Source organism: Rhizobium sp. 05L419, assembly GCF_056397845.1.
In genome coordinates this window covers 1-115,343 of record NZ_JBFTOF010000020.1, presented here as the reverse complement: position 1 = coordinate 115,343, position 115,343 = coordinate 1, and the positions used below count along the sequence as shown (strand labels likewise).

104 protein-coding genes and 5 pseudogenes (1 of these 109 running past the window's edge) are annotated in these 115,343 nt (G+C 59.0%); 56 read left to right on the top strand and 53 right to left on the bottom strand.

Annotated features, from left to right (window positions below; genetic code table 11):
- Both AC1DMK_RS22430 and AC1DMK_RS22425 read right to left on the bottom strand, forming a co-directional pair.
- A protein-coding gene (locus AC1DMK_RS22430; RefSeq protein ID WP_477862112.1) for a S8/S53 family peptidase crosses the window boundary here: on the bottom strand, nt 1–48 show its 5' end (the start). Its footprint begins 1,365 nt before the window's first position; only the first 48 of its 1,413 coding nucleotides appear in the window; it begins with the start codon at nt 46–48; its stop codon lies beyond the left edge, outside the window.
- 83 nt (nt 49–131) lie between these two features.
- A complete protein-coding gene (locus tag AC1DMK_RS22425) occupies nt 132–1,919 on the bottom strand; it encodes a peroxidase family protein (protein WP_477862110.1) in 1,788 nt (595 codons plus the stop codon).
- Nucleotides 1,920–2,832: 913 nt separating this feature from the next.
- On the opposite strand from AC1DMK_RS22425, the gene AC1DMK_RS22420 reads away from it, so the two are divergent.
- The 10 genes and pseudogenes from AC1DMK_RS22420 (at nt 2,833) to cysE (ending at nt 11,986) form a co-directional block, all read left to right on the top strand.
- Complete coding sequence (locus tag AC1DMK_RS22420) at nt 2,833–4,242, top strand: LLM class flavin-dependent oxidoreductase (protein WP_037060311.1); 1,410 nt, start codon at nt 2,833–2,835, stop codon at nt 4,240–4,242.
- Entirely contained in the window at nt 4,242–5,009 is a 768-nt protein-coding gene (locus tag AC1DMK_RS22415) for an ABC transporter ATP-binding protein (protein ID WP_477862108.1), read from the top strand. The genes AC1DMK_RS22420 and AC1DMK_RS22415 overlap by 1 nt, the downstream gene beginning before the upstream one ends.
- A 10-nt stretch (nt 5,010–5,019) precedes the next feature.
- Nucleotides 5,020–5,901, top strand: a complete 882-nt coding sequence (locus AC1DMK_RS22410; protein WP_477862106.1) for a branched-chain amino acid ABC transporter permease — start codon at nt 5,020–5,022, stop codon at nt 5,899–5,901.
- 2 nt (nt 5,902–5,903) lie between these two features.
- Complete coding sequence (locus AC1DMK_RS22405; RefSeq protein WP_477862104.1) at nt 5,904–6,962, top strand: branched-chain amino acid ABC transporter permease; 1,059 nt, start codon at nt 5,904–5,906, stop codon at nt 6,960–6,962.
- Between the two features lie 87 nt (nt 6,963–7,049).
- A complete protein-coding gene (locus AC1DMK_RS22400; RefSeq protein ID WP_477862102.1) occupies nt 7,050–8,390 on the top strand; it encodes an ABC transporter substrate-binding protein in 1,341 nt (446 codons plus the stop codon).
- A 25-nt stretch (nt 8,391–8,415) separates the two neighbouring features.
- Complete coding sequence (locus tag AC1DMK_RS22395) at nt 8,416–9,186, top strand: ABC transporter ATP-binding protein (RefSeq protein ID WP_477862100.1); 771 nt, start codon at nt 8,416–8,418, stop codon at nt 9,184–9,186.
- 32 nt (nt 9,187–9,218) lie between these two features.
- Nucleotides 9,219–10,448 (top strand): acyl-CoA dehydrogenase family protein, encoded by a 1,230-nt coding sequence (locus AC1DMK_RS22390; protein WP_477862098.1) that lies wholly within the window; start codon nt 9,219–9,221, stop codon nt 10,446–10,448.
- A 3-nt stretch (nt 10,449–10,451) separates the two neighbouring features.
- Nucleotides 10,452–10,757 (top strand): annotated as a pseudogene (locus tag AC1DMK_RS22385) (ATP-binding cassette domain-containing protein); the annotation flags it as partial.
- Nucleotides 10,751–10,921, top strand: coding sequence for an ATP-binding cassette domain-containing protein (locus tag AC1DMK_RS22380; protein ID WP_477862134.1), 171 nt, complete (start codon nt 10,751–10,753; stop codon nt 10,919–10,921). The pseudogene AC1DMK_RS22385 and the gene AC1DMK_RS22380, both read left to right, overlap by 7 nt.
- A 219-nt stretch (nt 10,922–11,140) precedes the next feature.
- On the top strand, nt 11,141–11,986 hold the full coding sequence (gene cysE, locus AC1DMK_RS22375) for a serine O-acetyltransferase (RefSeq protein ID WP_477862096.1): 846 nt from the start codon (nt 11,141–11,143) through the stop codon (nt 11,984–11,986).
- A gap of 488 nt (nt 11,987–12,474) precedes the next feature.
- Here the strand turns inward: cysE and AC1DMK_RS22370 are convergent, their stop codons facing one another.
- A complete protein-coding gene (locus tag AC1DMK_RS22370) occupies nt 12,475–13,803 on the bottom strand; it encodes an aminotransferase-like domain-containing protein (protein WP_477862094.1) in 1,329 nt (442 codons plus the stop codon).
- 101 nt (nt 13,804–13,904) lie between these two features.
- Here AC1DMK_RS22370 and AC1DMK_RS22365 point away from each other — a divergent pair, with 101 nt between their 5' ends.
- The 5 genes from AC1DMK_RS22365 (at nt 13,905) to AC1DMK_RS22345 (ending at nt 18,825) form a co-directional block, all read left to right on the top strand.
- Nucleotides 13,905–14,894 carry a type 2 periplasmic-binding domain-containing protein gene (locus tag AC1DMK_RS22365; protein ID WP_037060297.1) on the top strand — a complete coding sequence of 330 codons (990 nt, stop codon included), beginning with the start codon at nt 13,905–13,907 and terminating at the stop codon, nt 14,892–14,894.
- A 37-nt stretch (nt 14,895–14,931) separates the two neighbouring features.
- Complete coding sequence (locus AC1DMK_RS22360) at nt 14,932–15,819, top strand: ABC transporter substrate-binding protein (RefSeq protein WP_477862092.1); 888 nt, start codon at nt 14,932–14,934, stop codon at nt 15,817–15,819.
- Entirely contained in the window at nt 15,816–16,784 is a 969-nt protein-coding gene (locus tag AC1DMK_RS22355; protein WP_477862090.1) for an amino acid ABC transporter permease, read from the top strand. The genes AC1DMK_RS22360 and AC1DMK_RS22355 overlap by 4 nt, the downstream gene beginning before the upstream one ends.
- Nucleotides 16,781–17,560: an amino acid ABC transporter ATP-binding protein gene (locus AC1DMK_RS22350; RefSeq protein ID WP_477862088.1), complete on the top strand. Its 780-nt coding sequence runs from the start codon at nt 16,781–16,783 to the stop codon at nt 17,558–17,560. The genes AC1DMK_RS22355 and AC1DMK_RS22350 overlap by 4 nt, the downstream gene beginning before the upstream one ends.
- A gap of 86 nt (nt 17,561–17,646) precedes the next feature.
- Nucleotides 17,647–18,825: a M20 aminoacylase family protein gene (locus AC1DMK_RS22345; protein ID WP_477862086.1), complete on the top strand. Its 1,179-nt coding sequence runs from the start codon at nt 17,647–17,649 to the stop codon at nt 18,823–18,825.
- Between the two features lie 464 nt (nt 18,826–19,289).
- On the opposite strand, the gene AC1DMK_RS22340 is transcribed toward AC1DMK_RS22345, so the two are convergent.
- From AC1DMK_RS22340 to AC1DMK_RS22315, 6 genes are all read right to left on the bottom strand, one after another.
- Nucleotides 19,290–19,772, bottom strand: coding sequence for a MarR family transcriptional regulator (locus tag AC1DMK_RS22340; RefSeq protein ID WP_037060471.1), 483 nt, complete (start codon nt 19,770–19,772; stop codon nt 19,290–19,292).
- Nucleotides 19,773–19,917: 145 nt separating this feature from the next.
- Complete coding sequence (locus AC1DMK_RS22335; protein ID WP_477862084.1) at nt 19,918–20,949, bottom strand: 2,5-dihydroxypyridine 5,6-dioxygenase NicX family protein; 1,032 nt, start codon at nt 20,947–20,949, stop codon at nt 19,918–19,920.
- Nucleotides 20,950–20,993: 44 nt separating this feature from the next.
- Nucleotides 20,994–21,635: an N-carbamoylsarcosine amidohydrolase gene (locus AC1DMK_RS22330; protein WP_477862082.1), complete on the bottom strand. Its 642-nt coding sequence runs from the start codon at nt 21,633–21,635 to the stop codon at nt 20,994–20,996.
- A 13-nt stretch (nt 21,636–21,648) separates the two neighbouring features.
- Nucleotides 21,649–22,401 (bottom strand): aspartate racemase/maleate isomerase family protein, encoded by a 753-nt coding sequence (locus AC1DMK_RS22325; protein ID WP_037060288.1) that lies wholly within the window; start codon nt 22,399–22,401, stop codon nt 21,649–21,651.
- 74 nt (nt 22,402–22,475) lie between these two features.
- Nucleotides 22,476–23,276 carry an alpha/beta fold hydrolase gene (locus AC1DMK_RS22320; protein WP_037060287.1) on the bottom strand — a complete coding sequence of 267 codons (801 nt, stop codon included), beginning with the start codon at nt 23,274–23,276 and terminating at the stop codon, nt 22,476–22,478.
- Nucleotides 23,273–24,409 (bottom strand): FAD-dependent monooxygenase, encoded by a 1,137-nt coding sequence (locus AC1DMK_RS22315; protein WP_477862080.1) that lies wholly within the window; start codon nt 24,407–24,409, stop codon nt 23,273–23,275. The genes AC1DMK_RS22320 and AC1DMK_RS22315 overlap by 4 nt, the downstream gene beginning before the upstream one ends.
- Nucleotides 24,410–24,764: 355 nt before the next feature.
- On the opposite strand from AC1DMK_RS22315, the gene AC1DMK_RS22310 reads away from it, so the two are divergent.
- The 11 genes from AC1DMK_RS22310 to AC1DMK_RS22260 all read left to right on the top strand — a co-directional run bounded on the left by AC1DMK_RS22310 (nt 24,765) and on the right by AC1DMK_RS22260 (nt 41,516).
- Nucleotides 24,765–25,319: a 2Fe-2S iron-sulfur cluster-binding protein gene (locus AC1DMK_RS22310; protein WP_037060285.1), complete on the top strand. Its 555-nt coding sequence runs from the start codon at nt 24,765–24,767 to the stop codon at nt 25,317–25,319.
- The gene (locus AC1DMK_RS22305) at nt 25,316–28,858 is read left to right on the top strand and encodes a molybdopterin cofactor-binding domain-containing protein (RefSeq protein ID WP_477862078.1); all 3,543 of its coding nucleotides are present in this window, start codon (nt 25,316–25,318) and stop codon (nt 28,856–28,858) included. Before AC1DMK_RS22310 ends, AC1DMK_RS22305 begins: the two co-directional genes overlap by 4 nt.
- A 13-nt stretch (nt 28,859–28,871) precedes the next feature.
- Nucleotides 28,872–31,556, top strand: a complete 2,685-nt coding sequence (locus AC1DMK_RS22300) for a carbohydrate-binding protein (protein WP_477862076.1) — start codon at nt 28,872–28,874, stop codon at nt 31,554–31,556.
- Between the two features lie 17 nt (nt 31,557–31,573).
- Nucleotides 31,574–33,829 (top strand): MGH1-like glycoside hydrolase domain-containing protein, encoded by a 2,256-nt coding sequence (locus AC1DMK_RS22295; protein ID WP_477862074.1) that lies wholly within the window; start codon nt 31,574–31,576, stop codon nt 33,827–33,829.
- A gap of 356 nt (nt 33,830–34,185) precedes the next feature.
- Nucleotides 34,186–35,262, top strand: a complete 1,077-nt coding sequence (locus AC1DMK_RS22290) for an extracellular solute-binding protein (RefSeq protein WP_037060468.1) — start codon at nt 34,186–34,188, stop codon at nt 35,260–35,262.
- Nucleotides 35,252–36,166 carry an ABC transporter permease gene (locus tag AC1DMK_RS22285; RefSeq protein ID WP_477862072.1) on the top strand — a complete coding sequence of 305 codons (915 nt, stop codon included), beginning with the start codon at nt 35,252–35,254 and terminating at the stop codon, nt 36,164–36,166. The genes AC1DMK_RS22290 and AC1DMK_RS22285 overlap by 11 nt, the downstream gene beginning before the upstream one ends.
- A gap of 10 nt (nt 36,167–36,176) precedes the next feature.
- Nucleotides 36,177–36,956, top strand: a complete 780-nt coding sequence (locus tag AC1DMK_RS22280) for an ABC transporter permease (protein WP_477862070.1) — start codon at nt 36,177–36,179, stop codon at nt 36,954–36,956.
- Nucleotides 36,943–37,992, top strand: coding sequence for an ABC transporter ATP-binding protein (locus AC1DMK_RS22275; protein ID WP_477862068.1), 1,050 nt, complete (start codon nt 36,943–36,945; stop codon nt 37,990–37,992). Before AC1DMK_RS22280 ends, AC1DMK_RS22275 begins: the two co-directional genes overlap by 14 nt.
- Before the next feature lie 2 nt (nt 37,993–37,994).
- Nucleotides 37,995–38,591, top strand: a complete 597-nt coding sequence (locus AC1DMK_RS22270; RefSeq protein WP_477862133.1) for a cysteine hydrolase family protein — start codon at nt 37,995–37,997, stop codon at nt 38,589–38,591.
- Nucleotides 38,592–38,645: 54 nt separating this feature from the next.
- Nucleotides 38,646–39,134: a MarR family winged helix-turn-helix transcriptional regulator gene (locus tag AC1DMK_RS22265; RefSeq protein WP_477862066.1), complete on the top strand. Its 489-nt coding sequence runs from the start codon at nt 38,646–38,648 to the stop codon at nt 39,132–39,134.
- A 39-nt stretch (nt 39,135–39,173) separates the two neighbouring features.
- Entirely contained in the window at nt 39,174–41,516 is a 2,343-nt protein-coding gene (locus AC1DMK_RS22260) for a beta-glucosidase (protein WP_477862064.1), read from the top strand.
- A gap of 337 nt (nt 41,517–41,853) precedes the next feature.
- Here the strand turns inward: AC1DMK_RS22260 and AC1DMK_RS22255 are convergent, their stop codons facing one another.
- A complete protein-coding gene (locus AC1DMK_RS22255; RefSeq protein ID WP_477862138.1) occupies nt 41,854–42,396 on the bottom strand; it encodes a hypothetical protein in 543 nt (180 codons plus the stop codon).
- Here AC1DMK_RS22255 and AC1DMK_RS22250 point away from each other — a divergent pair.
- The 9 genes and pseudogenes from AC1DMK_RS22250 to AC1DMK_RS22210 all read left to right on the top strand — a co-directional run.
- Nucleotides 42,304–42,504: pseudogene (locus AC1DMK_RS22250) on the top strand (Fic family protein); the annotation flags it as partial. The gene AC1DMK_RS22255 and the pseudogene AC1DMK_RS22250 sit on opposite strands and share 93 nt — an antisense overlap.
- A gap of 175 nt (nt 42,505–42,679) precedes the next feature.
- Nucleotides 42,680–42,982 carry a hypothetical protein gene (locus tag AC1DMK_RS22245; protein WP_477862136.1) on the top strand — a complete coding sequence of 101 codons (303 nt, stop codon included), beginning with the start codon at nt 42,680–42,682 and terminating at the stop codon, nt 42,980–42,982.
- A 169-nt stretch (nt 42,983–43,151) separates the two neighbouring features.
- Nucleotides 43,152–44,036, top strand: coding sequence for a dihydrodipicolinate synthase family protein (locus AC1DMK_RS22240; RefSeq protein WP_477862131.1), 885 nt, complete (start codon nt 43,152–43,154; stop codon nt 44,034–44,036).
- A 7-nt stretch (nt 44,037–44,043) separates the two neighbouring features.
- A complete protein-coding gene (locus AC1DMK_RS22235) occupies nt 44,044–44,721 on the top strand; it encodes a GntR family transcriptional regulator (RefSeq protein ID WP_477862062.1) in 678 nt (225 codons plus the stop codon).
- Nucleotides 44,722–44,777: 56 nt separating this feature from the next.
- Nucleotides 44,778–46,106 (top strand): ABC transporter substrate-binding protein, encoded by a 1,329-nt coding sequence (locus AC1DMK_RS22230; RefSeq protein ID WP_477862060.1) that lies wholly within the window; start codon nt 44,778–44,780, stop codon nt 46,104–46,106.
- Nucleotides 46,106–47,047: a carbohydrate ABC transporter permease gene (locus tag AC1DMK_RS22225; RefSeq protein WP_477862059.1), complete on the top strand. Its 942-nt coding sequence runs from the start codon at nt 46,106–46,108 to the stop codon at nt 47,045–47,047. Before AC1DMK_RS22230 ends, AC1DMK_RS22225 begins: the two co-directional genes overlap by 1 nt.
- Nucleotides 47,047–47,862, top strand: coding sequence for a carbohydrate ABC transporter permease (locus AC1DMK_RS22220; protein ID WP_477862057.1), 816 nt, complete (start codon nt 47,047–47,049; stop codon nt 47,860–47,862). Before AC1DMK_RS22225 ends, AC1DMK_RS22220 begins: the two co-directional genes overlap by 1 nt.
- An 18-nt stretch (nt 47,863–47,880) precedes the next feature.
- Nucleotides 47,881–48,867 carry a sugar kinase gene (locus AC1DMK_RS22215; RefSeq protein ID WP_477862055.1) on the top strand — a complete coding sequence of 329 codons (987 nt, stop codon included), beginning with the start codon at nt 47,881–47,883 and terminating at the stop codon, nt 48,865–48,867.
- Between the two features lie 931 nt (nt 48,868–49,798).
- Nucleotides 49,799–50,902 carry an NADH:flavin oxidoreductase/NADH oxidase gene (locus AC1DMK_RS22210; RefSeq protein ID WP_477862053.1) on the top strand — a complete coding sequence of 368 codons (1,104 nt, stop codon included), beginning with the start codon at nt 49,799–49,801 and terminating at the stop codon, nt 50,900–50,902.
- A gap of 142 nt (nt 50,903–51,044) precedes the next feature.
- On the opposite strand, the gene AC1DMK_RS22205 is transcribed toward AC1DMK_RS22210, so the two are convergent.
- The 9 genes from AC1DMK_RS22205 to AC1DMK_RS22165 all read right to left on the bottom strand — a co-directional run bounded on the left by AC1DMK_RS22205 (nt 51,045) and on the right by AC1DMK_RS22165 (nt 58,492).
- On the bottom strand, nt 51,045–52,400 hold the full coding sequence (locus AC1DMK_RS22205; protein ID WP_477862051.1) for a HipA domain-containing protein: 1,356 nt from the start codon (nt 52,398–52,400) through the stop codon (nt 51,045–51,047).
- 5 nt (nt 52,401–52,405) lie between these two features.
- A complete protein-coding gene (locus AC1DMK_RS22200; protein WP_477862049.1) occupies nt 52,406–53,029 on the bottom strand; it encodes a helix-turn-helix transcriptional regulator in 624 nt (207 codons plus the stop codon).
- A gap of 452 nt (nt 53,030–53,481) precedes the next feature.
- A complete protein-coding gene (locus AC1DMK_RS22195; protein ID WP_477862047.1) occupies nt 53,482–53,643 on the bottom strand; it encodes a hypothetical protein in 162 nt (53 codons plus the stop codon).
- Nucleotides 53,644–53,678: 35 nt separating this feature from the next.
- On the bottom strand, nt 53,679–54,161 hold the full coding sequence (locus AC1DMK_RS22190; RefSeq protein WP_477862045.1) for a hypothetical protein: 483 nt from the start codon (nt 54,159–54,161) through the stop codon (nt 53,679–53,681).
- Nucleotides 54,162–54,186: 25 nt separating this feature from the next.
- Nucleotides 54,187–54,657 carry a cytochrome P460 family protein gene (locus tag AC1DMK_RS22185; protein WP_477862043.1) on the bottom strand — a complete coding sequence of 157 codons (471 nt, stop codon included), beginning with the start codon at nt 54,655–54,657 and terminating at the stop codon, nt 54,187–54,189.
- Nucleotides 54,658–54,752: 95 nt separating this feature from the next.
- Complete coding sequence (locus tag AC1DMK_RS22180) at nt 54,753–55,739, bottom strand: aldo/keto reductase (RefSeq protein ID WP_477862129.1); 987 nt, start codon at nt 55,737–55,739, stop codon at nt 54,753–54,755.
- A 193-nt stretch (nt 55,740–55,932) separates the two neighbouring features.
- On the bottom strand, nt 55,933–56,784 hold the full coding sequence (locus AC1DMK_RS22175; RefSeq protein WP_477862041.1) for an SDR family NAD(P)-dependent oxidoreductase: 852 nt from the start codon (nt 56,782–56,784) through the stop codon (nt 55,933–55,935).
- Nucleotides 56,785–56,967: 183 nt separating this feature from the next.
- Nucleotides 56,968–58,032 (bottom strand): alpha/beta hydrolase family protein, encoded by a 1,065-nt coding sequence (locus AC1DMK_RS22170; RefSeq protein ID WP_477862039.1) that lies wholly within the window; start codon nt 58,030–58,032, stop codon nt 56,968–56,970.
- A gap of 82 nt (nt 58,033–58,114) precedes the next feature.
- Nucleotides 58,115–58,492, bottom strand: a complete 378-nt coding sequence (locus tag AC1DMK_RS22165) for a DUF1330 domain-containing protein (protein WP_477862037.1) — start codon at nt 58,490–58,492, stop codon at nt 58,115–58,117.
- 385 nt (nt 58,493–58,877) lie between these two features.
- Between AC1DMK_RS22165 and AC1DMK_RS22160 the strand changes: the two genes are divergently transcribed.
- A complete protein-coding gene (locus tag AC1DMK_RS22160; protein WP_477862035.1) occupies nt 58,878–59,480 on the top strand; it encodes a hypothetical protein in 603 nt (200 codons plus the stop codon).
- Between the two features lie 84 nt (nt 59,481–59,564).
- Here AC1DMK_RS22160 and AC1DMK_RS22155 read toward each other — a convergent pair.
- Nucleotides 59,565–60,657 (bottom strand): annotated as a pseudogene (locus tag AC1DMK_RS22155) (site-specific integrase).
- Between the two features lie 314 nt (nt 60,658–60,971).
- On the opposite strand from AC1DMK_RS22155, the pseudogene AC1DMK_RS22150 reads away from it, so the two are divergent.
- Nucleotides 60,972–61,289, top strand: a pseudogene (locus tag AC1DMK_RS22150) (DUF1403 family protein); the annotation flags it as partial.
- Here the strand turns inward: AC1DMK_RS22150 and AC1DMK_RS22145 are convergent.
- From AC1DMK_RS22145 to AC1DMK_RS22120, 6 genes are all read right to left on the bottom strand, one after another.
- Nucleotides 61,184–61,999, bottom strand: a complete 816-nt coding sequence (locus tag AC1DMK_RS22145; RefSeq protein ID WP_477862128.1) for an oxidoreductase — start codon at nt 61,997–61,999, stop codon at nt 61,184–61,186. The pseudogene AC1DMK_RS22150 and the gene AC1DMK_RS22145 sit on opposite strands and share 106 nt — an antisense overlap.
- A 604-nt stretch (nt 62,000–62,603) precedes the next feature.
- A complete protein-coding gene (gene iolG, locus AC1DMK_RS22140; RefSeq protein ID WP_477862033.1) occupies nt 62,604–63,602 on the bottom strand; it encodes an inositol 2-dehydrogenase in 999 nt (332 codons plus the stop codon).
- Between the two features lie 61 nt (nt 63,603–63,663).
- Entirely contained in the window at nt 63,664–64,464 is an 801-nt protein-coding gene (locus AC1DMK_RS22135) for a TIM barrel protein (RefSeq protein ID WP_477862031.1), read from the bottom strand.
- 22 nt (nt 64,465–64,486) lie between these two features.
- On the bottom strand, nt 64,487–65,287 hold the full coding sequence (locus tag AC1DMK_RS22130; RefSeq protein ID WP_477862029.1) for an ATP-binding cassette domain-containing protein: 801 nt from the start codon (nt 65,285–65,287) through the stop codon (nt 64,487–64,489).
- A gap of 2 nt (nt 65,288–65,289) precedes the next feature.
- Nucleotides 65,290–66,411 carry an ABC transporter permease gene (locus AC1DMK_RS22125; RefSeq protein ID WP_477862027.1) on the bottom strand — a complete coding sequence of 374 codons (1,122 nt, stop codon included), beginning with the start codon at nt 66,409–66,411 and terminating at the stop codon, nt 65,290–65,292.
- Nucleotides 66,412–66,523: 112 nt separating this feature from the next.
- Nucleotides 66,524–67,471, bottom strand: coding sequence for a sugar ABC transporter substrate-binding protein (locus AC1DMK_RS22120; protein WP_477862025.1), 948 nt, complete (start codon nt 67,469–67,471; stop codon nt 66,524–66,526).
- 213 nt (nt 67,472–67,684) lie between these two features.
- Between AC1DMK_RS22120 and AC1DMK_RS22115 the strand changes: the two genes are divergently transcribed.
- Entirely contained in the window at nt 67,685–68,677 is a 993-nt protein-coding gene (locus AC1DMK_RS22115; RefSeq protein ID WP_477862023.1) for a LacI family DNA-binding transcriptional regulator, read from the top strand.
- A gap of 164 nt (nt 68,678–68,841) precedes the next feature.
- Here AC1DMK_RS22115 and AC1DMK_RS22110 read toward each other — a convergent pair whose 3' ends face one another.
- A complete protein-coding gene (locus AC1DMK_RS22110; protein ID WP_477862021.1) occupies nt 68,842–69,588 on the bottom strand; it encodes an NADPH-dependent F420 reductase in 747 nt (248 codons plus the stop codon).
- 100 nt (nt 69,589–69,688) lie between these two features.
- Between AC1DMK_RS22110 and AC1DMK_RS22105 the strand changes: the two genes are divergently transcribed.
- Nucleotides 69,689–70,057, top strand: a complete 369-nt coding sequence (locus AC1DMK_RS22105; RefSeq protein WP_477862019.1) for a winged helix-turn-helix transcriptional regulator — start codon at nt 69,689–69,691, stop codon at nt 70,055–70,057.
- Between the two features lie 43 nt (nt 70,058–70,100).
- On the opposite strand, the gene AC1DMK_RS22100 is transcribed toward AC1DMK_RS22105, so the two are convergent.
- Entirely contained in the window at nt 70,101–71,387 is a 1,287-nt protein-coding gene (locus AC1DMK_RS22100) for an MATE family efflux transporter (RefSeq protein WP_477862017.1), read from the bottom strand.
- A gap of 355 nt (nt 71,388–71,742) precedes the next feature.
- Between AC1DMK_RS22100 and AC1DMK_RS22095 the strand changes: the two genes are divergently transcribed.
- A complete protein-coding gene (locus AC1DMK_RS22095; protein ID WP_477862015.1) occupies nt 71,743–72,219 on the top strand; it encodes a MarR family winged helix-turn-helix transcriptional regulator in 477 nt (158 codons plus the stop codon).
- A gap of 218 nt (nt 72,220–72,437) precedes the next feature.
- Here AC1DMK_RS22095 and fabF read toward each other — a convergent pair whose 3' ends face one another.
- A complete protein-coding gene (fabF, locus tag AC1DMK_RS22090) occupies nt 72,438–73,703 on the bottom strand; it encodes a beta-ketoacyl-ACP synthase II (protein WP_477862013.1) in 1,266 nt (421 codons plus the stop codon).
- A gap of 178 nt (nt 73,704–73,881) precedes the next feature.
- A complete protein-coding gene (locus AC1DMK_RS22085; protein ID WP_477862011.1) occupies nt 73,882–74,469 on the bottom strand; it encodes a TetR/AcrR family transcriptional regulator in 588 nt (195 codons plus the stop codon).
- Nucleotides 74,470–74,567: 98 nt separating this feature from the next.
- Between AC1DMK_RS22085 and AC1DMK_RS22080 the strand changes: the two genes are divergently transcribed.
- The 3 genes from AC1DMK_RS22080 (at nt 74,568) to AC1DMK_RS22070 (ending at nt 79,547) form a co-directional block, all read left to right on the top strand.
- Nucleotides 74,568–75,680: an efflux RND transporter periplasmic adaptor subunit gene (locus tag AC1DMK_RS22080; RefSeq protein WP_477862009.1), complete on the top strand. Its 1,113-nt coding sequence runs from the start codon at nt 74,568–74,570 to the stop codon at nt 75,678–75,680.
- The gene (locus AC1DMK_RS22075; RefSeq protein ID WP_477862008.1) at nt 75,680–78,790 is read left to right on the top strand and encodes an efflux RND transporter permease subunit; all 3,111 of its coding nucleotides are present in this window, start codon (nt 75,680–75,682) and stop codon (nt 78,788–78,790) included. Before AC1DMK_RS22080 ends, AC1DMK_RS22075 begins: the two co-directional genes overlap by 1 nt.
- 142 nt (nt 78,791–78,932) lie before the next feature.
- Nucleotides 78,933–79,547: a TetR/AcrR family transcriptional regulator gene (locus tag AC1DMK_RS22070; RefSeq protein ID WP_477862006.1), complete on the top strand. Its 615-nt coding sequence runs from the start codon at nt 78,933–78,935 to the stop codon at nt 79,545–79,547.
- A 23-nt stretch (nt 79,548–79,570) separates the two neighbouring features.
- On the opposite strand, the gene AC1DMK_RS22065 is transcribed toward AC1DMK_RS22070, so the two are convergent.
- The 4 genes and pseudogenes from AC1DMK_RS22065 to AC1DMK_RS22050 all read right to left on the bottom strand — a co-directional run bounded on the left by AC1DMK_RS22065 (nt 79,571) and on the right by AC1DMK_RS22050 (nt 84,452).
- Entirely contained in the window at nt 79,571–80,650 is a 1,080-nt protein-coding gene (locus AC1DMK_RS22065; protein ID WP_477862004.1) for a TniQ family protein, read from the bottom strand.
- Nucleotides 80,647–81,525: a TniB family NTP-binding protein gene (locus tag AC1DMK_RS22060; RefSeq protein WP_477862002.1), complete on the bottom strand. Its 879-nt coding sequence runs from the start codon at nt 81,523–81,525 to the stop codon at nt 80,647–80,649. The genes AC1DMK_RS22065 and AC1DMK_RS22060 overlap by 4 nt, the downstream gene beginning before the upstream one ends.
- Before the next feature lie 6 nt (nt 81,526–81,531).
- Nucleotides 81,532–83,176: pseudogene (locus AC1DMK_RS22055) on the bottom strand (Mu transposase C-terminal domain-containing protein).
- A gap of 382 nt (nt 83,177–83,558) precedes the next feature.
- A complete protein-coding gene (locus AC1DMK_RS22050; RefSeq protein WP_477862000.1) occupies nt 83,559–84,452 on the bottom strand; it encodes a LysR family transcriptional regulator in 894 nt (297 codons plus the stop codon).
- Between the two features lie 372 nt (nt 84,453–84,824).
- On the opposite strand from AC1DMK_RS22050, the gene AC1DMK_RS22045 reads away from it, so the two are divergent.
- Complete coding sequence (locus AC1DMK_RS22045) at nt 84,825–84,971, top strand: DUF1127 domain-containing protein (RefSeq protein ID WP_003552150.1); 147 nt, start codon at nt 84,825–84,827, stop codon at nt 84,969–84,971.
- A 701-nt stretch (nt 84,972–85,672) separates the two neighbouring features.
- Here AC1DMK_RS22045 and AC1DMK_RS22040 read toward each other — a convergent pair.
- Genes AC1DMK_RS22040 through AC1DMK_RS21980 form a run of 13 tightly spaced genes read right to left on the bottom strand, consistent with a single transcriptional unit; the run spans nt 85,673 to nt 98,450 of the window.
- Nucleotides 85,673–87,709 carry a type IV secretory system conjugative DNA transfer family protein gene (locus AC1DMK_RS22040; protein WP_477861997.1) on the bottom strand — a complete coding sequence of 679 codons (2,037 nt, stop codon included), beginning with the start codon at nt 87,707–87,709 and terminating at the stop codon, nt 85,673–85,675.
- The gene (gene virB11 / locus AC1DMK_RS22035) at nt 87,706–88,734 is read right to left on the bottom strand and encodes a P-type DNA transfer ATPase VirB11 (RefSeq protein ID WP_037060256.1); all 1,029 of its coding nucleotides are present in this window, start codon (nt 88,732–88,734) and stop codon (nt 87,706–87,708) included. Before virB11 ends, AC1DMK_RS22040 begins: the two co-directional genes overlap by 4 nt.
- Nucleotides 88,694–89,938, bottom strand: a complete 1,245-nt coding sequence (virB10, locus tag AC1DMK_RS22030; RefSeq protein ID WP_477861995.1) for a type IV secretion system protein VirB10 — start codon at nt 89,936–89,938, stop codon at nt 88,694–88,696. The genes virB11 and virB10 overlap by 41 nt, the downstream gene beginning before the upstream one ends.
- Complete coding sequence (locus AC1DMK_RS22025; RefSeq protein WP_477862126.1) at nt 89,938–90,696, bottom strand: TrbG/VirB9 family P-type conjugative transfer protein; 759 nt, start codon at nt 90,694–90,696, stop codon at nt 89,938–89,940. The genes virB10 and AC1DMK_RS22025 overlap by 1 nt, the downstream gene beginning before the upstream one ends.
- Before the next feature lie 44 nt (nt 90,697–90,740).
- A complete protein-coding gene (locus AC1DMK_RS22020; RefSeq protein ID WP_037060250.1) occupies nt 90,741–91,433 on the bottom strand; it encodes a VirB8/TrbF family protein in 693 nt (230 codons plus the stop codon).
- A gap of 28 nt (nt 91,434–91,461) precedes the next feature.
- Nucleotides 91,462–92,487, bottom strand: a complete 1,026-nt coding sequence (locus AC1DMK_RS22015) for a TrbL/VirB6 family protein (protein WP_477861992.1) — start codon at nt 92,485–92,487, stop codon at nt 91,462–91,464.
- Nucleotides 92,488–92,496: 9 nt separating this feature from the next.
- A complete protein-coding gene (locus AC1DMK_RS22010) occupies nt 92,497–92,712 on the bottom strand; it encodes a hypothetical protein (RefSeq protein ID WP_477861990.1) in 216 nt (71 codons plus the stop codon).
- A gap of 2 nt (nt 92,713–92,714) precedes the next feature.
- A complete protein-coding gene (locus AC1DMK_RS22005; RefSeq protein WP_477862124.1) occupies nt 92,715–93,407 on the bottom strand; it encodes a type IV secretion system protein in 693 nt (230 codons plus the stop codon).
- Nucleotides 93,408–93,429: 22 nt separating this feature from the next.
- The gene (locus AC1DMK_RS22000; RefSeq protein WP_477861988.1) at nt 93,430–94,521 is read right to left on the bottom strand and encodes a lytic transglycosylase domain-containing protein; all 1,092 of its coding nucleotides are present in this window, start codon (nt 94,519–94,521) and stop codon (nt 93,430–93,432) included.
- Nucleotides 94,518–96,932 carry a VirB4 family type IV secretion/conjugal transfer ATPase gene (locus AC1DMK_RS21995; protein WP_477861986.1) on the bottom strand — a complete coding sequence of 805 codons (2,415 nt, stop codon included), beginning with the start codon at nt 96,930–96,932 and terminating at the stop codon, nt 94,518–94,520. Before AC1DMK_RS21995 ends, AC1DMK_RS22000 begins: the two co-directional genes overlap by 4 nt.
- 2 nt (nt 96,933–96,934) lie before the next feature.
- A complete protein-coding gene (locus AC1DMK_RS21990; RefSeq protein ID WP_477861984.1) occupies nt 96,935–97,234 on the bottom strand; it encodes a VirB3 family type IV secretion system protein in 300 nt (99 codons plus the stop codon).
- A 1-nt stretch (nt 97,235) separates the two neighbouring features.
- Nucleotides 97,236–97,574, bottom strand: a complete 339-nt coding sequence (locus AC1DMK_RS21985; RefSeq protein WP_477861983.1) for a TrbC/VirB2 family protein — start codon at nt 97,572–97,574, stop codon at nt 97,236–97,238.
- An 18-nt stretch (nt 97,575–97,592) separates the two neighbouring features.
- Nucleotides 97,593–98,450: a lytic transglycosylase domain-containing protein gene (locus AC1DMK_RS21980; RefSeq protein WP_477861981.1), complete on the bottom strand. Its 858-nt coding sequence runs from the start codon at nt 98,448–98,450 to the stop codon at nt 97,593–97,595.
- Nucleotides 98,451–98,650: 200 nt separating this feature from the next.
- On the opposite strand from AC1DMK_RS21980, the gene AC1DMK_RS21975 reads away from it, so the two are divergent.
- Genes AC1DMK_RS21975 through AC1DMK_RS21965 form a run of 3 tightly spaced genes read left to right on the top strand, consistent with a single transcriptional unit; the run spans nt 98,651 to nt 100,430 of the window.
- Nucleotides 98,651–99,229, top strand: a complete 579-nt coding sequence (locus AC1DMK_RS21975; protein WP_477862122.1) for a hypothetical protein — start codon at nt 98,651–98,653, stop codon at nt 99,227–99,229.
- On the top strand, nt 99,226–99,756 hold the full coding sequence (locus AC1DMK_RS21970; protein ID WP_477861979.1) for a thermonuclease family protein: 531 nt from the start codon (nt 99,226–99,228) through the stop codon (nt 99,754–99,756). Before AC1DMK_RS21975 ends, AC1DMK_RS21970 begins: the two co-directional genes overlap by 4 nt.
- On the top strand, nt 99,756–100,430 hold the full coding sequence (locus AC1DMK_RS21965) for a thermonuclease family protein (RefSeq protein ID WP_477861977.1): 675 nt from the start codon (nt 99,756–99,758) through the stop codon (nt 100,428–100,430). Before AC1DMK_RS21970 ends, AC1DMK_RS21965 begins: the two co-directional genes overlap by 1 nt.
- 607 nt (nt 100,431–101,037) lie before the next feature.
- Here the strand turns inward: AC1DMK_RS21965 and AC1DMK_RS21960 are convergent.
- Nucleotides 101,038–101,193: a hypothetical protein gene (locus tag AC1DMK_RS21960; RefSeq protein WP_477861975.1), complete on the bottom strand. Its 156-nt coding sequence runs from the start codon at nt 101,191–101,193 to the stop codon at nt 101,038–101,040.
- A 635-nt stretch (nt 101,194–101,828) separates the two neighbouring features.
- Here AC1DMK_RS21960 and AC1DMK_RS21955 point away from each other — a divergent pair.
- On the top strand, nt 101,829–102,323 hold the full coding sequence (locus tag AC1DMK_RS21955; protein ID WP_477861973.1) for a helix-turn-helix domain-containing protein: 495 nt from the start codon (nt 101,829–101,831) through the stop codon (nt 102,321–102,323).
- A 100-nt stretch (nt 102,324–102,423) separates the two neighbouring features.
- Here AC1DMK_RS21955 and AC1DMK_RS21950 read toward each other — a convergent pair whose 3' ends face one another.
- Complete coding sequence (locus tag AC1DMK_RS21950; RefSeq protein WP_477861971.1) at nt 102,424–103,389, bottom strand: class I SAM-dependent methyltransferase; 966 nt, start codon at nt 103,387–103,389, stop codon at nt 102,424–102,426.
- A 316-nt stretch (nt 103,390–103,705) separates the two neighbouring features.
- Between AC1DMK_RS21950 and AC1DMK_RS21945 the strand changes: the two genes are divergently transcribed.
- The 3 genes from AC1DMK_RS21945 to AC1DMK_RS21935 are packed head-to-tail and all read left to right on the top strand — an operon-like array spanning nt 103,706 to nt 107,153.
- The gene (locus AC1DMK_RS21945; RefSeq protein WP_477861969.1) at nt 103,706–104,452 is read left to right on the top strand and encodes a helix-turn-helix domain-containing protein; all 747 of its coding nucleotides are present in this window, start codon (nt 103,706–103,708) and stop codon (nt 104,450–104,452) included.
- Between the two features lie 59 nt (nt 104,453–104,511).
- The gene (locus AC1DMK_RS21940) at nt 104,512–105,756 is read left to right on the top strand and encodes an MFS transporter (protein WP_477861967.1); all 1,245 of its coding nucleotides are present in this window, start codon (nt 104,512–104,514) and stop codon (nt 105,754–105,756) included.
- Complete coding sequence (locus tag AC1DMK_RS21935) at nt 105,732–107,153, top strand: hypothetical protein (protein ID WP_477861965.1); 1,422 nt, start codon at nt 105,732–105,734, stop codon at nt 107,151–107,153. The genes AC1DMK_RS21940 and AC1DMK_RS21935 overlap by 25 nt, the downstream gene beginning before the upstream one ends.
- Before the next feature lie 87 nt (nt 107,154–107,240).
- Here AC1DMK_RS21935 and AC1DMK_RS21930 read toward each other — a convergent pair whose 3' ends face one another.
- Both AC1DMK_RS21930 and AC1DMK_RS21925 read right to left on the bottom strand, forming a co-directional pair.
- Nucleotides 107,241–107,693, bottom strand: coding sequence for a helix-turn-helix domain-containing protein (locus tag AC1DMK_RS21930; protein ID WP_477861963.1), 453 nt, complete (start codon nt 107,691–107,693; stop codon nt 107,241–107,243).
- A gap of 413 nt (nt 107,694–108,106) precedes the next feature.
- Nucleotides 108,107–109,006: a HEPN domain-containing protein gene (locus AC1DMK_RS21925; RefSeq protein WP_477861962.1), complete on the bottom strand. Its 900-nt coding sequence runs from the start codon at nt 109,004–109,006 to the stop codon at nt 108,107–108,109.
- 174 nt (nt 109,007–109,180) lie between these two features.
- On the opposite strand from AC1DMK_RS21925, the gene AC1DMK_RS21920 reads away from it, so the two are divergent.
- The gene (locus AC1DMK_RS21920) at nt 109,181–110,212 is read left to right on the top strand and encodes a C45 family autoproteolytic acyltransferase/hydolase (RefSeq protein ID WP_477861960.1); all 1,032 of its coding nucleotides are present in this window, start codon (nt 109,181–109,183) and stop codon (nt 110,210–110,212) included.
- 7 nt (nt 110,213–110,219) lie between these two features.
- On the opposite strand, the gene AC1DMK_RS21915 is transcribed toward AC1DMK_RS21920, so the two are convergent.
- Nucleotides 110,220–111,383, bottom strand: coding sequence for a hypothetical protein (locus AC1DMK_RS21915; RefSeq protein ID WP_477861958.1), 1,164 nt, complete (start codon nt 111,381–111,383; stop codon nt 110,220–110,222).
- A gap of 134 nt (nt 111,384–111,517) precedes the next feature.
- On the opposite strand from AC1DMK_RS21915, the gene alr reads away from it, so the two are divergent.
- Genes alr through AC1DMK_RS21895 form a run of 4 tightly spaced genes read left to right on the top strand, consistent with a single transcriptional unit; the run spans nt 111,518 to nt 114,320 of the window.
- The gene (gene alr, locus AC1DMK_RS21910) at nt 111,518–112,603 is read left to right on the top strand and encodes an alanine racemase (protein ID WP_477861956.1); all 1,086 of its coding nucleotides are present in this window, start codon (nt 111,518–111,520) and stop codon (nt 112,601–112,603) included.
- Nucleotides 112,600–113,040, top strand: a complete 441-nt coding sequence (locus tag AC1DMK_RS21905) for an EamA family transporter (protein ID WP_477861955.1) — start codon at nt 112,600–112,602, stop codon at nt 113,038–113,040. Before alr ends, AC1DMK_RS21905 begins: the two co-directional genes overlap by 4 nt.
- 16 nt (nt 113,041–113,056) lie before the next feature.
- Entirely contained in the window at nt 113,057–113,473 is a 417-nt protein-coding gene (locus AC1DMK_RS21900) for a hypothetical protein (protein WP_477861953.1), read from the top strand.
- A complete protein-coding gene (locus AC1DMK_RS21895) occupies nt 113,463–114,320 on the top strand; it encodes a TIGR01459 family HAD-type hydrolase (RefSeq protein WP_477861951.1) in 858 nt (285 codons plus the stop codon). Before AC1DMK_RS21900 ends, AC1DMK_RS21895 begins: the two co-directional genes overlap by 11 nt.
- A gap of 9 nt (nt 114,321–114,329) precedes the next feature.
- Here AC1DMK_RS21895 and AC1DMK_RS21890 read toward each other — a convergent pair whose 3' ends face one another.
- A complete protein-coding gene (locus tag AC1DMK_RS21890) occupies nt 114,330–115,118 on the bottom strand; it encodes an IclR family transcriptional regulator (RefSeq protein WP_477861949.1) in 789 nt (262 codons plus the stop codon).
- Nucleotides 115,119–115,343 lie beyond the last annotated feature (225 nt).

Below are 115,343 nucleotides of genomic sequence, written 5' to 3'. Positions count from 1 at the left end.
TCGCAGTGCTTCGCGCGCGGGCAGGGAAACGATCATGGAAACGCGCATTTGCTCCTCCTGCTGAAAACCAATGAATGGTCAGGCCTTGCCGTCCCGCCAGGTGAACGTGACGGCAATGCCGTTGATACTTGCTATTCCATTACGGCTGCAAAACGCATCCATTTCACAATGGAGTCGATCGGAGAATCGTCCGGCATTTTCAGCGGGCTTTGATCCGGGTGGAACCCCCGTGACAACGCGGAATCTGGATCGGAGAGCAGGACACCGATAAATGTCAGCGCCACAAGACAGCCCCCCAATTCGCCGAGCCGATTGCCGCCAGCGGCCTCCGCCTCGGCGAGAACGTAAAACCACAGCGGTGTTCGCGTGTGGAAGGCAGACTGAGAGCCAGCGAGAAAGTCTCGAAGGCCAGGTTTGGCCGCGAAAAGCGCGGAAACGTCCGCAATTGGAGCCGACTGAACCGCGCCGATCTGTTTGAGATGCTTATGCATAGCCTGGCCGGTAGGAAGGCGTAAGTTATATCCGCGTCGCAGATTACGCCGCGCTAGGCTCTTGAACAACGCCCTCAGATCCACGTCGGCCTCGTCGTTTCCCTCCTTCACCATAGTCCGCAAAGGCGGTGCCAGCTCAGTGTCGAGCTTCCTTGCAAATCGTGCTGCTTCGCCGTCCGCGGCATCGTGCGGTGAGACACCTGTGAAACGAGTCCAGTCTATGACCCAATTCTTGGGAAGCTTCTTGTTCAGGTCGATGTTGCCGCCACCACCTGTGAACCCAAACAGAAGTTTGAGGGTGGCATGCGCAAGAACAGGTGGACCGGGCCGCCCAAAATTCTTGTTGTAGTCATATAGGGCCCGCACCATCGTGTGCCCGAACCGATACGCGGCGACGGAGAACTCCAGTGGAAGGGCGTTGCCCAGCCTGGAGTTCTGCTTTCTTGAATCGTACTCCGCGCGGAATTTGAAGAAGTGCGAAGCACGGTCATCCAAGACACGCTGAACGACCGCCGGGTCGCAGACACCTTTAAGATAGCCTTCAACGATGAGCCATTGATAGTGCAGTCTTGTAAGTGACTGGGCCGAATTGAAATCGGGCAGCCAGCCTGTGTTGTGGTTCGCGAGGTAATCTACGACCTTGTTGTGAAATCGCAGGAAGCTCAGATGAAACTGCGCCACGACGAGGTTTTCGTCATTTCGGTTGTCGCCGATGATCGCGCGCTGCGGTAGCGTTGCTGAGAATTTCTGAAATGCTTCTGGTGTCATCGCTGCTTCGGCTATTGTCAGGGCGGCGTCCCGGACAGACTGCTGCACCTGACCGTATCGCGGTAGATCACGATGCTCGTCGATGGTGTTGTCGGGTAGTGGACCTGGATCTATCGCTGTGCCGACACGCATCTTGTTCGTCAGTGTCGGATGCCTCAGGCCTGAAATGACCGAAACGACTTCGGGACCGATATCGACTCCAACGGGAGACCCACCATAGACGCTATCGAGATCAAATCGGGGAGATCGGGCATTCCTGAAGTTGCGTTCCACCTCCGACGATGCCACAGGCGGATGAGCGTTCACGATACTGGTAATCGTTCCCTCGCGGTCGGTTCGCGCGGTTAGCTCGTGATCCAAAAACTGACCCCAATACGTTAATACAGGCGGCAAGGTGGAATCTTTGCTGGCGTCCTCCTGCGCGTTCTCGTCAGCCACAACATCGATCATAAGGTCGCCGAGTTGGTCGAGTTCGTTGACCGTGGTTGCCGCTTCCAGAAGATAGTTTTCCGGTGCGTCGAGCGGCGGCACAAAATAACCGAAGTCCGCTTCCTCATCGACGGCGACGTCACCCGCCGCTGGCGGCACGGCTCTCAGGTCGGGTCTTGGAACTGCCTTCTTCTTCTCGGAACCACCGTGCGATTGAAAAACGATAGCCATTGGCAACACCTCCGTTTTTCCAGCCCGGCGCATCCTGACTACAGCTATAAGGCGAAGTCAACCTTCAACGCAAGCCAAAACGCCACTTTAAGTTGTTTACTTCAGTGATAACTGAAATATATGAGTGCCCGAAGTCGACACAGTCGGAATATTTGATGGCCAACTTCAGCTCGGAGCTGTCTCTTGCCCAACATAGCCAATCTACAAAAATTGACGGCCGCGAGCGCTAATGCACAGCGGCTGGTGCATCAACTTCAGCGGTGTATTGTCTTTTCTTCACTCCGATTTTTCCGAGGTAAGGGACGCGGAGGTTGCGCCGCCCGTGCGCGCGCCGACCATGCCGGTCATGTCGGTGACACCGCAATGCCGCTCACGTCCTATGCAGAGGGCCACTCTGTGCCGGTAGCGAATTTTCCATACCGATACTCACTACCCAGCGCCGCACTAGCGTCGTCGGCGACATGTCCATGGTACCGACCGAATTCGTTCACCGGATCGCTTCGAACGCGCTGGGTTCCAAGCTTCTCGTTGAGGCGTCCGCGGAGCTTTGGGACTGAGCGCAGACGCGACCTTGCCGCAAACACCTGCGTCGCCGGTACCTCCGCGACGGGTTCCATGGATGCTTAAATGCAATGGATGTAGGTCGAGCAGTCGCGAGAGTCAGTCGCGAGAGCCGCTCGACCTGGACGGACCCCTCGTAAAGTTGAAGGGACGCGGTTTGAGGGGCGCGGAACTGGTGGTCTCCGACGGTCGCTGCCCACTCGTCGTCGGCTTCAAGGGAAGCGCTTTCGCGCAAAAACAGCTGAGCCGGAAAAACTTCCTGATTAATAGTCCATAAAAAACATAGAATACCTGTTTATTCGTGTCCTGACGACTAGGCTCTGCGCATCGTTAGCTTTCTTCTGGAGACGGCATGTCCCGCCATATTCGCTTCAACGCCTTCGACATGAACTGTGTCGGACATCAATCGCCTGGTCTTTGGAGACATCCGCGAGACAAGTCTTGGAAATACAAGGATCTTGACTATTGGCAGGACCTGGCACGCACGCTGGAGCGCGGGATCTTCGACGGCATCTTTATCGCAGACGTCATCGGTTACTACGACGTCTACAAGGGTTCGAACTATCACGCGATCGAGCAGGCCGCACAGATTCCCGTGAACGATCCACTGCAACTGGCGGCGCCAATAGCCCTCGCGACCGAGCACCTCGGGATCGGCATCACGGCGTCAACATCATTCGAGCATCCCTACACCTTCGCTCGGCGTCTCTCGACGGCCGACCATCACACCAAGGGGCGTGTCGGTTGGAACATCGTCACCTCGTATCTGGAGAGTGGTGCCAAGAACGTCGGCCAAGCGGGGCTGCAGCGCCATGACAACCGATATGAGATCGCGGCCGAATACATCGAGGTCCTCTACAAACTTTTCGAAGGCAGTTGGGAAGAGGGCGCCGTCCTTCGCGATCCGGCGCGGGGAATCTTCACCGACCCGAGCAAGGTTCATGAGATCGGCCACAAGGGCAGGTTCTTCGACGTGCCCGGCTACCATCTCTCTGAGCCGTCCCCGCAGCGCACGCCCGTTCTCTATCAGGCCGGAGCTTCCGGCCCAGGGAAGGCGTTTGCCGCGGGGCATGCGGAGTGCGTCTTCGTCGGGGCGCCGACAAAGTCGCTGCTCAAGGCCTACGTGTCAGAGATCCGGCAGAAGGCTGCGGCTGCCGGGCGTGATCCGCGCAAGCTACTCATCTACAATCTGACCACGCTGATCATCGACGAGACCGACGAGAAGGCGCAGAAGCGGTTCGAGGAATATCAGAACTACTCATCGTATGATGGCTCGCTGGTGTTCATGTCTGGTTGGAGCGGCGTAGACTTTGGCCAGTATGCTCCGACCGATGCCCTGAAGATGGTCGAGACCAACGCCATCGTCTCGATGGTCGAGCATTTCGCCGGCAAGGACAGGGCTTGGACCGTTGACGAGCTAGCGAAGTGGGGCGGCATCGGCGGGGTTGGGCCGGTCTTCGTCGGCTCGCCGAACACGATCGCCGATATTCTCCAGGAATGGGTGGAAGAAACCGACGTCGACGGCTTCAATCTTGCCTATGCCGTGACGCCTGAGAGCTTCGAGCAGGCAGTGGATCTACTGGTACCCGAGCTGCAGAAGCGGGGTGTGTATCCGACCGCCTATAAGCCAGGCACGCTGCGCGAGAAGCTGTTCGGCGAAGGTCCGTATCTTCCGAAGCGCCACCCAGCCGACGCCTATCGTGACATCGAGGCCGTGAAGCGTCGCGACGCTTCTGTCGAACTGAAGACCGTGGGCGCGTAATGCCGGAGCTCCTTCAACTCCACGACGTTTCCCTATCCTTCCAGGGTGTCCGGGCGATCAACGCGCTGAGCTTTTCTGTGGCGGCGGGGGAGATATGCGCGTTGATCGGCCCTAACGGCGCGGGGAAAAGCTCTTTGCTGAACGTGATCAACGGCGTGTATCGCGCGGACTCTGGCGACGTGGTGTTCGACGGGACGCGCTTCGAAAAGATCCATCCTCAAAAGGCCGCCCGTCTGGGCATCGGCCGCACTTTTCAGAACAACGCGCTCTTCCGTCGACTGTCGGTGAAGGAGAACGTGCTCGCCGGCCTGTCGCGTGAGGGTAGGGCGACTTTCKCGGAAAACATATTCCGGTTTGGCCGCGACGGCAGCGAACGGCGGAGCTTCCAGGTTCGTGCAGACCGGATTATCGATTTTTTGGGGATCGGCCAATACGCCGACAGGGTCGTCTCGACACTACCCTATGGCGTTCAAAAGCGCGCCGATCTTGCGAGAGCGCTCGTGGCTGACCCGAAGCTCCTCCTTCTCGACGAGCCGATGGCCGGAATGAACCAGGACGAGAAGCAGGAGATGAGCAAGGCGATCTCCGAGGTCAACAGCTCGTTTGGCACCACGGTCGTCCTCATCGAACACGACGTCGGCATCGTGCTGAACCTCGCGCACCATGTCGTGGTGCTCGACTACGGACGCAAGGTCGCCGACGGCATTCCGGAGGAGGTTCGAAGCAACCCAGACGTCATCGCCGCCTACCTCGGCACGGTCCACTGAGGAAACCATCATGTCGTTCTTCTTCGAGACTTTAGTCGGCGGCCTCTTCGCGGGCGTGATGTATTCGCTCGTCGCGATCGGGTTCGTGCTGATCTACAAGGCGTCGGGTGTTTTCAACTTCGCCCAAGGCGCGATGCTGCTCTTTTCCGCGCTCGCCTTCGTAACCTTCACCGAGAAGGGAGTTCCCTTCGTCGCCGCCTTCGCGCTGACCGGCGCCCTGATGGTCGCGATGGCGATCGCCATCGAATGGCTGGTCCTGCGTCCGATTCGAAACCGGGATCCGCTCACGCTGTTCATGGCGACGCTGGGCCTAAGCTTCGTCATTGAGGGCCTGGCGCAGCTGACGATGGGCACGGACGTGCACATGCTAGACATCGGCATTCCGGATATTGGCGTGGATGTCGGTGGCATCTTCGTCAGCCAGTTCGACGTCGTGGCGTCCGCCATCGCCCTTTCGCTTGTCGCCGTTCTCGCCGTTGTCTTCAACAAGACGCGCATGGGCATTTCGTTGCGTGCGGTCGCAGACGACAAGGTCGCTGCCCAATCGATCGGAATACGGCTGCCTGTCATTTGGCGGACGGTCTGGAGCGTTGCGGGCGTCGTGGCGCTGGTCGCGGGACTGGTCTGGGGTTCCCGCCAGGGCGTGCAGTACTCGCTGTCGCTCGTGACGCTCAAGGCGCTGCCGGTCCTCATCATTGGCGGCTTCTCCTCCATTCCCGGCGCGATCGTCGGCGGGCTGATCGTCGGTGCCACGGAGGCCTTGGCGGACATCTACGTCGGCCCGATTGTCAACGGCACCGTCTCCACGTGGTTCGCCTACATCCTCGCAGTCATCTTCCTCCTCATACGTCCTGCCGGCCTGTTCGGCGATCGTGAAATCGAAAGGGTCTGACGATGACGGTTCTGCAGGAAACGGTTTATGTCGCCCCGGCTGCCTCACCGGTCAAGGTGCCGCTGATATTGAGCCTGCTTGGGCTCGCCTTAGCATTCGCCGTCGTACCGGCGGTCGCAGACGACTATTGGCTGAGTTCGATCATTATTCCGACCGTCGTCCTAGGGCTAGCCGGGATCGGTCTCAATCTTCTCCAAGGCTACACCGGGCTGGTGTCTCTCGGGTCTGCGGCTTTCATGTCGATCGGCGCGTTTTCGGCTTACAACCTTGTGCTCCGGGCGCCGTCTTTGCCGCTACCGGTCGTGTTCGTCGTCGCGGGTCTGATCGCCGCGGTCGCGGGGGTGGTCTTCGGTCTCCCGTCCCTGCGCATCAAGGGCTTCTACCTGGGCGCATCGACACTTGGCGCGCAGTTCTTCTTCGAATGGCTCTTTACGAACTTCAGCTGGTTCTCGAACGACAGCCAGTCCCTGACGATCTCAGCGCCGAGGCTTGATTTTCTTGGGTACGACCTGCAGTCGGCCACCGGTCGCTATTATCTCACGATCACGGCCACCGTGGTTCTTATCGCCCTAGCATTTTCTGTCGTCCGCAGCCGCGTCGGTCGGGAGTTCATGGCGATACGCGACATGGACACGGCGGCATCGGTCATTGGCATAAGGGTCGCGCGTCGAAAACTCCAGTCGTTCGGGATCAGTTCCTTCGTTCTCGGAATCGCGGGTGCGCTGTGGGCCTTCGCCTATCTTGGAACATCCGACGCCCATGCCTTCAATCTCGACAAGTCCTTCCAAGTCCTCTTCATCATCTTGATCGGTGGACTTGCGACGATCTTCGGAAACTTCCTTGGCGCGGCGTTCATCGTTCTGATGCCGATCCTACTCGACCGCCTCTCTCTGGTTGTCGATGTCTCCATACTCGGCGACCAGGGAGCTTTGGCGAACCTGCAGCGCATTATCTTCGGCGTCATCATCATCCTGCTTCTCATCAAGGAACCGGACGGCCTGTCCAGCCTCATCCGTAAGATCACCGACGGTCTTTTCCGTCGCAAGAAACCTGGCAGCTAGCTGAATGGGCGGGACTTCGGCGTCGGGTCTTCGCCACGGACAGGGGTACGACGACACCATTTCAACCATCATCAGAGGGACACTTCCATGGCACTTCTAACGAAAGCGCTCGCCCTTGCGACTGCCGCTGCGATCGCAGCGGGCGTCCTCGCAAGCCCATCCTTCGCCGAAGACGGTAGCGGGCAGCAGCTCTACCCGCTCTTCACGTACCGGACAGGTCCGTACGCTCCGTCGTTCATCCCGTTCGGCGCGGGCAACATCGACTACCTTCGCTACGTGAACGAGGTCGAGGGTGGCGTCGACGGCGTGAAGATCCTGATCCAGGAATGCGAGACCGCCTATACGATCGAACGCGGTATCGAGTGTTACGAGCGATATAAGAACGGCTACAACGGCGCGCTGACGGCGGCGATTTATCCGCATTCCAGCGGTCTCGACGTCGCGCTGACGGACAAGGCCCGCATCGATAAGATTCCAATCGTCAGCCCCGGCGGCGGTCAGAACATCGCGACAGACGGTCGCGTGTTCCCATACCAGTATCCGCTGATCTTCGACTACTGGAGCGAGGCCCAGATCATCGTGGACTATATCGCGAAGCAGGCTGGCGGCTATGACAAGCTGAAGGGCCTTAAGGTAGCAACGCTCTATCACGACTCCGGCTACGGTCGCGACACGATCGAACCGCTCGGCATCCTCTCCAAGAAATACGGCTTCGACGACATTCAGATCCCCGTTCCGCATCCAGGCGAACAGCAGCAGACTCAATGGCAGCAGATTCGCCGCTCCGGTGCGGACTGGGTGTTCCTTCGCGGGTGGGGCGTCATGACGCCAGTCGCCATCAAGACGGCGGCCCGCGTCGGGTTCCCGGCAGATCATATCATCGGCGATATCTGGAGTGGCTCGGAGGATGACGCCCGACCGGCCGGCGCTGCGGCCAAGGGCTACCTCGCGGTATCCGTCTTCCCGCCCGGCACTGACTACGGGATCCTCAAGAAGCTCAAGGAGACCATCGTCGACACCGGCAAGTCCGACCTCAAGGACAAGAGCAAGTTCGGCACCGTGTACTACAACTACGGCGTCATCGAAGCGATCACCTTCGTCGAGGCGCTGCGTACAGGTCACAAGAAGTTCGGCAATCGTCCGCTGACGGCGGCCGAAGGGCAGTGGGCGCTCGAAAACCTGAACATCGACAACAAGCGTCTCGCCGAACTCGGCGCCGAGGGGTTGATCAGCCCGCTCAAGACGACGATCGACAATCACAAGGGAGAGTCTGTCGCCGCCAAGATCATCCAGTGGAACGGGCAGTCCTGGGACGCCAAGTCCGACTGGATCAAGGCAGATACGACGCTGTTTGCCGACGTGATCAAGGCGAAGGCAGCCGCCTACGCCAAGGAAAAGGGCATCGAACCGCGCGGCGCGGAAAATTGATCGATAGGACCGGCAGGAGATCTTCATGACCACGCAAACCAACGGGTTTCTCGAGATTTCCAACGTGGAAGCCCTGTATGGTCAGGCCATCCTGGCCGTCCGTGACGTGACCCTCAAGGTGGAGAAGGGCAACATCGTTGCCCTTCTCGGTGCAAACGGCGCCGGTAAGACGACGACCCTGAAGGCGATCTCCAATCTCCTCGGACCAGAAAGAGGCAAGGTCAGCCGCGGCTCCATCCATTGGATGGGTGAGCCAGTGAGCGCGATGTCGGCCTCCGGCCTCGTCGCCAAGGGCGTCGTCCAGGTGCTCGAAGGGCGTCACTGCTTCCAGCATTTGACGGTCGAGGAGAACATCCTCGCGGGCGGTTTTGTCCGCAAGCCGTCGCGTGTAGACCTGCTTGCAAGCCTCGAGCAGGTCTACACGTGGTTTCCCCGACTAAGGGACAAGCGCAAGACGAAGGCCGGCCTCACCTCCGGAGGCGAACAGCAAATGGTCGCCATCGGCCGCGCGCTGATGACGAAGCCCAGCCTCGTTCTTCTCGACGAGCCTTCGATGGGGCTGGCTCCCATCATTGTGCAGGAGATCTTCGAGATCATCCGCGCGCTCAACAAGGAATGCGGCGTCAGCTTCCTGCTCGCAGAGCAGAATGCCAATCTGGCGCTCAAGTACGCAGACTACGCCTACATCCTCGAAAACGGCCGCATCGCACTCTGCGGAACCGCAGAAGAACTTCGGGCTCGGGAAGACGTCCATGACTTCTATCTGGGCGGCGCCGCGGCAACGCCGCTTGGCTGACGACGGCAGCAAACCAACAGCAAGGATAAACGATGACACAGACCGATCTGGCGTGGGGGGCAGGCCCTACCGCGCGATACGAAGAACTCGCGGCGCGTTTCCGGCCGTTGTTCGAAGAGATAGCCAAGGGCGCAATCGAACGGGAGACGACCCGCGGGCTTCCGCAGGAGGAGATCGTCCAACTGAAAAAAGCTGGTCTTGGCGCGCTTCGCGTGCCTGAGGCCGAAGGCGGCTTCGGGGCGACGCTGCCGGAGTTCGCCAACCTTCTCATCGAGTTGTCGCAGGCCGATTCCAACATCACGCAGGCGCTGCGTGGACACTTCGGTTTCGTCGAGGACGTCGTCAACAAGGCGCCGGGCGACGCGCGCACGAAGTGGGTCGGCCGCATCTCGCGGGGAGAGATCGCAGGCAACGCGTGGAGCGAAATAGGCGACGCCAAGCAAGAAGCCTTTTCGACCCGCATCTCCAGGAAGGACGACAACCTGGTGGTCAATGGCACGAAGTACTACACGACCGGATCGCTGTATGCGGACTGGATCGACGTGGGCGCCACGGGGCTAGAAGGCGAGGGCGTCGTGCTTCAGGTCCGGCGCGACGATCCGGGCGTCAATGTGGTTGACGATTGGGATGGGTTTGGGCAGACGTTGACGGCCAGCGGGACCACGACGTTCACGAACGTCAAGGTGGATCCGGACAACGTCGTCGTCGACGAGGAGAAATTTCGCTACGGGGCTGCCTTCTACCAGCTCGTTCATCTTGCGACCCTTGCAGGGATCGGGCGGTCGATCGCCAACGAGACGGCACAGGCAGTCGCCTCCCGCAAGCGGGCGTATACGAACGGGGCCGGTCCTCGTTCGAGCCAGGATCCTCAAGTCCTGCAGGTGGTGGGACGCCTGCGCGGCAACGCCTACGCGGCTGGCGCGATTGTGCTGCAGGTCGCCGCAGCAATTGAGCGCGCCTATCAGGCTCATTTTGGCGGTGACGAGGCGGCGGAAGAGCAGGCGAACGCCATCGCGGAACTGGAAACCTCTCAGGCAGTCACGGTCGTGTCGAGCCTTGTGCTCGATGCCTCCACGTTGACTTTCGATGCACTGGGCGCGTCCGCTACAAAAAAGCCGAACGGTCTGGATCGCCATTGGCGCAATGCCCGTACATTGTCATCGCATAACCCCCGTATCTACAAGGATCGCATCGTTGGCGATTTTGCCGTCAACGGCACACCGCCCCCCTATCAGTGGCGCATCGGCTTGAGCGTGGCCTGATTGATGATCCGGCTCGTGAACATTGCGCGGGATTTTTCCACGCAGGCAGGTGTCGTGCGGGTCCTGCACGGCATCAATCTGGAAATTCCGGCCGGACAGATTTTCGGCATCATCGGTGCCTCGGGTGCGGGCAAGTCGACGCTGGTACGGACCATTAACCTGCTGGAGAGGCCTAGCGAAGGCGACGAGCGCATCACCGACGCGCGGGGCGAGGGCCTTAGGCGCTTGCGGCGTATCGGCATGGTGTTCCAGCACTTCAATCTACTAAACTCTCGTACTGTCGCTGGAAACTCGCCTATCCAATCGAACTGGTCGGACACCTCGACCGTCGGCAAATCAACGAAAAGGTCGCCTCGCTTCTCGCCCGTGTCGGGCTGTCGGAACATGCAAGCAAATACCCCGCTCAGCTTTCCGGCGGCCAAAGGCAGCGCGTCGGTATTGCCCTAGCGCTCGCCAACGGGACGCAAGTATAGTCACGCCGGCGGTCTCGTCCGGTCATGATTTCAGATTGCCGGCTCCCCGGCCGGCCAACGGAGCAGAGACAGGCCGCGCACTGAACGATTTTTTCGTGCTTTGCAAAGCGCCGGCAAATATTTGCCGCTGCTCGGATAAATATAAACTATCGCGCCCTTCATTGAGTGGCGCGTATACCTTAGCGTTTGCTTCGACAAACCCCCATAGGGCCGAAGTGTATGAGGGCACGGACCATCAGTTTCAGTAGTCACTCATATGTCTCCCCGCCGCCTGGGGTCGCGGCCGTATGGGAGGCACTCAACAAGGAAGCCAGTGACGCAGCATTGAAGGACCCGGTACTGACGCGGGCCATGAATTCGACAATTCTCTTTCATACCAGCTTCGCACAGGCGCTTGCTCAGCGGATTGCGTTCAAGCTCGCCGACCACGACCTGGATCAGGACGAATTGCTGTCGGTGATTGCGCAGGTCTTCAGCGACAATCAGGATGTTGTCGAGCATGCAGCTGACGACCTGAAGGCGATCAGGGAGCGTGATCCGTCGAATGCCGATATTCTGACGCCGTTTCTCTACTTCAAAGGCTTTGTCGCTTTACAGGGGCAACGTGTCGCAAATTGCCTGTGGAAGCATGATCGCCTGCATCTGGCGCGCCACATCCAGAGCCGGATCTCCGAAGTCTTCGGTGTTGATATTCACCCTGCGGCAAGGATGGGTAAGAGCATTATGCTGGATCACGGAAGCGGCCTTGTTATCGGTGAAACAGCTGTTGTCGAAGATGACGTTTCCATCTTGCAGAATGTAACTCTTGGCGCCACCGGCAAGGAAAGTGGAGACCGTCATCCGAAAGTTCGGCGTGGTGCGCTCATTGGAGCCGGAGCAAAGATCCTTGGAAATATCGAGATCGGCGTCGGCGCCAAGGTGGGAGCCGGCAGCGTTGTTGTCAACGCCGTCGCGGCCTATACGTCCGTCGCCGGTATTCCGGCCAAACCGATTGGAAGACCGCATTTAACGCTTCCCGGCATCACGATGGATCAAACTTTATCGGAACCGGAATACACCATATGAGGCCGAAGACTGTGCCGATCAATTTGAGGTGCCCGCACCAGCGGGCTGCTCTAGCCCAAACGCTGAATTGAATTGAAGGGAAGAGTTTCATGAAACATTTCGATCCCAACTTACCTTCAGTCGTGAAAAAGCAAACGGACGACGGCTGGACCATCGTCACATACAACTTCGGTGGAGTGCCGCTCAGCGACAAATTCTTTCTGAGAAGAGGCGGACGCCGACCTGTATCTTCAGTCACAGCAGGCTTTGATCGATCGGTACAATTCCCGCTAGATTTTCGCCACGGGCCGCCAGCCTATCCTCGACCATGCGGAGGCTCAGCGGAAATCGTGGATCACGGGCAAGTCGGGCGACAGATCCCATACTTTGATCGATGCTCTGTTAACGTTGCAATGCCAGCGAGACCATTCAAGAACCCTATGAGTAGCCGGTGGTGTCATCGTGCGTCAGTTGTTATCGCTCAGCCGGCAATTCCCAATGATGCGAACTCATGGCGTAGCACACGCAAGCGCGATACTGTCCGCAACTTCCTCGCAACGATCCGATAGATTTCCTGTCGCTACCCTGATGTGATTGCTCGGGGAAATCGAAAATTTTGCACCTGGATGGACGGCAATGCCTCTGGCGGCCATCGTCACCATCGCGAACGGTTCGGATGATACGGGAACCCAGCTGCAAAGTCCCATCCCATCCTCCACGGCGACATCGCGCGCGAGCAACGCACTCGTTAGATCGTCCCGCCGTTTCTGATAGATCGTCCGGGCGCGCTCCAGCGTCTCCTCCGTTGTCGGATCGCGAAGGAGCCAGGCAGCCGCAGACTGCAGAATTCTGCTGGTCCAGCCGGCGCTAAAACTGCGATAGGACTGGATCTGCTCTACGATCACTTGGGAACTCGATAGAACAGCGAGGCGCAGGTCCGGCCCCAAAGTCTTCGAATAGGACAGGATATGGATCACGCGATCAGGGAAACGGCCACCCAGGGAATGGCGCGGCGCAGCGGAAATATCGGCCACGCCGTCATCTTCGATGATCAGCGTATCGCTTCCATCCAGGACGTCGGCCAAGGAATCCAGCCTTGTCTTACTGACACTTCGGCCGGTCACCGAATGAAGGCGCGGCTGGAACAGGAATGCGACCGGCTTGTATTTCATCGCGTCCCGCAGCGACGACGGCAGCGGCCCGTTCCTGTCGCATTGCACCGGCAGGATGCGAACACCGCGATCCTCGAGAATATCGAGGAGACGCATGGCCGTGGGATTCTCGATGGCCACGGATGCGCCAGGCGTCACCAGCGCATGAAGCAACGTGTAGACCGCATTGTAGCCGCCGTTTGTGGCGAGAAACGCCTCCGGCTCATAGGGCCATGTCCGTCGTGCCGCCGCCTCGAGCTCCGGCAGAATACGGCTGCGTTCATAGCTGTTGAGGTCGTCAGCGGACGCACCATAAGCCAGGGCCTTCTCCAGTTGTGGCAGAAGGCGCACGTCCGGCACGGCACTTGTCAGATTCAGCACACCCTCGCCGTAATTCCCCGAACTCGCCAGTCGCTCCGGTTTTGCGATGAAGCGATCACCGCTGACCCAGGTACCGTTGCGGCCGCGACCGCTGATGATCTTCTGGCGGCGCAATTCGCTCCATGCTTCGGAGATTGTTGCAGGGCTTATGCCAAGCACGAAGGCCAGGTCGCGGATCGCCGGCAGTTTTGTCCCGACAGGCAACGCACCAGCTCGGATTAAGGCGCTGGTTTCCAATGCAATTCCGCGAATGGACTTATCGCTTAATTTTTCGGCAAACCATTTTGCATCACGGGTTTCGCTCATTATTACACCAGATTTAAATGTTCAATAACGTAATAACATTTGATCAACCAAAATTGAACATTTATTTACATACTCAGTATCCATTTTTGTGAGCGATCTGCATGCCTGTTACCATCCGTCTGGCTTTACGCGATTGGGATTACATGACCCCTCTCGTCCTTGGAGATGTTTCGTCCCCTCGCCTTGACGTGAAGGTCGACAGGGTCGGCACCCTGATATCACATGTCGGCAGAGACGAAGCCCATGATGCCGCCGAAATGTCCTTCAGCCGGTATGCTCAGCTTCGTGCCGATCGCGACGACACGGTCGTTGGTGTTCCTAACTTCATCATGCGCGGTTTTCGTCATCGCTGCATCATCACCACGAAAGACAGCCCGATCACGCATCTCAGTCAGCTTGCGGGCAAACGCATCGGCGTCACCGGTTGGCGTGATTCCGGCAACACGTGGACCCGCGCGGCCCTTCGACGCGACGGCGTGGGCGTTGAAGATGCGACTTGGTTTGCCGGCCGCTTGACCGAGGCCCATCCGATCACCGACCGTCTCGATGGTTTTGGTCGCCCCGGACGGATCGAAGCTGCGCCTGGCGAACGGCCGATGATGGAACTTCTTCATGAAGGCGGCCTCGACGCTGTTTTTACACCTTTCATGCCGGAGGGATTTTTCACCGCAGACTCTCCCTTCCGCCAGGCGTTGAGCGATTTTCGTGGCGCCGAACTCCAGTACTTCAATGACGTGGGCTACGTGCCCGGCATGCATCTGATCGGAATCAAGGCAGCAATCGTTGACGAGCATCCGTGGCTTGCCGGGGAACTGAGTGAGCTGATCGACGAATCCCAGCGCGTCTGGACCGCCAAGCGCCGCAAATACGCAGAGACGACGCCATGGATGTTCGATGAGATTCTCAAGGTTTCAGCTGACCTTCCGGCGACCTGGTGCGACAGCGGCTTTGACGCCAATCGGGTGATGATCGCAAGCTTTGCCAGCGAATTGCACGCGCAGGGCATTCTTCCGCGCACACTGACGCCGGAAGAGCTCTTTCCGCTCTACACGAATTCGGATCGCCCACAACTCGCCGCGAGCGGATCCTAAACTCATTTCTACCAAAACCAAAAAAGGGGAATACGAAATGCCATCGAAATCTATCGCATCCGTCATACTTGCCAGCATCCTGTTGTCAGGCGCTGCCACTGCGCAGGAAGCTCTCCCGAAATTGGCCGTTGACGAAGCTTTGCATGCAAAGCTGCCGGAAAGCATCAGAACCGCMGGCACGATGATCTCCGTCAACAACGGGTCCTTTCCTCCCTACGAGATCGTCAAGGGCACCGAAATGACCGGGGCGAGCGCCGACCTGACGGAGGCACTCGGACAGGTGCTCGGCGTCAAGATTGAACATGCCACCGTCGGCGGTCTGCCGGCGCTTCTTGCAGGCATCAATTCCGGCCGGTATCAATTCGCCTTCGGCCCGGTTGGCGACTTCAAGAGTCGCGAGGAAGCCAACGACTTCGTCGACTGGGTTCAGGAATTCGTGGTTTTCGCCGTCAAGAAGGGCAATCCCAACGGCATCACCTCGCTGGATACTGCCTGCGGACAGCGCGTCGCCGTCATGGCTGGCGGATCGGCCGAACGCGTGATCCAGACGCAGCTGGAAAAGTGCAAGACGGACGGCAAGAAGCCTGTCGAGATACAGTCCTTTACCGACCAGCCAAGCTCGATCCTTGCCGTCCGGTCCAAGCGCTCGGATGCGTTCTTCTCCTCGCAGGCCCCTCTTACCTATTTTGTGTCGCAGGCGAATGGCCAGCTTGAGTTGACCGGCGTCGGCCAGAAGAACGGCTTTGACAATCTCTATCAGGGCGCGGTCGTGCCGAAGGGATCGCCGCTCGGCGAAGTGCTTCGCGACGGTATCAAGGTTCTGATGGATAGCGGCACATATGCTGTCATCATGAAGAAATGGGGCCTTGAGAACAACATGATCAAGGCACCCGGTATCAACCTCGGCGGGACCTTGCCAAAATGAGCGCCCATATTCTGAAAAACGCATCGTCTGCAGACGGTGCGGATCCCCGCGATGTCGCAAACGCCCATCAACCGTTTCGCACAGATCGCCTTGTCCTTTGGGTTGTAACCCTTGGGATCGCCATAAACTTTGCGTGGATCGTCGCCAACAACGAAAATTTCGGCTGGCCGGTGGTCGGCAGATACTTCTTCGACCCAACCGTTATCAGCGGTCTCTATGTCAGCCTGGGCCTGACGGTTGTCGCCATGCTGGTCGGCATTGTGCTGGGCCTGCTGCTTGCGATCGCGCGGCTGTCCTCGGATCGGTTGGCACATTCCCTTGCCGGTCTCTTCATCTGGTTCTTTCGCGGCACGCCGCTGCTGGTCCAGTTGATCTTCTGGTACAATCTGTCGACGCTGTTTCCCACATTATCAATCAACGTCMCTTTCGGCCCGACCCTGGCCAGCTGGGACACCAATTCGGTGATCACGCCGATGACTGCCGCAATCGTCGGACTTGCTTTGAACGAAGCGGCCTATATGGCTGAAATCATCCGCGGCGGTCTTCTGTCCGTCGACAGGGGGCAGGCGGAAACGGCGGAGGCCTTCGGCATGACACGCGCCCGCGCCCTGCGTCGGATCATCATTCCGCAGGCGATGCGATCCATCGTTCCTCCGACGGGCAATCAGCTGATCAGCATGATCAAGGCCACATCTCTGGTCAGCGTCATCGCCATGGCGGACCTGCTTTATTCCGTGCAATCGATCTACAACAGCACCTTCGAAGTCATCCCGATGCTGCTTGTGGCCGTGATATGGTATCTGCTCATCACCTCTGTCCTCAATATCGGCCAAGGCTATATCGAGCGGTACTACGGCCGCGGCGACCGGCGAACGGACGAAAGCGTCAAGCGGGTCAAGACAGCGGGCAACCCGCAAAACGTGGCCGTTCCGTCACCGATCCTCGCGCAGGAGGCAAGCCATTGACCGCCATCGCTACAGGCGAGCCGCTGGTGCGCGCCCGCAATGTCCACAAATCCTTCGATCAACTGGAGGTCCTGAAAGGCATCGATCTCGACGTCGCACCCGGCGAGGTCGTCGTCATTCTCGGGCCATCCGGTTCCGGAAAGTCGACCTTTCTGCGTTGCATCAACCACCTCGAGGCAATCAACCAGGGTTCGATCGAGGTCGATGGAGAGCAGATCGGATACCGATTGCGAAAGGAGCGGCTGGAGAAGCTCTCGAACAATGCGATTGCCGTGCAGCGGCGCAAGATCGGCATGGTCTTCCAACAGTTCAATCTCTATCCGCATATGACGGTGCTGCAGAACATCATCGAAGCGCCGGTCGGCGTTCATGGTGAAAGCCGCAAGGCGGCGACGGAAAACGCTCTGCGGCTTCTGGAACGTGTTGGTCTTTCAGCTAAGGCCGACAGTTATCCGCGCCATCTTTCAGGCGGCCAGCAGCAGCGCGTCGCGATTGCGCGGGCGCTTGCGATCAAGCCGAAGCTGATGCTGTTCGACGAACCGACCTCCGCGCTCGATCCCGAACTTGTGGGTGAGGTACTTTCCACGATGCGCGACCTTGCAACCCAGGGGCTGACCATGATCGTGGTGACCCATGAGATCGGCTTTGCCCGTGAGGCCGCCGACCGGGTGATCTTCATGGACGGCGGCCACATTGTCGAACAGGGTAAGCCGGTAGACGTCCTCGGCAACCCGCAGCATCAGCGCACGCGAAGCTTCCTGGCGCGCTTTATCTAGCAGACGACCCTCGTCCATTTGCACACTGGCAGCGTCGCGGCTTCGCGGCACTGCCGCGCCTCCTTGTTCAATGATTGGAATATCCGATGACACGCGACAATGCCTTTGCCCGCATTTCTGATTTCGAGCCGCTTGAGGAACAGCTTGTCGCCACACGGCATTATCTTCACGCGCATCCGGAGCTTTCTTTCGAAGAGGCAGACACGGCGCGGTTCGTTGCAGAAAAGCTCGAAGGGTGGGGCTACGAAGTTGCCCGCAACGTCGGCGGCCATGGCGTCGTTGCTCGCCTTAAGGCGGGAACCGGCACCAAGAGCATTGCGATCCGCGCCGACATGGATGCGCTCCCGATCGCGGAGGAGACAGGTCTCGCCTATGCGAGCCGAACCCTCGGCAAGATGCATGCATGCGGCCATGATGGCCACACCACCATGTTGCTGGGCGCTGCCGAGTATCTTGCGCGCACCCGGCGCTTCGACGGGACGGTGAACCTTATCTTCCAACCCGCCGAGGAGGCGGGTGTCGGCAGCGGGGCTCAAGCGATGATTGCCGATGGACTGTTCGAGCGTTTCCCGTGCGACGCGATCTTCGGGTTGCACAATCACCCAGGTGCGCCGGCAGGCAGTTGGCTAATGCGGAGCGGGCCATTGATGGCTGCGGCTGATACGGTGAAGATCACCATCACGGGGAAAGGCGGACACGCGTCGAGGCCACATCTGACGGTAGACCCAGTTGTTGTTGCCTGCAATCTCGTCGTTGCATTGCAATCAATTGTTTCCCGGAATGTCGATCCGACGCAAACGGCTGTTATCACCGTCGGCTCCATCCATGCCGGTGAAGCGTCCAATGTCATTCCGAATACCGCGACGCTTTTGCTGAGCGTCCGGTCCTTCGAGCCGGGAATAAGAGAGATTCTCGAGGCCCGGATTCGAAAACTTGCGGCCAGCACGGCGGACGGGTATGGAGCGAGTTGCGACGTTGACTACCTCCATGGCTACCCGGTCGTCGTGAATTCGGAGAAAGAGACGGAGTTCGCCCGCGGCGTGGCAGAAGAACTCGTCGGCACAGACAATGTTTCGACATGCCATCTGATCCCCGGCAGCGAAGACTTCGCCTATTTTCTGGAACACAAACCGGGAAGCTTCCTTCGCCTGGGCAATGGAATAGACTCGGAAATCCTCCACAGCTCGAAGTTCGATTTTGCCGACGAAAATCTCACCGTCGGCGCGGCACTGTGGTCGCGTTTGACAGAAAGCTTCCTAAGCTAGTGCTATCAAAAAGCCCTGCCTCAATACTTGGGGGATCGCGGTGCTGGCATTGTAACGTTAATCGAGCATCGAATGGCGGAAGCTCGTGCTGAGTTCAGCAAACGCTGCCGAATTGACTGATAATGACAGGGAGCGCGCTTTGTTGCTCGGCCGGGCCAATTCACCCAGCCGGCATTCCGGATACTCAAATGGCGAGCAGGTTCCCTCTTGCCGCCTAGTCCTGAAAGTTTGCTACGCCACCCATTCTGCCCCGCCTACCTGCGAGGCGTTGGTGCATAGAAAGGGATTTGAGGGGAAGGCGATCTTTGAAACGGCTGTCTATGGCGCGGCTGCCCCCGCCCGTGCAGAGGCTAGTTTTGGCGCTCGCCCGCCCGACAACCCCCGCTTCGACCGGCTACGGGGCGCAAGGCGGGAAAAACGCCCTCTTTGGACACTCGCCGCATATTGCGCCGATTGGCGCCCGATCAACATTCGGGAGTTTCGTCGTCCGCGATTTTGCGCAATAGATACAACAACGCTACCCTCTCCGCAGCGTTCAGGCGGGACATGGTTTTCTCACTGATCACGTAGGCTTGCGGATACATTTCCTGAAGCAAGGCTTCGCCCTTGGGCCGGAGCGAGATCACGACCTTCCGGCCGTCGGCTTCATCCTTGGAAAGGTCGATCAGTCCGCGTGCTTTTAGCCGCTCCACGATGCCGCGGATGGTCGCCTGGTCGACGGAAGTCGCCTTCACCAGTTCGACCTGTGAACTCGGCCCGAGATCGTGCAGGGCACACAGCGTCACGAACTGTACCGATGTCAGGTCGGGGTCGCTTGCATTGGTCTGGAAGATCGAGAGATGCCGCTGATAGGCCTTGCGGAGCAGATGCCCCACCTGGTCCGTGACGTGATAGCCATTTTCAGGCGCCGGCGCCGCGGTCAGGAGTTCGGTATCTTTGGCAGTCATCGTCGGCGGGGTCCATCGGTTGCTGTGTCTTTAGTATTGATGCTTTTCGGATCGCAGGAAACACCACAGCAAGTTGCGCCGGTCAAGGCGTGTCGAGCGTCACCTGCTTCGCGTGTTTTTGCGCGAAGCAGGTCGGCTGTGGTCGTTATTTGAAGTTGTGCTGCATTTCCTTGACGGTGATGTCTCCGTCGAGAACCATCGGTTCGTCATCGAGGAACAGCGAGCAACCGCGCATCGGGATATCCAGATGGCAGGCGGTGTCGTTCGGGCCGCCGAGCTCGTTGTTGGGGCCAGTGGAGAACATCACGTTGCCGTAGAAGGAGCGTGCCTCCATGCCCATGCCGCCCGGGAATTCGCCGGGCACCATTCGATGCCACTTGGCGTTCTGATTAAGGCCCCAGCCGACGTGGCTCATGCCCATGCCACGCGGGTCGTTGAAACCTGCCATGTAGGATTTGACCAGCTCGGCATCGAGACCGCCGCGAATGTCGGTGATCCAACCGTTCTCGATCGTATAGATGATCGGGTCGCGCACGTAGATGTTCTGCGGCAGCAGGATATCGCCCGGAGCAACGACGATTGTACCGTCGACGCCGTCGTCGTCACCACCGGTGAAGACAAAGCCGGACGGCCAATGATCCCAGCGGCCGGGCTCGTCCGTGCACGCATATTCGGTAATGGCGGGATAGGTGTTGAGCTTGTAGGTGACATCTGTGCCATGCGGAGAGGTGATCCGCATCACCTTCGCCTTGGACAGCAGGTCTCCGGCAAATTCTACACGCTCGCGCAGTTCCTTTGTCGGCAGCATGCGCGCGAGAATCTCCGGCGGTTCGACGGCGGTCAGGATACGCGTACCGGCCGCCTGGATCGCCATCTGTTCCGGGCTGAAGAGCAGGAAGATGCAATCGATCAGCATGTCGGCGGCCTTCAGGGCCTCTACCGCTTCCGGCATGGCGGCGAGGCCTGTCTGGCCGACCGCCCATGCACCTGCCGGCGGCACCGGCGGCAAACGCATGTGGTACATCTTGGCGCCAAGACGCATGCCCGCCGCCATGAAGGCGTCGGCGTAATCGAGGCGCTCGTTGCCCTGGGTAAGGACGATGAGTTTTTCGCCCTCGTGGACGCCCGACATCTTCAACTGATGCAGGCAAATTTCCGTGAAGCTGAATTGATCCATGCTCGTTCCCTTATCTTGCTTGAAGGCTTGGGTGTTTCGTCCCGTTACGGACAGTTGGACTTGACCTTGGCGATTTCGGCGATCGCCTCCTCCCTCGAAACGACATCGCCATATTTGCTGTCGATATCGAAGAGGTTGGCATTGTGCGGATCCGGGTGCCGGTCGCCGACGCATTCGCGCACGACGATGCCACGAAATCCGTGCTGGACCGCATCGACGGCGGTGGCGCGGATGCAGCCGCTGGTCGAGCAGCCGGCCATGATCACGGTGTCGATGCCCTGCGCATGCAGCTGCGAGGCAAGGCTGGTGCCGAAGAAGGCGCTGGCATATTGCTTGACGATGACGAGCTCGCCACTGGCAGGCTCGACGCCGTCGCAGAACTCGGCCAGTACATTGCCTTCGACCATTCCTTTCATGACCGGCGATTTCTTCACCCACATGCCGCCATCGGCGCAGTTTTCCGCAAGATAGAGGATGCGCGTATGGATGACCGGAATGCCGGCCTCGCGGGCGGCCCGGATAAGCGCCGGCGTCTGCGCGACCGCTTCAACCACACCCGGGGCGTAAAGAGGAGCACCCTCGGTGGTGTAACCTTTCAGGAAGTCGATGACGAGCAGGGCAGGGCGCTGGCCGAAGCCGATGCGGTTGCCCCAGACGCCCTGATAGTTGCTTTCGGCGCTCTGCATGATCGGTCCCTCTTTAGTATGCGCCGGAAAGAAGTGCGCCGGCGCCCGGCACGACGGCTTCCAAACCGAGCTTCTTCAGTATGCAATAAGTGGTCGCGACGGCGGCGGTCAGAACGGGCTTGCCGGTCATGGCCTCGACCTTGGCAATCACCGGCAGCGACGGCATCTGCACGCAGGCTGACAATACGATGACATCGACGTCGGTCAGATCGAGCGTCTCAACAATTGCAGGCAGATTTTCAGGATCGTGACGGGCAACATCCAGATTGTCGGGTATCTCGAGCGCCCGCCAGTCCATGACCTCGAAGCCTTCCTCGCGGATGTAACCGACGACCAGTTCGGTGAGCGGCTTCATATAGGGCGCGACGACGGCGATCTTCCTCGCCTTCAGCGCCTTCAGGCCTTCGATCAAGGCGCCGGCGCTGGTGACGACAGGAATGTCGGTGCCGTTTTCCTGCGTGCGGCCGGTCAGGCGTTTCTCCGACTGGCGATGATAGCCGAGACCCATCGCCATGATGGCGACCAGGCAGGCATAACCCAGAACATCAACGCGGGCGTCGGAGAGCTCGACGGCGCAGCGGTCGGACTCTGCGTCCATCGCCGCCAGTTCTTCCTTCACGACCTTCTTCATGCGCATGCGGCTGGAGTGGAAGGTGAAGCGCTCGGGGCGGATGGATTGGCGCGCCATCAGCATGGCGGGGATTTCGGTCTCCATCGTCGTGTTGGAGCTCGGAACGATCTGACCGATACGGTAATATTTCTGCATGGATGAAATCCTCTGCTTTGGAAACGCGGGTGCCAACAAACGGCGGTGGATCGTGGATCCACCGCCGCTTTCAATCAACGGGAGAGAAAATCTCCGAGTGCGGCGAAGAAGCCATCGAAATCGTCCCAGGGGATCATGTGCCCAGCATTGGGCACGCGCACGATTTCCATCGCGGGATAAAGCGATTGGATTTCGTTCTCGTCGACCGTATTGATCACGCCGCCACGGCCGGCAACCATCAGCATGGCTGGCTGCCTCAGCTTGGGCAGCTCGGGGAAGATGTCGTCCTTGTGGAAGTCTTCGAAAGCGGTGACGATAGCAGGCTCGTAGCAGGTGTGGAGCCATTCCGCACGCAGCTTGAGCTGTTCATCTGTCCATGTCGGGCAAAATGCCTTCATGCCTTCCGCATCGATGCCCTCCAGCGACAGCCGGATGCTGTCGACGTACCAAGGCAGCCTGCTCGGATAGGCGCGGCGTCCGGGACCCGAAACCGGCGGATCGATCAGCGCAAGCCGCGAAAACGCCGTCGGTGCCGAAACGGCTGCACGGATCGCAATGCGTGCGCCCATCGAATGGCCAAGCAGTGCCGGCGCGGAAAGCCCGAGCGCTGAGGCGAAGCCGACGACATCTGCTGCCATTGCGTCGAGCCCGTAGTCCAGATCAGGACCGGTGGAAGATAGCCCCCGGCCGCGGACGTCGATCACATGGACGTCGTAGCGTTCGGCCAGCCGCTCGGCGACAAAGCCCCAGGTGATCGCCGGGCTGGTAATGCCAGGGATCAGGATGACGGCAGGGCCTTTTCCGCCGTAGCGCAGATAGTGTTGGCGGATGCCGTTGGCGAAGACGTTTGCCCCGTACAACGCACCGCCGCTCATGCTGCGGTCTCGCTCTTCAGCGGTTCGGCATAGATGTCGTAGCCATAGACCCAGGCCGGATCTTCCTGCTTGTGCAGGAAGGTGTTGGCGTTGGACACGCTCTGCACGCGCGTTGCGCGATCGCGACGGTTGGTTTCATACAATCCAAAGGCCGTGCGGAAATCGTTGATGCCGGTTTCCTGAAGGCAACGGGTCAACATGGCAGCGTCTTCGATCGCCATAGCAGCACCCTGCGCCATATGAGGTTTCATCGGGTGGCAGGCATCGCCAAGCAGGACAAGGCGGCCCTTGCTCCAGAGTGGCAGCGGGTTGCGGTTGAACAGCGGCCACTTCGTCACTTCGTCGGTGCTTTCGATCAGCGCCTGGATGATCGGGTGATAACCTTCGAATGAGGCCGCCATCTCTTCGCGGCTGCTGTCGACGAAGGCTGAATCGAATTCCCAGGCCGGATGCGGAACGCCGGTGACATAGTAGTATTCGTCGCGGCGGCCCGTCGTGTAATAGACCATCATGTGACGGTCAGGGCCCCACCACTTGACGCAGTCTTCGAACGTCAGGTCGTACTTCTTAAGTTTGTCGGAAGAGATCAGGGCGCGATGGCCGACCCAGCCGCTGTAATTCGGCTTTTCTTCACCGAGAAGCGTCTCGCGAACGCGCGAATTAATGCCGTCGGCGCCAACTACGATATCGGCGCGAACCGAGGTCCCATCCTCGAACTCGATCAGCACATCCGTGCCGTTGTCATCAAGGCGTGCCAGCTTCTTGCCGAAATGCAGAGTGCCCGGCTGAAGTGCATCGCACTGAATGGCTTGCAGGTCGCCACGGTGAACGGTGCAGTAGGTCTGGCCATAGCCCTCTAGCGAAACGCGGGCGCTATATTCGCCGGTAATGCCGTCACGGCTGAACCAATGGCTCGGCGTGCTGCTGATTTCGATGACCTTCTTGTCGACGCCGATGCGTTCGAAAATCTTCAGAACGTTTGGCCCCATATGGATGCCGGCACCGAGGCGCGAGAAGCTTGGCGCCTGTTCATAGACGTCGACGTCAAAACCCGCGTGCTGGAGTAGCGCACCCGCGACAGCGCCACCGAGGCCGGCGCCGATAATCGCGATCTTTTCTTTTCCGTGAGACATAGCGACCCCTTCTTAGCTGTCTTTCGACGCGTTGTTCCCAAAATTGGAAGCTGGCAAAAATTATAGTGCATACGCTCTAAATGGCAAGAGTGCCCCCTTGATTTTCATCAAAATCGCGAAGAAATTCCCACGATAATTGAATACACTAGCGAAATCGCTATTGATAAATCAGACTTGTCATTTGTCATTATAAAGCGTATACGCTTCTTAATAAAAAGGGGCAATAGATGCGGAAAGTCGGTGACTGGCGCATCGTTATGATTTGTAGGCGTCCGCGCGATGTCTGCTGCGTAGCGGTTCGGCCGATGGAAAAAGGCGTGGTCTGTGTGGCGTTCTTCGATCCGGAGGGCCTGCTTTGACACTGCCAGTTTGCTTCAGTTTGAATGTGAACGGTTCTGTTCAGAGCGTCGAAGCAAGCCCGGAAACGCCGCTCCTTTACATCCTCAGAAACGATCTCTCTCTCAACGGCCCGAAATACGGTTGCGGGCTCGGCGAATGCGGCGCGTGCGCCGTTCTCGTGGACGGTCGTGCCGTCAGGTCCTGCACGGTGCCGCTCGGCGCCCTCGGCGCGCGTCGGGTGACCACGCTTGAAGGTCTCGGGACGCCGGAGCAGCTGCATCCGGTTCAGGCGGCCTTTATCGACGAAGCCGCAGCTCAGTGCGGATATTGCCTGAATGGCATGATCATTGCCATCGCTTCCCTGCTTGAGCGAAATACCGATCCCGGCGAGGACGACATTCGCGAAGCGCTGCGCCATCATCTCTGCCGTTGTGGAACTCACATGGAAATACTCGCTGCCGCCCGGCGGGCCGTCGCCTACTCCAAGGCCGAACGCGCGCGCCGACCCATTCGGGATGCCGAGAAGCCCGACGTCGCGACGTCGGACGGCGACAAGGAGGTTTCGCCATGACCGATCATCGGGAAACACCCAAGTCCGGTTATATGTCCGCTGCCGACATGTTGCTCATCGTCAATGACGCGTCGCTGGGCGATGCAGCGGAACTTTACATCGCAGTCGGCGCGGACAGTCGTGTGACCGCATTCAACGGGCACGTCGACCTCGGGACTGGCATCCGCACCTCGCTGGCACAGATCGTAGCCGAAGAGCTCAGCGTGCCGTTCGAGCAGGTGGATATGGTGCTTGGCGCCACCTCTGTCGCTCCCAACCAGGGTGCGACCATCGCCAGCGAAACGATCCAGATCACTGCTGTCCCCCTGCGCCAGGCCGCCGCGACCGCCCGCCATCATCTGCTTGCCAAGGCGGCCGAGAGGGCCGGCGTCGCGATCGAGCGGCTGGTCCTGGACGACGGCATCATCCGTGCCGATGGCGGGGAGAACTGGCAGCTCAGTTTTGGCGACATCGTCACCGGAGAACACACAAGGCTCTCGATCGACAAGGCGGCCGCGCTGAAGCCTGCGTCGGATTATCGGCTTGTCGGCTCTTCGCGTCCGCGCGTCGATATTCCGGAGAAGGCCACGGGGCGATGGACATATGTGCATGACGTGCGCGTACCCGGCATGCTGCATGGTCGCGTCGTGCGTCCTCCCTATGCGGGCTTCGATCATGGCGAGCATGTCGGCAACAGCCTGATCTCCATCGATGAAGCATCGGTCGCTCATATCCAGGGGCTCGTCGGTGTGGTCGCAATCGGCGATTTCGTCGGTGTCGTTGCGACCCGCGAGGAGATTGCCGTCGAGGCGGCCAAGAGCCTGAAGATCGTCTGGCGCGCGCCGCCGGAGTGGCCGGACCTGAATGCGCCTGAAAAGGCACTGCGCGCCAACCCCTCAACGCCGCGCAAGCTGGCCGATCTCGGCAATGTCGATATGGCCCTTGCTGGCAGCACCAAGCCGATGAACCGGACCTATATCTGGCCCTACCAGATGCATGGCTCCATCGGTCCGTCCTGTGCGGTGGCGGATTATAGCGATGGGGGGCTGACGGTCTGGTCGGGAACGCAGAACCCGTTCCCGATGCGCCGCGATCTGGCACTGCTTCTCGACATGCCGGAAGATCTGATTCTGGTCGAGCGGTTGGAAGCGGCTGGCTGCTATGGCCGCAACTGCGCCGATGACGTGACGGCCGATGCGGCACTGCTCTCGCGCGCCGTCAAGGCGCCCGTCAGGGTGCAGCTGAACCGCGAGCAGGAGCATGCCTGGGAGCCGAAGGGGGCTGCCCAGATCATGGACGTGCGTGGTGGCCTAGATCTGGAAGGCGGTCCGTCTGCCTATGATTTTGAGACCCGATATCCCTCCAATCTCGCGCCGACGCTTTCCCTCATTCTGACCGGCAAAGTGCCGCCGGTTTCCGACGTCGTGGAGATGGGCGATCGAACAGCGATCCCGCCTTATGCCTACGGCAATCTGCGCGTCACCGTGCATGACATGCCGCCGATTGCGCGCGCATCGTGGTTCCGCGGTGTCTCGGCCATGCCAAACACCTTTGCTCACGAATGCTACGTCGACGAACTGGCTGCTGCCGCCGGCGTCGACCCGATCGAATACCGGCTTCGCTATCTTCACGATCCGCGAGCCGTCGATCTGGTGCATGCGCTTGCCGAGCGGGCAAAATGGTTGGCGCATACGACATGGGGCACGCTCGGTGGAGAGGGTGACCTGCTTTACGGTCGCGGATTTGCGTATGCCGTGTATATCCACGGCCCGTTCCCAGGCAAGGCTGCGGCCTGGGCTGCGTGGGTTGCCGATGTTGCGGTCAATACCAAGACCGGCGAGATTGCGGTCGTCAAGGTGACCTGCGCGCAAGATTCCGGGATGATGATCAATCCCGATGGCGTGCGCCACCAGATCCACGGCAACATCATTCAATCGACCAGCCGGGTGCTGAAGGAAAAGGTCGCGTTCTCCCCGACGGCGGTTGAATCGAAGGAGTGGGGCGGCTACCCGTTGATCACATTCCCAGAGGTGCCCGATATCGATGTGCTGATGCTGCCGCGACAGGACGAACCGCCGCTCGGCGTCGGGGAATCCGCTTCCGTTCCGAGCGCGTCGGCCATTGCCAATGCGGTCTATGACGCAACCGGCATTCGCTTCCGCGAGCTGCCATTGACGCCAGAACTGGTGCTTGCGGCGCTGAACGGCAAAAGCGATGAGGCGCCGACCGCCCCGCCTGTGAAGAAGCGGAAGTGGTGGAATATCGGCCTGTCCACTGTCGGTGCGGTTGCCGCCCTGTCCGGTATCGTCACTCTGGCCTCGCCATGGCGCTCGGCGATCGGAACCATTCAGCGACCCGATGCCAATGTGTATAGCGCTGCTACAATCGAACGCGGGCGGCTGGCGGCGGCGGCAGGTGCCTGCAATGTCTGCCATGTCGGAAACGACGGCACACCCTTCGCGGGCGGCAGGCGCTTCGATACCCCTTTCGGCGGGGTCTATGCCACCAACATCACGCCGGATGCGGAAAACGGCATCGGGGCATGGTCCTATCCGGCCTTCGAACGCGCCATGCGCGAGGGCGTGAGCCGCGACGGCCATCATCTCTACCCCGCTCATCCCTACACGTCATTTGCAGGTGCCGAGGATGCCGATCTCCAGGCGCTTTACGCCTACATGATGACGCAGGCGCCGGTCGCTGAGAAGGCGCCCGAGACGAAACTGAAATTCCCCTACAGCATCCGCGCGATGATGGCGGGCTGGAATGCGCTCTTCCTCAAGGCGGAGCCGTTCAAGTATGTGCAATCCCACGATGCACAGTGGAACAGGGGCGCCTATCTCGTGGAAACGCTCGGCCATTGTTCGGCCTGCCACACCGATCGCAACGTGCTCGGCGCCGAAAAGACCGGCAGCGCCCGTCTTTCCGGCGGCTTTGCCGATGGTTGGGAAGCCCCTGCGTTGAATGCCTTCGCCAAGGGCCCGGTCGGCTGGACCGCGGATGCGTTCTACGACTATCTGCGCACCGGGCATTCGCGCGATCATGGCAGCGCGGGCGGCCCGATGGCGCATGTCGTCGAAGTGATGCAGCCACTGCCCGACACGGATATCCGCGCCATGGCCGCCTATCTCGCAAGTCTCAACGAGACACCCGCCGATGCAAAGGTACAGGGCGACGCAGCACTTGCGGCGAGCGAGGCAGCCAAAGCCTCTGCCGCGCTGGTTTCGCCGAAGGGCGAGCGTCTTTTCAACGGTGCCTGCGCCACCTGCCACACCGGCAATTCCATCTTGTCGCCGCTGGCGCTCAACAGTAATCTGCATGCCGACACACCCAATAACCTCATTCAGGCCATCGTGAACGGCGTCGAGGCGCCGGCGATCCTTGCCGAGACCACCGGCCGGGAAGCACCTGAGGTGATGTCGATGCCGGCATTTCGCGAGACGTTGAACGAGACCCAGATCAAGGATCTCGCCGCTTATCTCAGGGCGCGTTTTGCCCCTGATAAGCCAGCCTGGACGGAAACGACAAACGCCATTCAGCGCGTGACGGCCGTAAGCCACTGAGGGAGCAAGCGAGTTGGACCAGATCCGAACCGGCAAGGATATCGACCATCGGCGTTTGTTCGAAGACCCGACAGCCGCCTTTCGGCCATCGGCCTACTGGTTCTGGCATTCGATTCCAACGGAGGAGGTCTGCCACGCACAGCTCGGCGATTTCAAACTGAAGGGGATCGGCACCATCCTCATCCAGGCGCGTCTTGCGATGTCGCGGGATGAATATCTGTCGCCTGATTACCTCAATGCCTATCGCGTTGCGGCCGAAATCGCCGGTAAGCTTGGCCTGAAGCTCGGCATTTATGACGACTACAACTGGATCAGCGGTCACGCCGGCGGGCGCACGGTTGCGGGCTGCGACGCCGTGCGCGAACGCCACCTGTTCTGGGCGTCGTCCGAGCAGGCTGAGGAACAGATCAGCGGCATCCATCCGCCTTTCACGCAGAAGATGGGGCCGGACATCTTCGAGTGGCAATATGAAGGCGGTCGGGTCGAGTGGTGCGAATGGGTGGTGGCGTCCGCCGTGCTGCATTCCTCCGGTGAGGTTGGCGGTCTGGAGGAGATTGTCGATGTGATCGCACAGACATCGGTCGTTAGAAGCGACGGTGTTTCCTGCACCTACGCATTCGACGGCGAGATTAAAGACGGCCAGACGTTGACGGTCTTCATCAGCGCGCGCTCCACGACATCCCGGCTGATCAACTACCTCCTGCCGCAGGCCGCGGAGCGGTTCATCGACGTCGGGCTTGATCCGCTCGTCGAAGCGCTTGGTGATCTCGTGCCTGATCCCGTCGGCTTCGTGTTCTATGACCAGCCGGCGGCCGGATTTTACAAGTGGGATCAGATTTCGGGCAGTCTCGGCAACAGTCTGCTGTTTGCTTCGACGCTGCCGGATGCCGTTTTGCACAGCACGGGYCAGCCGTTCGCCAAGGCGCTGCTGGCGCTGCTGCGCGATGTCGGGCCTGAAACCTTGCGGCTGCGCGCGCAATTCTATGCCGCCTATTCAGCCCTGATGAACGATGCCTTCTCGGGCACGCTGCGTCGATGGGCCGAGGGCAAGGGCATCGCGCTGACCGGACACGAGATCCTACCGCATATCAGCGCGTGGTCTTTGAACGGCGGTTTCACCAGCATAGACCCCAGGGTTGCGCTCGCCGTGGATTTCTTCGGCATCGACGCTTTCCGGCATGAGACGGCGGTCGATTCCAACAATTTCGTTGCCCAGCTTGCGCCGAAGCTAGGCGATTCCGTTGCCCGCTCGAATGGCCGCAGCCGCTGCGTCGTGGAGACCTATGCCAGCGCCGAGCGAACGCCCGTGCGCGCTGCCGGGCAATGGGAGCTGACGCTGGAGACAATGCGCGCGCAAGCGATCCGGCTCCATTGCCTCGGCACCCGGCAGTTTCTCTGGCACGGCGTCTACCAGACCGACGGTCATGACGACGATCCGACGCCCTTTGCCAATCCGCGCTTTGATTTCGGGCCGGGCATCAATTTCGAGCCGTGGTGGAGTTATCACGATCTGTTCGCGCAGGAGACCGCACGCATCTCCGCCTTCATCGAGCCGGCCAAACCCCGTACCCCCGTTGCAATCCTCTATCCGCTTCAGACTGCGTTCGCAGAAGGCCCGCGCCACGCCCACGCCACCCACATCGGCGCATGGTGCGAAAAGCTTCTGACGCAGGGACGCGACTTCATGTTGGTGAGTGAGGCTGATCTTGCGACTGCAACGATAGAGAGTGGCCGTCTCCTGGCATCGGGCCTGGTTTTCGATGCGGTCGTCCTGCCATCTGTCACCGTACTGGAGACCAAGGCGACGTTGCAAATCCTTGGTGCTTTCAAGGCTGCGGGCGGTGTCATCTGGTCCTCGGGCGATCACTTGTCCACGGTCTGCGATAGCGCAATGCGGGATGCCGTCGAGGTTTCAGTGCATGTCGAAGGGATGCCCGGCGACAGCGATGTGATCGCTCTGTTGCAGTCGCTTCCGTCGTCCGGTCCCGACTTGGTATGCCGCTCTGTGAGCAAGCCATGGCAATGGGTCGGATACGAGCCTGACGGCTGGTGGCGGGTCGTGCTGTTCAATGATGGCTCAACGGAGCTCGTCAGCGAGATCTCCTTCGGAGACGGTTTCGAGTGTGAGGTTTGGGCCGCGACGACAGGCGAGGTGAATGAGGCATCCGCCTTCGGTCGTCTGGCGGTCGCGCTCGCACCACAGGAAGTGCGTTGCATTCGGCTGCGGCAAGTGTCGCAGAAGGCAACGATCCAAGGTCAACTCTCGGATCAGCCGGTTCTTGATGCTGGACGTGCGATATCGCTTGTCGACGGTTGGAGCTTTGCGCCGGGCACCGGTTTAGAGTTCGTGCCGATTTCGGTGCTATCAGGTTGGGAAATGCAGGGCTTTGCCGATTTCTCTGGTACCGGCATCTATCGGCTGACGCTGGAAATAGGCGATGAGGCCGATTGGGTCCTAGAATTGCCTGAGGTCAATACCGTGGTCGCCGCGCGGCTGGACGGCAGGCAGATCGATCGCCGCGGCTGGCGGCCCTATCGTTTTGCCTTGGGTCGGTTGGTCTCCGGTGTTCATTCGCTGGAACTGCGCGTCGCCAACACGGCCGCAAATCGCTATTACAGCAACACACCCTATCTCGGCGACAGCCTCGACAAGAGCGGATTGACCGCAGCACCGAAACTCATCCCGCAGACAAACTGACCGGAAACGACCTAGCCATGCCACAACATTCGACGATCCCCCTGATGCGCGCCTGGAACAGCTGGTCCAACCGGCCGGCCGAATTGGTTTTCCTGCCCCTCGGCGTGCGGATCACGCCGATTCTGTACTCGACCCGCAGCAAGTCGACGTCTGCGATCGAACCGCGCCGCGACTCGGTCCGGCTGGGGCGCCACACGATCGACGGTTCGCTGATCGAGCTGGAGACCGATCACAGCGGCACGACCGTGGCCTTTTCGACCACGAAGACCGATCCCTTCGCCGTTCGCGGCAGCTGGGAAGGCAAGGTTTCGGCCGAATGGGGACTGCGCTTCTGGGTGACGCTGGCGATCTCGTCCGATGGCAGTGAGGTAGCCGTCCATGATGCAGGGCGAAACGTCACTCTCTTGAAGATTGGCACCCGGTTCGTGGCGGTCGCGACCTCCGAAGCGCCGGTCCATGTCACCGGCCACGAGACGATCGACGCATTGCGCGCGGATTTCGAGGAGAACGGCTACTTCTACACCGCCACCCGCAAGAACGAGGCACCTGTCATCGCCTTGCGCTTCAATCTCGAAATGATGCGCAAGGGCGCCTATGCCGCAGGCGTTGCCGATAGCGCCGAGCTTGCCATTTCGAAGGCGCAGGCCTGCCTCGCTGCCGGTGCCCCCGCCGAAATCGCCGATGTCCAGGCAGGCCTGTTCGAAGGCGCGCTCGACGCCATCCGCGATGTGGTCGCCTGGAACACGATCTGGGACGAAACCAATGCGCGCCCCTATACGGCAGTGACGCGGATCTGGAACCTCGGGAAGTTCGCGGTCTGGTACAATGATCAGATTTTCGCTGCTCTATTGGCCGGCGTCTTCGACGCGGATCTGGCGCGCGAGAATATGGCCACTGCGGTGGCGGGTGCGACGCCGCAGGGAAATATCGCCTGCATCGTCACCTCCAACGACGCATGGGTCGATCGTACGCAGCTTCCGTTCGGCGCTTTGGTGGTCTGGCAGTTGTACCAGCGCACCGGCGAACGCTCAATGATCCAGGCAAGCTATGATGTGCTGGTTCGCAATCGGCGCTGGTGGCAGGAGAACCGCGATCCGGATGGATTAGGGCTGCTCTCTTGCGGTACGTCGGATGTTGGCGAGGGCCTGTACAAGGGGACTGCCTTTGCCGCGCGCAACGAAACCGGCATGGACAATTCCGCGACCCATGACGAGGCGGTCTACGATCCCGTCACCCGCACGCTGTCGACCTTCGACCTTGGCCTCAACTGTGCAGCGGCTCTCGACGCCGAGATGCTGTCGAAAATGGCCGCGGTGCTCGGCAAGCCCGAAGATGCACGCGAATTCGCCGCCCTTGCCGAGCGCAGCCGCATGCTGATTTCGCAAACACTGTGGGACGAAAGCCGTGGCATATTCGCCAATCGCCAGCGTCGCGGTGGTTTCGTGCGGTCGCTATCGCCGACCAGCTTCTACCCGCTGCTATGCGGCGCGGCCACGCCAGTGCAGGCCGCCCGCCTGCTCGAGCACCTGAGCGATGAAAGCACGTTCGGCGGCGACTACGTTCTTCCGAATGCAACGCGCGACGATCCTGCGTTCGCCGACAATGTCTACTGGCGCGGACGCATTTGGCCGAATGTCAACTACATGGTCTGGCTCGGCCTGCGCCGCTATGGCTTCGTTGCGGAAGCGAGCAAACTTGCCAGCCAGAGCTACGACCTCTTCATGAAGTCCTGGCGCGAGGATCGCATTGCCTCTGAAAACTACAATGCGGTGACGGGCGAGGCGATGGACCAGGGCGATACCGACCCGTTCTACATCTGGGCAGCGATGCTGCCTCTGATGGCCGCCGGCGAGATCGTCGAGTTCGATCCCTGGACGGGCTGGACCGTGCGCAACACTGGGCAGGATATCGCTCTCGGGCCGATGGTGTCGCCGTCAGGAACGCTGCATCTGGCCGTCGAAGCAGGCATTCTTGCCTTGACGCTGAACCGCCGCACCGCGCTCAGGACCGACCTGCGGACCACGCTCTCGCGCATCATCATCGCAGAAGGGCGGATTGCCTGCACCGTCGCGCCAACCGCCGAAGATGGCTATATCGAGCTGCCTGACCTGGACATTCGAAGTGTCGTTGCTGCCCGTCTGGATGGGGAGAATGTCGGCTTTGTTGCATCACGGCAAGGTATACGCCTCATGATTGCCGAAAGCGCGCGTGACCGCCAACTCGACGTCTATTTTTCCCCACGCGAGCCGCTCCTCACACAAGGTAGCGCTTGACACATGTCAATTCCTCGTCAATAGTTTGTATACAAATAAAAAATGAAAAAGACTGATACTAAAATCAGAGGGTTTGAACTGAGGTCGGCGACAATCGAATGATTGAAGTTGGCCTTCTATCGGCGTCATGCGCTATTATCCGCCTATGAAACCATGTTCCGCTGTTGTGCGGCGCAGGTTTTTACTTGCCCGGAAAATGCGTGCTCGAATATTCGATTTCCTCTGATTATAGTTTGCATACAAACAATTAGATGTGCCCTTGGCACGTTGCCTGTTTTCGGCTTAGCCGATCCGTTGAGGTCGCTGACCGCGGTCACGATCGTCTATAACTGTGTATGTTCAAGAGGGGTGCCACAATGACTGAACTCACCAGACGCAATACGATGAAGTTGATGTCCGCAGCGCTTGTCGCTGGCGTCAGTTTCTCCAGCCTGCCGCGCAAGGCCTTTTCGGCTGGCACCATCACGGTATTGAACTGGCAAGGCTACGGCACGGACGAAGCATGGTCCGTCAAGGCTTTCACCGAAAAGACCGGCATTGCAGTCGTTCACGACTACTATAGCTCGGAATCGGAGATGCTGACTAAACTGCGCACCAATCCGGGCGCTTACGATCTCGTCGTTCTCAACGCGGCACGTTGCGCCCAGGCCGTTGCCGAAGATTTGCTGCAGCCGATCGATTTCAGCAAGGTTCCGAACGCAGCGACGGTCGATGAGGAGCTGCGCTCCAACCCGAACTTCAGCAAGGACGGCAAGGGCTTCGCAGTTCCGTGGGTCTGGGGCATGACCTCGCTCGCCATCCGCGAAGGCATGCCGGTTCCCGACAGCTACGCCGTTCTGGCCGACCCTGCCTATAAGGGCCGCGTTGCCATGGACGACGATGCCATCATAAACGTCGGCGTCGGTGCGCTGATGAGCGGACAGGACATCAACGATCCGAAGGATCTGGCCGCTGTTACAGCAGCACTGAAGTCGATCAAGCCCAACGTCAAGCTGTTGTGGTCAACGGAAGATCAGTGGAACAAGTCGTTTGCCGCCAAAGAATTCGACCTGTCGCTCTTCTGGTCGGGCGGTTCGGTGCGCTCGAAGCGCAACTCGAAGCTTCCGGTTCAGTTCGTCGTTCCCAAGGAAGGTGGCATCGGTTGGGTCGACGGTCTCGGAATCCCGGCATCGGCTCCGAACTCAGAAGGCGCGCTCGCTTTCGCCAACTGGATGATCGATCCGGCTTTCTACGTTGAATGGGCAACCAAGGTCGGGGCGCCGGCTTCGTCGAACTCGGCTGCACTTTCCGCCCTGCCGGCTGACGATCTGAGCCGTCAGGTGCACAAGCCTGAATACCTGAAGACGATGGGCATCATGTCGGCTCTGCCGGACGACCGCCGAGAAGCCTTCAACAACGTATGGCAGGAAGTGAAAGCCTTCTATGCAGAATGATCAACTGACATCAGCGTCAGAGCGCGGACCTTCGGGTCCGCGCAGTCGGCGCGCGCTCCCGTCATGGGTTTCGACGACAGCCTTGCTGCTGCCAACTTATGCTTGGTTGACGCTTGCTGTCTTCCTGCCGCTGCTGACCATGTTCGTGTTCAGCTTCATGTCGGCGACACCGATGGGCAAAGCTCCTATCGTCTTCACGTTGAAGCAGTACCGGGCCTTCATTGATCAGCCCTATCTGGTCGGCATCGGCATCACATCGCTGTTGATCGGCTTCTGGACGACGCTGTTCTGTGCGATTCTCGGATTTCTGGCCGCTGTGGCGCTGGTTCGCTCGACCTTCGGCAAGACGCGTGAAATGCTGCTGATCCTTATTCTTCTGCCTTTCTGGACCAATGGTCTGGTGCGTGTCTTCTCATGGACGATGGTGCTCCGGGAAAATGGCTTCCTCGATAACCTGCTTCACATGATTGCGCCCGGGGCCGGATCCATAGGCTTCCTCTATACGCGCTATGCAATCGTGGTCGGTCTTGTTCACGGCTATCTGCCTTACATGATCTTGACCTGTTACATCGCGCTGGTAGCTATCGACGATGCGATCATAGAGGCTGCAGCCAGTCTCGGCGCGCGCTGGTGGACCATTCTGTTCAAGATTTTGGTGCCGCTTGCGGCCCCCGGCCTGATCTCCGGATCCGTCCTGATCTTCATTCCGGTGATCGGCTCCTTCATGGAACCGCGCATTCTCGGTGGCCGCGTCGGCGTGACCATCGGAACGGTGATCGAAGACCAGTTCACGCAGGCTTTCAACTGGCCGCTGGGCGCATCGCTTTCCTTTACGCTGCTGGCCGTCGTGCTCGCTATTTTCGCAACCTTCTCCGGCGTTCTGCGTCGTGGCACGGCAAGTTGAGGAGGGGATCATGAAACCGCTTGGACGTATTTATCTCATCGCGATCCTGATCTTCCTCTACACGCCCATTCTCGTGATGGCGGCAATGGGGTTCAACGCATCGCCGCTCTACCAACTGCCGTTCAGCTTCTCGCTGCAATGGTATCAGGCGCTGTGGAGCAACACCGTGCTTCTGACGGCGGGTCTGAACAGCATAATCATTGCCACGATCACGGCCGTGCTGGCGACAGGACTCGGCACCATGGCATCGGTGGCGCTGTCGCGCCGAACATTTCGCGGCAAGAGCCTCCTGCAACTGATGCTGCTGCCGCCGATTGCCATCCCCTGGCTGATCACCGGCACGGCAATGCTGATCTTTTTCTACTGGAGCGGCATCGGGCGCGGCATGCACGCCTTGCTGATCGGCCACGTAGCACTTGCCATTCCCTATGTGGTTCTGGTGGTCGGTACCGGTTTCAGGACCATTCGCGCCGATTTGGAAGAAGCAGCTATGAGCCTTGGTTCAACGCCGGTTCACGCCTTCTTCTCGGTCACGCTGCCGCTGCTCTATCCGAGTATTCTGGGCGCTGCGTTGTTCGCCTTCGCAGTATCGCTCGACCAGTTCGTGATTTCCTACTTTCTCGCAACGCCCGGCTACACCACCCTGCCGGTGCAGATCTACTCCTCGATCCGCAAGGGCTTTACCCCTGAAATCAATGCGATCTCGACCGTGCTTCTACTCGGCTCGATGACGATCATCCTGATTTTTGCGCGCTTCGCCAAGCCCGGAGACACCCGTGACAAACGTTAAAGTCAATTCCGTCGCCAAGACCTATGGCACCACGCCCGTCCTCGCCGACATCACCACCGAGTTTCCGGAAGGCTCCTTCACCAGCCTTCTCGGACCGTCTGGTTCCGGCAAGACCACGCTTCTGCGCATCATCGCGGGCTTCATCAAGCCGGATCAGGGCGTCGTCACCATCGCCAACAACGATGTGACCCACATTCCGGTATGGGGCCGCAACATCGGCATGATGTTCCAGTCCTACGCGCTATTTCCGCACATGACGATCGCCCAGAACGTCGCCTTCGGTCTGGAGCGCCGCGGCATCAAGGGTGCGGCCGCTCGCAAGGAAGTCGACCGCGCGCTCGAAATGGTGCGTCTTCCCGGCTTCGGCGACCGCACGCCCAAGCAGCTTTCCGGTGGCCAGCAGCAGCGCGTGGCGCTGGCGCGGGCCATCGTCATCAAGCCGAGCGTGCTGCTCCTCGACGAGCCGCTGTCGGCGCTTGATCGCCGTCTCCGGCAGGAAATGCAGGTCGAACTGCTGCGCATCCAGCGCGAAAGCGGTCTGACGACGATTTTCGTGACGCACGACCAGGAAGAGGCGCTCACGCTGTCCGACAAGGTCGCGATCCTCGACAAGGGCCGCATCATCCAGATCGGCGAACCGGAAACGGTCTATGAGCGGCCGCTGACGCGCTTTGCCGCCGAATTCCTCGGCGATTCAAACTTCCTGACCGGCACGGTCGACATCGGCGCAGTTCGCCTGAGCGACGGCACTGTGGTCAAGACCACGGGCACGCTGCCCGCCAATGGCTCTAAGGTCACGCTTGCCGTCCGCCCGGAGAAAATGTCAATTATATCAGGTCCGGCAGACGGCAACAGCCTGACGGCCCGCATCACCACCGTTATCTATGCCGGCCCAGTGCTGTCCTACCTCTTGGAGACCCCGGACGGTCTGCCGCTCAAGTTGTTCGCGCAGAACCGCGACGGCAAGGTCTTGAGCGATGGTGATACCATCACCTTGAGCTGGTCCCCGGAACACACGGTTCCGGTGGCTGAATGACCATGGTAGCCGCGCCGTTTTCGAACAACACGTTGCATGTCGTCATCGACATGCAACGTCTCTTTGCCGAGGTAACGGCGTGGCACACGCCGGCGATTGCGGAGATCCTTCCAAACGTGCTGGCGCTCTGCCAAGCGCGGCCGTCCGACACAGTCTTTGCCCGCTTCATTGTTCCGCAGAACGCCGAAAGCGCCAATGGYCGGTGGAAGAACTACTATCGTCGCTGGTCAGCCGTAACACTGGATGAACTGGACGCGGCGATGCTTGATCTCGTCGCTCCGCTTGCTGCAATCGCCCAGCCGGGCTCCGTCGTCGACAAAGAAACCTATTCGGTTTTCGGCGCGCCTGGTTTTGCTGAACGATTGGAGGCGGCAGGTGTTGATACGCTGATCTTTTCGGGTGTCGAAACCGATGTCTGCGTTCAGGCAAGCGTTTTTGATGCCGTCGATGCAGGCTATCGCGTCATTCTCGCAGAAGACGCATTGGCAAGCAGTGATAGGAAAGCGCATTCTGCGGTTGTGGAAGATTTGGCGCCAAGGCTTTGCGAGCAGATTGAAATTCTCTCGACGGAAGCCATCCTGAAGCTATGGCAGTCATGATCTTTGCGGCACGGCTGCTGGTGTTGAAGACGAACCGCGAAATTGAGAGATCCGATGGACATTCCGCTCAAAGATAAAGCCGGCGTGCCGAAGGCAGCACCTTCATCGGTTGCTGGCGCAAATGGCCATCAGGCCGAATATACTCTCGGCGAGCAGATCGGCTTCTACCTCCGCCAGGCCAACCAGCGACACGTCGCCATTTTCGCAAGCCTGATGGCGGAGAAGCTCACCACCACCCAATGGGCAGCGCTGGTCAGGCTCAGGGATCTCCAGCCCTGTTCGCAGGGCAATCTCGGCCGCGAGACGGCAATGGATATGGCGACCATCAAGGGCGTCGTCGACCGCCTCGTCAAGCGGGGGCTGGTGCACACCGCACCGGATGCGACCGACGCGCGGCGTCTCGTTCTGACGCTGACCGCCGAAGGCGAGGCGACGGTGACGCGCAATCTTTCGATCGCGCTTAATATTTCGCAGGAAACGTTGAGCACACTTACTCTTGCCGAGCGGATGATGCTGATGGAACTCCTGCAAAAGATCTGTTGATCAGGCTTGGGCCTGCAGCCTAAAACCGAAAGAATAGTCATGTTCCAGCCAACGGAAGACGAAATCCAATCGCTGGTCGGCCAGATGACGGTTGTCGAAAAGGTCGACCTCTTGAGTGGACGGGGGCTCTGGAAGACGGCACCGATCGATAGGCTCGGCATTCCCTCCATTGTAATGACCGATGGCGCTTACGGAGTGCGCTATTCGATCTCGCAGATCAATGCCGGTGACAGCGACGAAGACAGTCTGCGGGCGTTTCTGGAACTCGTGGATCAACAGGCCGATGCGTCCGGCGGCATGTTCGGCACGACCCACCCGGCGACCTGCTTTCCAAACGGCAATCTGCTTGGCTGTTCCTGGGACGCCGATCTGGCGTATCGCATGGGGGCGGCGCTGGCTGCGGAATGCCAAAATTTAGGCGTCCACCTCCTGCTCGGGCCGGGTATCAATATCCGGCGCACGCCGCTTGCCGGCCGCGCCTACGAATATTATTCCGAAGATCCCGTCATCAGCGGGGACATTGCAGCGGCGGTCATCTCGGGTCTGCAGGACAATGGCGTCGGCGCCTCGCTGAAGCATTTCGCCTGCAACAATTCCGAGATCGAGCGGACGACGACCAGCTCCGATGTCGACGAAAGGGCTCTGCGCGAAATCTATCTGGCGGGTTTCGAACGGGCGATCGAAAAGAGCGCGCCCTGGACCGTGATGAGCGCCTACAATCCGCTGAACGGGATTCAGGCGGCCGAAAATCACTGGTTGCTCACCAGGGTCTTGCGCGAAGAATGGGCCTATGACGGGCTTGTCGTGTCCGACTGGCACGCGATCAAGGACCGTGGTGCGGCGCTCGCTGCCGGGACCGATCTCGACATGCCAGAAAGCCAACCGCGAAAGGCGCGCCTGCATGCCGCGATCGAGGCCGGTGACGTGGCGCTCGAGGTGGTCGACGCTGCCTGCGCAAAGGTTCTGGCATTCCTGCGCAAGTGCAAGACGCATGAGCGGCGCGAGATGGCCGCCGATCTTGAAGAGCACCACGCCCTGTCGCGGGAGATCGCAGCGGAATCGATCGTCTTGCTGCGCAACGAAGACCGCACGCTGCCGCTTGATCCGAGCAGCTTGGACCGGTTCCTCGTCGTTGGCGATGGCGCTGTCATCCCCGTGATCCAGGGTTCCGGTTCTGCAACGACCAACCCCTATCGCGTCGACAGTCCCTTCGTTCAGATTGCTGCGCGGGCGGGCGCTGACTTCAAGGTGCAGCATCTGCCGTTTGCCTGCGTCGCCGGCACGGACATGCAATCGGCGATCACTGCGATTGTCGAGGTGGCATCGACGGCCGATGCCACTGTGGTGTTTGTGGAAAATGAGAAGAGCCGGCACGGCGAGGGCAACGACCGCGACACACTGAAGCTGGCCGCCAGCCACGACGCTCTCATTCATGCGCTGGCTGCGGCCGGTCGCAAGGTCATCGTCGTGATCTCCATGCCGGATACTGTTGAAATGCCCTGGCTCGACGACGTCGATGCGGTACTCGCCGGGTTCTACGCCGGGCAGGGCGGGGGCGAAGCGATTGCGCGCGTTCTGTTCGGTGAGCAAAACCCCTGTGGTAAGCTTTCGGCCAGCATGCCCGTGCGGATGCAGGATATCCCCGGCTGGCACACCTATCCGGGCGAGCATGGGCGCCATCTGTACAGCGAGGGCATTTTCGTCGGCTATCGCTTCTACGATCTCAAGGCAATCGCTCCCGCGTTTCCATTCGGGCACGGTCTCAGTTACACGACTTTCACCTATGAGAATCTGGTGATCGACACGCAGGAAATCGCGCCGGGCGTCGCCTGTACCGCGAGCGTTACTATCCGCAACACAGGGCCCGTCGCGGGCAAGGAAATCGTTCAGCTATACGTGCGCCCGCTTAGACCCGGTCTGAAGCGCCCAATCCGTGAACTAAAAGCTTTCGCCAAAGTGCATCTGGAGCCTGGTGCGGCGAAGACGGTAACGCTTGCTCTCGTTGAGCGCGACTTCCAATTCTTCGATCCTGCGCGCTCTGCATGGGTGCTTGATGCGGAGGCTTTCGTGATAGAAGCGGCGGCGTCTTCACGCGATATCCGCTTGGCTGTTACACTGCCATGCCGGCCGGAAATCCCTGTGCGCCCGGTGCTTTTGCCCAACTCTCCAGCGGCGCTGGTTTTTGCCCATCCGAAGGCCGAGGCCGCTCTCGTCGACTTCTTGGTCGCCACGCTTTCGATCTCCGTTGCAGAAGCCACCGCGCTTCTCGCGAAGACAAAGGGTTCCTTCCTCGGCTTCTATGACACCTTGAGCTGGTACGTCGGCGATAGCGTCAGGGAGATGGATATCGCCAAGGTCTTCGCGAGATTGAACGGCGTTTAGACGGAGGATTCGCTGGAATGGCAACGGGCATCACACCCAACCGATCCGCTATTTATGGCCGAGGCGTGGGTAGCTGAAGGTCGCTCCGTCGCCGTTGCCCCCGCAGTAAGACAGGAACAGCCCCGGACGCAAAATCGGGAATGCGGTATCCAACCCGCGTATCAGAGCTTGATCACCGACGTCCAAGAGTTCCGCCTCCACCAATACGCGTTCATCGTAATCGGCCGATCGTTCGAGCGGGTGGTTATCTGTGCCCAAATTATTGACAGCGGACATCAGAGCGCGGCAATGACCGCACGTCGCTTGGCCGTATAGTGTTTTTCGACGGAGGGGTAAATTAAACCGAATTTGAACAAGCAAATGCGTTTTTGAATAGGTAAGCTTCAACGATGAGCGCATTTCCAGTCGGACAGAATTGGCTGAGGACGCATCTGGGATTGGACTGCCCCACGCCAGCCGTCGAGTTCGCGGCCGGAATATTCTCACAATGCCACAAGGTCGTCGACAACATGCTCGGCGCGCCGGGCCTAGCGCCACCGTACGTTCCACGAGGCCGATAGCCGATGCAAGAGCGTCGGAAATCAACAGGCAGGCTCAAGACATTGTGAACGACTGCGATCCAGCACTTTTCGCCAGAGCGGTCCAATACCTGTTTACCAAGGAGACGAAATCCTCCTTTGAGATCGAGCGCGAAGAGCCCACCGCGCTGAGAGCAGAACGCTTCGTTGCCGCGCTGAGGAACACCGGGGCCTTCGATCCAGTGAGCTAACGCGTCGAGCTCCAGAATATGATCGTCGATCCGAGGTATGCCGCAAATGACTTTCGCGATTTCCAGAACGTCGTCGGGCAGACGATCGGCCCAGGTTTTGAAAAGGTCCATTTTATCTGCCCGAAACCCGAGGACGTCGAGCCGTTGATGGCGGATTGGTCATTGTTGACCGAGCGGCTCAAGGGCATGTCGGACCCGGTGGCCGCGGCCACGATCGTCGCCTTCGCTTTCGTCTACATACACCCATTCGAAGACGGCAACGGGCGAATTCACCGCTTGAAACGTTCTCGCGTCCCGTGTTGGAAAGAACGGACTGGCGATGGGACACGGACCACAGCATCGTCGTCACGAACGACACCGCCTACCTCTACCGATATTTCGATGCCACCCATCGGTGGAGTTCATCTTTCAAAAGATCGGCGAGACGGTGCAGAAAGACCTCAGGGACGAACTCGACTACATTCGTTTCTTCGACGCCGGCTACGCGGCTTTGACCGACATAATCGATATGCCCAACCGCAAAGCAGCTTTGTTCGTCAAGCTGTGCCTGCAGAACGGACACATCTCAAACAAGAAACGCGGCTTGTTCGCGGAGCTGACCGATGACGAGTTTTTGCATTGGGAAGCCGCTGTGGCGGCAGCGGCGCAGCGCGTGAAGGATATTTTGAATGCCGACGCCGACGACGATGATGCCTAGAAACTCTCGGACGCGCTACTTATGTTGCCGCTGGCCTTCCCATGGCCAAGGTTGCCTCAGAAAGCGTTGAGCGATCGCCTACGGTGAATTTTGGATCATGCTGCAATCACCTCTTTACAACTAACATGTTAGCCTGATACGTCTAGCATGTTAACTGGGAGGAATGATGTTGACGCAGAAATTCGGGCTTTCCGTCGCTCTCGCGACGCCATTCGACAGCAATGGCGAAATCGCGACCGATGCGATGATCGCGCAGGCGCGACGAAGCCTCGCTGCCGGATGCTTGAGTGTCACGCTCTTCGGGACCACAGGCGAAGGCTCCTCCATCGGAACCCAGGAACGCCAACGTGTGCTCGCTGCCTTTCTTGACGCGGGGATAGCGGCAAAGAACATCGTGGTCGGTGTACTGGTTGACGCTGCCGAGGATGCGGCGATGCAGGCCGGTCATGCTCTTTCGAAGGGAGCCCGCAATATCCTTCTTGCCCCACCGTCCTACTTCAAGAATGTCAGTGACGACGGCCTCTTCCAGTGGTTTTCGGCTGTGTTCGCTATTCTGGGCGAAAAGGCGCGGGACATCATCGTCTACAATATTCCCTCGGTGACCATGGTTCCGCTGACGGTGTCCCTGATCGGACGGCTGCGGACGGCCTTTCCCAACATTGTCACAGGTGTCAAGGATTCCTCCGGCGACTGGCCGTTCACGGAAACGCTGCTGAAAGCGCATGGCGATCTCGTCATCCTGGTGGGCGACGAACGTCACCTGGCCAAAGGCGTGCGCCTTGGCGGCCAAGGCGCGATCTCCGGCATGGCGAATTTCGTACCTGGCGAAGTCAAGCTGATGGCGGAGGAGGGCAAGGACGATTCCCGCATCGAGGATTTCGTTGCTGAACTGCTGAAATATCCGGTGACCGCTGCCGTGAAAGCCATGGTGGCTTTTCGGACAGGGGATGGAATGTGGCTTGCGGTTCGTCCGCCGCTGGTTTCAATATCCGTCGAAGGGCAGCAACAGCTTGCTCTTGCTTTCGATTCCCTTTTCCGCTCGAAGGCGGCTTAGGTCAGACATGTTTCTGGGGGAGGCCATGGACGGAACGGACGAGCAGCCGACACTGCGGGAAAAAGCGTATGAGAGCTTCACGCGCCATCTTCTTGCGCGCGATGTACGCCCCGGCCAGTTCGTTTCGCAGCGCCGTCTCGTGGAACTGACTGGGCTGACGCTCGGTGCGATCCGCGAGCTCATCCCCAGGCTTGAAGCGGAAGGACTGATCAAGACCGTGCCACAGCGGGGCCTTCAGATCGCTCACATCGATCTCAACCTCATTCGGGAAGCATTCCAGTTGCGTGTGTTTCTGGAGAAGGAGGCTGTGGCGCTTTTCACCCGCTCCGCGTCGGACGAGACAGTTGCAAAGCTCCTGAAGCAGCATCGGGATATCGCGGACGCCATTCGAAACGGCGATGCGTCTCACGAACTGGAAGTGCGCGCCCAGGCCGTTGACTGGGGCATGCACGACGCCTTTATCGATGCGCTGGGAAACACCATTATCTCGAACGCCTATCGTGTGAACTCGATCAAAATGCGCCTGATCAGCCAGGAGCGTTTTCGTATCGATGGTCGCGTCGGCCCTGTCATGGGCGAGCATCTGAAGGTGCTTGAGGCGATCGAACGACGATCGGCGGAGGACGCCGTCAACAGCCTTGTCGCACACATCAATCATGCGAGGGATCGTGCGCTCAGGATATAATCTGAAATAACCAGCCGGAGGTGAGGAGATCGCCGGCAAAAGGAGGAGGACTTAACATGCCATCATTCTTGAATCCGACGCGGCGCGGCTTTCTGGCGGGCACTGCCGCCCTGGGCGCCGGCAGCATGCTGGGCGTGCGGTCGGCATCGGCTGCCGTCGATTGGAAGCGCTTTGCCGGCACCACCCTCGAGGTCAACCTGGTCAAGAGCCCGCGAAGCGAAACGCTTATCAAGTATCTGTCCGAATTCGAGGAGTTGACTGGCATCAAGGTCAATGCCGAAGCGACCCCCGAACAGCAACAGCGCCAAAAGACGACCATCGAACTGAGCTCGGGAAAGCCAAGCTTCGACGTCGTTCACATGAGCTATCACGTGCAGAAGCGGCAGTTCGAAAAGGGCGGTTGGCTGGCCGATATCAGCGGCTTTCTCAAGGATCCGTCGCTGACGGACCCGACGTTGGTGGAAGGCGACTTCGCCGAAGCCGGCATGACCTTCGCCAAGGATCCTGACGGCGTTCTGCGCTCGCTGCCCTTTTCGGTCGATTACTGGATCATCTACTGGAACAAGGCGCTATTCGAGAAGAAGGGTCTTGCCTACCCGACGACGTTTGAAGAGCTGGCAAGTGCGGCAGAGGCGCTCACCGATCCCTCGACCAACACCTACGGCTTCGTCGCTCGCGGCCTGAAGAACGCCAACACGCCGGTCTGGACGACGCTGATGCTCGGCTATGGTTCAAGCCCGCTCGGTCCAGACGGCAAGCTGCGCACGACCTCGCAAGAAGCAATCGACGCAGCCAAGCTCTACCAGCGGCTGATGACCAAGACTGCCCCTCCCGGCGTTTCCGGCTTTAACTGGGCCGAGGCGCAATCGGCCTTCCTGCAGGGCAAGATCGGCATGTGGTTGGACGGCGTCGGCTTTGCGCCGCCGATCGAAAATCCGGAAAAGTCGCGTGTCGTCGGCCAGGTCGGCTATGGCATCATGCCGAAGGGCCCCAAGGCGCAGGCCGCTGCAACCACGGGCGATGGGCTTGGTGTTGTGGCTGCAAGCCAGAACAAGGAGGCAGCCTACCTCTTCTGCCAGTGGGCCATTTCGCATGAAATGGGCGCGCGCCTGCTTCAGGCCGGTGCAGGCGTTCCGTTCCGCCAGTCGATCCTCCAAGACGCCAAGGTGCGCGCAGGCGTGAAGATGCCGGGCGCGTGGCTCGATGCGGTTGTCGGCTCCGGCAAGGTCTCGCAGCTCACGCTGCCGGTCATCATTCCGGTCACCGAGTTCCGCGACATCTATGGCGTCGGTCTCACCAACATGATCGGCGGTGCCGATCCGGCGGCCGAACTGAAGACGGCAACGGCCCAGTTTGAACCTGTGCTAGCGAGAAGCGAGGGATAATGGCCTCGTTGAGCATCGACACGGCCACAGTGGCCAAGGCTGCGTCAAAAGTAAGGAGCAAACCGGGTCGGTTTGCTCCAAACTACTGGCCCTTCGTCATCCCGGCGCTGATCGTCATTGCCGCCGTCATTGTCTTTCCATGGGTGTTCACCTTGTGGATGAGCGTGAACAGCTGGACACTTGGCCAATCACAGGTCTTTGCCGGACTGGACAACTACGCCCGTCTGGCCGTCGACATGCGCTTCTGGGAGTCACTGTGGCATACGGTGCTCTACACGACGCTCTCCGTGGTGGCGCCCCTCTTTCTCGGAACGCTCGCCGCGTTGATCTTCGATACGCAATTCCCGCTGCGCGGCCTTTTGCGCGGCATATTCGTGATGCCGATGATGGCGACGCCGGTCGCGATAGCGCTCGTCTGGACCATGATGTTCCATCCACAGCTCGGTGTCCTCAACTACCTTCTGTCCTTCATCGGCATCGGCCCGCAGGAGTGGATCTACAACCAGAACAGCGTTATCCCTTCCCTAGTGCTCGTCGAGACGTGGCAGTGGACGCCGCTCGTGATGCTCATCGTACTCGGCGGCCTCGCGGCGGTTCCGCGCGAGCCCTATGAAAGTGCGGAAATCGACGGAGCCAATGTCTGGCAGAAATTCCGCTATCTGACACTGCCGATGATCGCGCCATTCCTGATGATTGCCGTGATCATCCGCAGCATCGACGCGGTGAAGAGCTTCGACATCATCTATGCCATGACCCAAGGCGGTCCCGGCACGGCTTCGGAAACGATCAACATCTATCTCTACAACACGGCCTTCTCCTACTACGACATTGGCTACGGGTCGGCCATGGCGGTCGTCTTCTTCATCCTCATCGTCCTGCTCTCCTTCGTCCTTCTCATGGTCCGGCAGCGTGCAAACTGGTCTGACGGGGAGGCACGCTGATGAAGCGCAAAACGCTCGATCGCATAGGACTGCTGTTCATGTCCCTCGTGATGATATCGCCGGTCATCCTTTTCTTTCTCTGGATGATCTCGCTGTCGCTGAAATATGAGATCGACAATGGCGCCTATCCGCCGATCTTCATTCCGGAGCGCTTTGCCTGGTCGAACTATCTGAAGGTCTTCGAGGAGAACAACTTCTTCCTTTACCTGTGGAATTCGGTGCTGGTGACGGGTGCCGCGACGCTTTTGGCGCTGCTTATCGGCGTACCGGCCGGATATGGCATCGCGCGCCTCAAGGCGGAGAAATCTGCGATGGTCATCATGGTTGCGCGCATGACACCCGGGCTCTCTTTCCTGATACCGCTGTTCCTCCTATTCCAGTGGCTGAACCTCCTCGGCACGCTTTTGCCGCAGATCATTATCCATCTGGTGGTCACGGTGCCAATCGTCGTGTGGATTATGATCGGTTACTTCGAGACGACGCCGATGGAGCTGGAGGAAGCTGCGAGCATCGACGGTGCGACGCCTTGGCAGGTCTTTCGCCTCGTCGCCTTGCCGATCGCCAGGCCGGGTATTGTCGTTGCCTTCATCCTGTCGGTCATCTTCTCGTGGAACAACTTCGTCTTCGGCATCGTGCTCGCCAGTCGAGAGACCCGTACACTTCCCGTTGCCGTCTACAACATGCTGTCGTTCGAGCAGGTCAGCTGGGGTCCGCTGGCGGCGGCAGCTTTGATCGTCACTTTGCCTGTACTTGTATTGACCGTGTTTGCGCAACGGCAGATCGTAGCCGGGCTGACGGCCGGTGCCGTCAAATGATCAGGTGAGACAAAGATCTTGACGACATCGTCTGCCTTCGATCCGCCACCCGGACCGCCGCGCCGTGTTCTCTGTGTAGGCGCGGCCGTCCTCGATACCCTGTTTCGCGTGCGTTCGTTGCCCACTGAGCAGGGAAAGATTCTACCCTATGACATGCTGCAGATCGCCGAAGGCATGGCGTCAAGTGCTGCGTTTGCGGTCGCCCGGCTGGGCGGCAATGCCAGTCTCTGGGGTGCGGTCGGAGACGATGATGTGGGCGAGCACATCATTGCCGATCTCGGAAACGGCGGCATAGATATCAGCGGCATCGTGCGCGCGCAGGGTGCACGTTCGGCTGTGTCGACGATTCTCGTCGATGATCGGGGCGAGCGCTTGATTGTTCCCTTCTACGATGCGCGCCTTTACGATGTGGTCAAGCCGGTCACCGCAAAGGATGTTTCTGGCTTCGATGTCGTGCTTGTCGACGTCCGTTGGCCGGAGCTCGCTCTGCGGACCCTGCAGGCAGCCCGAGAAGCGGGCAAGCCTGCCATTCTCGATGGGGATGTTGCCGGCGATGGCGTAATCGAGACGCTCGCACCGGCGGCAAGCCACATCGTGTTCTCACAGCCCGCCGCCGAGCGCCTTGCCGGAACCGCCGATCTGGTGGAGGTCGTCGGCCTGCTGAAACAAATGTTCACACATGCGTTCATCAGCGTTACCGCAGGCGAAATCGGCTGCTTCTGGTTGGATGAAGCAACTGGCACCATCCGCCACCTTCCTGCGCCGAAGGTGAAGGCCGTCGATACGCTTGCGGCCGGCGATATCTTCCATGGCGCTTTCGCGCTCGCAGTTGCCGAAGGCATGACAATCGAACAGACCATGCGATGGTCATCCATGGCCGCGGCGCTCAAATGTCAGGTGTTCGGCGGGCGCATCGGCGCGCCCTCGAGAGCACACGTCTACGATGCACTGCAGGTTTGGAACGTCGGGGCCGTTGTGGCGGGCAATCGGGACTGTTTGCGATAGTCCAAGCGAGAGGCCGTTCAAGTCATCGCGCTCCGCGCGGTCTTACTTATCAAAGGTTCCCGCAAATTAGTCGGCAAATACTGTCTCGCTATTTCGTCCAGGCGGAGGCGACGACCCAGGGCGGGGAGGAGTTAACCCCTAACTCCTCCGAAGTCGGTCTCGGTGCTCCGAGATGTCCGCCGCGGCAACTATTGGCCGGCGGCCTCGGCGCGCAACGCAGTGGTTGGTCTGAAGCGTTGCCGGCAGAAACGATCACAGAATAGCCGGCCACGGATCCCCGTGGGATATTGTATTCGACAGCCGTAAAGCCCCGCACGACATGCCTTGTTCCTGCCTCCAACGAGGCCGCGAATGTTGATCCGGTCATTGTCCTTGAGGCCCGGCAAGATCGTCGTTGTTCACCAAGATCACATCCCGTCGACGGACGACGCCGCTTTATCGGTCGACCAGGCCGTGGACGATCGTATTGTACGGTCGTGGCTCCGGACCGTTGTCAGGACCACGCGTCCGGCGTTCTTGTTCAGCGGATCCTCGTCCAGGCCGGGTGCAGTGAGAAAGTTTGCCTTCCCGCTCTGTGTATTCCACCGACGGCGGGAAGTCGCGACACCGAGACGGAACCCGCCGCGAACGCGCACACGTTTGTTGAACGCGTGGAAATCAGCCTGCACCTGACGGCCGAATGCCCGCCAAATCCGTTGCATTGAATCTTCACTTTGCAGACGCTCGATTATCGACCTAGTCTCGTTCCATTGTTGAAGCCCACGGGCCGGAGAAGTGGAGCGTGCAGGATTCGTTTCTGTTCCGAACTGCTAAGAACCGGGCTTGCCTCCGTCGCCACGATGGCCCGCCCGCTCAGCCTCGTTGCAGGGAAGCGCTACTATAGACTTCATCAGCCAGTGACGTCCGCCACCATCAAGACCAAAGGAACAAGATGCCCCAGTCTGTACTCTTTTCTCCCTTCACCGTTCGCAGCCTCGAGCTTGCCAATCGCATCGTGATAGCGCCGATGTGTCAGTATTCAGCCGTCGATGGCCGGATGACCGATTGGCATCTGATCCATCTTGGGCAACTGGCGCTGTCCGGCGCCGCGCTTTTGACGATCGAGGCGACCGCTGTCGTTCCCGAAGGTCGCATCACATTCGCAGATGTCGGTCTTTATGACGACGCCTCGGAAGTCGCGATTGCGCGCACGCTCGAAAGCATAAGGCGATGGTCCGACATGCCGATTGCGATCCAACTGGCTCACGCAGGGCGCAAAGCGTCCACCAACGTTCCGTGGAAGGGGGGCGGTCAGTTTCGCCCAACTGATTCTAATGGATGGCAAACGGAGGCCCCCTCTGCCGTGCCATTCATGTCAGACTATGTTCCGCCAACTGCGCTGGATCGTGATGGTCTAAAGCGGATTCGTGACGCGTTTGCCGCCTCAGCGAGGCGGGGGTCAAGGATTGGAATCGATGCAGTTCAGATTCACGGGGCTCACGGCTATTTGCTGCATCAGTTTCTATCGCCGTTATCAAACCGGCGGACAGACGATTACGGCGGGTCTCTGGAAAACCGCGCCCGGTTCCCGCTCGAAGTCTTCGACGCAGTCAGGGAAGCATTCCCATCCGAAAGAGCCGTGACGATGCGCATTTCGGCAACGGACTGGGCGGATGGCGGGTTGAGCCTTTCCGAGAGCGTTGAATTCGCCCAGATGCTGGAAGCGAGGGGCTGTGATGCAATTCACGTATCAAGTGGCGGGCTTCATTCTGCAMAATCAATCCCCGTAAGCCCCAGCTATCAAGTGCCGTTGGCACGAACGATCAAGGCGAGCGTCAAGATGCCGGTGATCGCGGTCGGCCTGATTACTGAGCCCACTCAAGCGGAAGCCATTGTCGCCACCGGCGACGCGGATCTGATCGCGCTGGCCCGAGCGGTCCTGTACGATCCCCGCTGGCCGTGGCACGCTGCCGCACAATTGGGTGGCCAGGTCAAGGCTGCGAACCAGTACCTCCGTTGTCAGCCATCTCAGTTCAAGAACCTCTTCCTCACGTGAAACAGGGCACAGCGCGGGAAGCTCAGCGACAACGCCTTGCATTCCAGGGCGCGGAGCCATCAGGGCCGACGCAATTGCGTCCCTGAGCTACAATGGGTGACGCATCTCTTTCACAGAACTGCTCAAATTCAAGTTTGACTGGTCACGATCCCAACAACCAACCACCACCGCGATCGATATATGCATCCCGGTCTGCTATCCCATCGGGAAGCGCCAGACCGAAGGAAGGCAGAAGAATGCTGATGTTGTTGGCAACGAGGTCGGCAAAACGCTTCATGCCCGTACTGTCCATCCGTTTCAGTTCTGTGGTTAGCCGCTTTGCCGTGCTTGCTGTAAGACCGTCTCTGAGGCGCCGCTGCGCCGCTGCCGAGGATATTCCCAAAGCGTTCAGGAAAAGCCCGAAATTCTCCACGGTGACCTCCTCGAGGGTCGTGGCTGTTCCAATCGAATAGGCCAACTCATTTGTGAGATCGGGGTCAATCCTCGTCGGCATGAGGTCATAACGAGGCGTGACCCGAACGCGGCCCCCAGCTTCGTAGAGAAGTGCGAAGTTTTTCGCATGGGCGTCGACATTGCCGATCATAAGGTTGAAAAGCGTGGCCGCAATGAACTGCTGCTTCTCTTTTGCCGGATCGACGGTCGCATCGAGAATGCGGGCGATACTGCTGACGTCGAAGCGTCGGCCCTCCTTTCCATTCCTCTCATATTTCAGCGAGGCCGGCAGACCTAGTGCTTGCGCGAAATCTTCCTGATGAACACGGACAACCTTTCCTTCGGAAGACAGCGCTCGATCAAATCGGGTGATAACGAGTGCATCGATGCCTCCGAAATTCATCACCGCGGCATCCGCGGTTTCAAAGGCGAGCAAGCGTGAAAGAGACAACGCCTCGGACTCCAGCTTCGGGTCCTGCAAATGTGCCTGGTCGGGCACCTTTAGGATGTGCGTGGTCGGCGCACCCGAGCCTGGCAACGGTTCCGCGTAGCTTCCATCAGGGAGCACTGTGACCGCGATCTTGCTTTGAACCCCGGCAAGTGGTGATGGATCGGCCGTACCGTCCGGCAAGCGTTCTCGTCTGTGAAGAGTTCTAACGATCTCGTTCAGCCTGTCGCTCTCGATCTTCGCATAGTCGTTAGCATAATCACCAGGGACTTTAACGGGTGGTGAGCCTTCAGGCAGGACCGAAAGTGCGCCGGCGCAATCCTTGCCGAGATGGAAGAGGATGCCCGCGACATCGTCGCGCCCCAGTCCTTCACGATCCATCAGTTGCCTCAGCGCGCCGTCTCGCTCTTGGAGAAGATTGTCGAAGAACGGGCGGGATTGGGTATCCTGATACGGCGCGTCAGTGAGTGGGAGAGACAAGGAGAGGGGATAAGCAGACGCGTTTTCCAGATACATTGGCGCGTAGGCAAATGCTAAAGCGCCGTTTTCGTCTTTGGACAGATTGCCAATTGGATCGGGAAAGCCGTCAAGTCGAACATCAAGATCGATAGCACTCATTCAATTTACCTCGGCTTGGCAAAGAGGGAGATTCCCGCCGCAAGGGCGACCTTGAGGACTTTGCCAAGTTCCAGCGTCGCTTTTCCATTTTCTAGCTCTGAGACAAATCTTCGCCCAACCCCTGCAAGATCCGCAAAACTCTGTTGTGACAGCTTGCGGTCTTCCCGGGCTTTGCGGACGAGATTGCCTAGATCACTCGACGACATGATAGGGTTTAGACCGTTTCGCTCTTTTGCATCGAAGAGCGCGTCTCCTCCACCATAGAACCTCTGAGTGACTGTTCGGGCAATGGTCGGGGTGACATGCTTCGGAAGTGAGACAGCCTGAGCAGTTAGTGCTTTTGGAAGGCTAACCTTCGGCATCTCGGTTTGGGGTAGTTTGAGGGATGGCAGCGTTGTGCCGGCTATTGCCTTGACCGATGCGGTGATTTTTGACGTGTCTATTGCTCCGATCGCCTTGGTGGCTCTCTGGATTCTATTGGACAGATTTGGGTTGTTTGCGGTGAGGTGGCTCGTTTGTGCCGCAGCGCGATTGATCGCTTCAAGACCCTGATTGATCTTCAGCGCATCTGTTGCCAGTTTTGATTGATCAACGGTCTTGGATGGACTCGCCGACTTCGATTTCTTCAAAGGTCTATCCTCACAATTCATCGGCGCGTGCTCCCGATCGGGAACATAGTCTCTCTTTCCTTGCGGTTCAAGGATATTTGTTCCCGATCGGGAACCGTTTGTGCCTAAGCGCTCCCGTACGGGAGCGTTCACACCTTTTTTCCGTTCGAATCCGTATTTGCTCCCGATCGGGAGCAGATCCGCCTTGACCAATCCAAAACACGGAAAGCTAATGGGGCGAACGTGCGAAAATCATGTGCCTGCTTCTCAAGCCAAATGCAGAATATTGACGATTTCCCCGCCGCCATGCCACTTATTCATGTCCACTCCCCGTGGCCAGGGCGCGATGCCAACACTAAGGCCGGGCGCTTGCGGCTTCCAGCGTAAAATAAAAGTGCTCATACTCGACACGCGTTCCACTGCTGAGAGTGCATCTGATCGCGACTGCCAGTCGTTCTACGCCTGAAGCCGGGTTAGCGCGCATCTGGCAGTCGACTATGCCGCCCACTCTGGGCCGGGTCCAGCATACCTACCAATTTCATCGCATAGCGCGCGGAGCCGCCGCAAAGCACCATGATCGAAGCGATGTGGAGAAAGAAGCCGAGGGAGGCCTGGCTGAAGTCCCAGAAGTTCATCCTGATCTCCGCCATAAGCCTCGATCCGATACCGATCACGAATGAACTACGGATGCCGTAGGAGGCAACGGCGGCGACCAGTGTACGAAGGACAACGGTCCTGACATTGCTCTGGTTACTGATCCGGAGCCACCCACTCGCMACGGCATGATCATTGACCATCCTATGCCGACATGGACGGAAACGATGATGAGCGCCCAGTACGCTGCCAACCCATGAATTTGACGGGCGATATAGCCTCCGCTCAACTGCAGGAAGCCGAACACACTGCGCGATATCAACAGGCTCGTCACCAGGAGCGCCAGCATAGTCGAGAGCAGCGCGACGATGACGAGCATTTTGACCCATCCTCGCAGGTTACGGCCGCCCTTCGAAGCCCTTGAAAACCAATGTCGATTGAAAGTGCTGTGGGCGATCAGCAGCGCAGACATGACCGTTCCGATGATCTCGTGCGCCACGTTGCCGAGCCAATCATAGGCCCTCGCGACCATCAGCACGCCGCCGGCGAGGAAATTCATCCACAACCGAACCGGAGGCGAGGGGTCACGGAAGATAGTCCCGCATCCGGTCGATCGTGAACATGAAGTCGTTGCTCTCTGCCGATTGATGACAGGGCTCGCATCGGTCAGCGATCGCAGTCCGGTTCACCTGCTTGTCGAGCTCGAACTGTTGGAAATGCCAGTCGCCCGTACGACGGTCTTCTTCGACGTCAAGGCCCCAGTCCACGCCCTTTTGCATCACGAAATAGCCCGTGAGTTTGTAGTCCATCCAGATGCCGAGAACCAAGCGGGTGCCGGCGGGCAGCGGTTTTCCGGATTTCGAGAGTTCGATCGTTTCGGGAAGAGCAAAGGCTTCTTCCTTCGAGGAACCTCGGTCGTAAGTCGCATAGAGGACGAATTTGTCGAAGTCCGGGGGAAACGTGGCGCGATTGGTGTCCGCCCTCGCTCCCAGCCCAAGCAGAAGAAGGATCGCGACGGTGACGGCGATGAGGGAAATTATGCGCGTAGAGAGCATGAGGTGCCTTTTTCGGTGCATTGGTTTTCGGTCAGGTCCCGGGCCGGCAAGGCTTGGCTGGGTACCGCGTGGGTGCCCGGCATGACAAACGTCCGCTAGGCAGAGACGTCGACCAGTTCCATCTGCATCTCGTTCATGCGCCCGCCATGTACCGTGATCGTGGAAAGGGCCGCATCGATCTCGATGAGGTCTGCAGGCGCTAGTTCCACGCGGAGCGCGCCGAGGTTCTCGTTGAGGTGATCGACGTTGCGCGTGCCGGGGATCGGAACGATGAACGGCTTCCGGGCAAGCAGCCACGCAAGTGCAATCTGCGAAGGCGTCGCGCCCTTTGTCCCGGCGTACTTCTTCACGAAATCGATGATCGGCATGTTCGCTGCAAGGTTTTCGCGGCTGAACCGCTCGAAGGTCGTGCGGAGGTCGGTCTTGGGATCAAGCTTCGTGTTGCCGTCCATCTTCCCGGTAAGATATCCCATTCCCACCGGGCCCCACGGAACGAAGCCGATGCCGAGTTCCTCGCAGGCAGCGAGCACGCCATTGGTTTCCGGGCTCCTTTCCATCATCGAATACTCGGTCTGGACGGCGGTGACGACCTGGACAGCGTGCGCCAGCCGGATCGTCTTCGCGCTTGGTTCGGAAAGTCCGAAATGCAGGACCTTGCCTTCCTGGATCAGGTCCTTGACCGCACCCGCTACGTCTTCGATCGGCACATTCGGATCGACGCGGTGCTGGTAGAAAAGATCGATACGATCGGTCTTGAGACGCTTCAGCGAAGCCTCGGCGACCCGCTTGATGCGTTCCGGCCGGCAGTTAAGCCCGATCGTGCCGTCGATGGCAAAACCGAATTTCGTCGCGATCCTCACCTGGCCGCGGATGGGGGCGAGGGCTTCCCCGACGAGTTCCTCATTTATGTACGGGCCATAGACTTCGGCGGTGTCGAAGAAGGTGACGCCATTGTCGTGGGCCATGCGCAGTGTCTTGATGCCCTGGGCGACGTCCGCCGGAGCGCCATAGTTGGCACTAATGCTCATAGCTCCCGCGCCGATTTCCGAGACTTCTAGCGTTCCGAGTTTGCGGGTCTTCATACTGGTTTCCTTGGCCTGCTCGGACGTCGCGGCCCATGCCATTGACCGAAGGTGCAATGCTGCGCCGACGAGCGCGGCAGTCGTCAGGACGTCTCGGCGGCTCAGTGCCGAACGGCTTTCTGCATTCGATCCGGTTGGTTCGTTTGTTTTGTGCATGATCTTCTCCTGGTTCTCACGGTCTGGCGAGGGGCGATCAGTTGCCTGGGGCGCCAACTTCGTCGAAACCCAGAGAGGTCGAGAGCTGCCGATGGGCATCGATCTGCTTCCGGAGGCTGATGATCTTTTGTTCTGCGGTGCCGATGGCATCTGCACCTGCGATGAAGCGGGCTGGCGGTTCGTCCAAATTGGTGAGTGTCAGCAAAGCCTGGGCAAGCTTGGCGGGGTCACCGGATTGCTTGCCATTGTAGGACTTCCAGAACTCCAACTGTTGTGCCCGCCGCTCGGCATAGTCCTCGATCGAGGTGACCGCGTAGTTGGTCGACTCCTCTGTCAGAAGCCCGGTGCGGAAGAAACCCGGATTGACGATCATGGTCTGAATGCCGAATGGCGCGACCTCGCCTTGGACCGACTCCATCCATCCTTCAAGAGCGAACTTGGAAGCGGCATAGGCGCTGCCGAACTCGAAGCCGCTGAGACCCGCGCTCGATGATATCGAGATGATTTTTCCGGCGCGCTGTTTGCGCATGACAGGAAGGACGGCGCGCGTAACGTTCATCGGGCCGATGACACTCGTCATCAGCTGCATGTCCATCTGGGCGGGTGCCAACTCCTCGAAATATCCAGCGAAGAAGCTCGCGGCGTTGTTGACGAGCACATCGATGTGGCCAAAGCGTTCGACCGCCGACTTCACCGCCTGCTCGGCATCCACGGACTTATTCACGTCGAGTTTGGCGACGAACAAGTTTGCGGACTGTCCAATGGCCCTGGCCACCTTCTCGGAATCACGACCAGTCGCAACCACCTTGTGACCCGCCGCCAGAGCGGCCTTTGCGAAGTCCAACCCCATGCCACGCCCGGCACCTGTGATCATCCATACGTTGCTCATAGCCACATTCCTTCGTTGTCTGAAGGCAAGATAGGTCATGCGGAGAGTGCTGATTAGATGGTGTTATCTGCATGTACTTAGAAAGCGCGTTTCTAAATAGGCGCTTTTGGCGACAACACCCGACAGCGATTCCTTGGCTGCCGGATGTGTCTCTTTCGGAAGCCCAGACGATCAATCCGACTGTCAAACCGCGCTAATGTGAGTGCCAAACCAATCCAGAACGAGTTGCGGATTCCGGCCGAAGTAATTGTATCCCTGGAAGCGTTGATCAGTCCCTTCAATCCAGAACAGCTTCTTATCCTTCGACGAGATGGTGTCGTAGATTTCCTGGACATTCGATGGCTTGGTTAGGAAGTCGTCACGAACCTGGGCGACGATGGTCGGCATGCTGACCGCCTTGGCATATTCCATCGGCCAAACGTCGGCGAGATGGAAGCCGGTCCGCTTATGAAATGCTATGTCGAAGCGTTCGAGACCGTTCTCGATCTTCTGGTTTTCCACCGCTGTCTGGACGAATACGCTCGGCGAGACCGGCTGCAGCGCGATCAACGCTTTGACGTGTTCGAACTCCGCTGGGTGCTTCTGCATGCCGACGATGGTCGCGTTGGCTCCGAGGCAGCGGCTGTAGAGAACCGTTTTCATGTCCTTGGTGTAGGGTCCGGATTTGGCGTAGCGTATCGAGCCGACCACATCACGATATTCGAGGACGCCGTGGCCGTTGACGCCGCCGCTGCCGGTGCCGCTGCGGCCGTGATTGCGCATGTCATAGGCAATAATGTTGTAGCCCGCATCATGCAGGACCTTATATTCCGGCAGGAAGTTCACCTCGAAGCCGCCGAAATTGGTCCACGGCTCAAGGTGGCCCGGATATCCATAGCGATTGCAGGGCATCGGATGATTGCAGATGATCAGGCGATCTGAATCGGCGGGAATGAACCAGCCTTCGATCGTGACACCATCCATCGCCGGGAAGAAGATTTCCTCGAACTCCATTCCGTATTCATGCGGCCAGCGCAGAATGGGGGTGCGGGTCGAGTGCGCCATCAAGTCGGCCATGCCATTGATGAACTCTTCAGATTTCGTGTCGGTCGTGGTTGTTGTCACTTTTGCGTCTGCGGCCTGCGCACTTGCAGTGGTGGCGGCCATGAGGGGAAGGGTGGCAAGCGCCGCACTGGCTTTCAAAAGCTGCCGTCGACTTGTGGACGCTGCACCATCATGTTGATGTGAGGTGTCATTACGGTTGCCCATTTGAGGCTCCTTCTTTCATGAGTTTGATGTTCGACGAGAACGGAGGTAGCGCTCGGGGATCAGGCCCCGCTTCGTTTGCCCGTCATTGCTTGGTCGGGACAAAGCCTTCGGTGATCACGACCGAACCTTCGGTCGAGGCGACGCGGAACTTGCGCGCCGCCGGGTATTCCGGGGAGTCGTAGAACCGTCGGGCGTCCGCAACGCTCGGGAATTCGGCGATGGCCATGACGGACTGTGGCTTACCTTCGACTGCCGTCGCGTTCAGGTTGAAGACGATGATCTTTCCGCCGAATTTCGGAGCAAGCGGGCCTGCTTCTTCCATGTATTTCTGGAAGCCGGCCTGATCCTTGATCGTGTAGTTCGCAATCATGAAGCCTGGTGCCCGCGCATCCTGCGCATGGCCGGTCGAGCCGACGGCAATGGCGATAACACTGGCTGCGCCAATGACGAATTTCTTCATCGTAGTTGTGGCTTTTATTTCCCGATTTCAATTGAAGCGGTAAGCTAGAAATTCGACCCCAATTTTGACCTAGCGGCTTCAACCTGATCTGGTTGGCGGAACGCATCGTGTTCCTGCGCGCTCTCGGACGGGCTACGGCGCACCTGCGTCAGCGAGGGCGCAACATTCCGAATGAGTTGCCGAAACACGGCTCGCCACCGAGTTGGGGCATCTAAATCTCATCGGCAGCTATTCCTGGGATACCGCGCAGCAGATACCGGATGGCTTCACGCCCCTGCCACTTCCCGGCAACCTCCTCAGAGCAGCGTAGGAAGGGGCAACCGATCATAATTGGGCCTGTATTTTTTATTCCATAGAACTTCCAACCGATATCGGAGAGGTTGTTATGACTGTCGTTCGCTATCTTGTTGCCGGAACATGTTTGCTCGCTTTGGCCGCTCCGGCTGCTGCATTTGCTCAGGATAAGCCTTCAAATCTGAATGGTGAGTGGACGTCCGACTGCCTTTCGATCGGGAAAAACGACAGGCACGGCTACGTCACGCGCATCGTCGTCAGCGGCAAGGATGTGACCGCCACTTCGCAGGTCTACGCCAAGAATACGTGCCAGAGGCCTACGGTGCAGGTCAACTTCAAGGGAGAGCTTCTCACCGAGGATGCCGATGGCAATCACGCCCGGATTGAATATGTCGTGCGCTCCATTACCACTACGCCCAATATCAGCGACGTTGTCGACCACTATAATAGAGAGACTGCCGATCAGGCAGGGTGCGGGTTGAAAGGCTGGGAGGAAAACGTTCCGCTCTCTGTTGCTGGCAAAAGGTGCGGTCCCTTTACCTTCGCCGCCGAGGGCATCCGCCTCTTTGACACCGTCTGGATCAAAGGGAATGAGCTACGTTTTGGTGCCTTTCCCGTCAAATGGACAACCACGTCTCCTGAACAAGCGCCGACCACGCCGCTGGAGACGGTCTACTACCGTACCGGCAAATAGGTTCTTCGATCGTTCGAGCTTAGCGTGTCTGGGGAACAGAGCTTGTTCCGCCCCCGGCTTCACATCGAGCAGGGGAGGGGCCCGTCAAAGCCCGGATGCCTTGGTGAGATTCACACGGAACCGGTCCCGGCGCCGCTGATATTTTCGGGTCATCTCGGCGGACGCGTGGCCGAGCTGCTTCTGGACGTAGCGTTCGTCGACCTCGGCCGAGGAGGCAAGGCCGGCGCGCAGCGAATGGCCGGAGAATTTCTCCCCGCGTTCGCTCTCGGAAAGATCGCCGCGAACACCGGCGGCAAGCGCCGCCGACTTGACCAGGCGGGCGACCTCCTTGTCATTGAGACGATCTGGTCCAACGTCTTTGCCTTTGCCGGTGACGCGGCGGAAGAGGGGGCCTTTGGCAAGCTTTGCGAAGCGGATCCAAGTCTCGACGGCCACGATGGGGCAGGTCGCATCCGACGAGCCGCGGCCGATCTCGACCTCGCGCCAGCCGGTCTTGCCCCGAAGGGTGACGAGCATGCCCTTGTCGAGGCTTTCGATCCAGCCCGAGGCATCCTCAGTCTGGTCACGACCAAGGTCGAGGCCGACGATTTCCGAGCGGCGCAGGCCGCCGGCAAAGCCGATCAGCAGCATCGCCCGGTCGCGCAAAGCCGCGCAGGCTTCCCCTGTCCAGCGTCTCCAGCATGGCGATCAAGTTTTCCGGCAGGATGGCTTCCTTTTGCCGGGGCGGGGCGGCGTGGGTGTTGCGGATGCCGGCCATCACCGTGGCGATGGCCCGGTCCTTGCGATCAAGTTTTTCGCCGCCGCGTTGGGCATAATTCCAGCTGAGGGCCGAGAGCCGCCGCTCGATCGTCGACACGGTGTTCGGCTTGGCTCCGCGCTCGGCCGTGCCGGAAGCGCAGGCCGTGATGTAGAGGCCCACCGTCTGCGGATCCGGGGGCAGGGGAGAGAGGTTCGAACGCCGGCACCATGCGGCAAAATGTTTCCAGTCCGCGGCATAGGCGCGGCGGGTGTTGGTTGAACTGGCGGCTTCGACATAGCCGCGGGCACGATCAGTGAGATCCTGCAGATGCGCCGGTAGGCGAGGGGAGGCGTCGGCTGACACCGCCGGCGCGGAAACATCCTGCAAAACCGCCGTGCTGTCAGACGGCGCAGAGCTCTCCTCGGCGTGATCGGACATTATTTATTGGCGACAGAGTGTGCTGTTATAGGCAGTTATTCTTAGTTAAACCGCACGTTTGAATTATGCTCCGCGCCATGGATTCGTTTCTGACTCTAACTTCGAAGTCATCAATCTGGGCGCCCCGCCGGACTGAGCCTTGTCGCGCGGGCGCGATCTTGTCGAATCCAACGCCTAGCACCGCACTGAAATCCTTGGAAGATCTCGTCCGTGTCGAACCTGTTTGCGCCGACCGTTGGCGCGCGCCAGGCGCTCAAATATGCGCAATCCGCAGGGCGTTTCGTCGGCCACAATGAGAAGGAACGGCTCTTCGCGACGCCATTCTGCTCACCGCGCCCGGCGACGACCCGGGGCCGGCGGGACGCGTATATTTGACCTTCAAAAGGCTGGCGGGCAAGAGGCGGACGATCAACAGCAAAGTCCTGGAGGATTTGGTTGAGCTGCTGGGCTCCGCTGTTGACAGGCCCATATTTCCCGCGCTGCGCAAAACGCCTGCCTCGTCGAGCGGAATAAGATGTCGCCGATGTCAGACCGGCAGCCCGACCTGCTTTCGCAGGCTCTTGTCGAATGCGAATGCGGGGACGAAACGGCGCAAAAAACTGACCTGGCGTGCCATTTTTCCGGCCGCATAGCGCCTCTTCGGAGTGGGATCGGTCGCAGCCGCCAAAATGGCCTTGGCCACCACGTCGGGCGCGTCGCCTTTTTCCATCGCTTTCCGCACGACTACATTCATGCCAGCGCGCGCAGAGTCATAGATACCAAGCAACTGATCCGGCTTGACGAGATTGTCTTCGAATGACGTCCGGGTATAGGCGGGCTCCACCAGCGAAACGCGAATGCCGAAGGCGCGCAATTCGTGATCGAGCGATTCGGAATAACCCTCGATGGCATGTTTGGTCGACGAGTAGAGCGCGAAATAGGGAGCGGGGATGAACCCCTGTACCGAACTCAAATTAACGATTCTGCCCTTCCCTTGGCGTCGCATTGCCGGCACCACCGCGTTGGTCATGCGGAAAACGCCGAAGACGTTCACGTCGAACAGCGACTTAGCTTGGCTCACTGAGGACTCTTCCGCGCCACCCAGCAAGCCCATGCCAGCATTATTGACCAGAAGATCGATGCGCCCGGCCTCCGCCAGCACGTCACCAACCAGTTTCGCCACGGACGCATCATCGGTCACGTCGCAAGTCAGCATGGAAACGCCGTCGCTCCTCTGGGCTGCGAGACGGCGGCTGGTTCCGAACACGCGAAAGCCCGCGTTCTGCAGGGCCGCGGCCGTTACATACCCAATGCCGGTGGATGCCCCAGTCACCAGGGCGACGCCAAGATTGGTCTTGTTCATGGAATCACTTCTTTCTGTGTACTGAATCGCGATTTGAAAATGTCGGGCGGGCTGTCTGCGACCTACGCGCACCGTCACCTCCATTTTAGATGTCGTTAGAAATCTATGCACGATATAGAGCTCGAACGCAATCTAAAAAGGAGATGTGATCCGCAAATCTTAGGCGCATCGCTCCGGCGGCGCTGTTGCTCGCAACCGCGGCATTTCCAGGGGAAGCGGACGTCCAATCGAACGCGGCAGTCTGGGAAAGGGCACTTCGCATGATGGCCTACTGCGCCTCGATCGACGCGATCTGCTGGAGGTCACCGTCACCTGCACGCCGGCGCAGGTCAGCACGGGTTTCGCCGAGGGCGTCCCGTGGCTTGAGAAGCCGATCATACTGACAAACCTCAACACCGTCGAGCTTGAGACCTCGGCACGTTTTGCAATGCTATTGGTAGAGCTAAAGGCAAACACTTCGGGACAATCCAAGCACAATCTTGCAACTTCCTCGACCCGAGCGGGGAAGAGCAACTCTCGTTTAGCGATCCGGTCTTTGGGGCTCCGGAAAGTGGGATCCGGAGCCATGGCCGTTTCGCGCGCAGGCATGGCTCGCCACCGGCCTTCAGAGTATGTCGGCAAGCCGGACGGTTTGTCCGGTTGCCAGGGAGCGTGTCGCTGCCTCCGCGACAGCGAGCGCTTTGACGCCGTCATCAAGCGAAACTGGCAGCGCCGATCCGGACGTTATGGCTTCGACGAATGCGTTCCATTCGATGGAGTATGCGCGCATGTAGCGTTCGAGGAAGAAGAATTCCGGCTTGGCGCCTGTCACTCCATCTCTGGTGGCCTTGGTCACGGTATTCTCTAGGATGTTGCCGGCTGATAGCAGACCCTCCGAGCCCAACAACTCGATACGCTGATCGTAGCCGTAGACGGCTCGCCGGCTGTTCTTGATGACGGCGATGCGGCCGTCGGAGAACTTGAGTGTGACTGCAGCGGTGTCGACATCGCCTGCTGCGCCGATCTCCGGATCGACGATCGAGCTTCCGATGGCTGTCACCGTCTCGGGCGCGCCGCCGAAAATCCAGCACGCCATATCGAAGTCGTGGATCATCATGTCCCGAAACAGACCACCCGATACCTTAATGTAGGACACCGGAGGCGGTGCGGGATCGAACGAGGTGATCGACAGCAGTTCTGTCTTGCCAATATCGCCCCGGTCGGCGGCACCCTTGAGCGCCGCGAAGTTCGGATCGAAGCGGCGGTTGAAGCCGATCATGACGGGTTTGCCAGTGGCAGCCGCCACGACCTGGCATGCCCGTGCGCGCTCGAGGCTGAGATCGACGGGCTTCTCGCACAACACCGCCTTGCCAGCCTTCGTCGCCGCCTCGATCAGATCCGAGTGGGTGTCGGTCGATGTCGCGATGAGCACTGCGTCGATGGCGGGATCGTTGATGATGTCGGAACTGGAACGGGCCTCGGCGCCATATTGCGCCGCAAGTTTTGCAGCGGCGTCCGTATTGACATCCGAGGCTGCGACAAGCGCGCTTCCGAGGTTAGACGTGATCGCTTTCGCGTGGACGTTTCCAATCCGTCCCGCACCGAGAAGACCGACTTTCAGCATGTTCATTCCTTTTGACGTGTGAGCGCGCGGGCCTGACGAACGGCCGCGCAGAGAGGGATCGTTAGAGTGTAAACGCCTTGCGGAAACGGCCCAGCGCCAGCTCGTCGTCTTCGGACGGCCAGGCTTCTAAACCGATGACGCCGGTGTAACCCATGTCATTGAGCGCGCGAGCGATGGCCGGATAGTTGATCTCTCCGGTGCCTGGCTCCTTGCGGCCGGGCACGTCCGCCACCTGGATCTCGCCGATGAACGGAAGCGCCTGACGGCAGAGCTCGATGAGGTTCCCCTCTCCGATCTGCGCGTGATAGAGATCGAGATTGAGTTTTAGCGACGGACGATCGATCGCCGAGACCAGGGCGATCGTATCGGCGGCCTTGGCAAAGGGCGTCTTTGGATGATCGACGTCTTCGTTGAGGTTTTCGAGGACGAAGGTGACGCCCTCTTCCTCGCCGAGATCGGCAATGCGGCTGAGCGTGTCGCGCGCCTTCAGCCACATGGCGCCGGAGACGAATTCCGACTTGACCACCGGCAGCCCCTGACCGTCGAGACCCGTCCCGTGCAGGTTGAGCCGCGGGCAACCGAGTTCCTTAGCAACGGGAATGGACAGGCGCGCCGTCCTGATGAGCTCATCGGCGCCCTCATCGTCCGCGAGCGTGCCGGTGATGTATCCGGTCATCGACGAGAACGTCGCGCCGGACCGGGCAAGCGCGGGAATATCATGCTTGGTCCAGTCCCAGATCTCGGCGACAAACCCAAGCTCGGTAATCCGCTTCAGCCGCTCCGTGACCGGCAGGCAGCGGAAAACCATTTCCGCGCAGACTGCCAGCGTGAAAGGGGCTGGACGTGCGAGTTCTTCCGTCATTATTACAATCCTGTTTTGTGATTTAGATGGTGCCGCCGAGCTCGTTGGAGAGCGCCTGCAACTCCTTGCCGCCGGCCATCATGTTTTGAAGCTCATCGATGGAAATCTCGCTCTTGGCATAGGTGCCCAGCGTCTTGCCGCGATTGAGGATGGTGAAGCGATTGCCGACGGCGAAGGCGTGGCGCACATTGTGCGTGATGAAAATAACCCCCAGGCCCTTCTGCTGCACGTGGTTGATGTATTTGAGAACCATGGACGTCTGTGCTACGCCCAGCGCCGATGTCGGCTCGTCGAGGATGAGAACTTTCGCCCCGAAATAGACCGCACGCGCGATCGCCACGCATTGCCGTTCGCCGCCGGACAGGGTTCCGACCGCCTGGTTCGGATCCCGCACATCGATCCCGATCTTGTGCATCTCCTCCCGGGTCACGGCATCGCAATACTTGAAGTCGATATAGCGGAAGGGCGGTATCCCTTTGCGCGGTTCGCGACCCATGAAGAAGTTGCGCGTCACCGACATCAGCGGGATCATGGCCAGGTCCTGATAGACAGTGGCAATGCCGGCATCGAGTGCGTCGCGCGGGCTGGAAAACGTCACGGGCTTTCCATCGACGAGCAGTTCGCCGCCTGACGGCTTTACCACGCCGGACAGCGTCTTGATCAGCGTCGACTTGCCGGCGCCATTGTCACCGAGCAGGCACAGGACCTCGCCTTGACGCACCGTCATCGAGATGCCCGAAAGCGCAATGACCGAGCCATAGTGCTTCACGATGTCCCTGGCCTCGATGATCGGGGCAGCGGAATGGGATTTCATGTCAGCCATGCTCAGCGCTCCCCTGTGACCTTGCGACGGATGAAGTTGTTGAAGAGGACGGCAAGCAGCAACATGGTGCCGAGGAAAACCTGAAACCAGTCGGAGTCGAACTTGGTATAGGTGAGACCGATGGAGACCAGGCCGAAGATGATGGCTCCGAAGAAGGCGCCGATGGCCGATCCGTAACCACCGGTCAGGAGGCTTCCGCCGATGACCGCTGCGATAATGGCTTCGAACTCCTTCTGGAAACCGCGCCGGGCGTCCGTCGAACCGGCATCGAGCACCGTGATGATGGCGACGAGGGCGGCAGCGCATGCGGTCAAGGCAAACAACCCGGTCTTGACGCGATCGACCGGTACGCCGGAGTTTCTCGCAGCATTGGCATCACCGCCGACGGCAAAAATCCAGTTTCCGACCCGGGTGCGCAGCAAGACCCATGTCGCAACGCCGGCAAGACCGATGAACCAGACGACGGAGACCGGCACGCCTGCGACCTTCGGCACACCGTTGTCGAACTTCTCAATCAGGTCGTTTTCCGCAAGCCAGGCAAAGAAGCCTTGGAAAGCCAGGCCGGAGAACAGGCTCGCGATGGAGGTGTCGCCAACGGCTTCGCCGATACCGCGCAGCTGCGTCGATCCGCCGGTCGCCCATTTAAGGCCGACAAGCGTCAGTCCCCGCAGGATGAACAGGAAAGCCAGGGTGACGATGAACGAGGGAAGCCGCGTTCGGATGACGATCTGCCCGTTGACCGCACCGAGCACAGCGGCAAAGAGCAAGGTGAACAGGATCGCGATCCAGAGTGGCTGGCCGAAGTTGACCAACAGGCCACCGAAAATGAGACCTGCGAACGCGACCATCGATCCGATGGAGAGATCGAATTCTCCACCGATCATCAGCATCGACGCTGCAATGGCCAGAATGCCGAGCTGCGACGCCGGCGCCAAGATCGTCATCATGCCCGACAAGGAGAACATCGATGTGTCGGCCGTGAAGAAGAAAAAGACGACAACCATGACAAGACCCGCAACGGCTCCGAGCTCGGGCCGGCGCATCAGGCTTGTCAGGACATTGACCTTCTTGATGCGCTCGTCGGATTTGGTCGATGTGGCTGGAATTTTGATAGTTTCAGTCATGGTTCACTCCCGTGGGCGTCACACGCCACAGCCATGCAGGATGGCGCGTAGGGTCGGTCGGCAGCCCCTCCTTAGAAGGACTACCGACGCACGCTATGCGACCGGGGTTAGATCAGCGGATGCCCTGAGCCGACAATTCGACGACCTGGGCCGCCTTGTCCTTGGTGATCAGGTTCGGGCCTGAGGGAACGTTACCACCCGGGATCAGGCCGTACTTCGCGTTGTTGGCCAGGAAGACCGTCGGCAGATAGCCCTGCAGGAACTGCTGCTGGTCGATGGCAAAGGCGGCTTCGCCCGCAGCGACCGCTTTCAGGAAATCGGCAGAAAGGTCGAAGGTCGCCACATTGACCTTACCAGTCTTGCCAACGTCCTTCACGGCCGCAAGAGCGGGCTCGCCCGCCGTGCTTGCACCCAGCGCCATGACGGTGTCGATCGCATCGTCCGCGCTCAGAGCCGCCTTGACCTTGGCTTCGACTTCCGCCGGATCGTTGGACACGGGAAGGACAGTGACAGTGCCGCCAAACCCATCCGAGAAGCCCTTGCAGCGCAGGTCGAGCGAGACGTTGCCCACTTCCTGGTTGATGCAGATACCGGTCTTGCCGCCCATTTGGTTCAGTTTTGCGCCAGCAGCTTTGCCGGCGCTGTATTCGTCCTGGCCGACATGCAGCAGAGCGCCGAGTTGCTTCGATACATCGGAGCCGGAGTTGATCGAGATCACCGGGATGCCGGCGGCAACAGCCTTTTCGATCGACGGTCCGAGAGCCGAAGCGTCCGGGATCGATACGATGAGACCATCGGGCTTCTGGTTGACCGCGGCGTCGATCAGCTGGCTCATGGCCACCATATCGAATGTTTCGGGCGCGCGATAATCAACCTGGACGCCGGCATCCTTTGCGCCGGCTGTCACGCCATTCTTGACCACAGACCAGAAGGGGTCATTTGCTTGGCCGTGTGTGACGGCGATGATCTTGATGTCTTTTGCGAATGCCAGGCTTCCAGCCCCCGCAACGGCTGCAACGATCGAAACGCCGAGCGCAAGCTTCTTAATAAGCGATTTCATAAAAACTCCTCCCAAAGGGCGTCCCACACCTCCCAGCGCGAGAACCACCAAAACGCCTCAGACGGCGCGTCCTCCAACTTGCTACCGGGTGCATATTTCTTGCTACCGGTAGCAAACGTGCATAGCTATAGGATTCTTGCTAGAAGAAATCAACCATTCATTTCGTCATTAGGCAGAAATGGAATAAACGTTTCGAAACGGAGAATTTCGATTATGAAGCGAGCGACGGCGCAGAACGTGGCGATGGAGGCTGGCGTTTCAAAGTGGACGGTCATCCGGGCATTTACCCCGGGTGCCTCGATCACGGAAGCAAGCAAAGCCAAAGTGCTGGAGGCGGCGGAGCGACTTAATTATCGGCCGAACCTGTTGGCCAGGAGCCTTGCCACCAATTCTACACATCAGGTCGCGGTTCTCGTTGATGACTTTGCAAACCCGCATAAGCTTCCGTTTCTTGAAAAGCTGACCGCCAGCCTGCAGGCGGAGGGGCTCGTGACTATGTTGATCAATATCAATCAGCACTACAGCCACGTGCATGCCATATTGAATGCAGACCAGCGGCAGGTTGATGCGATCGTGCTGTTTGGTACAGCGTTTCGCAACGAGATGTTGACAGACCATAAGCTGGGACGCGGTGGGCCCCCAATGTTTGTTCTCGCTCGAGATAGCCAGATCGAAGGTGTTCCTGCTATTTCCTGCGATGCGGTCGTGGCGATTGCCGAGATCGGCAAATACCTATTGGAAAAGGGGTATCGGCGACCGGGATTTATGGCTGGGGCGCGCACTCTGTCTACAGCGCTTGGAAGGCGGAGGAACTTTAAGGAGTTTTGGCGAACCGCTCTCGGGGTCGAACTCGTGGAGATGTCTGCCGAGCGTTACAGCGCAGAAGCCGGCGCGCTGGCTGCCCGAGACTATCTGTCCCAAGTTGCGCCGGAAGACCGGATCGATGTCCTCATGTGCGAAAACGATGCCCTCGCGTTCGGAGCGATGGATGTTGCCCGCAGCGAGTTCGGCTTACGCGTCCCCAACGATCTCGCCATTGTGGGCTTCGATAACGCTGCCCCAGCTGCGTCACCAGCATACGGCCTGACAACCTATGAGCAGCCGACCGACCAGATGGTCAAAGCGGCAATAGACATGATTTTGGAAAGAGCACCGAGGGAGACAGTTAACTTCCAAGGCACGCTTGTGGTGAGAGATTCAGCCTGATTGATCAAGCATTAGGATAGACCAAAACGGATTCGGGCAAAATCCTCCAGGCGGAAAACTACATCGTTCAATCAAATATCTCGAGAAAGTCAGCGCTTTAACGCGTAAGTCGCTAAATTAGGGCCGCTGGGCGGCTGATGAGCGGTGTCGCTGGTTCATTTCTTTTACGCTAGCGCATTGTTCTTCCGATTGGACGCAACGACATCGGCGTGAGTTGGATTGGGGCCGAGTGCGGCGAATTGTTCGGGCAATCTACCCCGCTTTGCAGCGGCCTTTCCCTTGACGGCCTGAGCAAGGGCCTTGCGAGTCTCCTCGACGTTCCAGTCGCAGCAATAGACGGGCGTCGACGGCTGCTGGCGCCAGGAGTCATCGAGAGACCCTGAATCGATGGGATCGAAACCGACCTCGTCTATGATGCCCATTACGATTTTTTTCTGAGCCTCGTCGTCGCCCGCAACGGCCGCTGCAATGCGATCGGGTGCACCAACCGGACGCCCGCCATCGGCAAGGGTCGCAGCCAGAATGTTGTTGAAGCCTTTGATAACGCGGCGGCCAATCTGGTTCGAAACCCAGACGCTTTCCGGCAATCCGTCGTCAATCTCGGCAATGTGCGGATCGCGCATGCCAGGATAGTAGTTGCCCGTATCTACGACCGGGACGTTGGCGGGAAGATTTGCGAATAGATCCTGCGGAAGCTCTGCAACGGCCGGGAACGGGATCGACAAGATGATCATATCAGCGCCATCCACCACGCCCTGTGCATCAACCGGGGTCGCGCCGATGTCAGCAGCGAATGCGTTGAGCTTTTCGGAGGGTTTTGAATTGGTGACCCTGACATCATGCCCTGCGGCGGTGAGCTTGCGGGCGAGGGTACCGCCGATATTGCCGGTGCCAAAGATGCCGATTTTCATATGCTATTCCTCCCATATTTCTGTACTAATGAAAATAGGAGTAGATAGCTAGACAGGCAAGAACCCACCTTTTGGTGTGTTACTGCCGATGGAGGTATGTGTGCGGACTGAGCACGACTGGAACTGCCAGGATCCCGAGCAGCGAAAGGCATGGGCTGCGGCGACCAGTGAGGCGCTGCGGGTTCTCGAGGGCAAGTGGAAGACTGTCATCATCTGCCAGCTCTTTGCAGCGCATGGTCCCCTCCGCTTTTCTGAGTTGGAGCGGCGTGTCGACGGCGTGAACCAGAAAATGCTCATCCAACAACTGAAAGAACTGGAGAAGGACGGAATAATCGTACGAACCGTCTATCCGGAGGTGCCCCCACGGGTAGAGTACAGTTTAAGCAAGCTTGGTGTCGCACTGGGTCCGGCGATGGAAGCGTTGATCGACTGGGCACTCCTGCGACGCGCTGGCATGCATGGTGACTGAAATGGCGAAGGATTGAAGTCCGCAGATCTGGACGCCGATCTATTTATCGAGTGGCGTGACCGGTAGGTTCTCGTTCCTGGAAGAACATTCGGCGCGGAAGAACGGCTGCGGCCGTGAGCATTCCGTAAGCGAGCGCCGCCACGGCGACGGTTTGGAACAGGACGCCGACGCTAGCTCCATACCAGATCACCGCGGCCCATCCCAGACCCGCAGCGACAATCATCCTCACGGTTCCGGCCAGTACGGGAAGAAGCACACGCTTGGTTCCCTGGCCCGCGAAGTAAAGTGCCAGACCCAATCCAATCGCCCCGTATGCAGGTGCCACCGTTCGCAGATAAAGGGATCCCATTTCCTGTACGTTCGGGTCGCTGGTGAACAGCTTCATCCAAACATGCGGGAACAGCGCAGCGAGGAGGCCGATGATCTGTGTGACTCCAAACGCCATGCCTGCGCCAATCCAGGCGACCCTGCGCGCACGCTCGACCTGGTCTGCTCCCATATTGATGCCGACCATCGTCACGATTGCTGTCCCAAGGCCGAAAATGATGGGGATCTGAAGGTAGTCGAGGCGCGACGCAATTCCAAATCCCGCGATGGCATCAGCGCCGAAGTGGCCAACGGCAGCGGTGACGAAGGTGACCGTGAGATTGACTTGAACCGTACCGACAGCGGAAGGGAGTCCGACGCCCAATATGTACCTGAACAACCGACCCTGTAGCGGAACAATTCTGAGTTTCAGCGGGCTACGTGACGACCGCAGGTAAATCGACAGCGCAACAGCCGCCAAGAGGTAATAAATGAAGACTGCAGCACCGCCGCCGGCAACGCCGGGCCGTGGGAACGGACCCCAGCCAAAAATCAGGGGAGGCGATAGTGCCAACAGAATAACAGCGCCCGAGACGATCACCAGTGCGGGAACCTTGACGTTGCCGGCGCCGCGAAGTGCCGCTGACAGCAGTGCTGTGATCCAGATAGGAATGGAGCCCGCAAACACAATCCCTGAGTAGGTGAGAGCGGCTGAGAGTGTCGCTCCGGATCCGCCCATTGAGCGGTACAGATATGACCCGAACAGGATGGCGGCGAGCGAGAAGACAGCGCCGAAAGCGGTGGCAAGGGTGACTGAATGCCAGACAAGTCCGTCGGCATCGGAGTGACGATTGGCCCCGAGTGCCCGAGCAATCGCAGAAGAGACACCACCGCCGATCCCACCATTCGACATCATCTGCATCAACATGAGAACTGGGAAGACGAGAGTGACGCCTGCCAGCGCTTCAGTGCCAAGAAAACTGATGAAGTAGGTTTCGGCAACCCCGACAAGTGTTTGAACCACGAGAACGACAACGGTCGGAAGCGCCAATCGGAGGAGGGTTGGTGTGATTGGGCCAGAACTCCCATTGGAGCCCGCGGCGGGATTTTCATGGCAGGTGAACCCTTTGAAGAGGAGACGTCGGTCATGGCTGATCCTTTTCGCGCATTACGGCCTCGATGTTCCGGGTATCGGCGTGCAGCCGACATGAAGCTCGTCACACTCAGGAAACGCTTCACATAGACGCTTCATCCTGAGTGGCAGGCAGAGAATCATGCTGCTTGACAATAGATTACGTTTAAAATCTAAATAACATATAGAGTTTAGACGCAATCTAATTTTGATGGTGAGCGAACGCGCCGTCCGGGGCCATACAGGAATGACGAAAACGATATTCTTTGATAGGGAACCGATCGCCACCGACATCCCGGAAATCCCTATCGCCAACGATCTATGCTTTGTACTTCAGCGGGCCAATCGCATTATTTCGCGCGGCGCTGACTCTGCATTGCGAGCGACAGGACTGACTGCCGAGCAGACATTGCTGCTTGCGGCAATCGCCGAGGCGGGATCCCCTAGAGCCGCCGATCTCTCCCGCAGCCTCGGCATCGATGCTTCGACGATTGCGGCGAACCTCAAGCCTCTGATGAGGCAAGAATTGGTTTTTGCGCCGGTCGATATCACCGACCGCAGAGCGCGGCGGCTTTTTCTGACCGTGGCTGGGAGCGAACGGCTTGAGAGGGGGATCAAGCAGCTCCAGGAATACGAAGGCGGCCTGGCAGTAGAGTGTGACGGAAATACCGATCTACGTGGCCTCTGTCAGGCTCTCAGCAGTCTGGCAGAAGCATGCCTTTGAGTAACACGCGCCCGCCTTCATGCCTGTCTTCTTCCCCCAGGAACGTTGCCGAGCTCACCCACGCCAATGACGGCAATCCTTGGCTGGAGGGGCGTATATTCGGTGCACTAACCATCGTTTGGTTCATAGAACGTCAGCTCCCAAGCATGGCTAGTTTCAAGACGGGGCGGCCGCGGCGATCAGAGTCAGCCAACGGTGGATTGCTACCACTGATCCCTTTATGTCCACCGTCTGAAGAGTGCGCTGGCATTGACCCCGCCAAAGCCGAAACCGTTGGATATTGCGTATTCAGCGTCTAATTGGCGCGCTTGGTTTGTGACGAAATCGATACCGTCGGCTTCCGGATCCGGAGCATTCAGGTTCAAGGTCGGCGGTGCGATCTGATTGCTGAGCGCCAATATCGTGAAGATAGCCTCCAGCCCTCCGGCCGCGCCGAGCAAGTGTCCCGTGGCTGATTTCGTCCCGCTGACAGCGACGGTCTTGTCGGAACCAAACACGCTTTTGACGGCCCTGATTTCACCGAGATCTCCGACCGGTGTCGAGGTGGCGTGCGCGTTCAGATGACCGATCTCATGCGGGGCTATCCCAGCTTGCGCAATGGCGATCGCCATGGCTCTGCGCGCCCCGTTCCCGTCTTCGGGACCGGAGGTGATGTGATGGGCGTCAGCCGTCGTACCGTATCCGACCAGTTCGGCGAGCGGCGTGGCGCCACGAGCAAGCGCATGGCTCAACGCTTCGATGACCAGCATGCCCGCTCCCTCGCCCATGACGAACCCGTCTCGCGACATATCGAAGGGACGCGATGCCTGGCTTGGCGTTTCGTTGAAGCTGGTTGACAGCGATCTGGCGGCGGCAAAACCGCCGAGACTGACGATATTCATGCAGGCTTCTGTTCCGCCGCATATGGCAATGTCGGCTTCATTGGATCGGATTAGCCTGGCAGCATCGCCGATCGCCTGAACACCAGCAGCGCACGCTGTCACCGGTGCGCCGAGGGGACCCTTGAAGCCATGGCGGATCGAGACTTGTCCCGCTGCGAGGTTGACGAGAAATGACGGTATGGTGAAAGGCGAAAGACGACGGACACCGCGTTGATCAACTGTGCGAACCGCCTCGGTGATTGCGGGAAAGCCCCCGATACCCGAAGCGATGATCGTCGCGGTTCGTAGCCGATCATCATTCGAAATCGGCTTCCACTTCGCTTGAGCGAGCGCTTCTTCAGCGGCCGCCAGTGCAAAGACGATGAACCGGTCGACCTTGCGTTGATCCTTCGGAGCCAGGACGGTATCCGGATCGAAGCCGCCTTCAGGATCCTCAGTGAATGAGGGGACCACTCCCCCTATTTTCGACGGGAGGTCTCCGACGATGTCGTCTCCCAGTCGCCGAATACCACTCTGTCCCGCCAGGAGACGTGCCCATGAGATACCGACATTGGCTCCAAGGGGGCTGACAGCTCCCATTCCTGTTACAACGATACGACGCATCTGTTTTCCACCTGTCTTCACATTAAAAATAGGCACACCTCAAGCGTGCCGGCCGACGATACGGCCAGTGCCCATTGTCAAAACATTCAATTTACGCAGGGACCAAAGTGCTGTTGCCCGCATATTAACGCGGCAGCTCAACGCGGGTCCTTATCCGCACCAGGTCACCGAACCCACTTCAGGCGACATCATTACCATGCGCAATGCGCCTGACTTCGCCAGCAGCTGCGTCGAGGATGCCTCGCGACAAACTCTCGTCTTCCATAATCCGCGACAGTGTGACGGCGCCCACCATGAGAGACAGTATCGCCATCGCCTTGCCGCTGGGATTGGAGCTCCGGGCGTCGCCCATCAGTTCATCCAGAACCTCAAAGTGAGCCCGGATCCCATCCTCGAATGGGCGTCTAACTTCTGCATTCTGCCGGGCTGCGTCCGACCCCAACGCCACCAAAGGGCAACCGTCGGCCTTTTCCCCGAGATGGCCAGGTGAGAGATAGAATTCCATGACTGCTTCAAGGGGATCGGAACTGGTCGCAGCCGCCGTCGACCATCTCCGCGTAGCGCTTTCCAGTGCACGCCTGGACGCCTGGGCTGCGAGATCGTCCTTGGATGAGAACTGCTTGTAGAACCCACCTTGTGTAAGGCCGGCACCCTTCATCAGATCCTTGAGGCCAATACCATCGAAGCCGTGCTCTCGAAACAGACGGCTGGCGACATTGATCACCGTTTCCCGATTTTCCTCGGCCTGTGCGCGGCTCACTCTCATATCGATCTCCGATTAGATTTCATTTGACATCTATAGCGTAAATAGAGTTAGATCGCAATCTAAATCATCCAGGTCGCTGGTCAAGAAGAGAACTCAAAATGAAACGCAAACATGTCCTGACTTTCGTGGGTCTCGTGGCGGCGGCGGGAGCGGCTGCCTTTTTCCTGGTTTTCGAAACGCCTAAACGGGAAGCCGAGGCTGCAGACCCAAGGACTGCTTCACCACTGGTAAGGGTGGCAGAGGCGACAAAGACTGAAACGGCGGAACGCTCGTTTACCGGCACGGTCGCTTCGCGGGTACAGAGCAACCTCGGTTTTCGGGTCCCGGGCAAGATCGTTCAGCGGATGGTCGATGTGGGCCAGCAAGTGAGACAAGGCCAGGCCCTGATGCGCACTGATGAGACCGATCTCCAGCTCGCGCTGACAGCGAAGCGCAATACGGTTACCGCAGCGCGTGCCGTCCTGACCCAGGCACAGGCAGATGAAAAACGGTATGCGACGCTGGTGAAAAATGGATTGGCTGCCACTCAACAGCGTTATGAACAGGCAAAGGCGGCTCTCGATACGGCCTCCGCACAGCTCGCCGCGGCTGAAGCCGACGCCAAGGTTGCGGAAAATGCGGCCACCTATTCCGTTCTTCTTGCAGATTCGGATGGAACGGTCGTCAATACGCTTGGAGATCCCGGACAAGTCGTGACAGCAGGCCAGACGGTGGTTCAACTCGCGCAGGCTGGACCGCGGGAAGCTGTTGTCTGGCTACCTGAGACTTTACGACCCCGGGTAGGGTCCGTGGCGGAGGCCAGTGTCTACGGAGGCKACGGTCTCAGCGGAAAAGCTCGTTTGCGACAGATCTCCGACGCTGCCGATCCCCAGACCCGCACTTACGACGCGCGTTATGTTCTTGAAGGCTCCGCCGCCTCTGCTCCGCTCGGCTCGACTGTTACGATTAAAATTCTGGACGCGGAAAGGCAGTTGGAGGTCGCTGTTCCCGTAGGCTCCATCCTGGACGACGGTAACCGCACGGGTGTGTGGGTTGTTGACGGCGGCACATCCACCGTGAAGTTCACCCCGGTCAAAGTTCAGCAGATCGGCGAAGAAACGGCATTTGTCACGGGAATTGGAATTGGCGAGCAGGTTGTCGCTCTGGGCGCGCATCTCCTCGACGATGGTGCGGCCGTCAGGATTGCCTCGCAGCAAGAGGTGACGAAATAATGAGCTTCAATCTTTCCGCCATCGCTGTCCGCGAACGCGCCGTCACGTTATTCTTCATCGTCCTCTTGGCCGCCGCAGGAGCCTACGCCTTCGTCAAGCTGGGCCGGGCTGAGGATCCCTCCTTCACCATCAAAACCCTTACGGTCACCTCGGTTTGGCCGGGTGCTACGGCGCGAGAAATGCAGGACCTTGTCGCTGAGCCACTTGAGAAGCGTATCCAGGAACTCACCTGGTACGACCGTGTCGAAACCACGACGCGGCCTGGCTACGCCTTCCTCACCGTTACACTCAAGGATAATACTCCGGCGAGCGCCGTCGCAGAAGAGTTCTATCAGGCTCGCAAAAAGCTCGGCGACGAAGCCCGAAATCTCCCCCCAGGCGTTATTGGTCCCTTTGTCAACGATGAGTATTCCGATGTGAGCTTCGGCCTTTACGCACTGAAGGCGAAGGGKATGCCGATGCGGGACCTCGTGCGGCAGGCGGAGGTCATCCGTCAGGATCTCCTGCATGTGCCGGGGGTCAAGAAAATCAACATTCTTGGAGAACGCCCCGAACAGATCTTCGTCGAATTTTCCTATGCCAAGCTGGCAACGCTCGGAATATCGGCCCAGGATATCGCCGCAGCCTTGCAAAGACAGAACACGGTCACGCCGGCAGGTTCGATCGACACGCGTGGGCCACAGGTCTTCATCCGTTTCAATGGCGCTTATAACAGCGTGCAGGCAATCGCCGATACGCCGATCGTGGCGGGCGGACGGACGCTAAAGCTCTCCGATCTGGCGGAGGTGCGGCGCGGTTATCAGGATCCCGCAACCTACATCATCCGCCATCAGGGCGAGCCGACAATCATGCTGGGTGCAGTGATGCAATCGGGTTGGAATGGCCTTGAGCTCGGCAAGGCGCTTGAGGCGCGGTCCGCCGCGATCGCGCAGACACTGCCGCTGGGGATGACGCTCACCAAAGTCAGCGATCAAGCCGTCAACATCGACGAAGCGGTCGGTGAATTCATGCTCAAGTTTGCCATGGCGCTCGGTGTCGTGCTGTTCGTCAGCCTGGTCGCACTCGGTTGGCGCGTCGGCATTGTGGTTGCGCTTGCTGTGCCGCTGACGCTGGCCGTCGTCTTCCTGATCATGCTGGAAACCGGCCGGTTCTTCGACCGCATCACGCTCGGCGCGCTGATCCTTGCGCTCGGCCTTCTCGTCGACGACGCCATCATTGCAATCGAGGTCATGGTAGTGAAAATGGAAGAGGGCATGGACCGCATCAAGGCGGCCGCCTATGCCTGGAGCCATACGGCGGCGCCGATGCTGTCCGGCACACTCGTCACAATCATCGGGCTGATGCCCGTTGGTTTCGCCAAGTCGACCGCAGGCGAATATGCTGGCAACATCTTCTGGGTCGTGGGCTTCGCCCTGATCGTCTCATGGATCGTCGCGGTGACCTTTACGCCCTATCTTGGCGTGAAAATGCTGCCTGACATCAAGCCGGTCGAAGGCGGACACCACGCCATCTATGATACGCCGAACTACCGGCGCCTGCGCTCCATCATCAAGTTTGCGGTTCGCCACAAGTTCGTGACTTGCGCTGTGGTCGGCATCACGATGGCTGTTTCGGTCGTCGGGATGGGAAGCGTAAAACAACAGTTCTTCCCGACATCGGATCGGCCCGAGGTGCTGGTCGAAGTTCGTATGCCCGAAGGTACGAGCATCGAAACCACGACAGCCGCAGTAGAGAAAGTCGAAGCCTGGCTGCAAACTCAGCCGGAAGCGAAAATCGTCACCAGCTATGTGGGGCAGGGTGCACCTCGCTTCTTCTTCGCCATGGCGCCTGAATTACCTGACCCTGCCTTCGCCAAGGTCGTTGTATTGACGCCCGATGCAGATGCACGCGAAGAACTGAAGCACCGCCTTCGTGCCGCCATATCGGAGGGTCTTGTTCCCGAGGCCTCCGTGCGCGTGACCCAGCTTGTATTCGGCCCCTACACGCCGTTTCCGGTCGAGTTTCGGATCATGGGACCGGATCAGGATGAGTTGTACAAGATTTCCGAACAGGCCCTGGCTATAATGAAGAGTGTTCCTGATGTCCGCCAGGCTAACCGGGATTGGGGTAACCGCACGCCCGTGTTGCGCTTTGTTCCGGATCAGGACCGTCTCAATCTCATTGGTCTTTCACCTTCTGAGGCAGCCCAACAGATGCAGTTGCTGCTGAGTGGCATTCCGGTCACGCAGGTGCGCGACAACATCCGCAACGTGCCCGTTGTCGCACGTAGCGCAGGTGACAACCGGCTTGATCCATCCAGGCTGGGCGATTTCTCGCTCATGAGCAGGGATGGCCGTCAGGTGCCCCTCGATCAAATCGGACATTCGGAGATCCGGTTCGAGGAACCGATCCTGAAGCGTCGCGACCGCACGCCGGTGATCACGATACGCTCCGATATCAACGAGGCGACGCAACCCCCGGAAGTTTCCCAGCAGGTGATGAAGGCACTTCAGCCGCTCATCGCATCGCTTCCGGTTGGATATCGCATCGAGATGGGTGGCAATATCGAGGAGTCGCTCAAGGCCAATGTCGCACTCGTCCAGGTTTTTCCGGTTATGATCGCGGCCATGTTGATCGTGATCGTCCTCCAGGTTCGCAGCCTGTCAACGATGACGATGGTGATGCTGACTGCACCGCTTGGTCTTGCCGGAGTGGTCCCGACCCTGCTCCTGTTCAATCAACCGTTCGGCTTCAACGCCATTCTCGGATTGATAGGGTTGGCAGGTATCCTCATGCGCAACACGCTGATCCTGACTGAGCAAATCAAGGAAAACCAGGCGGCTGGCCTCGACGACTATCATGCCGTCATTGAAGCGACGGTGCAGCGGACACGACCTGTGATCCTGACTGCGCTGGCAGCCATTCTCGCCTTCATACCCTTAACGCATTCGGTGTTCTGGGGGTCGATGGCATACACACTGATTGGCGGAACGGCGGCAGGCACAGTAATGATCCTGCTCTTTCTGCCAGCACTTTACGCTGTGTGGTTTCGGATTAAGCCAACGAGAGAGGAGAGCCACGGAGAAACGATGGAAGAGCTGGAGCCACCGAGGGCAATGGCCGCTGAGTAGCGTTCCGTGTTCAAGACGTCGCGCAGGTTTTTCACGGGCTATTTCCCAAGCCTACCGATGCGCGTCAGAGAAGCGGACCACCGGCAAAAATCGGAGGCGTCTAGGAACGCCGGTTGGTTAGAAACGTCGGAATGGAGACCTCATGAGCCGAGCTACGCCCAGAGCAATTGACGTCGGCCTCTTTCGGGAGCGGATTCTGGATGTGGCGGAAGAGCACTTTCGCCGCATCGGTTACCAAAAGACATCGGTGGCCGACATTGCATCCTGCCTCGGAATGAGCAGCGCCAATATCTACCGTTTTTTTCCCTCGAGGGCGGCGATCAACAGGTCGATCTGTGGCCGCTTCTTCGCGGAAACTGCTCAGTCCGCAGATGCGATCGCACGGATGCAGGCGCCGGCTCAAGAGAAGCTCGTAGATCTTTTGAATTTCCTCCACCAGAAAAGGAAAACGACGTTCATCAAAGAGAAGCCGGTCCACGATCTGATCGTCGCAGCAACGGAGGAGAACTGGGCAATCATCAGAGCCCATAGTGACCAGATCGTGGTGATCATCGAGACGATTGTTCGCGAAGGGATGGACGCACACGAGTTTGGTGTTGAAGATGCCGCGCAATCCGCCCGAAGTATAATGAACGCCTTCATGCCGTTCTACCACCCCATTCTGGTCGAGCAGGGAGTCCAAAGCGGTGAACATACCGAGGCAGGCCTGCGTGACCAAATCCGTTTTATATTCAGAGCTCTCGGTTGCCCTGACTAGCATTGTCCGCTAGACCCCGCAGCTCACGCTTGAGGCTCCGCCTGCAAGATCAAAGGCGGCAGCTGAAAACGTCTGATCAGATGTTCACCCGCATGGTGGTGCTTCGGCGACGAGGGCCTTCTATCACCCGTGCATAGGGCTCCCAGCAGAGCAGAGAGCTCCGCCGTCGGCACGCTGCGTTTCCTCGGGGTGCGCCGTTGTCTTTTTTGTTCGAGAGCAAGCTGCGCGATCAACGTGTTGTGCCCACCTGCCAACAGGATCAGCCGTCGCCAATGGGCGACGACAACATCATCGTCGACCGTCAACCAGTCATTTGGTCGGTTTGTCAGCCGTTCGAAGCATCGAAGGCGCACCGATGTGGACAGGCTGGTCAGTATCGTCGTCGGATGGATGCCGGAAATGTTGGGCACGCTCAGTAGACGCCCAACGAGGGTACCGCTGGACGGAGAGCCGGCCATCAATTCCAGTCGGCAGATATCGTCGATACACCGATCAAGCCGCCCTGCCGCCGGACTGACAGCGATAATCGACGCCCGGCGCAGGTCGTAGCCGCAGCGGGCACAATGATGTTGCGGAACGAGTTCAGTCTGATCGAAAGCCGCGATACGGCTGCGGCAGGATGGGCATCGATCGCGCAATCTGTAACTATGCTTTGCGCATGAGGTCCGGGTCGCCAACCGCCATCGCCGCCGAAAATATGGCTGTGCATCCTCGGCCAGGCATCGAGAACAGAACTGCAGCCAGGTCGAACCGTCGCGACGTCCGTTGTTGCGCAACGGCAGCAAAAGCGGCTTCAGCGGCGATCCGGTCAGCGACATCGCCGAGAGCTGGTGTTGCGAAATGCCGGTGTGGGTGTGGAGCAGGGTCGCGACGTCGGCCGGGAGCTTGAGGTCCAGAGAGGCCGACCACATTCCTGCAGTGAGCCCGAGTACGCGGGCGAACGGTCGAGGCGCAATGCCGTTCGCAAATGCAAGCCGGTGCAGCCAGCTCGACAGCAACTCATCGGGCTGCGGGGCGACGATCACCGGCCATCGGTCCGAAACAACGTCATGGTATCGCTCGCGGATGCCGATTGCCAGACCAAGACCATCGATGGCCATCATAGAAGGCTCTGGCGTAGAGCCGAGTTGCGTCGCTGCGAGATCGGCACGTGGCGCAGTTCGTCGACGCCGGCCTTGCTGATGCGCTCCGTGCCCGATCGTATGGCGTTGATCGCCGCCTTCGTGACGATGGCGACGATCTCGCCGATCAATCCCTCCGAAAGGCTGAATATCCGGCGCGCCAATGGTTCGTCGGACAGATCCGAGCTTCGAGCGAGCGGCAACGCTGCTTCGAGACTGTCGAGGAGCACGAGATAATCCTCGTCGTATTGCCACCGCGGGACCACAACCGGATCGAAGCGGCTCGCCATCTCGCTGGTGGCATTGACGAAGTCATAGACGGCGACCTCGCCGACCAGCACCGGTGAGACATCGTATTGTCGGCCAATCCGCCGCAGGGAAGCGAAGATGGCCTCGATATCGCGGGCTCGGCCGCGCAGCGCATTGTGGAACTCGTCGAAAATCAGCACTCTCGGTCTGAGGCTGGCCAGCAAATGATCTAGTTGCTTGGCTTTGCGGCCGACATCCCGCATATCGCCGCCAGGTGCCCGAAGCGCCTGGAGAATGCTTGCATAGAAGTGGCCAAGTCCCGCGCCCTCACGCGTCTGGGCTATCCACACTCTTTGTTCGGGCGAGGTCTTCAGGTGTTCGACGGCGAACCGCTCGGCGATCATCGTCTTGGCATTGGCATAGGGGCCAACCAGCATCAGGCCCTGTGTCCGCAACGACGATGGTCGTGACACCAGCTCCGCCAGCCGCCGGTGAGCATCCTTCGCAACATGGTGCCCGATCCACCGCGGAGCGCGGACATAAGCGATCCGTTCCTCGTGACCACGATCGAGATGCCGTCGGACATGTTCGAGCAGATGATCCGGCATGCCCTGCTACCAATCCTCCACCGGCAACCTGCGCTTCTGGCGCGGAGGGTGTTCGGCGAGAGCCGGCGCTTGCAATTGCATGGCTTCATAGGGCTTTGCCGCTGCAGCCGCATGCGCACCGCGTACGGCATCGCGCATTTGTCTTTTGGAGGGTTTGGCGGCATCGACAATAGTTGCGATCTCACGGCGAAACGCCGCCTTCTCGACGCTCGAGCGGTGATTTGTCGCGTGCCGGAAGGCCCGGTCGGCCTCGTGCTCCAACAACGTCAAAGGCGCCAGATGACCGTCGCGCCGCTCGACGGACCGAAACTGTCGGGTCTGCGGGTCGCGGATATAGACATGGCTGATGTCGCGCGGATCATATCGTACCTCCAGCTTTGACAGGCGATCTCGCTGTGGAACCAGAACGCCCAGCCACGGCGAGTAATAATGCAAAGCGAACATGCTGACCCCTTGCAGCGACAATTGTCTTTCCGCGCCCGGCAGAAATGACAGCAGCACGCGTTGCGGATCGTCGTCGAAACGAGGCAGAGCCGCGCTGTTGCGGTGCCATTCCGTGAACGGCACCTTCAGCGTCTTCGGGTTTTCCTGAAGATTGTGATCGATGACGGCGAGCGCTACGCAGCGCTCCAAGTCTGCGAAACTCAGGCAGGCGCGCCGCTCGGACGGGTATCCGTCGCGGTCGGCTACCGAGCGTCCGGCAGACCCCGGGTAGGCGGCGAGAACCGTGTTGAGCTTGCCCAGCAGTCGTTCGACCACGCCGCCCTGGTGGACTCGGCCGCGATCGCGATAGCGGATCCGGATGCCATAGTCTTCACAGCCGCGTTGGAACGCATGCCCCTTGAACTCCTTCGCCGAGTCCGTGACCAGCAACCGTGGCCGCCCGAACATCGGCCACAAATGATCGAGATTGCGGACCGCGAGCCATGCGTCTTTCGGGCCCATTGCCTGGGCGAGACAAAGAGCGACAGACAGGACCGAGGGCTTTTCCAAGGTGAGGCAGAAACCAAGAATGGAGCGTGTCGCGACATCGGTGATAATCGTCAGGTAGGGACGGCCGACGAACACACCACCTCCGTCGACGACCTCCACGAAATTGATGTCGGTTGGTGTGTGGTCGATTTGGCAGACATCGAGCGGGTGAGGCGCATGAATATAGCCCGGTCGCGGCTTCAGTCGCAGCAGGTGCTTCGGATTGGCCGAGCGTTTTTTGGCAATCTCTTCAGGCGCGAACAACGCCGGAATGCGGCGGGCGATCGTGACATAGGAGGGCTGGGCAAGGCCGGCTTCCTCACAGCGGGCGCGGATCTCGGCGACGACGTGGCGGCGCCTCCAGTTTCAGCCATTGCTCACGCAGTGTCGTGTTTATGATTTCCTCGACTTCCGCCGGAAGCCGCTTACGTCGTGTTTCGGTAGCGCGTGGAAGCAAGACTGTCACCGTCCGCGCCGTGCGATAGCGGGCGAGCAGATTGTAAACCTGGCGCGTGGAGAGGCGCAGCTCGGCCGCCGTCCGAACAATGGCTGGCTGTCTTAGGCCGCCCTCGTCGAGGATCCTATCCAGCTCACGCGCTACGCGGCGCGCTGTCGACCACTGCTCGTCCGAAATCGCGCTAGCCGCCATTGATGTTCGATCGTGCAATCGCTTGGGCAAAGTCGGAACTTCATTGAAATCGTTAGCGGAAAATCGTGTAGCATCTATCGGCTAAACCTAACGGGCGTATGACATTTTCCGGTTTGAAACGACAAACTAAAACCCACAGTAGTTGTCCTCTTCTGTCGATTGGCCAGGTTTCTCCGTTGCTACGATCGAATGGATCGCGGCTCCTGGGAAAAACCGATGGTGTGATGTGAAAACTGACGGCTTCTCCGTCCGGATTTCATGAAGAGGAATATAGCTGAGATCGATCCGTGCGATTAGACTGCATAATCCGCATGAAGCTAGAAATGAGAGAGATAAACGGCCATCATCGCCCCAAGTGTTCGCCGCGAGAAGAGCTCATCCTGGAACGGACGGCAAAAATGGCGCGAAGTCACTATCCCTTGTGGCGAAGCGCTTCGAGCAGGACAGCGAATGCGGGCGTGTGTTGGCGTCTGCTCGGATAATAGAGATGGTAGCCAGCGAAAGGAGGGCACCAATCGTCCAGAACCCGCACTAGTCGTCCCTCTGCGATATGGTGGGACACCTGGCTCTCGAATGTGCAGGCCAACGCGAGCCCGTTGAGAGCAGCGGCTTCCAGCATTTCCCCGTCGTTGAGGATGAGCGGTCCGTTCACCCTGACCTCAAGCTCGACACCGTCCCGCTCGAACTCCCAAGCAAAGAGGCCGCCGGCCGTGGTCTGGCGATAGCTGGCGCATCGATGGTCGCCAAGGTCGCGAGGCGTTTCCGGGGCCTTATGCTTGGCGAAGTAGGATGGTGAACCCACCACAGCCATGCGCAAATCCGGGCTGACCTTGACTGCGACCATGTCTTTCTGGACTTGCTCCCCAAGGCGGATGCCGGCATCGAACCGACCAGCCACGATGTCGGTCAGTCCTTCCTCCAGATTGATCTCGACGGAGATGTCGGGGTAGTCTGGAAGGAGCTTCGCCAGGACGGGCCAGAGCACGGTTTTTGCCGCGTGCCGAAAGGTTGTGATGCGGATCGTTCCGGCGGGTTTGTCGTGAAGCGCCGTAAGTGCTGCGAGTTCACTGTCGATGTGATCGAAGGCAGGCCTGAGGCCATTCAACAATCTTTCCCCGGCATCGGTCAGCGACAGGCTTCGCGTCGTTCGCGAAAGCAATCGGACTTTGAGGCGCTCCTCCAGCATTCGGACCGCGTAACTCAAGGCCGACTGGGACAATCCCAGCTTCGCGGCGGCACGGGTAAAGCTACCTTCCTCGGCGACGGCTATGAACACCGCCAGGTCGCTAAAGTCGCCTTTTCTCATTCATCAATCCCATTTCTAAATTCAGGCTGATAATAGCGGCGGTAGATGCATGTAGTAAATATCACGATGGCTGAGTGGTTTGAGGTTTGGGTTTCCTTTTTGCGCGAGGCGGAGGTCATCGATCTGTCGACAATCTCCGTGTTCGCAGTTCGAATCCCATCTCCCATGCATTCACATCGGACGTCCGAAATATGTCGTATTAACGAGCATTTCCCCGCGGAAAAGGAAGATCCTATGCGTGTTGCGCATAGGTGGGGTGAGGGATTGTCGCTGTTTTAAACCGATTGAAGCCCCTATATTCAAATGATCGAAACGACGCCGGAACCGAGCAAGGTTGCTGACGTCAGACAGCCCTCAGGAAAGGGGATTATCATGAACGTAGCACGCTCTTTCAACAACTGGCGCAAGTTCCGTCAGACCGTCACCGAACTCGGCCGCATGTCCAGCCGTGAACTGCAGGACCTCGGTATCGACCGAGCCGACATCCGCAGCGTTGCTCGCGCATCGATTGCGCGCTAGCCGCACACCATTTGTCCTTTTGGATTGCTCGACGCCCGCTGATGACGCGGGCGTTTTTGCGTCGAACTCCCAAGTCTAAGGTCGGTTTGGTCCTCGTTCTAACGCAAGCCCTCCGGCTTGTATTTCTTGCATAGCTGCAGAGCGGCATGAGACATTTGCCAGGTCCATGTCGGTGTATGAGCCGACCTATCGAAGCAATGCACCTCCTCCCGCAGAGCTTCAAATTTCAGACGGCCGACTCCTCCCAAGGGGCCTCTGCCGGAACAGCGGCACTCCTCCTCCCAGTCGCTGTTCGGTTCTTTTCGGAAGCCTGCCACACCTCCCGCGGCGGGCTTTTTCGTTTTCGGAGCCTTGTCCCCGCTACAGGTTGAGATCAAGTTGCGCGTGTATCGGTCGTAAGATACTGCGTTGGGATCGGCTTGCCGTTTGGGACGAGAGGCGCGAAGCGGCTCGGGCGGCGTCCCCTTCCTGGTTGAAGGCGCAGCTGTCGAGGCGCTGGTCATGGATACCGTGAAACCTCTTGCCCGCCTTGATCTTGTGGGAATTCGCGGCGGGAAAGGGGGTGGCGGTGGCGCGATCATCCGCGTTGCCGGATCCGGGCTTGCATGCTTCCTAAGACCGAGCAACCCAATTGGGCGATTTTCCTGTGCATGTTCACCAAGGTCGCACGCAACGTTGAACGAACTTGACCGCCGACCCGGCTACCCCAATCCTATTTCCACCGGGTCTGGAACCGCTTTAGCCAGGATATCCTGTATGCCTTTGCGCTGGGTCTGGTGCATATCGGGTGATTGCTCCAACGTTGCGGTGACGGCCGTTTTCAGTTCGACTGCCGTGCGCAGAATTCGCTCTTCCATTTCCGCGACAAGGTCATGTCTTTCTGAATTCTGGGCGGTGTCGGTCGCTGCCTTGGTCAATCGGCTTTTTGATCTCGTCGCCGACTTCCTAACACTTCGCGCGACCGGAATAGGCGGTGCGGCCTTCTCGGCGGGTCGCAACGGCTGCATCTCGGGCTGCGGGCCTTTATCGGGGGGAGTTTGGGGATGAGAACCGTAGCCCGGAGCGAGCGCGGGAACGGGCAGAATTGCTTCAAATTCAAGGTCGGGAACGTGCAAGGGCTGCTGTCGCGCATAGGCAGCGGCTGCCCTGAATGGCTCGACGGCATGGTAGCGCAACTTCCCGCCGAAGATCGGCAACTGGCCTTCGACGAGCACGATCATACGATCCTCCGGCATCTGGCGGATCTCCTGTGGCATCATTAAATCGCGCTCGCGGATCTGCTCCACCTTTGTGCGCCGCGGCAAGCCCATCAGTTCCAGTGTGCGCGATTCCGAGTGATAGCGAACGGTCCGCTTTCCAAGCGCCCGCGAGGCATACTCTGCGGTGGCCTGGTCATTGGCCCCCAGAATGAGTTGCAGACCGCAATTGGCGAGAAGCGAGTGCCGAGCCGTTTCACCGTAGATCTCGTCGAGATTTTTGAGGTCCTGGATGACGAAGGCGATCTTGACGTTATAGCCCGCGACATAGGGTAGCTTGTTCATGATCTCGTCCATCTTCTTCAACTGCCGGAATTCATCGAGGAGGAAATAGACGGGCAGGGCCTTCGGATTATGCTCCCGAGTAAGTAGATCCATAGCCTGCTGAACGAAGAGCGTGAGCAGCGGCCGCAAGATCGTCATGTCGTTGATGTTCGGTGCGAGGTAGATCGTCACTGGTCGACGCTGGAGGGATGCAAAGTCGATGTCCGTCACGCCGGTTGCAGCAATCACGCGCTCATTGCGCAAAGGCGCAAGCGCCTTCTGGATGTCGAGTAGGGCCGAGCGTGCTGACCTTTCGTTCAACGCGATGTAGGCGTTGAAACTCTCTATCGTGAAACGTGACAGCCCTGGTTCCTTCTCTCTGATCAGTTTCATCAGCACCTGCAGGTCGACGCCCGCGTTGAAGAAGCGGTTGACCTCCCCCAAGTTGCGACGGTTCCTGTAGTGCGGACTCTCCAAAACGTAACTGATGACGCCGGCGATCACCTGCTGCGCCGTTCCCTGCCATACGGCATTTTCGGATCCGACGGTCTCCGGGATCAGGATGCTTGCCATGTTCTGAATATCGATCGTGCGGCTGCCCCGGTCGCTGCGTACGAAATCGAGCGGATTCCAGCGATGCGTCTTCGCGGCGCCGGGCGAGAACAGGAAGACCTGGTGACCCTTAGCTTTCCGGTAGCGTCCCGTAAGCTCGAAGATTTCGCCCTTGAGGTCCGTGACGATCATCGACCCGGGAAACATCAGCGCGTTGGGGATGACATATCCGACGCCCTTGCCTGAACGGGTCGGGCCGATGATCAGGTGGTGGCGATCGTCGTGGCGGCGAAGGAGGCTGCGGCCGACCTGTCCAAAAACATGCCCGTCCTTGCGGAACCATCCGCCACGGCGCAGCGACGGCACATCCTGAAACGCCGCGTCGCCGAGCGGGCTCGATGAGCGGCGAAGCCCGACAATCGCGACAATGGAGCCGATGATCAAGGAGGGCACAAGGGCGCCGCTAGCGACCAACTGCAAGGGGCGGCTATTGGAATAGGCGATCAACTGCTGGAAGGGCGCCAGCGGATTGGTGGTCGTCACCAGCTTCAGGATCCGGCCGTCTTTCCAGATGAGCTGAAGGATCAGGCTGTAGCTCAGCGTCCAGACGGCGATGGCGATCAGCAGACAGAAAAACAGGTAGATCGCCTGATAGGATCTGCTCATGGTGCTCGCCGCGCGAAATAAATCTCAGAGACGCCGCGACGGCCGCCGTCGCGTCGAAGCTGGATCACCACCGGGATGACCATCCGGATATATGACATGAGGTCCCGCTTCGAGTATCCCGATGACATGCCGGCCTGCATCATCATCATGGCAAGCTGCTCGTAGGCACCCATCGGCGTATCAGCATGCACGGTAGACATGCTGCCGGGATGGCCGGTATTGATGGCGCGCAGAAAGGCGAAGGCCTCGGCGCCGCGGATCTCGCCGACGAAAAGGCGATCCGGCCGCATGCGCAGCGAAGCTTCCAGCAGCGACTGAATCGTCACCTGCGCAGCTCCCTGATTACCACGCGAGGCGACCAAATGCACACTGTTGCGATGTGGTGGAAAGAGCTCCCTCGTGTCCTCCAACGTCAAGATCCGTTCCTGCTCATCGATGCTCTTCAGGCAAGCGTTGAGGAAGGTCGTCTTGCCGGTCGAGGTTCCGCCACTGATCAGAATGGAGACACGCTCGCGAACCGCAGCTTCGATGAAGTCGTGGATACGGTCTGCTTCCAGCAGGCCCAAAAGTGTCTCCTCCGTGGCGCTGAGGCCGTCGACCGTCACCGAGACTTTGTCCAGCGCCCCACTGTCCCTGTATTGGGCCAACGTGAACTCGCTGATCACCTGCTTACGGATCGAAATTGCGCCACCATCGGGCGCCGCAGGAGGGAGAATAATCTGGATGCGCTCCCCGGACGGCAAGGCGGCGCTGAGCAGGGGATTAATGCGGCTGATGAACTGGTCGCTCGCGGCGGCCACGCGCTCGCCAATATGCTCGATCTCATGAGCCGTGAGAGCGGGAACCGCGTGGAATTCCATGTGGTCGGCGCCCAGGCGTTCGACAAAAACTGCCCCTGGACGGTTGACCGAAATCTCCACGACCCCTGGATCGCCAAGAAACGTAGCCAATGGTGCAAGCGCCCGTTTCAGAAAGTAATGCGGGTCATTGCCGGCTGTTGCGGCGGGTATTGAGGCCTCGCTCATGCTTGATCTCCTTCAAGGCTTCCTCAACGGGGTCCGGATACATCGCGGAGAAGTCGAGGTCCTGGCGAACGTAAACAAAAATGCGTTCGCCCTGATGGACGCTGATCGTCGGCGCAATGCGGAGGCTTTCCCCGAGCGCCTGATTGGCCATGTCGGAGAAGGTTTGGGCGATCGTCTCACGGGCGAGTTCGGCAGCCCGGTCGGAATCGCTGTCGCCGTTGCCTGAGGAGCTGTACTGCCCGTTGCCGTAGCCGGTCAGGAAAGAGGAGCCTGCTCCAACGATCGACAACAGGATCGCGGACCCGAAACGCTCTCGCCATTTGTTGTCGACGTTACCGGTTAATCCAGAGCGGCCGAGACTGTCGGTGCCAATACTATTCAGCCGGACGGAGACACCGTCGTTGCGCAGCAGCCGTGTCCAAATCACGAAGATGCGCTTTTGTCCGCGCGTGACCTCGGATTGATATTCGCCGATCAGCCGCGTGCCAGTTGGGATCAGGATACGGCGGCCGTCGAAGGAGTAGACATCCTGAGAAGTGATGGCGCGGATCTGGCCGGGCAGGTCGCTATTGATCGCCGTTTCCAAAGTGCCGGGAATGAGTGTGCCCTCCGGGATCATGGCGTCGATGCGATCGATCCGGTGTGCTTTTGCGGATCGATCTCCAATGGCGGACGCCGTGGCGAGGAACTTACTGCTGCGATCTTCACCCGCTACCGTGGGAGCGCCGTCCGTGCTTCCACCATTCAACGAGCTCTGGGAACTGTCGGCTTTCGTGGAATCGACGATGATCTGCTTGGAGAGGTAGCGTTTGGGAAACGCGTCGGCAGGTCGCTCGGGTTGCCCGTCGACCGTTTCGACCGCTACCGGCGGAGCAGGAACATCGAACTCTGTCGTATCGCTGGGTTCATCTTTTTTTTCCTCTGGGGGCTCAGGGAGCTGGATCACGTTGTCGGCTGGCTTTTCCTCTGGGCTCTCGTTACGAAGAAAGGAGGGCGGCCGAAACGTCGTTGTCGAGAACTCCTCGTCGCCCTGCAGAACATCCTGTGCCGGCTTCTTCGGTGCAAGGACAAAGAGATAAGCCAGGACCGTGCCGATAAGCAGGATCAGCGCTCCCCCGGCGAGCCGCTTGCGCTGTGCGCGCTGGTCGCGTACCTCGCTCTGATCCGCTTCCAGCATGGCCTCGAGTTCGGGGGACCGTTTCATCAGTTTCCGCTCCGTCGTCTCTTGCTAGCCTTCTCGTCGAAGACTGGTCCCATGATTGCCGGATCCGGTGCACCAAAGTCGGGTTTGCGGAGATTGAAAATGCAGGTCCATTGGTTGCCCTCACGGAGCGTGTACTGCGTGGCCGTGCCATCGACGACGATGTACTCTCCCTCGCGGCGGAAGTTGCGCAGCGTTTCAGTGAAGTCGGCATTCACGGCAAAGATCGCCGGCACATTTGCGCCAAATTTGAAGAACGTCTTGTTGCCGTCGTCGAAGACCACCGACGGTTTCAGGCCGCTGTCGCCCGAGAACGAATAATCGATGTTGACGTTTGCCTTGTCGATGCCGGAAATATTGGGATAGGCGGCGCGCGCCTCCGCCTCCTTCCGCAACGAGGCGTTCAGATCCTTGTCGGGATAGATGAAGCGAATACCGAAGATCTTTTTGTTGTCCTCTGGCGCAAAATCGCTGAGTTCGAGGTAGTAGATGCGCTTTGTCGTGACCACGTTCATATTGGTCGCGGCGTTCTTCGCCTTCGGCTTGACGAAGAGGATGTTGCCCTTGTCAGTCGGCACAACATCCCAGCTGTCACTGTCACCAACCGCGATCGTCTCGAATTTCTCATCTTCGTCGAAGATGACCATCGTCGAGATACCGTAGGTGGCAAAGACGCGCACGACATTGTTGGGCTGATAGACGACACTCGTTATGCGGGGGTCGAGCCGGCCGGCGGAAGGCGTTTCGGCAGCCCGCGCCATGGAGATCGATACTACTGCGAGAATAAAGGGGAGCAAATACCGGGTCACTGGCCGCTCCCTGTTACTGTCTCCTGGTCGCGCCGATAGTCGTACACCTGAAAGCCGAGGGGATTCTCAAAACGCCATTCATTGGTCGCTGGCGTGTCGGTGTAGCGGTATCGCACCACGGCAATCCAGTGACGGACGATCGAATCGGTGTCGGAAACTTCCGTCGTCGAGAAGCGGACGATGCCGGTCGAACTGTTGGGGAAAGTCACGGATGCGATGTCGGTCATAAGCCGTTTGTTGCGGCCATAAGTCTTGGACGGGTTCTTCGGATTGGTGGTGCTGTAGAGATCTTGCAATTCACGCGCGGCGTTGCCTGTCGACAGCAGCGCCGCTATTCCGAAATTCTGCTCGATTGAATAAGGATCGTAGCCTTCGCGGGCGCGGATATAGCGGACGATGTTGGCCTGCGTGATCGCCTGCTGCTCGGTGAGCGTCGATGGCCGCGTGAGCCCGGTCTTGACTTCGACATAGCCCGTGTTCTTGTCGACCTCGACGATGTAGGGTTCAAAACTCTTGAGCGGCACCAGCATGACGAGCGCAATGAGGCTGAGCAGCGTAACGGCGCCAAAGATCATCGTCACGAACCATGCGATCGCTGTCGACCTCCTGGCCCTCTTGACGATTTCCTGTTCCCAAATATCGCCGCTTTGATAATAAGTTCGTAAATCCAGATCTTTGGGTTCAGACATATTCTTTCATCTTCCAGAAGGTCAGTGCTCAGGTGGGATTGCCTTGCTGCGCGATGCGGCTTTGCATGGCGGACTTGACGCCGGTACTGTCGTCGTCTCCACCGCCGCGAAACCGGCTCCGCAAACTTCGCGCTTTCTGATAGGCATACTGGCCGCCTTGAACGGCCGTATTTCCTGCTGCAACCGGCATCCGCACACCGATGGTATGGGAAATGCGCGTTGCCGCACCTCCGACGCCGGACGCAATACCGCCGGCGATGCCCTGGCCGATCGACTGGATGTACAGCATCACGAAACCGCCAGCGATGCACAGCAACAGGAAGCCTGCGATATCACCGAGCGCCAGCGTGCGTGATCCGCTTGCCGCGTCGATCTTGGAGAGTTCCGGATTCATCGCGGCGATTAGAAACGCCGCGATGACGTAGATGAAGAGCGGGATGAGTGCATAGGTCAGGACCTGGTTGAACCAGCCGACGCCATAGCCGCGGCTCCGTTCGAACAGAAAACACGAGATAAAAATCGGCGCGGTTCCGATCAGGACCCAGAGCATCACTTTCGCCAGGATCAGGATGGCGAGCGCCACTGCAATGAACACGCCGGCGCCGACCATGATCAGGATCCCGACCATGCTGGGAAGGATAGAAAAATAACCGGATTGCTCGGCCAAGGCGGACGCCGCCTGATTGGCAGTTTCCCAGATCATCGACATGCCGTTCGTGGGCTCTCTAATGCCGGTCCCGGAGGCAGCAAGGATCGCCCGGCCGACATCCTCAGGCGTATCGTTGACCCAACGGTAGACGAAGTTGTTGAAGTTGCCCCAGGAACCGACAAGGATCAGGACCATCACGATGCGGACGATACGTAGGACGATCTCCCCGACGCCGATGCGGGCTGTTCCCATGACGAGCTGCAGTCCATACCAGGTGACATAGACGACGAGCATCAGCCGGAGAAGCGGCAGGATCTCGTTGCCGACGATGGTATAGGCCTGCTCAGAAAAGCTGGCGCCGGAATTTTCGATGCGGTTGAGAAGATCGCCGAGAAAGTCCTGCATTGAATGGCCCTACCGCTGTTCTGCATCGGGCATCCCGATCGCGGCGAATGCCGACACCGGATCGTTGATGGCCCGCATCAGCCCGCATTCATGCCGTGGGTCCTCGGCAAACGAGGTCAGGTTCCAAGGCCGTTTGCAGGGTGCGGTCTTCTCCTTGACGGTCCCGCAGCCCGACAAAGCAAAGGGCAAGACGGTCGCGAGGATGAAAGCGGCAATTCGTTGCATCGTCAGTTCCCGTAGGTCAGCGTCTTCTTGCTGTTGGAGATGTCGGTGAGGCGGCGCTGGTTCTCGGCCTGTAGCGAGGTGACCGCGCCATTCATCACACCGATCATTTCGTTGAGGGTGAGCCCGGATTGCACCTGAAGCTGGGTGTTCTGATCGATCGAGCCCTTGATATCCTGCGAACTGCCGATCTGACTGCCGGCCTGTTCGAAGGCGCTCCGTCGCGTCTGGATTGCCTGCTGCGAACCGTTGATGAGGGCGGAAACACCAAGCACCGTGTTGACCAGTTGCTCATAGGATCTGTCGCCGGAGAACGTGCTGTTTTCTTTTCCGGATAGAGATTTCACCAGTTGCAGACCATTGATGAAGACGGTCGCTGCCTTCGATATGTCGCCGCTCATGCCCCCGAAGTTCGGTATGCCGTCCTTGAGAATGGTGTCGAACGATGGGATCGCCGAGACGCTGAAGCCGTTTCCGACAGCCAGGTTCTTCAGCGGACCCACCATGCTTGCGCGATCGCCGGTCACGGCCTTCAACGTGTCTTCCACCGTGGCTAGTATGTTCCTGTTCGTGTCGAGAATCTTATCGGTGGTGTCCGCCGTTTTCTTCGCGACTTCGTAGTTTGCTCGATCGATGACGGGCACGTCGGCGAGAGCCGAAGCCGGCAGAGCGATGAGTGCAGTGGCAACTCGAAGCATGGCATTCATGTTCCATCTCCCTTCATTGAGGACGCAGCAGCAGCCGCACCTGATCATCGGTTTCCCGTTTCTCCACACAGGCGTTTTCCTCCTCGCTCCACACGAGGTTCTGAAGCGGATCGCACAGGCGCGTCATGTCCTGCGGTTCCTCGTCAGCGCCTGTTGGCTTTGCAGTTCGCGACGAAGCGGAAAGATTGGCGGACGAGACAGCGTTACGAGCGTTGATGAGATCGGCCATTGCGGTGCCGAGCTTGATGACATTGTTCATCATCTCGAGATTGGCGTTGCGCGCGGTGGAATTATGATCCCAGCTCTCCTGGATTGTCCCTGTCTGCATCTGTCCAAGCTGCTGATACCAGCTCGCCACGTTCGAGAAGCTCTCGCTCGTCGCTGCCGTTGTGCCCATAGCGTTGAGGGTGGACGACCGCATGCCTGTATAGGCAGTCTCGCCACCTCCGAAGTTTAGCGGTATACCCGATTTGTCCGACCCTCCGAAGGCAGGGAGCCATTGCTGAGTGATCGAGGCGACGTACCCTTGTGTTTCCTTGAAGGGCGGAATGCCGCCATATTTATTCACATTGCCGGGGCCGGAGTTGTAGGCGGCGAGCGCCAGAGACACGTTCCCGCCGTAGCGTACCAACTGCCTTTTGTAGTAGCGGGCGCCGCCACGAAGATTCTGCTCGATGTTGTTCTCGTTGACGCCGAGCTGAGCTGCCGTAGCGGGCATAAGCTGGGCGAGACCGGTCGCACCGGCGGGAGATTTGGCGCAGGGGTTGAAACGGCTTTCCTGGTAGACAAGAGCAAGAAACTGGTTTTCGTCGACGCCGTCCTCCCGCGCAACACGCCGGACGAGGCCGGCGATCTCCGAATTGGTTCGCGCAGCACCGACTGGATCACTTCTTCTGCCTGCCCGGTACATCGAGCAGGTCACTGATGTGTCAATCGTATGGCGGTCGTGATCCAGCTTCTCGATATCGCTCGTAGCCTTGTCCCTTTTCTGGGCCTCATCGAGATTGGTATTGTCGACGACCGGCACGTCGGCTCGCGCGGACCCGGCATCCATACCGGCGAGCAGGAGTGGGGCCACAAGGACGGGGAAGGCGGCGGTTTTCATGAGCCGTCCTCCCATCCGCAGAATTTTGCTAGCCAGGCTGTMGGATCATCGCCGAGTGTCTCGCGCAGCCGTTCGCACTCCTCAATTGTTTCCTTCCGGCCCGAGAGCACCTTGATCAGATCGGGCATCGACGAGAGATCGAGGCGTGCGATCACGCTGTCATTGCCATGCTTGATCAGGAAGGCTCGCTTCTCAGGCGGCGCATTGCGGATGAAGTTGAATTCCTTCACCGTCAAGCCGAAACGGTGGATGTAGCTTTCCTCGTCGGCTCGCGGATTGGGGAAATGGATGTTCGTCGCCGACTGCTCGATGAGCGTATGGGCGGCCGGCGAGCTGGCGATATCGGCAGCAGATTGCGTTCCAAAGCCGACGATGCCATTGAGTTTTCGGATCGTCTTCATCTTGTCGATGATAAAGTCGCTGAAGAGCGGATCACGCAGGAGACGCCAGCCCTCATCCATGAAAATCATCGCCGGCGTGCCGTCGAACACCTCGTCCAGACGATGGTAGATGTACATCAGTGCCGGCGTGCGCACCTCGTCATTGTCGAGGATGCTGGTCATATCGAAGCCGAAGGCCGAGCGTCCTGAGAACGAGAGCACGTCGTGAGGCGCATTGAACAACCACGCCTTCTCGCCTTCGATCCACGGCCGAAGCCTGGCATGAAGGTCGTTGGGATCGGCGCGCGATCGGCCGGCCAGCAGGCCGGCGAGATTGACAAGATTGCGCTCGGCAACCGGCTCCTGCATCAGTCTCACGATTGCCCGTTCGAGAGTGTCTTCCTCGTGCCTGTCGAACGCGCTGCCATCGCCGCGACGAAGCATGGCTTTTAGGAGTCTCAGCAGAAAATCACGATTTTCGCCGCTATTATCGAGCTGAAGGGGGTTGAAGCCAGTCGGCGTGCCCGGCGTCAGAACCTCGTATGCGCCGTTTATCGCCCGGATAAAGATTTCACCACCCCTGTCCTTGTCGAAGAAAATAGCGCGCGGGCTCGGCCGCACACGAAACGCCTGCGCAAGCAGGAAGGTCAGGGCCACTGTTTTTCCGGAACCCGTCGGACCTGTGACGAGGAAATGGCCGATATCGCGCTGGTGAAAATTGAACCAGTATGGCGTCTGGCTTGTCGTTTCGAGAATGGTGATCGGGCTATCCCAGTGGAGACGCTCGCGTTGCCCAGACGCGAAATTGTGCATCGACGACAGGCCGGAGAAATTGGCGCTCGACAGCATCGCTTTGCGGGCAATGTAGGCGTGATTTCCTGGCAATTGCGCCCAGAAGGACGCCTCCATGTTGAGGTCTTCGCGCAGCCAGTTGATATTCATGTCTGTCAGGCAGGCGCCCAGCTCGGAGACAGCCTTATTGACGCCGTCAAGATCTCGCGACAGGCAGAGTAGGGAGAGGTGGTGGAAGCCGAAGTTTGCTTCCTGGTTCAGAAGGCTGTTGAGTGCGTAGTCAATGTCGTTTTCGACATCGCTGCCGGCCTCGTCCGAGGCGCCGATCTGGCGTTTCAGGCGACTGATGCGCTCCTGAGCGATCGGCTTGTCGGCGATCGTGAACGACTGGGTTAAAATGAACTCGTGATTGACCTGCAGCAAGCCGTCGAGCATGCCGGGACCGGTGAACGGCGGGTACTCCTTGATCGAGAGCAATGCCCCGTAACGATTGTCGTCTGGAACCGCGCCCTGGGCCTGCAAGGTTCTCCGCGAAAAATGCAACCGGGAGGTACCGATATAGTTGGAAATTCCCATTCGCGGCAGGCGCATATTGCGCGGCACGCCGCATGTGAGGATCATGTTGAGAAACCCACACGGCTCGGAATAGGGCTCCTTCTTCCGATAGGCGATCCCGAGCGTCCTGGCGCCATATTTTGCGAGGTCCCGGACAAGGTTGTCGGTCAGTTCCTCGAGCTCTGTCGTTGCCTCGCGAAGCTGTTCGTCTTCCGCACCACGCCCGGCAACTCTGTCGAGAAGCCGACGAACGCTGTCACCCGCTCCGAGCGCGCCGCGCATTCCCGACCGGAGGATCGTGAGGTAAATGTCGTTGCTGAAGAGGCGCTTTTTGCCGAGCGCTTCCATGTAGCGTCGGTCAAGGACCTCGCAAAAGGGATCGGCGAATTCTCCGTCCAAGATGCTGTCGACCTGCCGACGTATCACTGTCGACCACAATGAAAACCGGCTGGATCCGAGCGCCCGGATCATGGTGTTCTGGACGACAGAACGCATATTGAGTTCGGCCTGGTCCTCCGTCTGGAAGAATAGACCGTCTAGTTTCAAGACAGTCATCAGCGCGCCGTTTTCGAGACGGATGACGGCATCGGCGACATGCCGTCGATACGGGACATGACTTGCCATTGGCCGCTCGCTACGACCGGCGGATCCAAAGCCGAGCTCCTCGCGGATTACCTTCAACATCGTCACGGCCCGTAGGAGTTGGCGCCCCAGAAGGTCTTGTTCGGCGTCCGCGGTGTAAGCCGTGTTGCGACCTGCAGGACGTCGAGAATCCGGGAATCCCAGGCGCAGAGAGTGAAAAGCGTCATATAGGTGACCGGGGCGGTCAGAAATGACCAGATCGTGTTTGAGGCGAGCCAGACAATGATCGTGGCACCGACGATGATCACGCCCGCCATATAGGGGACCCCCCAAAGCGTCGGCGAGCGGGTCAAGCCGATGATGAGCGGTGTAAGAGAGGGTTGTTCGGGGTTCTCGATGGTCATGTCAGGACCCCACGATCGAGATCAAAGCGTCGACGATGCCCGGCCCGCCGAAAACGAAGCCGATGCCGACCGCGACACCTCCGGCGAGAAACCAGCTCAAACGGCCGACCCATGCAAGAAAGCCGAGAGACATGACGGCGATGATGGCGCAAAGCCTGCCAAACGGCCCGGTTATGAAATCGACGACTGCCTGAAAAATCGCTTGGAGAGGAGCGAATGCCTGGCCCAGCTCTTGTGCGAAAGCGACCTCTGCGAGGGCTACTTGCAAGACAACAAGCGTGGCGACGGTAAGAAGCAAGCGGCGGTGATTGTGACCAGATAATCGGGACGAATTTGTCATGTCCTTGTCTCCTTCATGTCAAAACTTCATGACGCCGCCGACGAAGCGGCCGGCTGAGGCGGCGCCGACGACGCCGCTGCTTTCCGACAGTTGTCTGGATTTGCGTTGCGTCGTTTGGTCGCCGGCTGGCCGCAACCCGAGCTGAAAATTCAGGATTTCGGCGAGGTAGTTGATGGTCTCCGCATAAGGGGGGACGCCGGCATGATCACGGACGGCCTGGGGGCCGGCATTGTATGCGGCAGCGGCCAGCAGTGGATTGCCGAACTCATCGAGAAGCGCTCGTAAGTAGCGTACCCCGCCATCGATGTTGGACGCGGGATCGCAGACATCAGTGACCCCGAGATCGCTTGCCGCGTCGGGCATCAGCTGCATCGGTCCACGCGCGCCCTTTGGACTGTTACGGACGCGGTCGAAACGGCTTTCGGCCCAGGCCACGGCAGATGCGAATTCAGGCACCACGCCATGACGGGTCGCTGCGTCCTCAACGAGGCGGGCGATTTGATCTGGAGCCAGCGGAGAAAGCAGGCATGCCTCGCCGTAGGGCATGTTCCTTGTTTTGATATCTGTTCCGCTTGCCACAAGCGACATGAAAGGTGGAGCCGCGTTCTCGATGCTTAGGCTTGAAAGGTCACTAATATTGTTCTGCATGTTCGCTTGTGCGATAGACACCGCAACGCCGTTTGGATCGTGATGGAATGATGCAGGTGTTCGGGAGATCTCTGCGAGCATCGGGCTTTTGACTTCGATGCGCGCGCTACCGGGGTCGTGATGAAATCGAATAAAATAAGATAAATCATTACTATATGCCGAAGCCTGATCATAAATCGGCACGATCACGCAGGCGGCAAGCAACGGAGTTCTGAACCGGTGATACATCGCTGATCCGCCTCTTAACCGCGTTTCGCAGTCGACATAAGCAGTCGATTTGCGGTTGCAGAAAGTTACCTATTGCGATAACTCGTACATCAAAGAATTTGAGTCGAAAAGAGGGAATCGTCATCGACGTTGAGAATGATGAGATACTAAGCATGGGTATGCGACGTTTTTTAAGAATTGCTGGATGGTGTTTGTCTGCGATGCTGATCGCAGGCTCGGCGTGCGGCGCTGGCTCTGTGAATAAGGACTATGTCCGGTCACTGGCGGCGCCCGGAAAGACGGTGCTCGTCATCGAGTATTATGACGGAAGCCGAACCGCGGTATCTCGCAAAGGCTATTCGTCTGCCGAGGGCTTTAAGGCGGTCTCGCCGACGAACTTCACGGTCAATGGCAAGGTGTCGCTACACCTTTACGGCCTCGAACCTTGCCGCGGTGACATGGTCAATCGGCTGGAAGGTTTTGCAGGAACCTGCCAGGACTACGCGCGTGAGCAGCTCTCCATCAAGCTCAAGGCCGCCAAGGTGATCTTCTGCCGCGCTTTCGTGACGGAGGAAAGGGCTGCGACGCGGGATGTGACGTGTTTCGGCTACTACAATTATCCGGGGACGCTCGACACCGTCGACAACATAGAGGAGCAGCTCGTTTCCGTCGGCGCACTCAGACTTGCCCGCAACACGGACGGCAGCCCTCTTCGAAACGATCTGGCGGAAGCGGAAGAGATCGGGCGAGAGGGATTTGGAATGTGGGCGGATTCTCGTGTGATGGGGCAGGTGAAATGAGATTTCTAAAATTGCTTGTTCCGGTCGCGTTCATCACCTGCCAAATGACGGCGATGGCGGCCGACTACGAGCCTTTGACGACTGGCATCACATTGGAGACAGGGGACAGTTGGATTGATCGCGGAAAGCGCAATCGCCTCTATGGCGTCCAGTCTTGCCTGCGCGGTACCTTCTTCACCAATCGATCCGGCGAAAGGAGAGACTGCGGTGAGGCCTCGATGGCCGTTTTGGCGGCCTTCATCAGGGATACCGAACCGCAATGCGCACCGGTTGCCGTAGTCGACAACACACGGTTCGTGATGTGTTTTGGGCGGGTGGGAAAGGATCGGCTGGATCTTGCCACTGCACTCATTACCGAGGGCTACGCCTTTGCGGCCCTGAATTCGAGCGGACTTCCGATACATCCACCCTACGCCGTTGCGGAACAGCAAGCGAGAGCTCGGAAGACTGGGCTTTGGCAATTCTCGGATGTTCCGCATGCGGCACTGCTTCTTAGCCAGGCCGCCAGAAGCCTGGAGGGCCGGTAATGCTGTCAAAATTCGTCTTGAGCCTTTCGCTGACTTTAACCCCTGGAGTGGCAAAGGCTGCAGATCCCGTGGATGGTTCTTTTTCCACTGTTCCAGCGGACGCCGGATTTTATCGGACGATAATTGGCGTTGCCACGCCGATTGATGGACGAACGCTCTGGTTCCCGACCCATGGGAAATCCGTGCAACTGGACGGCGTGGATAGTTGCGACATGCCACAGTGGGCTTTCGATCCGAAAAAACCGAGGAATGTCTCGACTCTTGCCTTCGCACCTGTGCCATGCGGTGCCATGGCCAAAGCCTGGCTGAAGCGTGCAATAGGATCACGGACGGTGTTGTGTGACATCAGCCGATCGTTCGGTGCAACGCTCGTTGGCCGATGCTCGGCGGGTAGCCGGGATTTGGGTCTTGAAATACTGCGTGTTGGTTGGGCACGTCTGGCTCCTGGCTTCTCTCGCATCGACTACCTCAACGTTGAGCGAAATGCGATCGTGGCCCGCTATGGGATCTGGGGCACCTATGTGCTCGACATGAGAGAGTGGCGGGCGAACGCAGTCGATCGGACTCTTGATCGCCGGCCGATCGCCGACATCAACCTGCTGAAAACGCGCAAGGCCGAAATCACGCCGCCTTTTGCCGACGCACGGCGCACGCCGGCCAGAACGGATCGGTAATCAAGCTTTGTCAGGAGCCTTCGATGAGACGCTTTGTCATCGTACTTTGTGCCATTTGTTGCCTCGCCTGGCACGCTCAAGAGGAGGCGCGAGCGAGCGAGTGGGGTTGCGAGGTGCTGTTGTGCGCAGCGTCAGACAATCCATCCTGGCATTCGATTGCCAGTTGCCGCCGACCCATGGAGAAACTAATTGGCGCCATGAAGCGGCCTGGCTTCTCATGGCCGACATGCCCTGAAGGCGGAGCTGGAAAGCCGAGCTACGAGAGATACGCCGAATGCCCGGCTGGCTGGACGGCATCATCTGGTACAGACAACCGCAACGGCGGCGGATCTGCGGATCTGTCGCGATGCCGCCGCGTTGTCGACGAGTGCGGGCAGGGACGCCGGGGTCGCTGGCAGGTCGGACCCAATTCCGGCGATCGTCTCACGCGATTCTTTAGCGACCACAATTCTTGCCGCTCTACCGAATTGATGGCCCGGCCACTTCGCGACGAACCCTACTATTTCGACATTCGTGACGATGCGAAGACGATATCACAGCGCTACTACTTCAGTCTCAACAGATAGCTCTTCGCAGGACCGTTGGCTGGAAGGGCGAAGGCCGCGTTTCAACGTCGTCGGTAGGGGATCGGCTGTGTCGGGTCAGGGAACAACTGGGTGACGGGAATTCGCGTGGTCTGTGCGATACGCTCCAGCGGGCCGATGCCGAGATTGATCTGCTTGCGTTCAAGCTGGGAATCGTACCGGCTCGAGACCTGCTTCAAGCGCCTTTCTGTGAAATCCCACGCAAGGCTCTTAGTTTACGCGCGTTCCAGGCCAGCAAATCACGAATGGTCATCTGCCAAGTACCGAATTAAATAACTGGCAATTCCATAGAAATTGGAATTGCTCTGTTGTGTTCATCGCGACAAGAAAGGCCGGCCCCCCGAAGATGTCAGGTGAGCAGAATGTCCTCCAATGACTCCAACAAGTTGAAGCCTAACAGATCGCTTCCTAGAGCGGACGAAACGATGAGCGTCATTGCGAAGAACCGGCGCCTTTCGTCGTTGGATTCCATTTCGTGGCAGCACTGCACGAGTTCATCGACAATTCGCTTTGCCTTTTCGACGGCTCGCCGGCGTTCGATCACTGCCAAGCCTGCGACTTGCGGAGCGGTTGCTTCCTTTCCGACTGCGAGGAATTGCGCAAGAAGCAACTCGAAGCGTTCCGTGCTTTTGTCATGGCGTTCAGTCACTTATTCTGCCCTGTCTGAACCCGATTTGCGCGCCTTGGCAACTGGATGTCGTCGAGCCAAGCGCCTCAGGCCCCGTGCCGTCTTCCAATTCTCCTAAGAGGGGATTTGCCTTCATCGGCGCTTCGGGTGATATACGTTTCAAAATGAAGCGCCAGAGCAATTGACATGACCTCAAAAACAGAAAACTACCTGAAAACCGCCGGCCTCGTTGAGGTGCGCGATCCCGAGATTGAAAACCCGATTTGTCGGAGCCCCGCTTACCAGGGCATCACAGAATTCGGAAAAATGGATGAAAAAATCGGCGAAGCGTTGCGGCTAGCGCGCGAGGCCCGTGACCTTACTCGGCCCGACTTTGTGCCTCTACTTGGCCTCACTCCCCAGGTTTATGGTCGCTATGAGCGTGGGGAAGCCAAGATGCATGTGACCCGGCTCGTTCACTTGAGTGAACTCCTCAGGTTTTCGCCACTCGATCTGCTCTATGCAGCCGCTCCGCACCTGTGGGGAGGGTCGGAGGAAGAGGCAAACACGCGCCATCGCCTAATGAAATACATTGAAGAACTCCCTTTGGAAAAAGTGAAGTTGATGTCCGAAATCGCTAAAGCGTTTGCGGCCCTGCAACCCGCGGATCAAACAAACGAGGCGGGCGACGAGACAACGTGACATCGTTGCGAAGCGACATGTGACCAGTTCGCCGGTTTGCCTTCCTGTGGTTTGGTAACGAAAGAGGCGACTGCTGACCCGAGGTCGAAAGGCCGGTTGCCTAAAGCCTGCGGGGCAGATCCTCGTATATGTATTCATCTGGCAGGGCGGGTTTGCAAAGCTTGTCCATAAAACAGTTCATGCTATCGGCGGAGTTGCTGGCCGCAATGGTGTAGAAATTACCGCTGTTCCAAACGACGTTGCTGTGCTGGAACTGAGCATTGAGGACCCTGGCCATCTCGCTGAGCGTAACTTCGTTTTCGTTCATGCGCGTGAGCACACGATCGTGTTTGGCGCGGATGTCGTCGTAGGCAAAGAAGCGGGCCTTGAATCCGAAATCTTTCTGATGCTCTCGACGTCGATATTCTTGTTCGTCTGTCTGTTTGAATTTTTCAACGAACAAGAAAATTCCGTCTGGCTTCAGGTGTTGACAAACGAACTTGACCTGTTGCTCCCGATTTGGCGAGTACATCTGAAAGGTCGTATCCTCGAGGATGATATCAAAGCCATCTGCAAAGGGTCTCAGATGTTTTGTGGTGCGGATAAGGTTTGGTGTCAGGTGGTGAAATGGTCCATGAAAAAAGGTAGCATGGGGCGGGACGCCATATGCGTGGAAAGCACGCAGGTTTTCTATGTTTGGGCTGCATGATAAAGACGAGAGGCACCCGCCGCCAAGCTCGGATATTGTCCTCGCCATCGTGCCTTCCGCTGTACCGAGCGAGTAGAAAGCGAGCTGATTGCGTTCGACTTGCGCGTACCGCAAGATCGCGCAGCCTAGTCTGCACTCTTCCTCGAAACGGTAAGGAATGCTGCAGAGGTAGTGCTGGTCGAATGGCCCTTGACGCTGCTGGTGCAAATTCAGAAACTGTCTGAAGGTCGCATGATCTGGCAACATTCGCCGATCAACTTTGGGACGTCGCGAGGGCGCGCCCGATAGGCCGGCTGCTGTCGAGGCAAAAAAGCTCGACAGAGCATTCAAGCGCGGAGCGCTTTCACATTCATCAATAAAGGCACGAAGATTGTGCATGTGTGATCGTCCTCGATGCGTTCCCGGACGCACAATTGCGAATCCTCGCGGACCGCTCATTCAGGATTTTGATGACGTTTCAGGATCTTGACGAAAAGTTCGCGCGGGGGTAGCTGTTTTGCCAGAAGCAACTTGAGGTGATAAAGGATGAGGATAAGGTGTTGTCGGACCGGAGGCTGAGACGATGCGTGGTTGTGTCAAACCCGATCACATAAAGTCGTCGGAATCGGAGACTGTCCTTCACAGATATGGTCAGTGGCCCGGTATCCGAGCAGACCTGGTCCGGCGGGTCGGTCTGAAACGACAAGAGATTGACGTGTCGGCAGACCAACATTCCATTTTTTTGAACATCGAGGGCTCAGCAACTTCTGGAGAAAACTACATTGACGGCAACCGCACGGTTTTCGTCAGGCGTCCCGAAGGATCGCTGACTTACGTCCCGCCCGGCCGTACCTGGAGTGGTTGGGACGATGGTGATTCGACCGCTTCATATCTCTTTGTCTCCGTGCAGCGACACTTTGCGCGAAACCTCTTTGAAGAATTTACCGAAGCTTCCACGCTTCAGCCGGAGCTCGGGTTTCGCGATCTTGCAATCCAGTTTGCCGCGCGAAAGATCGCTTCGGAACTGGCTCAAAGCGACCGGGCGAGCGGCCTGCTGGTTGAAGGCTACCTCACCACAATATTCGGGCTGATGCTTCGCCGTTCACAGCTACCTCAAAAGACTTTGAAAGGCGGCTTGTCACCCATGGTCCTGAAGAAGATCATCCGCCGCATCGAGGAAGAACCAACCGAGAAACTGACGCTCACAGATCTTTCGCAAGAGTTCGGAATGAGCACTGCCCATCTCTGCCGTGCCTTCAAGCAGTCGACGGGCGTGTCGCCGCACGCTTTTTTAAACAGCCGGCGGATCGAGTGCGCCAGCAATCTCTTGCGAACGACGTCCTATTCAATAACGCAGATTGCCCTGATGTGCGGCTATTCCAGCGGGAGCCATCTTTCCACAAATTTCCTCCGTGAACTCGGCGTTCCGCCAGCGGTGTATCGTTCCGCCTGGTCAAAATAGATGCAGCTCCAAAATTAACATCAATTTCCTGAAAGCCGACGAACTGCCACGCAAGTAGCATGCGAAGTTCAGCATCCTCTCATAGGCGCGACTTCATGGCTTTCTATCGGGTACAACGTTCCCTTTCTTACCTTTGTTGCTTGGGCGCAGCGGCTGCCGGGCGAAACGCGTATTTCGTAACGGTCGCTTGGATCGTCGTTGACGCCAGTCGGAACCCCGGTCTCTTGGCGCTCTTGCTTGCAGCCGGCAGTGCTGCTGAGATTCTAACCACGAATTTCGGTGGCTCTATCGCGGATCGGTTCGATCGCCGCCTGATATGTTTGATATGCGATGCGCTGAGATCGGCAATCATTGCCGCAACAATTTTCGGCATGGCTCATGCCAATCCCATTTACGTGGTCGCTCTTTCATGGGTGACGTTCTGCGTCATAGACCGCACCCACCAGACCTCAATGCAAGCGATGCTCCCCTGCATGATCGAGGGCGGGAAAGGTCTGATGGCTTTCAACTCGATTTCCTATATCGCCATGCAGGCAGGCAACCTGCTTGCCGTGCTGGCAACTGGTGCCGTCATCGTCGCTACACCACAACAATATGGCCTCACCGTCTCGCTCTTGTGCTTCGCACTGTCGTTTCTGGCGATGGCGGCAAATCATCATAGGCCCGCGCGGAGCTCGGAGACACTTGGCCACTCTCGCGTTCGAATGGTGGATGTCCTGCCCACAACCTTGCCTTCGGGACGGTTGATGGAGAGTGTTGCGGTCTACGCACTGATTTACGCGATGGGAATGCTAGCCAATGTTCTAGCGGCAGCACTTGCAATCCAGCAGCTAGACGGCACCGCACTTCAATTTTCATATCTCGAAGCAGGTTGGGCAGCGGGTTCGGTGGGTGGATGCGTGCTACTGATCTTCTTCGCGCCGCGCAGACGGCTGACGCTTCCGTTGTTGCTCTCAGGTTTTGTCCTGCTCAGCTTTTTCATGGTGCAGGACTTAACGGCGAGCATCATACAGATGACCATTCTGGGAATCACATACAATGTCGCGAGGATTGTCATAGACGTCCAAGCTCAGAAGGCTGTTGGTTCCGATAAACTTGGTCGAGCCCGCAGTCAGATCCAGACGTTGTGCACGTGTGGCGGCTTGGCGGTTTACGGCCTTGTGGCGCTCATCGGCTCTACCCTCCAGCCGTCTACAGTCTTCGGGTCGTTCGGTATCGTTATGATGGCGGCGGCGATTTTGACCATCTACAGAAATTCCTTGCGGAGAGCGGCGGCGCCATGGCGACCGCGCCCAAGCCGATGAAACGGCCATCGACATCGTTGCTCAATGGAGATGAGGCGCTGACCTTGGTCCTCGATCTCTTCCCTTGGGCCAGGGAATTTCGATCTGCTCCAGTGCGGGAATATGCGGCCTGTGTGTTTGATGCTGCAAGCCCCGCTTCGTCAAGCGGAGTTCGAGAGCATGCTAAATCGTTGCTTGCTTCATGGATCCAGCAATGTGCGAACAGGCAAGGATTTGACGCAGATCGTTCCGATCGCTTTGCGACAGAGATTGTCGGAAATTCCGTCCTGCAGACGGCGGGCCAACTCCGACTATTGCTGGAGCCACAGATCTTTTATGATCATGTGTTCAGCCTCCTCGGGCTCAAGGCTCGCGACAGTCATTCCTACATCCATTATTCCCGTTCGGCGGCTCGTCTTGTTGACCCGTCCCGCCACGGTCCGGGGTTTCTGACGGTAAGCGGGCATGCCGTCAACTTGTTCGGCTTGAGAAGCAATGAAATGTCGTCTCGTATGTTGACACGAGAAGCGGGCGGCTATCGGTTTCAGTTGAAGAATGCTGGCCAATCTGGAGTTGACCGGACGTCTCTCGTGCGCCTTGCCAGCGAGCTTCCCTCAGGTGAGTTCCCGTCGCCCGCCCGCGCCATTCGGCACGCGAATGCAGGTCTTTGGCGGCTGATGGCCCCGGGAACGGATTTGTTGCAGCTCGACGACAGTGATGTCGGTGACCTTGTCACCATGCACCTCAGTGATAAGCGCTCGTGGTTGTGCAATGAGCTCTTTGCAAACGCCGCCTTGGCATCAGAGATCCAAACGTCCGTCGAGCGGCTCGAGAACACCCCTTGGCGTGGCTTCCTGGCCAACGACACCTACTTCTTTTGGGGCTTCATTGATGGCCAAATATATCCGTTGCATCTTGAAGGCGGCAACCTTACTTCTGGCAGCGAGGGCGCGATTCATCTGCCCTTTACTCCCTTTGCCATCGCTGATGGATTGCTTAACGGGATACTAATCCCGGGTCCCGTGACCAACTTCCTTGTGCTTGCGATGTTGCCAGGAGTCCGTTTGCTCGGCGACTTACGTTACGCTGTCTGTTTGGCCTTGATGCGATACGCACTTTGCATCGCGCTAACGAAAGAGGGAGGGGATCTCGCCTTGCTGCGCGACCTTATTCGTGACGAACGGCCGTGCGCCTGGGGAAACGGTGTTATCGCAATGTCGCGCGAGCCACTCTCGATCCTGCTTCAGAATCGGAAACGCGGCGTAGTCGATTTTGTTGACCGGGTGGGCAACATAAGCCTGCAGAGCGCGGGTGGACCCCTGCTTGGCGTTACAACTGACCCACGTTTAGCCACTTTAGCACGCTCGTTCGGGCCGGGATTCCTAAATCGTAAGATCGGTCCATGGTCATTTTCATAGCCGGTGGCATCGAACTGCCTGGAAAGTAGGAAGAACCGTGAGGGCTCACGCAAACCCCGTGGCGGCGATCCGGCGCAAGGAGCGAGGTCAGTTTTCGTTTCCAAACGTAACCATCATTGAGATGAACTTTGGCCTCATTTTCCTGGGTACGGCCATGAACGCATCGACAAGTCGTTGGCCTTCCTCAGTTGCCACAAACTCGTCTCTGATGGATGCCTTTCTGTCCAACTCGCTTGTGTCGAAGGCGCGGGCCTTGCTTAGTTTTTCGAAAAAAGAAGAAATCGGCACACCCAGGGCATTCGCAATTTCGTACAGTATTGATGAGCTGACCCTGTTCGAGCCGCGCTCGTATTTTTGAATTTGCTGAAACGAGACGCCTACCGCAGCGCCCAACGCGGTCTGTGACATCCTTAAAAGCTGCCTGCGCCTTTTGATGCTTTTACCGACTTCAACGTCAATGCGGTGCTGCTGGCCGGCCGCGTCTTTGGTCGCGGGTCCCGCGTTCAGTTCACTTCCTTCAATCGTGTCGTTGTTTTGCATGAAGCGCTCCCGCATGCCAGCTAGGCTGGTCATTGAAAGCCGGGGAGTTCGAAAAGCCGTCGACTGGCAGCCCCCGTGGACTTTAGCGCGAACGCCTCTTGCATACTCCACGGGCTCCCCGACCCGTAAAGGTCACGAAGAAGTCGCTTATAAAAGCAAATGTCGAATGGGGTTTCGACGCCCCAAGACGGTGGTCCGTCTCAGCATCGAACCTATCAAGACGCTGCTGATTTGCAACCGAAATTTGTTACGGGCGTGGGATTCTCGTGGTGTGGCGCAGCGATGAAAGCCGGGGATCGACATGGTCATCTTGAGGGGACTTGCCACCCTGGCGAACGTACTTGGCTTGCTAGCCCTTCTTCAACATTCGCTTGAATTTGGTTGGGCGCCACAATCTGATCAAGGCGCCAGGTTCAAGATGATCCCGTGAGCCGCGCACCGCATACGCTGGCAACAATTGCCTGCAGCGCAGTCACCTGCTGAACCACCCAGGAGAGCTCGTCATCGGTTATGGAGTATTGCGCGGAGTAGCGCGCTTCGACGTAGGCGCGGTCAATGCTGTTGAAGCAGCGACGAGCAAATTTGGTGTCGCGTGGCCACGCATCGATCAAACGGGAATCTGTGCGCTCGGCGTGGGAGCGTAGAACCGACAGCCGGTGCGACTTCGGGCTGTAGAGCGTCACGACCTGAAGGACGCAATGGTAAAGTCGCTCTATAGTCTGATGGAGGAGGAACGCGGCCTCGTTGCGAAAACCATCGTTGATCGCCACCTTGGCCAGCTTCAGAAATCGATTCGCACTGGGATACCATTGATCGAAGTTGCGCTGGGCCTCCCCGCGGGCTTCTTCAGGAGAGAGTTGCCGCGGCGATGCAAGCGGATGTCCCGGCGAATCGTAAATCGCGATGCCGTCGCGAGCAATGTCGACGAAAAACGGACGGCCTTTCGCAAGCTGGTCGTTCACGTCATGAAGAGAATGGACGATGAAATTGACCGGCGTCTGCAAATGCTTGGTAATCGTCAGCTCGCGCACGAAACGCTCTGAGGCACTCTCCCAATAGTCGGAGGTCTCGGCTGCCGAGTGAGAATTGACGACGATCAGCAGGTCATAGTCGGAGCGGTAGCCGCTCTTGCGGTCCTCGACCCATCCCCCGCGGGCATGCGAGCCGAAGAGGACGATCTTCAGGATGCGGGCGCTCTTCAGTTCATCTTTGGGCTTGGACTTTCGTGCCGCCTCGAATTCCTCAAAAAGGATCCGTGCGACTTCCGCCAGTTCTTCCTGCTTGCGTGGTGGCAGGTGTTCGAGACCATCCATTTCTGTCATTCCATCCATTCATCCCCGGCGGCCTTGGCAGCCTTACAGCTGGACCTTACGCCAAGGCGACGCCACGCTGCATTGAAGTTTGGCACAATCCACACGAGCAATCACTAGATCAATAAGAATATCCACAATATGGATATTTGTAGCTTAAATCTCTCCGGACGCCCTATGAGCCTAGACCAGATACCGATCATCACACTCCGGGGCTCGCCAAAAGAGCGCGGACGCCAACATGGTAGGCAGCTGCGCGCGTTGATCCTGGCGGCGTTTGCCGACTTGCGTCGATCGAACGATGGTGCAAGTTGGAATCGTGCTCGTTCTCGCGCGGTTGCCTGCCTCGATAGACTCTCTGTCGTTGCTGCGGATCTCGTCGCGGAGCTTGATGGCATCGCCGACGCGACAGAGCTGTCCACGCTTGACGTTTGTCTGCTCTCGGCTTTCGAATTTTTTGCCGAGGGCAGGACCGGATGCACGTCGGCCGGACTGGCGCGCCGTGACGGTGCGATCGTTGCCCAGAACTGGGATGCCCCGGCCGGCACTGAACGCCACCTTGCGGTTTTCGTCCACGAAGTTCTGGACCGGCATCTTGTTATCGTCGCCTCGGCAGGCACCCTGGGCTGGGTTGGCATGAATGGGCATGGCCTTGCCTTCGTCAACAACGACCTCATGCTTGACACGTCGCAGGACGGTCTGCCGAGCCTCGTGATCCGGCGAATGATGCTGGAGCAGACTAGCGTCGACGGCGCGATCGCCGTTCTGCGCGCCCATCCCCATATGTGCGGCCGCTGCTTTCTGGTTGGTGACGCAACAGGTTGTTTGAGGATGGCCGAAGTGGGGCCTTCTGCCGGCGTTACCGATCGCGCTGTCCGTACCGTCGTACATACAAACCATCCGCTCTTTCCAAAGCCTGCCATGTGGGAGGACATCGAGGCAGTTGCCCGCGTCTACCCCTCGAGCCGCTCTCGTTTGCGGGCTGCGCGCCGGTTCTCCTTGGCTGATATCGACGACGTCGCAGCATTGCTTCAAGATCGTTCCGGCGCACCTGATGCTATCTGCAAATCGCCCTCGGCCCGCGAGGCGACGGGGACTGCCTTCTCGGTCATTTTCGACTGTCGCCGGCGAGAGGCCAGGGTCGCGATCGGCCGGCCGGACCAGGCCGGCTACCGGCGTATCAGAATGCTGCACCCGGCAGGTGCCTAGAACGCGTTCAGCTCGCCCTTGCATCCGGCATTCCATTGTCGCGGGCAAACTGCGCAAAGTGTGCCGCCAGTTCCTCGGCACGCGCCTCGCATTCCTGAGGCCGGTAGGCCTGGAGGTTGTAGCCAAGCACCTCGCGCAAAACGCCGGCAGCCGCGTCGGTAAAGCGCACCGTGCCGTCGTCGTCAACGCTCTCGATCCCGTCGTAGCGCTGGCAATCACGGTTGATGGCAATCGCATCGTCGAGACTGAGTTTGGCTGGAAGGTCGACCAGCAGGCCGTCAGGAGAAATTCTCACCGGATATCCACCAACCAGGCCGAGCGGGCCGGGGGCGTGGACGACGTCTCCCGAACGTCGTGCAAGCGCCAAAAGCATGGCAGTGGCCGACGAGGCCGTCACCGACTGCCCCGCGAGACCTTTCACCCGGCGAAACCGTCCCGCAATTAGAGAGAAGAGCGCGCCGTGATCGATCTCCTCGCGCGGCACTTCCAGCCCGTTCGCATAGACCGTCAGATGATAGGGCGCGCCATCCGTTCCCCCAGTGCTCGGCATCCGGTAGCTGAGATAGTGATGCGCGAAGAACCGGATCTCGATCGATGCCGGCGGCAGCGCCAGCATGTGGGCGGCAGCAAGCCGGATGCCCGGGACCGCATTGGCAATGTTGCCGATGCCAACGGCGGGCGCCAGTCCTTCGGCGGCAAGCGAAGCATTGACCACATCGGGATAGGACGCATTGACGACGACCGCGCTCAAATTCGCCAGCCGGATAGCCTTCATCAGTCTACGGATGAGTACCTGGTGCATCGGCGTCCAGATGCCGCCGCGCGCTTCATCGAGGCGCTTGAATGCGTCCGGTGGAAGCTTCGTGATCACCCACCAGCTGTGCATCGTCGTGGCGTTGAAGACAATGTCGGGTTTGACCTGTAAGAGCCGCTCGGCCGTTGCTTCGACGTTCATGAGGTCAATTGGCACGATGTCGACGGGCGGCGAGAAGCCGAGATTCATTGCGGTGTAACGCGCCAGATTAACGCGATGTAGGGCCTTGTCAGCATTGCGGGCACCGACGGTAATGTCGATATCCGCGCCGCTCTGCAGCAGGAAGTCGAGAACGTCCCCTCCGAGAACGCCTTGGCCGAGAATAAAGATCTTCTTTCGGTGCTCCGTCCTTGCCATCAGTCAATCTCCTTTTGCTCGCATAGCGGATATGTGGCGAAGTACGCATCCAGTGATTGCATCATGCATAAACTCGTTGTAGATTGCAACTGAAAGATACACCTCGATTTATCCGCTATCATGGGTAGTTATCGATGCGCGCGCTCAAACCCGTCCTTTCCGTCGACTTGACGGCGATTCAAACCAATTTCGCGGTCATCCGGTCGCTAGTAGGGCCGGCTGTGGTTGTCAGCGCGGTCGTCAAGAGCGACGCCTATGGACTGGGTCTTGATCATATTGTCGGACCTCTGTGGGATGCCGGTTGCGAAAGCTTCTTTGTCGCGGGTCTTGAGGAGGCAATGCGAGCGCGCCGACATCTGGCGCAAGCGGAGGTCCATGTTCTTGGGGGCCTGCGCGCGGGCAGCATCGAGGCTTACCGGCGAAACCGTCTCAAACCGGTCTGCAACTCATTGGCTGAGGTTGCCGCGGCATCCTCAGACGCGATGCCCTATGCGCTCAATCTCGAAACGGGCTTTGGGCGTCTTGGCCTGCAGTATGAAGAGGTTCGCGCGCTCGTTCACTCCGAGCTGCAGCCGCCGGAATTGGTCATGAGCCATCTTGCCTGTGCCGATGATGCTGCAAACCCGCGCAACCGGCTGCAGAAGGACCGCTTTGTCGGTATGTGCGCCATGCTGGCGCCTTCCACAGCCCGCAGTCTGGCGGCCTCGGCAGGTGTCTCGCTTGGTGCCGACTATCATTTCGACAGGGTGCGCATTGGCTCGGCACTATATGGCCTCAACAATGCCGGCCTCGATCCAAACCCGTTCACACCGGTTATCCGGCTCAGCGCCCGGCTGATTGACATCCGAAAAATCCTTCGTGGCGAGCCCGTAGGCTATATGGGCACCTTCAGCGCAGATCGACCGACTTCTCTCGGCATTGTCGCTATCGGCTATGGGCACGGTCTCCCTTGGCAGGTTGCCAACCGCCTGTCGGCTGAGTTTGCCGGCTGTTGTGTGCCGGTGATCGGGCGAGTGTCGATGGAATATTGCGCAATAGACCTGACCGACGTACCGGCCGAGCTCGCTCGTATCGGCACCTGGGTGGATTTTCTCAGCACGACGGCGCCTGCAGAAGGCCTGGCGCGGTCGGCAGCGACCGTCGCTCAGGAAATCCTCATCCGCACGGGCGCGTCATGCACCCGCCGATACCGCGTCACGACTTCCGGAGAACGCGAATGAGCATGCGACAGCGGGCCCAGGTCTATTTGCTCATGTCGGCGGTGTTTTTCAGCACGGCAGGGCTGTTCATGGGTCTGATCGAGGTCGGCGTCTGGGCGATCGTCTTCTGGCGCAGTCTCTTTGCCCTCGTCTTTACCGGCGCACTCATGCTCTTCACGCCCCACCGCGGCTTTGTGAAGCTCGATCGAGCCGGCCTTGCCGCGTCCATGCTGTCGGCGGCCGCGATGCTCGCCTTTATTCCGGCGCTGCGCCTAACCTCCGTCGCCAACGTAGCGGTGATACACGGCTCCTTGCCCTTGCTGACGGCACTGCTTGCGCGGTTCACGATCAAAGAGCGTATTTCCGTGGCCATTGCGTGCCAAAGCGGGGTGGCAGGGTTCGGTGCTGCCGTCATCTTTTTTTGGCTCGGCATCATCAGGGCCGCGTCTTGCGGGTGACGGTCTCGCGCTTCTGATGACCGCCCTCATGGCACTGGTGACGATCGCTTTCCGTCAATCGCACTCATCGAGCCTCCTTCTGGTGGCCCTTTCCAACGGCTTCACCGCGCTTGCGGGCGCAACGCTTGCCCCATCACTTGAGGTCTCCGCCGGCGAGGGCGCTGTTCTTGCTTGTTTTGCCTTTGTGCAGATGACGCTCGGACTTTTTTGCTTTGCGACAGGATCACGCGCACTTTCGCCTGCCGAAACAGCGCTGATCTCGCTCGCCGAAGTGCCGCTGTCGGCCCTGTGGGTTTGGCTCACCTTTTCCCAGGTGCCAGCAGCCGAAACCATTGCCGGAGCGGCAATCATTCTGACCGCCGTTCTTGCTTACCTGGCAGCGCCGCTCCAGCAGCGCAGCCGCAATTTGAGGGAGCGATCCGATGCAGACTGACCGATTGCCGAAAGAGCAGACGCTGAAGGACATAGCGGTGCCTTTTCGGGGTGTCGTACTCGACATCTACGGTGTCATCCATGACGGGGCGGCTCTTAACGAACCGGTTCAAGAGGCGCTCAGCAGAATGTGTGCGGCTGGCATGCGTGTCTGCTTGTTATCCAATTCGCCGCGGCGCGCAGCGGCGGTCGCATCCAGCCTCTCCGAAATGGGCCTCGGACCCGACCTCTATCACGGCTTGATCACCTCGGGCGAAATGGTCCATGCGGCGCTTAGCGGCACCGTGCGGACTGGCGGTGTGCCTGATGGCAGCCGCTATCTGCATGTCGGACCACCCGAACTGGCCGGGCTTTTGGATGGCCTGGCGCGCCACCAGGTCGCGGAGGCGGCAGACGCCGATTTTGTCCTGGCGACCGGCGATGTAGAGGAGGGCGATCTTTTGCTGCAACGGGCGCAACTCATGCGTTTGCCCATGATCTGTGCCAACCCCGACCTTGAGGTGATCATCGCGGGTGAAAGGATCCGCTGCGCCGGATCGCTTGCCGCCCGCTACGAAGCGATCGGCGGCAGGGTCATTCGCTTCGGCAAGCCGGAACCGTTTTCCTATGTCAAAGCACTGCGGGTTCTCGACCTGCCGGCAACGCAAGTGATTGCGATCGGCGATAGTCTTGCAACCGACATATTCGGCGCCAGTCGGGCCGGCATCCGGTCCGCACTGGTCCTGACTGGGATTCATCACGCCGAGGCCTATTCGAACGGCGAGCCCAATTTAGAAGCCCTGGCTGCGCTCTACGAGCAGTACCAAGCCGTGCCAGACTTCCTCTTGCGCAGGCTTTCATGGAGCTAAACCAGACCGTTATGGTTCCGCGAGCGGATTGAGCTGCTCCTCGATCGCGCGAACCTCCTTTGTCAGCAGGCTGAAAAGTTCAGGGATCCGCTCGGCCGTCAGCCTGGGGCTGGTGAGATTGATTGCGATCGAGGCGATCGCATCGCGGCCGGGCGGCAGGATCGGCACAGCGATGGAGGAGATGCCTGCGACAAGTTCCCCGTGGTCGATCGCATATCCCTGCTCGCGGATCCTCTCGAGCAGGTCCTTGATCTTACGCGACGTTAAGGTGCCGAATTTCCTGTAGAGCAGCGCATTCGTATCGAGGATCACGTCGGCTTCGGCGGGCGGAAGAAACGCGAGAATGGCCTGGCTTGCCGGCCCGATGCCCATCGGGATCTGTCCGCCAATATGACCGGTCAGGCTGTCGATGACATAGGTTCCCTGCTGACGATCGACGCAGACGGTGTTGAAGCCGGCCCGCGCCATCAGGAACACCGAGTCGCTTGTCGAAGCCGCAAGCCGAAGCAGCGCGGGGCGGGCAAGCTGGCGAAGTCCTGTTCCGTCGGCGGCCGACGCACCCATCGCAAAGAGCGCAAGTCCCAGCCGGTAGCGCTTCGTTTCCCGCTCGCGATCAACGAAGCCATGGCGCTCAAGAGCGGTGACGATACGATGGACCGTCGGCTGCTTCAGGCCCAAGACTTCGCCGATGGTCGCCATAGACGCACCGCCCTGGCCGGCGTCGCCGAGATATTTCAAGATACCGACAGCCCTGTCGAGCAGCTGAGTTCCTGTTGCTGCGATCTCGTCCTTCGCCATGCCTGCCCCCAAATCCGAGTTCGAGGGGATTCCTTATACATCCGGACAGTATTGTAAACGTCTAGGCGGAATTGCTCCAGGGCAATCGGGTGAGTTAACGGGTGACAATTGGCTTGCGAGCTGAATCTGTCGAGATCGTCTGATTCTTTAAAGGGCGATCTGGATGAACGATTTAGCGTGCGCTGCCGGCGCTTTGGCCGAGACGGTTGTATTTCTGAAACATTT

Coding starts and splice junctions, on each gene's coding strand:
- AC1DMK_RS22425 (WP_477862110.1), bottom strand. CDS start 1,919: ATGGCTATCGTTTTTCAATCGCACGGTGGTTCCGAGAAGAAGAAGGCA.
- AC1DMK_RS22420 (WP_037060311.1), top strand. CDS start 2,833: ATGTCCCGCCATATTCGCTTCAACGCCTTCGACATGAACTGTGTCGGA.
- AC1DMK_RS22410 (WP_477862106.1), top strand. CDS start 5,020: ATGTCGTTCTTCTTCGAGACTTTAGTCGGCGGCCTCTTCGCGGGCGTG.
- AC1DMK_RS22405 (WP_477862104.1), top strand. CDS start 5,904: ATGACGGTTCTGCAGGAAACGGTTTATGTCGCCCCGGCTGCCTCACCG.
- AC1DMK_RS22400 (WP_477862102.1), top strand. CDS start 7,050: ATGGCACTTCTAACGAAAGCGCTCGCCCTTGCGACTGCCGCTGCGATC.
- AC1DMK_RS22395 (WP_477862100.1), top strand. CDS start 8,416: ATGACCACGCAAACCAACGGGTTTCTCGAGATTTCCAACGTGGAAGCC.
- AC1DMK_RS22390 (WP_477862098.1), top strand. CDS start 9,219: ATGACACAGACCGATCTGGCGTGGGGGGCAGGCCCTACCGCGCGATAC.
- cysE (WP_477862096.1), top strand. CDS start 11,141: ATGAGGGCACGGACCATCAGTTTCAGTAGTCACTCATATGTCTCCCCG.
- AC1DMK_RS22370 (WP_477862094.1), bottom strand. CDS start 13,803: ATGAGCGAAACCCGTGATGCAAAATGGTTTGCCGAAAAATTAAGCGAT.
- AC1DMK_RS22365 (WP_037060297.1), top strand. CDS start 13,905: ATGCCTGTTACCATCCGTCTGGCTTTACGCGATTGGGATTACATGACC.
- AC1DMK_RS22345 (WP_477862086.1), top strand. CDS start 17,647: ATGACACGCGACAATGCCTTTGCCCGCATTTCTGATTTCGAGCCGCTT.
- AC1DMK_RS22340 (WP_037060471.1), bottom strand. CDS start 19,772: ATGACTGCCAAAGATACCGAACTCCTGACCGCGGCGCCGGCGCCTGAA.
- AC1DMK_RS22335 (WP_477862084.1), bottom strand. CDS start 20,949: ATGGATCAATTCAGCTTCACGGAAATTTGCCTGCATCAGTTGAAGATG.
- AC1DMK_RS22330 (WP_477862082.1), bottom strand. CDS start 21,635: ATGCAGAGCGCCGAAAGCAACTATCAGGGCGTCTGGGGCAACCGCATC.
- AC1DMK_RS22325 (WP_037060288.1), bottom strand. CDS start 22,401: ATGCAGAAATATTACCGTATCGGTCAGATCGTTCCGAGCTCCAACACG.
- AC1DMK_RS22320 (WP_037060287.1), bottom strand. CDS start 23,276: ATGAGCGGCGGTGCGTTGTACGGGGCAAACGTCTTCGCCAACGGCATC.
- AC1DMK_RS22315 (WP_477862080.1), bottom strand. CDS start 24,409: ATGTCTCACGGAAAAGAAAAGATCGCGATTATCGGCGCCGGCCTCGGT.
- AC1DMK_RS22305 (WP_477862078.1), top strand. CDS start 25,316: ATGACCGATCATCGGGAAACACCCAAGTCCGGTTATATGTCCGCTGCC.
- AC1DMK_RS22295 (WP_477862074.1), top strand. CDS start 31,574: ATGCCACAACATTCGACGATCCCCCTGATGCGCGCCTGGAACAGCTGG.
- AC1DMK_RS22290 (WP_037060468.1), top strand. CDS start 34,186: ATGACTGAACTCACCAGACGCAATACGATGAAGTTGATGTCCGCAGCG.
- AC1DMK_RS22285 (WP_477862072.1), top strand. CDS start 35,252: ATGCAGAATGATCAACTGACATCAGCGTCAGAGCGCGGACCTTCGGGT.
- AC1DMK_RS22280 (WP_477862070.1), top strand. CDS start 36,177: ATGAAACCGCTTGGACGTATTTATCTCATCGCGATCCTGATCTTCCTC.
- AC1DMK_RS22265 (WP_477862066.1), top strand. CDS start 38,646: ATGGACATTCCGCTCAAAGATAAAGCCGGCGTGCCGAAGGCAGCACCT.
- AC1DMK_RS22260 (WP_477862064.1), top strand. CDS start 39,174: ATGTTCCAGCCAACGGAAGACGAAATCCAATCGCTGGTCGGCCAGATG.
- AC1DMK_RS22255 (WP_477862138.1), bottom strand. CDS start 42,396: ATGGACCTTTTCAAAACCTGGGCCGATCGTCTGCCCGACGACGTTCTG.
- AC1DMK_RS22235 (WP_477862062.1), top strand. CDS start 44,044: ATGTTTCTGGGGGAGGCCATGGACGGAACGGACGAGCAGCCGACACTG.
- AC1DMK_RS22230 (WP_477862060.1), top strand. CDS start 44,778: ATGCCATCATTCTTGAATCCGACGCGGCGCGGCTTTCTGGCGGGCACT.
- AC1DMK_RS22225 (WP_477862059.1), top strand. CDS start 46,106: ATGGCCTCGTTGAGCATCGACACGGCCACAGTGGCCAAGGCTGCGTCA.
- AC1DMK_RS22220 (WP_477862057.1), top strand. CDS start 47,047: ATGAAGCGCAAAACGCTCGATCGCATAGGACTGCTGTTCATGTCCCTC.
- AC1DMK_RS22205 (WP_477862051.1), bottom strand. CDS start 52,400: ATGAGTGCTATCGATCTTGATGTTCGACTTGACGGCTTTCCCGATCCA.
- AC1DMK_RS22195 (WP_477862047.1), bottom strand. CDS start 53,643: ATGAACTTCTGGGACTTCAGCCAGGCCTCCCTCGGCTTCTTTCTCCAC.
- AC1DMK_RS22185 (WP_477862043.1), bottom strand. CDS start 54,657: ATGCTCTCTACGCGCATAATTTCCCTCATCGCCGTCACCGTCGCGATC.
- AC1DMK_RS22180 (WP_477862129.1), bottom strand. CDS start 55,739: ATGAAGACCCGCAAACTCGGAACGCTAGAAGTCTCGGAAATCGGCGCG.
- AC1DMK_RS22175 (WP_477862041.1), bottom strand. CDS start 56,784: ATGAGCAACGTATGGATGATCACAGGTGCCGGGCGTGGCATGGGGTTG.
- AC1DMK_RS22170 (WP_477862039.1), bottom strand. CDS start 58,032: ATGGGCAACCGTAATGACACCTCACATCAACATGATGGTGCAGCGTCC.
- AC1DMK_RS22165 (WP_477862037.1), bottom strand. CDS start 58,492: ATGAAGAAATTCGTCATTGGCGCAGCCAGTGTTATCGCCATTGCCGTC.
- AC1DMK_RS22160 (WP_477862035.1), top strand. CDS start 58,878: ATGACTGTCGTTCGCTATCTTGTTGCCGGAACATGTTTGCTCGCTTTG.
- AC1DMK_RS22145 (WP_477862128.1), bottom strand. CDS start 61,999: ATGAACAAGACCAATCTTGGCGTCGCCCTGGTGACTGGGGCATCCACC.
- iolG (WP_477862033.1), bottom strand. CDS start 63,602: ATGCTGAAAGTCGGTCTTCTCGGTGCGGGACGGATTGGAAACGTCCAC.
- AC1DMK_RS22135 (WP_477862031.1), bottom strand. CDS start 64,464: ATGACGGAAGAACTCGCACGTCCAGCCCCTTTCACGCTGGCAGTCTGC.
- AC1DMK_RS22130 (WP_477862029.1), bottom strand. CDS start 65,287: ATGGCTGACATGAAATCCCATTCCGCTGCCCCGATCATCGAGGCCAGG.
- AC1DMK_RS22125 (WP_477862027.1), bottom strand. CDS start 66,411: ATGACTGAAACTATCAAAATTCCAGCCACATCGACCAAATCCGACGAG.
- AC1DMK_RS22120 (WP_477862025.1), bottom strand. CDS start 67,471: ATGAAATCGCTTATTAAGAAGCTTGCGCTCGGCGTTTCGATCGTTGCA.
- AC1DMK_RS22115 (WP_477862023.1), top strand. CDS start 67,685: ATGAAGCGAGCGACGGCGCAGAACGTGGCGATGGAGGCTGGCGTTTCA.
- AC1DMK_RS22110 (WP_477862021.1), bottom strand. CDS start 69,588: ATGAAAATCGGCATCTTTGGCACCGGCAATATCGGCGGTACCCTCGCC.
- AC1DMK_RS22095 (WP_477862015.1), top strand. CDS start 71,743: ATGACGAAAACGATATTCTTTGATAGGGAACCGATCGCCACCGACATC.
- fabF (WP_477862013.1), bottom strand. CDS start 73,703: ATGCGTCGTATCGTTGTAACAGGAATGGGAGCTGTCAGCCCCCTTGGA.
- AC1DMK_RS22085 (WP_477862011.1), bottom strand. CDS start 74,469: ATGAGAGTGAGCCGCGCACAGGCCGAGGAAAATCGGGAAACGGTGATC.
- AC1DMK_RS22070 (WP_477862006.1), top strand. CDS start 78,933: ATGAGCCGAGCTACGCCCAGAGCAATTGACGTCGGCCTCTTTCGGGAG.
- AC1DMK_RS22065 (WP_477862004.1), bottom strand. CDS start 80,650: ATGATGGCCATCGATGGTCTTGGTCTGGCAATCGGCATCCGCGAGCGA.
- AC1DMK_RS22060 (WP_477862002.1), bottom strand. CDS start 81,525: ATGCCGGATCATCTGCTCGAACATGTCCGACGGCATCTCGATCGTGGT.
- AC1DMK_RS22050 (WP_477862000.1), bottom strand. CDS start 84,452: ATGAGAAAAGGCGACTTTAGCGACCTGGCGGTGTTCATAGCCGTCGCC.
- AC1DMK_RS22045 (WP_003552150.1), top strand. CDS start 84,825: ATGAACGTAGCACGCTCTTTCAACAACTGGCGCAAGTTCCGTCAGACC.
- AC1DMK_RS22040 (WP_477861997.1), bottom strand. CDS start 87,709: ATGAGCAGATCCTATCAGGCGATCTACCTGTTTTTCTGTCTGCTGATC.
- virB11 (WP_037060256.1), bottom strand. CDS start 88,734: ATGAGCGAGGCCTCAATACCCGCCGCAACAGCCGGCAATGACCCGCAT.
- virB10 (WP_477861995.1), bottom strand. CDS start 89,938: ATGAAACGGTCCCCCGAACTCGAGGCCATGCTGGAAGCGGATCAGAGC.
- AC1DMK_RS22025 (WP_477862126.1), bottom strand. CDS start 90,696: ATGGCGCGGGCTGCCGAAACGCCTTCCGCCGGCCGGCTCGACCCCCGC.
- AC1DMK_RS22020 (WP_037060250.1), bottom strand. CDS start 91,433: ATGTCTGAACCCAAAGATCTGGATTTACGAACTTATTATCAAAGCGGC.
- AC1DMK_RS22015 (WP_477861992.1), bottom strand. CDS start 92,487: ATGCAGGACTTTCTCGGCGATCTTCTCAACCGCATCGAAAATTCCGGC.
- AC1DMK_RS22010 (WP_477861990.1), bottom strand. CDS start 92,712: ATGCAACGAATTGCCGCTTTCATCCTCGCGACCGTCTTGCCCTTTGCT.
- AC1DMK_RS22005 (WP_477862124.1), bottom strand. CDS start 93,407: ATGCTTCGAGTTGCCACTGCACTCATCGCTCTGCCGGCTTCGGCTCTC.
- AC1DMK_RS22000 (WP_477861988.1), bottom strand. CDS start 94,521: ATGAAAACCGCCGCCTTCCCCGTCCTTGTGGCCCCACTCCTGCTCGCC.
- AC1DMK_RS21990 (WP_477861984.1), bottom strand. CDS start 97,234: ATGACCATCGAGAACCCCGAACAACCCTCTCTTACACCGCTCATCATC.
- AC1DMK_RS21985 (WP_477861983.1), bottom strand. CDS start 97,574: ATGACAAATTCGTCCCGATTATCTGGTCACAATCACCGCCGCTTGCTT.
- AC1DMK_RS21980 (WP_477861981.1), bottom strand. CDS start 98,450: ATGTATCACCGGTTCAGAACTCCGTTGCTTGCCGCCTGCGTGATCGTG.
- AC1DMK_RS21975 (WP_477862122.1), top strand. CDS start 98,651: ATGCTGATCGCAGGCTCGGCGTGCGGCGCTGGCTCTGTGAATAAGGAC.
- AC1DMK_RS21970 (WP_477861979.1), top strand. CDS start 99,226: ATGAGATTTCTAAAATTGCTTGTTCCGGTCGCGTTCATCACCTGCCAA.
- AC1DMK_RS21965 (WP_477861977.1), top strand. CDS start 99,756: ATGCTGTCAAAATTCGTCTTGAGCCTTTCGCTGACTTTAACCCCTGGA.
- AC1DMK_RS21955 (WP_477861973.1), top strand. CDS start 101,829: ATGACCTCAAAAACAGAAAACTACCTGAAAACCGCCGGCCTCGTTGAG.
- AC1DMK_RS21950 (WP_477861971.1), bottom strand. CDS start 103,389: ATGCACAATCTTCGTGCCTTTATTGATGAATGTGAAAGCGCTCCGCGC.
- AC1DMK_RS21940 (WP_477861967.1), top strand. CDS start 104,512: ATGCGAAGTTCAGCATCCTCTCATAGGCGCGACTTCATGGCTTTCTAT.
- AC1DMK_RS21935 (WP_477861965.1), top strand. CDS start 105,732: ATGGCGACCGCGCCCAAGCCGATGAAACGGCCATCGACATCGTTGCTC.
- AC1DMK_RS21930 (WP_477861963.1), bottom strand. CDS start 107,693: ATGCAAAACAACGACACGATTGAAGGAAGTGAACTGAACGCGGGACCC.
- AC1DMK_RS21925 (WP_477861962.1), bottom strand. CDS start 109,006: ATGGATGGTCTCGAACACCTGCCACCACGCAAGCAGGAAGAACTGGCG.
- AC1DMK_RS21920 (WP_477861960.1), top strand. CDS start 109,181: ATGAGCCTAGACCAGATACCGATCATCACACTCCGGGGCTCGCCAAAA.
- AC1DMK_RS21915 (WP_477861958.1), bottom strand. CDS start 111,383: ATGGCAAGGACGGAGCACCGAAAGAAGATCTTTATTCTCGGCCAAGGC.
- alr (WP_477861956.1), top strand. CDS start 111,518: ATGCGCGCGCTCAAACCCGTCCTTTCCGTCGACTTGACGGCGATTCAA.
- AC1DMK_RS21905 (WP_477861955.1), top strand. CDS start 112,600: ATGAGCATGCGACAGCGGGCCCAGGTCTATTTGCTCATGTCGGCGGTG.
- AC1DMK_RS21900 (WP_477861953.1), top strand. CDS start 113,057: ATGACCGCCCTCATGGCACTGGTGACGATCGCTTTCCGTCAATCGCAC.
- AC1DMK_RS21895 (WP_477861951.1), top strand. CDS start 113,463: ATGCAGACTGACCGATTGCCGAAAGAGCAGACGCTGAAGGACATAGCG.
- AC1DMK_RS21890 (WP_477861949.1), bottom strand. CDS start 115,118: ATGGCGAAGGACGAGATCGCAGCAACAGGAACTCAGCTGCTCGACAGG.